General features: G+C 67.8%; 107 protein-coding genes and 1 tRNA gene (2 of these 108 only partly in view). 39 read left to right on the top strand and 69 right to left on the bottom strand.

Going from position 1 to position 112,149, the window contains the following annotated elements:
• The 17 genes from putA to GRI40_RS13885 form a co-directional block, all read right to left on the bottom strand.
• Positions 1–600, bottom strand: partial view of a bifunctional proline dehydrogenase/L-glutamate gamma-semialdehyde dehydrogenase PutA gene (gene putA, locus GRI40_RS08445; protein ID WP_160610910.1) — the 5' end (the start) only. It extends 2,535 nt beyond the left edge of the window; only the first 600 of its 3,135 coding nucleotides appear in the window; its start codon is at positions 598–600; its stop codon lies off the left edge, out of view.
• 57 nt (positions 601–657) lie between these two features.
• Positions 658–1,944, bottom strand: a complete 1,287-nt coding sequence (locus GRI40_RS08440) for an acyl-CoA dehydrogenase family protein (protein ID WP_160610909.1) — start codon at positions 1,942–1,944, stop codon at positions 658–660.
• A gap of 78 nt (positions 1,945–2,022) precedes the next feature.
• A complete protein-coding gene (locus GRI40_RS08435) occupies positions 2,023–2,268 on the bottom strand; it encodes a hypothetical protein (protein ID WP_160610908.1) in 246 nt (81 codons plus the stop codon).
• A 63-nt stretch (positions 2,269–2,331) separates the two neighbouring features.
• A complete protein-coding gene (locus GRI40_RS08430; RefSeq protein WP_160610907.1) occupies positions 2,332–2,922 on the bottom strand; it encodes a M23 family metallopeptidase in 591 nt (196 codons plus the stop codon).
• The gene (locus GRI40_RS08425) at positions 2,919–3,401 is read right to left on the bottom strand and encodes a prepilin peptidase (RefSeq protein ID WP_160610906.1); all 483 of its coding nucleotides are present in this window, start codon (positions 3,399–3,401) and stop codon (positions 2,919–2,921) included. Before GRI40_RS08425 ends, GRI40_RS08430 begins: the two co-directional genes overlap by 4 nt.
• Positions 3,402–3,405: 4 nt before the next feature.
• Complete coding sequence (locus GRI40_RS08420) at positions 3,406–4,164, bottom strand: tetratricopeptide repeat protein (protein ID WP_160610905.1); 759 nt, start codon at positions 4,162–4,164, stop codon at positions 3,406–3,408.
• 2 nt (positions 4,165–4,166) lie between these two features.
• Entirely contained in the window at positions 4,167–5,159 is a 993-nt protein-coding gene (locus GRI40_RS08415; RefSeq protein ID WP_160610904.1) for a type II secretion system F family protein, read from the bottom strand.
• Between the two features lie 3 nt (positions 5,160–5,162).
• Positions 5,163–6,164, bottom strand: a complete 1,002-nt coding sequence (locus tag GRI40_RS08410) for a type II secretion system F family protein (RefSeq protein WP_160610903.1) — start codon at positions 6,162–6,164, stop codon at positions 5,163–5,165.
• The gene (locus GRI40_RS08405; RefSeq protein ID WP_160611507.1) at positions 6,164–7,513 is read right to left on the bottom strand and encodes a TadA family conjugal transfer-associated ATPase; all 1,350 of its coding nucleotides are present in this window, start codon (positions 7,511–7,513) and stop codon (positions 6,164–6,166) included. Before GRI40_RS08405 ends, GRI40_RS08410 begins: the two co-directional genes overlap by 1 nt.
• A 47-nt stretch (positions 7,514–7,560) precedes the next feature.
• Entirely contained in the window at positions 7,561–8,754 is a 1,194-nt protein-coding gene (locus tag GRI40_RS08400) for a CpaE/TadZ family protein (RefSeq protein WP_160610902.1), read from the bottom strand.
• 7 nt (positions 8,755–8,761) lie between these two features.
• Positions 8,762–9,391, bottom strand: a complete 630-nt coding sequence (locus tag GRI40_RS08395) for a TadE/TadG family type IV pilus assembly protein (protein ID WP_160610901.1) — start codon at positions 9,389–9,391, stop codon at positions 8,762–8,764.
• Complete coding sequence (locus GRI40_RS08390; protein WP_337190525.1) at positions 9,388–9,885, bottom strand: TadE/TadG family type IV pilus assembly protein; 498 nt, start codon at positions 9,883–9,885, stop codon at positions 9,388–9,390. The genes GRI40_RS08395 and GRI40_RS08390 overlap by 4 nt, the downstream gene beginning before the upstream one ends.
• On the bottom strand, positions 9,882–11,531 hold the full coding sequence (locus GRI40_RS08385; protein ID WP_160610900.1) for a pilus assembly protein TadG-related protein: 1,650 nt from the start codon (positions 11,529–11,531) through the stop codon (positions 9,882–9,884). The genes GRI40_RS08390 and GRI40_RS08385 overlap by 4 nt, the downstream gene beginning before the upstream one ends.
• Before the next feature lie 11 nt (positions 11,532–11,542).
• Positions 11,543–11,809: a hypothetical protein gene (locus GRI40_RS08380; protein ID WP_160610899.1), complete on the bottom strand. Its 267-nt coding sequence runs from the start codon at positions 11,807–11,809 to the stop codon at positions 11,543–11,545.
• The gene (locus tag GRI40_RS08375; protein ID WP_160610898.1) at positions 11,799–13,268 is read right to left on the bottom strand and encodes a type II and III secretion system protein family protein; all 1,470 of its coding nucleotides are present in this window, start codon (positions 13,266–13,268) and stop codon (positions 11,799–11,801) included. Before GRI40_RS08375 ends, GRI40_RS08380 begins: the two co-directional genes overlap by 11 nt.
• Positions 13,265–14,212 (bottom strand): Flp pilus assembly protein CpaB, encoded by a 948-nt coding sequence (gene cpaB / locus GRI40_RS08370; RefSeq protein WP_202390167.1) that lies wholly within the window; start codon positions 14,210–14,212, stop codon positions 13,265–13,267. The genes GRI40_RS08375 and cpaB overlap by 4 nt, the downstream gene beginning before the upstream one ends.
• 77 nt (positions 14,213–14,289) lie before the next feature.
• The gene (locus GRI40_RS13885) at positions 14,290–14,535 is read right to left on the bottom strand and encodes a Flp family type IVb pilin (RefSeq protein ID WP_237489027.1); all 246 of its coding nucleotides are present in this window, start codon (positions 14,533–14,535) and stop codon (positions 14,290–14,292) included.
• A 471-nt stretch (positions 14,536–15,006) separates the two neighbouring features.
• On the opposite strand from GRI40_RS13885, the gene GRI40_RS08360 reads away from it, so the two are divergent.
• Entirely contained in the window at positions 15,007–15,798 is a 792-nt protein-coding gene (locus GRI40_RS08360) for a DUF2569 domain-containing protein (RefSeq protein WP_160610896.1), read from the top strand.
• Positions 15,799–15,811: 13 nt separating this feature from the next.
• On the opposite strand, the gene GRI40_RS08355 is transcribed toward GRI40_RS08360, so the two are convergent.
• From GRI40_RS08355 to GRI40_RS08300, 12 genes are all read right to left on the bottom strand, one after another.
• Positions 15,812–17,413, bottom strand: a complete 1,602-nt coding sequence (locus GRI40_RS08355) for a helicase HerA domain-containing protein (RefSeq protein WP_160610895.1) — start codon at positions 17,411–17,413, stop codon at positions 15,812–15,814.
• Between the two features lie 126 nt (positions 17,414–17,539).
• Entirely contained in the window at positions 17,540–17,755 is a 216-nt protein-coding gene (ccoS, locus tag GRI40_RS14015) for a cbb3-type cytochrome oxidase assembly protein CcoS (RefSeq protein ID WP_160610894.1), read from the bottom strand.
• Entirely contained in the window at positions 17,752–19,887 is a 2,136-nt protein-coding gene (locus tag GRI40_RS08345; protein WP_160610893.1) for a heavy metal translocating P-type ATPase, read from the bottom strand. Before GRI40_RS08345 ends, ccoS begins: the two co-directional genes overlap by 4 nt.
• The gene (locus tag GRI40_RS08340) at positions 19,884–20,330 is read right to left on the bottom strand and encodes a FixH family protein (protein ID WP_160610892.1); all 447 of its coding nucleotides are present in this window, start codon (positions 20,328–20,330) and stop codon (positions 19,884–19,886) included. The genes GRI40_RS08345 and GRI40_RS08340 overlap by 4 nt, the downstream gene beginning before the upstream one ends.
• Positions 20,327–21,886, bottom strand: a complete 1,560-nt coding sequence (ccoG, locus tag GRI40_RS08335) for a cytochrome c oxidase accessory protein CcoG (protein WP_160610891.1) — start codon at positions 21,884–21,886, stop codon at positions 20,327–20,329. Before ccoG ends, GRI40_RS08340 begins: the two co-directional genes overlap by 4 nt.
• Positions 21,873–22,799: a cytochrome-c oxidase, cbb3-type subunit III gene (ccoP, locus tag GRI40_RS08330; RefSeq protein ID WP_160610890.1), complete on the bottom strand. Its 927-nt coding sequence runs from the start codon at positions 22,797–22,799 to the stop codon at positions 21,873–21,875. Before ccoP ends, ccoG begins: the two co-directional genes overlap by 14 nt.
• The gene (locus GRI40_RS08325) at positions 22,789–22,959 is read right to left on the bottom strand and encodes a cbb3-type cytochrome c oxidase subunit 3 (RefSeq protein ID WP_202390296.1); all 171 of its coding nucleotides are present in this window, start codon (positions 22,957–22,959) and stop codon (positions 22,789–22,791) included. Before GRI40_RS08325 ends, ccoP begins: the two co-directional genes overlap by 11 nt.
• Positions 22,959–23,705, bottom strand: a complete 747-nt coding sequence (gene ccoO, locus GRI40_RS08320; protein WP_160610888.1) for a cytochrome-c oxidase, cbb3-type subunit II — start codon at positions 23,703–23,705, stop codon at positions 22,959–22,961. The genes GRI40_RS08325 and ccoO overlap by 1 nt, the downstream gene beginning before the upstream one ends.
• An 11-nt stretch (positions 23,706–23,716) precedes the next feature.
• The gene (gene ccoN / locus GRI40_RS08315; RefSeq protein ID WP_160610887.1) at positions 23,717–25,378 is read right to left on the bottom strand and encodes a cytochrome-c oxidase, cbb3-type subunit I; all 1,662 of its coding nucleotides are present in this window, start codon (positions 25,376–25,378) and stop codon (positions 23,717–23,719) included.
• A 75-nt stretch (positions 25,379–25,453) separates the two neighbouring features.
• Complete coding sequence (locus GRI40_RS08310; RefSeq protein ID WP_160610886.1) at positions 25,454–26,182, bottom strand: helix-turn-helix domain-containing protein; 729 nt, start codon at positions 26,180–26,182, stop codon at positions 25,454–25,456.
• Positions 26,183–26,270: 88 nt separating this feature from the next.
• Positions 26,271–26,993, bottom strand: coding sequence for a Crp/Fnr family transcriptional regulator (locus tag GRI40_RS08305; RefSeq protein WP_160610885.1), 723 nt, complete (start codon positions 26,991–26,993; stop codon positions 26,271–26,273).
• A 56-nt stretch (positions 26,994–27,049) separates the two neighbouring features.
• Positions 27,050–28,258, bottom strand: coding sequence for an NnrS family protein (locus tag GRI40_RS08300; RefSeq protein ID WP_202390166.1), 1,209 nt, complete (start codon positions 28,256–28,258; stop codon positions 27,050–27,052).
• A gap of 57 nt (positions 28,259–28,315) precedes the next feature.
• Between GRI40_RS08300 and GRI40_RS13695 the strand changes: the two genes are divergently transcribed.
• Positions 28,316–28,696 carry a hypothetical protein gene (locus GRI40_RS13695; protein ID WP_202390325.1) on the top strand — a complete coding sequence of 127 codons (381 nt, stop codon included), beginning with the start codon at positions 28,316–28,318 and terminating at the stop codon, positions 28,694–28,696.
• 101 nt (positions 28,697–28,797) lie between these two features.
• Here the strand turns inward: GRI40_RS13695 and GRI40_RS08295 are convergent, their stop codons facing one another.
• From GRI40_RS08295 to fghA, 4 genes are all read right to left on the bottom strand, one after another.
• On the bottom strand, positions 28,798–30,906 hold the full coding sequence (locus GRI40_RS08295; protein WP_160610884.1) for a TonB-dependent receptor: 2,109 nt from the start codon (positions 30,904–30,906) through the stop codon (positions 28,798–28,800).
• Positions 30,903–31,109, bottom strand: coding sequence for a hypothetical protein (locus tag GRI40_RS08290; protein ID WP_160610883.1), 207 nt, complete (start codon positions 31,107–31,109; stop codon positions 30,903–30,905). Before GRI40_RS08290 ends, GRI40_RS08295 begins: the two co-directional genes overlap by 4 nt.
• The gene (locus tag GRI40_RS08285; RefSeq protein WP_160610882.1) at positions 31,106–32,257 is read right to left on the bottom strand and encodes a PepSY-associated TM helix domain-containing protein; all 1,152 of its coding nucleotides are present in this window, start codon (positions 32,255–32,257) and stop codon (positions 31,106–31,108) included. Before GRI40_RS08285 ends, GRI40_RS08290 begins: the two co-directional genes overlap by 4 nt.
• 63 nt (positions 32,258–32,320) lie before the next feature.
• Entirely contained in the window at positions 32,321–33,151 is an 831-nt protein-coding gene (gene fghA, locus GRI40_RS08280) for an S-formylglutathione hydrolase (protein ID WP_160611504.1), read from the bottom strand.
• Between the two features lie 263 nt (positions 33,152–33,414).
• Between fghA and GRI40_RS08275 the strand changes: the two genes are divergently transcribed.
• On the top strand, positions 33,415–34,947 hold the full coding sequence (locus GRI40_RS08275; RefSeq protein ID WP_160610881.1) for a winged helix-turn-helix domain-containing protein: 1,533 nt from the start codon (positions 33,415–33,417) through the stop codon (positions 34,945–34,947).
• 57 nt (positions 34,948–35,004) lie between these two features.
• On the opposite strand, the gene GRI40_RS08270 is transcribed toward GRI40_RS08275, so the two are convergent.
• The 4 genes from GRI40_RS08270 to GRI40_RS08255 all read right to left on the bottom strand — a co-directional run bounded on the left by GRI40_RS08270 (position 35,005) and on the right by GRI40_RS08255 (position 39,272).
• Positions 35,005–36,372 (bottom strand): hypothetical protein, encoded by a 1,368-nt coding sequence (locus tag GRI40_RS08270; RefSeq protein WP_160610880.1) that lies wholly within the window; start codon positions 36,370–36,372, stop codon positions 35,005–35,007.
• Between the two features lie 208 nt (positions 36,373–36,580).
• Positions 36,581–36,667: transfer RNA gene (locus tag GRI40_RS08265), tRNA-Leu, on the bottom strand.
• 98 nt (positions 36,668–36,765) lie between these two features.
• Positions 36,766–37,143, bottom strand: a complete 378-nt coding sequence (locus tag GRI40_RS08260) for an acyl-CoA thioesterase (RefSeq protein ID WP_160611503.1) — start codon at positions 37,141–37,143, stop codon at positions 36,766–36,768.
• Positions 37,144–37,151: 8 nt separating this feature from the next.
• On the bottom strand, positions 37,152–39,272 hold the full coding sequence (locus GRI40_RS08255; RefSeq protein WP_160610879.1) for a S9 family peptidase: 2,121 nt from the start codon (positions 39,270–39,272) through the stop codon (positions 37,152–37,154).
• A gap of 36 nt (positions 39,273–39,308) precedes the next feature.
• Between GRI40_RS08255 and GRI40_RS08250 the strand changes: the two genes are divergently transcribed.
• From GRI40_RS08250 to GRI40_RS08235, 4 genes are all read left to right on the top strand, one after another.
• The gene (locus tag GRI40_RS08250) at positions 39,309–41,114 is read left to right on the top strand and encodes an aminopeptidase P family protein (RefSeq protein ID WP_160610878.1); all 1,806 of its coding nucleotides are present in this window, start codon (positions 39,309–39,311) and stop codon (positions 41,112–41,114) included.
• A gap of 219 nt (positions 41,115–41,333) precedes the next feature.
• Positions 41,334–41,912 carry an EF-hand domain-containing protein gene (locus GRI40_RS08245; RefSeq protein WP_160610877.1) on the top strand — a complete coding sequence of 193 codons (579 nt, stop codon included), beginning with the start codon at positions 41,334–41,336 and terminating at the stop codon, positions 41,910–41,912.
• Positions 41,913–41,982: 70 nt separating this feature from the next.
• Positions 41,983–42,735: a response regulator gene (locus GRI40_RS08240; protein ID WP_160611502.1), complete on the top strand. Its 753-nt coding sequence runs from the start codon at positions 41,983–41,985 to the stop codon at positions 42,733–42,735.
• Positions 42,732–44,096 carry an ATP-binding protein gene (locus GRI40_RS08235; protein WP_160610876.1) on the top strand — a complete coding sequence of 455 codons (1,365 nt, stop codon included), beginning with the start codon at positions 42,732–42,734 and terminating at the stop codon, positions 44,094–44,096. Before GRI40_RS08240 ends, GRI40_RS08235 begins: the two co-directional genes overlap by 4 nt.
• Position 44,097: 1 nt before the next feature.
• Here GRI40_RS08235 and GRI40_RS08230 read toward each other — a convergent pair whose 3' ends face one another.
• The 11 genes from GRI40_RS08230 to glpX all read right to left on the bottom strand — a co-directional run bounded on the left by GRI40_RS08230 (position 44,098) and on the right by glpX (position 55,955).
• Positions 44,098–45,624, bottom strand: a complete 1,527-nt coding sequence (locus GRI40_RS08230) for a peptide chain release factor 3 (protein WP_160610875.1) — start codon at positions 45,622–45,624, stop codon at positions 44,098–44,100.
• 156 nt (positions 45,625–45,780) lie between these two features.
• Positions 45,781–46,542, bottom strand: a complete 762-nt coding sequence (locus GRI40_RS08225; protein WP_160610874.1) for an SDR family NAD(P)-dependent oxidoreductase — start codon at positions 46,540–46,542, stop codon at positions 45,781–45,783.
• Positions 46,539–48,953 (bottom strand): phenylalanine--tRNA ligase subunit beta, encoded by a 2,415-nt coding sequence (pheT, locus tag GRI40_RS08220; RefSeq protein ID WP_160610873.1) that lies wholly within the window; start codon positions 48,951–48,953, stop codon positions 46,539–46,541. The genes GRI40_RS08225 and pheT overlap by 4 nt, the downstream gene beginning before the upstream one ends.
• Positions 48,950–50,131, bottom strand: a complete 1,182-nt coding sequence (pheS, locus tag GRI40_RS08215) for a phenylalanine--tRNA ligase subunit alpha (RefSeq protein WP_160610872.1) — start codon at positions 50,129–50,131, stop codon at positions 48,950–48,952. The genes pheT and pheS overlap by 4 nt, the downstream gene beginning before the upstream one ends.
• A gap of 49 nt (positions 50,132–50,180) precedes the next feature.
• Positions 50,181–51,071 carry a helix-turn-helix domain-containing protein gene (locus tag GRI40_RS08210; RefSeq protein ID WP_160610871.1) on the bottom strand — a complete coding sequence of 297 codons (891 nt, stop codon included), beginning with the start codon at positions 51,069–51,071 and terminating at the stop codon, positions 50,181–50,183.
• A 151-nt stretch (positions 51,072–51,222) separates the two neighbouring features.
• Positions 51,223–52,203, bottom strand: coding sequence for a helix-turn-helix domain-containing protein (locus GRI40_RS14095; protein WP_160610870.1), 981 nt, complete (start codon positions 52,201–52,203; stop codon positions 51,223–51,225).
• Positions 52,204–52,263: 60 nt separating this feature from the next.
• Positions 52,264–52,620 carry a 50S ribosomal protein L20 gene (gene rplT / locus GRI40_RS08200; protein WP_160610869.1) on the bottom strand — a complete coding sequence of 119 codons (357 nt, stop codon included), beginning with the start codon at positions 52,618–52,620 and terminating at the stop codon, positions 52,264–52,266.
• A 28-nt stretch (positions 52,621–52,648) separates the two neighbouring features.
• Positions 52,649–52,852 (bottom strand): 50S ribosomal protein L35, encoded by a 204-nt coding sequence (rpmI, locus tag GRI40_RS08195; RefSeq protein WP_160610868.1) that lies wholly within the window; start codon positions 52,850–52,852, stop codon positions 52,649–52,651.
• A gap of 152 nt (positions 52,853–53,004) precedes the next feature.
• Entirely contained in the window at positions 53,005–53,787 is a 783-nt protein-coding gene (locus tag GRI40_RS08190) for an inositol monophosphatase family protein (protein ID WP_160610867.1), read from the bottom strand.
• 42 nt (positions 53,788–53,829) lie between these two features.
• Entirely contained in the window at positions 53,830–54,765 is a 936-nt protein-coding gene (locus GRI40_RS08185; protein ID WP_160610866.1) for a ribose-phosphate pyrophosphokinase, read from the bottom strand.
• 194 nt (positions 54,766–54,959) lie between these two features.
• Entirely contained in the window at positions 54,960–55,955 is a 996-nt protein-coding gene (glpX, locus tag GRI40_RS08180) for a class II fructose-bisphosphatase (RefSeq protein ID WP_160610865.1), read from the bottom strand.
• A 59-nt stretch (positions 55,956–56,014) separates the two neighbouring features.
• On the opposite strand from glpX, the gene GRI40_RS08175 reads away from it, so the two are divergent.
• Positions 56,015–56,518 carry a hypothetical protein gene (locus GRI40_RS08175; RefSeq protein WP_160610864.1) on the top strand — a complete coding sequence of 168 codons (504 nt, stop codon included), beginning with the start codon at positions 56,015–56,017 and terminating at the stop codon, positions 56,516–56,518.
• Here GRI40_RS08175 and GRI40_RS08170 read toward each other — a convergent pair.
• Positions 56,502–57,842, bottom strand: a complete 1,341-nt coding sequence (locus tag GRI40_RS08170; protein ID WP_160610863.1) for a homoserine dehydrogenase — start codon at positions 57,840–57,842, stop codon at positions 56,502–56,504. The genes GRI40_RS08175 and GRI40_RS08170 overlap by 17 nt on opposite strands.
• A 111-nt stretch (positions 57,843–57,953) precedes the next feature.
• Positions 57,954–58,814: a hypothetical protein gene (locus tag GRI40_RS08165; RefSeq protein WP_202390165.1), complete on the bottom strand. Its 861-nt coding sequence runs from the start codon at positions 58,812–58,814 to the stop codon at positions 57,954–57,956.
• 329 nt (positions 58,815–59,143) lie between these two features.
• Between GRI40_RS08165 and GRI40_RS08160 the strand changes: the two genes are divergently transcribed.
• From GRI40_RS08160 to GRI40_RS08145, 4 genes are all read left to right on the top strand, one after another.
• Positions 59,144–59,830 (top strand): energy transducer TonB, encoded by a 687-nt coding sequence (locus GRI40_RS08160; protein WP_160610862.1) that lies wholly within the window; start codon positions 59,144–59,146, stop codon positions 59,828–59,830.
• A gap of 52 nt (positions 59,831–59,882) precedes the next feature.
• The gene (locus GRI40_RS08155) at positions 59,883–60,692 is read left to right on the top strand and encodes a MotA/TolQ/ExbB proton channel family protein (RefSeq protein ID WP_160610861.1); all 810 of its coding nucleotides are present in this window, start codon (positions 59,883–59,885) and stop codon (positions 60,690–60,692) included.
• An 80-nt stretch (positions 60,693–60,772) separates the two neighbouring features.
• Entirely contained in the window at positions 60,773–61,306 is a 534-nt protein-coding gene (locus tag GRI40_RS08150) for an ExbD/TolR family protein (protein WP_202390164.1), read from the top strand.
• 37 nt (positions 61,307–61,343) lie between these two features.
• Positions 61,344–61,775, top strand: a complete 432-nt coding sequence (locus GRI40_RS08145) for an ExbD/TolR family protein (protein WP_160610860.1) — start codon at positions 61,344–61,346, stop codon at positions 61,773–61,775.
• A 343-nt stretch (positions 61,776–62,118) separates the two neighbouring features.
• Here the strand turns inward: GRI40_RS08145 and GRI40_RS14010 are convergent, their stop codons facing one another.
• Entirely contained in the window at positions 62,119–62,250 is a 132-nt protein-coding gene (locus GRI40_RS14010; RefSeq protein ID WP_272916549.1) for a hypothetical protein, read from the bottom strand.
• A gap of 56 nt (positions 62,251–62,306) precedes the next feature.
• Positions 62,307–62,849, bottom strand: a complete 543-nt coding sequence (locus GRI40_RS08140; protein ID WP_160610859.1) for an acyloxyacyl hydrolase — start codon at positions 62,847–62,849, stop codon at positions 62,307–62,309.
• 97 nt (positions 62,850–62,946) lie between these two features.
• On the opposite strand from GRI40_RS08140, the gene GRI40_RS08135 reads away from it, so the two are divergent.
• From GRI40_RS08135 to GRI40_RS08115, 5 genes are all read left to right on the top strand, one after another.
• Entirely contained in the window at positions 62,947–64,350 is a 1,404-nt protein-coding gene (locus tag GRI40_RS08135; RefSeq protein WP_160610858.1) for an MATE family efflux transporter, read from the top strand.
• 126 nt (positions 64,351–64,476) lie between these two features.
• A complete protein-coding gene (locus tag GRI40_RS08130) occupies positions 64,477–64,764 on the top strand; it encodes a co-chaperone GroES (protein ID WP_160610857.1) in 288 nt (95 codons plus the stop codon).
• Between the two features lie 113 nt (positions 64,765–64,877).
• Positions 64,878–66,524: a chaperonin GroEL gene (gene groL, locus GRI40_RS08125; RefSeq protein WP_160610856.1), complete on the top strand. Its 1,647-nt coding sequence runs from the start codon at positions 64,878–64,880 to the stop codon at positions 66,522–66,524.
• 119 nt (positions 66,525–66,643) lie between these two features.
• Positions 66,644–67,045, top strand: a complete 402-nt coding sequence (locus GRI40_RS08120; protein WP_160610855.1) for a host attachment family protein — start codon at positions 66,644–66,646, stop codon at positions 67,043–67,045.
• Between the two features lie 157 nt (positions 67,046–67,202).
• Positions 67,203–68,207, top strand: a complete 1,005-nt coding sequence (locus GRI40_RS08115; protein ID WP_160610854.1) for a serine hydrolase — start codon at positions 67,203–67,205, stop codon at positions 68,205–68,207.
• A gap of 107 nt (positions 68,208–68,314) precedes the next feature.
• Here the strand turns inward: GRI40_RS08115 and GRI40_RS08110 are convergent, their stop codons facing one another.
• Entirely contained in the window at positions 68,315–68,587 is a 273-nt protein-coding gene (locus GRI40_RS08110) for a hypothetical protein (protein WP_160610853.1), read from the bottom strand.
• A 212-nt stretch (positions 68,588–68,799) separates the two neighbouring features.
• Between GRI40_RS08110 and polA the strand changes: the two genes are divergently transcribed.
• The 3 genes from polA to GRI40_RS08095 are packed head-to-tail and all read left to right on the top strand — an operon-like array spanning position 68,800 to position 74,084.
• Positions 68,800–71,643 carry a DNA polymerase I gene (gene polA / locus GRI40_RS08105; protein ID WP_160610852.1) on the top strand — a complete coding sequence of 948 codons (2,844 nt, stop codon included), beginning with the start codon at positions 68,800–68,802 and terminating at the stop codon, positions 71,641–71,643.
• A 37-nt stretch (positions 71,644–71,680) separates the two neighbouring features.
• Positions 71,681–72,994, top strand: coding sequence for a sensor histidine kinase (locus GRI40_RS08100; protein ID WP_160610851.1), 1,314 nt, complete (start codon positions 71,681–71,683; stop codon positions 72,992–72,994).
• 31 nt (positions 72,995–73,025) lie between these two features.
• Entirely contained in the window at positions 73,026–74,084 is a 1,059-nt protein-coding gene (locus GRI40_RS08095) for a mechanosensitive ion channel family protein (protein ID WP_160610850.1), read from the top strand.
• Here GRI40_RS08095 and GRI40_RS08090 read toward each other — a convergent pair.
• Positions 74,081–76,435 (bottom strand): CDC48 family AAA ATPase, encoded by a 2,355-nt coding sequence (locus GRI40_RS08090; protein WP_160610849.1) that lies wholly within the window; start codon positions 76,433–76,435, stop codon positions 74,081–74,083. The two genes, GRI40_RS08095 and GRI40_RS08090, sit on opposite strands and share 4 nt — an antisense overlap.
• 319 nt (positions 76,436–76,754) lie before the next feature.
• On the opposite strand from GRI40_RS08090, the gene GRI40_RS08085 reads away from it, so the two are divergent.
• From GRI40_RS08085 to GRI40_RS08065, 5 genes are read left to right on the top strand one after another with little or no spacing between them, the layout of a single operon-like run.
• Entirely contained in the window at positions 76,755–77,483 is a 729-nt protein-coding gene (locus GRI40_RS08085) for a CoA transferase subunit A (protein ID WP_160610848.1), read from the top strand.
• The gene (locus GRI40_RS08080) at positions 77,480–78,307 is read left to right on the top strand and encodes an HAD family hydrolase (RefSeq protein WP_160610847.1); all 828 of its coding nucleotides are present in this window, start codon (positions 77,480–77,482) and stop codon (positions 78,305–78,307) included. Before GRI40_RS08085 ends, GRI40_RS08080 begins: the two co-directional genes overlap by 4 nt.
• 14 nt (positions 78,308–78,321) lie before the next feature.
• Complete coding sequence (locus GRI40_RS08075) at positions 78,322–78,969, top strand: CoA transferase subunit B (protein WP_160610846.1); 648 nt, start codon at positions 78,322–78,324, stop codon at positions 78,967–78,969.
• The gene (locus GRI40_RS08070; protein WP_160610845.1) at positions 78,966–80,093 is read left to right on the top strand and encodes an NAD(P)H-dependent flavin oxidoreductase; all 1,128 of its coding nucleotides are present in this window, start codon (positions 78,966–78,968) and stop codon (positions 80,091–80,093) included. Before GRI40_RS08075 ends, GRI40_RS08070 begins: the two co-directional genes overlap by 4 nt.
• 5 nt (positions 80,094–80,098) lie before the next feature.
• The gene (locus tag GRI40_RS08065) at positions 80,099–81,370 is read left to right on the top strand and encodes an MFS transporter (RefSeq protein ID WP_160610844.1); all 1,272 of its coding nucleotides are present in this window, start codon (positions 80,099–80,101) and stop codon (positions 81,368–81,370) included.
• Between the two features lie 11 nt (positions 81,371–81,381).
• Here GRI40_RS08065 and metK read toward each other — a convergent pair whose 3' ends face one another.
• The 6 genes from metK to hisS all read right to left on the bottom strand — a co-directional run bounded on the left by metK (position 81,382) and on the right by hisS (position 88,616).
• A complete protein-coding gene (metK, locus tag GRI40_RS08060; protein ID WP_160610843.1) occupies positions 81,382–82,599 on the bottom strand; it encodes a methionine adenosyltransferase in 1,218 nt (405 codons plus the stop codon).
• Positions 82,600–82,645: 46 nt separating this feature from the next.
• Positions 82,646–84,223 (bottom strand): apolipoprotein N-acyltransferase, encoded by a 1,578-nt coding sequence (lnt, locus tag GRI40_RS08055; RefSeq protein ID WP_160610842.1) that lies wholly within the window; start codon positions 84,221–84,223, stop codon positions 82,646–82,648.
• Between the two features lie 24 nt (positions 84,224–84,247).
• Complete coding sequence (locus tag GRI40_RS08050) at positions 84,248–85,126, bottom strand: DUF4167 domain-containing protein (RefSeq protein WP_337190547.1); 879 nt, start codon at positions 85,124–85,126, stop codon at positions 84,248–84,250.
• Between the two features lie 267 nt (positions 85,127–85,393).
• Positions 85,394–86,224, bottom strand: coding sequence for a peptide chain release factor N(5)-glutamine methyltransferase (gene prmC / locus GRI40_RS13875; RefSeq protein ID WP_160610840.1), 831 nt, complete (start codon positions 86,222–86,224; stop codon positions 85,394–85,396).
• The gene (gene prfA, locus GRI40_RS13870; RefSeq protein ID WP_160610839.1) at positions 86,221–87,291 is read right to left on the bottom strand and encodes a peptide chain release factor 1; all 1,071 of its coding nucleotides are present in this window, start codon (positions 87,289–87,291) and stop codon (positions 86,221–86,223) included. Before prfA ends, prmC begins: the two co-directional genes overlap by 4 nt.
• Positions 87,291–88,616, bottom strand: a complete 1,326-nt coding sequence (gene hisS, locus GRI40_RS08035) for a histidine--tRNA ligase (protein WP_160610838.1) — start codon at positions 88,614–88,616, stop codon at positions 87,291–87,293. The genes prfA and hisS overlap by 1 nt, the downstream gene beginning before the upstream one ends.
• A 95-nt stretch (positions 88,617–88,711) precedes the next feature.
• Here hisS and GRI40_RS08030 point away from each other — a divergent pair, with 95 nt between their 5' ends.
• On the top strand, positions 88,712–90,652 hold the full coding sequence (locus GRI40_RS08030; protein WP_202390163.1) for a M61 family metallopeptidase: 1,941 nt from the start codon (positions 88,712–88,714) through the stop codon (positions 90,650–90,652).
• Positions 90,653–90,713: 61 nt separating this feature from the next.
• Entirely contained in the window at positions 90,714–91,250 is a 537-nt protein-coding gene (gene ppa, locus GRI40_RS08025; protein WP_160610837.1) for an inorganic diphosphatase, read from the top strand.
• A 67-nt stretch (positions 91,251–91,317) separates the two neighbouring features.
• Here the strand turns inward: ppa and GRI40_RS08020 are convergent, their stop codons facing one another.
• On the bottom strand, positions 91,318–92,664 hold the full coding sequence (locus GRI40_RS08020) for a TldD/PmbA family protein (RefSeq protein ID WP_160610836.1): 1,347 nt from the start codon (positions 92,662–92,664) through the stop codon (positions 91,318–91,320).
• A 61-nt stretch (positions 92,665–92,725) separates the two neighbouring features.
• Positions 92,726–93,172, bottom strand: a complete 447-nt coding sequence (locus GRI40_RS08015) for a hypothetical protein (RefSeq protein ID WP_237489026.1) — start codon at positions 93,170–93,172, stop codon at positions 92,726–92,728.
• 128 nt (positions 93,173–93,300) lie between these two features.
• Here GRI40_RS08015 and lptB point away from each other — a divergent pair, with 128 nt between their 5' ends.
• The 5 genes from lptB to trmB all read left to right on the top strand — a co-directional run bounded on the left by lptB (position 93,301) and on the right by trmB (position 98,123).
• Complete coding sequence (gene lptB, locus GRI40_RS08010; RefSeq protein ID WP_160610835.1) at positions 93,301–94,107, top strand: LPS export ABC transporter ATP-binding protein; 807 nt, start codon at positions 93,301–93,303, stop codon at positions 94,105–94,107.
• A gap of 25 nt (positions 94,108–94,132) precedes the next feature.
• Positions 94,133–95,599 carry an RNA polymerase factor sigma-54 gene (gene rpoN, locus GRI40_RS08005; RefSeq protein ID WP_160610834.1) on the top strand — a complete coding sequence of 489 codons (1,467 nt, stop codon included), beginning with the start codon at positions 94,133–94,135 and terminating at the stop codon, positions 95,597–95,599.
• Positions 95,600–95,776: 177 nt separating this feature from the next.
• Entirely contained in the window at positions 95,777–96,472 is a 696-nt protein-coding gene (gene ctrA / locus GRI40_RS08000) for a response regulator transcription factor CtrA (protein WP_160610833.1), read from the top strand.
• A gap of 164 nt (positions 96,473–96,636) precedes the next feature.
• Positions 96,637–97,404: a sulfite exporter TauE/SafE family protein gene (locus tag GRI40_RS07995; protein WP_420006873.1), complete on the top strand. Its 768-nt coding sequence runs from the start codon at positions 96,637–96,639 to the stop codon at positions 97,402–97,404.
• A gap of 17 nt (positions 97,405–97,421) precedes the next feature.
• Positions 97,422–98,123, top strand: coding sequence for a tRNA (guanine(46)-N(7))-methyltransferase TrmB (gene trmB / locus GRI40_RS07990; protein ID WP_160610831.1), 702 nt, complete (start codon positions 97,422–97,424; stop codon positions 98,121–98,123).
• Positions 98,124–98,301: 178 nt separating this feature from the next.
• Here the strand turns inward: trmB and GRI40_RS07985 are convergent, their stop codons facing one another.
• The 4 genes from GRI40_RS07985 to GRI40_RS07970 all read right to left on the bottom strand — a co-directional run bounded on the left by GRI40_RS07985 (position 98,302) and on the right by GRI40_RS07970 (position 101,827).
• Positions 98,302–98,778: a prolyl-tRNA synthetase associated domain-containing protein gene (locus GRI40_RS07985; RefSeq protein ID WP_160610830.1), complete on the bottom strand. Its 477-nt coding sequence runs from the start codon at positions 98,776–98,778 to the stop codon at positions 98,302–98,304.
• Positions 98,779–98,816: 38 nt separating this feature from the next.
• Complete coding sequence (locus GRI40_RS07980; RefSeq protein WP_160610829.1) at positions 98,817–99,191, bottom strand: VOC family protein; 375 nt, start codon at positions 99,189–99,191, stop codon at positions 98,817–98,819.
• Between the two features lie 65 nt (positions 99,192–99,256).
• Positions 99,257–100,369, bottom strand: coding sequence for an S-(hydroxymethyl)glutathione dehydrogenase/class III alcohol dehydrogenase (locus GRI40_RS07975; RefSeq protein WP_160610828.1), 1,113 nt, complete (start codon positions 100,367–100,369; stop codon positions 99,257–99,259).
• A gap of 27 nt (positions 100,370–100,396) precedes the next feature.
• The gene (locus GRI40_RS07970) at positions 100,397–101,827 is read right to left on the bottom strand and encodes an NAD-dependent succinate-semialdehyde dehydrogenase (protein WP_160610827.1); all 1,431 of its coding nucleotides are present in this window, start codon (positions 101,825–101,827) and stop codon (positions 100,397–100,399) included.
• A 101-nt stretch (positions 101,828–101,928) separates the two neighbouring features.
• Between GRI40_RS07970 and GRI40_RS07965 the strand changes: the two genes are divergently transcribed.
• From GRI40_RS07965 to GRI40_RS07945, 5 genes are all read left to right on the top strand, one after another.
• The gene (locus GRI40_RS07965; protein WP_237489025.1) at positions 101,929–102,303 is read left to right on the top strand and encodes a hypothetical protein; all 375 of its coding nucleotides are present in this window, start codon (positions 101,929–101,931) and stop codon (positions 102,301–102,303) included.
• 81 nt (positions 102,304–102,384) lie between these two features.
• Positions 102,385–102,822 (top strand): hypothetical protein, encoded by a 438-nt coding sequence (locus GRI40_RS07960; RefSeq protein ID WP_160610826.1) that lies wholly within the window; start codon positions 102,385–102,387, stop codon positions 102,820–102,822.
• A 68-nt stretch (positions 102,823–102,890) separates the two neighbouring features.
• Positions 102,891–103,562, top strand: coding sequence for a glutathione S-transferase family protein (locus GRI40_RS07955; RefSeq protein WP_160610825.1), 672 nt, complete (start codon positions 102,891–102,893; stop codon positions 103,560–103,562).
• A 59-nt stretch (positions 103,563–103,621) separates the two neighbouring features.
• Positions 103,622–104,044 (top strand): peptide-methionine (R)-S-oxide reductase MsrB, encoded by a 423-nt coding sequence (msrB, locus tag GRI40_RS07950; RefSeq protein WP_160610824.1) that lies wholly within the window; start codon positions 103,622–103,624, stop codon positions 104,042–104,044.
• 62 nt (positions 104,045–104,106) lie between these two features.
• Positions 104,107–106,308 carry a transglycosylase domain-containing protein gene (locus tag GRI40_RS07945; RefSeq protein WP_160610823.1) on the top strand — a complete coding sequence of 734 codons (2,202 nt, stop codon included), beginning with the start codon at positions 104,107–104,109 and terminating at the stop codon, positions 106,306–106,308.
• Positions 106,309–106,378: 70 nt separating this feature from the next.
• Here the strand turns inward: GRI40_RS07945 and GRI40_RS07940 are convergent, their stop codons facing one another.
• From GRI40_RS07940 to hflK, 3 genes are all read right to left on the bottom strand, one after another.
• Entirely contained in the window at positions 106,379–107,920 is a 1,542-nt protein-coding gene (locus GRI40_RS07940; RefSeq protein ID WP_160610822.1) for a Do family serine endopeptidase, read from the bottom strand.
• A gap of 104 nt (positions 107,921–108,024) precedes the next feature.
• Positions 108,025–108,873, bottom strand: coding sequence for a protease modulator HflC (gene hflC, locus GRI40_RS07935; RefSeq protein WP_160610821.1), 849 nt, complete (start codon positions 108,871–108,873; stop codon positions 108,025–108,027).
• Positions 108,873–110,051 carry an FtsH protease activity modulator HflK gene (gene hflK / locus GRI40_RS07930; protein ID WP_237489024.1) on the bottom strand — a complete coding sequence of 393 codons (1,179 nt, stop codon included), beginning with the start codon at positions 110,049–110,051 and terminating at the stop codon, positions 108,873–108,875. The genes hflC and hflK overlap by 1 nt, the downstream gene beginning before the upstream one ends.
• 73 nt (positions 110,052–110,124) lie before the next feature.
• Here hflK and GRI40_RS07925 point away from each other — a divergent pair, with 73 nt between their 5' ends.
• Positions 110,125–111,138: an Mrp/NBP35 family ATP-binding protein gene (locus GRI40_RS07925; RefSeq protein WP_160610820.1), complete on the top strand. Its 1,014-nt coding sequence runs from the start codon at positions 110,125–110,127 to the stop codon at positions 111,136–111,138.
• A 2-nt stretch (positions 111,139–111,140) separates the two neighbouring features.
• Positions 111,141–112,149, top strand: the start of a protein-coding gene (locus tag GRI40_RS07920; protein WP_160610819.1) for a molybdopterin cofactor-binding domain-containing protein. 1,280 nt of this gene lie beyond the right edge of the window; only the first 1,009 of its 2,289 coding nucleotides appear in the window; it begins with the start codon at positions 111,141–111,143; its stop codon lies off the right edge, out of view.

Here is a 112,149-nt window from a genome sequence, read left to right as displayed (position 1 = left end):
GTGCGTCAGGCCGCGGGCGCGTTCCGGCGCGGCCCGCTTCAGCGCCTCGTCGATCGTGCGGCCGAAGACGAATTGGCCGCCGAGGATCTTCATCGCCTGGAGCGTCGCCGTGCGGATCACCGGTTCACCCAGCCGGCCCATCGCGCGCCGCAGCGTCGCGCCCATGCCGCGCTGGTGCGCTTCGGGCGGGTCCAGCACCTCGCCGGTCAGCATCAGCGAGAACGTGGCCGCGTTGACGAAGGTCGAACTCGATTCGCCCAGGTGATCGCCCCAGTCGATGTCGCCGATCTTGTCCTTGATCAGGGCATCCGCGGTGGCGGTATCGGGCACGCGCAGCAGCGCTTCGGCAAGGCACATCAGCGCGATGCCTTCCTCCGTATCGAGGCCGTATGTCTGGAGAAACGCGTCGAGCCCGCTGGCCTTGCGCGCGCGGGCCCCTTCGATCAGTCGCCCCGCGATACGCGCCGCTTGCGGATGAACGGCCTGCGCTGGCGCGGCCATGCGGATGCGTTCTGCGATGCAGGCCTCTTCCTCCTGACGGTAGGCGAGGCGCATGGTCTGGCGGTCGATGGCGGAGGCGCCGGGCGCGGGGGAGGGCATGGCATGCCCCTGCACCCGGTTGCACTTCCAATCAAGACGCACGGCAGCCGGGATGGGTCAGCCGAACCGTTCCTTTCGCGGCCCCACGAAGCCGAACAGGTAAGCGGCCACCTTGCGCATCTGGATCTCCTCCGCGCCCTCGGTGATGCGGTAGCGGCGGTGGTGGCGGTAGATGTGCTCGAACGGCTTGTGCCGGGAATAGCCGATACCGCCGTGGACCTGCATCGCGCGGTCGGCGGCATCGCAGACCAGCCGGTTGGCGTAGTAGTTGCACATCGAAATCCTGTCGGACAGCGCGTGTTCGATGGCCTTGTGGGGAATGCGGTCCATCTCCCACGCGGTCTTGTAGATCAGCGTGCGCAGCATCTCGATCTGGGTGGCAAGCTCGACCAGGGGGAACTGGATCGCCTGGTTTTCGGCAAGCGGCTTGCCGAACGGCTTGCGGCTGCGCGCGTAACGCACGCTTTCCTCCACGCAATAGGTCGCCGCGCCAAGGCTGCTGGCGGCCTGGCGAATGCGGTTCTGGTGAACGAAGCTCTGCGCCAGGCTCAGCCCGCGGCCTTCCTGCCCCAGGATGGCGCTGTCCGGCACCCAGACCCCCGCGAACGAGAGGCGCGGATGGTCCGTGGGCATGTTGAAGGTCCACATCCATTCCTCGATCGTGAGGCCCGGCGTGGGATTGGGCACCAGGAAACAGGTGATGCCACCCGCCGAACCGTCAGCCCCGCTGGTGCGGGCGAAGGTGGCGCAATGCGTGGCGACGTGCATGCCGGTGATCCACATCTTCTCCCCGTCGATCCGCCAGCCCGCCACGCCGTCGCGGCTTTCCCTCACGGCGCGGGTTTCCATCCATGTCGCGTCGCTGCCGTGGTCGGGTTCCGTCAGCCCGAAGGCCACGCGCCGGGTGCCTTCGAAACCGCCGTGGATGAATTCCTGCTTCTGCGCCTCGGTGCCGAACTGGTCGAACATCGCCACGAACGGGAAGTTGCCGACGATCGAGTGTTCGTTCTGCAGGTCGTTGTGGAGGCCCAGCCCCCGCGCGGCGAAGCGATCGCGGATCACCGCCATCCACAGGTTGGAACCGTCCTTGCCGCCATAGGCCGCGGGCGCGGAAAAGCGCCAGTGCCCGGCGGCATCCGCCGCCTTGCGCGCCCGCTGCAGCAGCGCTTCCCATTGGGGCCGGGGCAAGCCATCCCTTTCGAAGTCGGTGCGCGCCCATTCGCGGCGATGATCGAAGAAGCGCACGTTATCGTCGGCTGCGACAAGCGGCTCGATCTCGCGCGCGATGAACGCTTCGAGCTCGGCGTAATAGGCCTCGAGCGCGGCGGGTATCGTGAAATCCATGCGGCATCTCCCGTCGGGAGAGGCTGAACGCGTGGTGGCGGTTATGCAAGGTGCCCGCCGCAGGCAGGCACGGCGCGATCAGGCGGTGGCGGGGCGCATCCGCTTGCGCACGGTGCGCGCCACGATCAGCGGCACGATCACGGACACGGCAATTCCGCCAAGCGAGCAGATGCCGAGCCAGATCGCCATCCAGGTCCCGCCCGATTCGTACATTGCCCACAGCACGGGGGCGGCGAGGATCAGGCCGCGGATTTCATTGAAGACGAGTGCGACCCCGCCGAGTTTCAGGAGCACTTCCAGCATCGAGGATAGAGAACCCGTCATGGGTCCGTTCGTGCCGCAAGGAGGTTGCTATACGGTTAAGCCGTGGCCCCGGCGCGGCCAATGTCAGTGCCCGGCGAGAGGGTTCACGGCCTGGCCGTTGCGCCGCATTTCGTAATGGAGATGGGCCCCGGTGGTCCTGCCGGTCGCACCGACTAGGCCGACGAGCTGGCCGCGCGATACGCGCTGACCCGGACTGACCATGAGCCGCGACAGGTGGCCGAACCGCGTCTGCAGTCCGCCGCCATGCTCCAGCGTCACCAGCAGGCCATAGCCGCCTGCCCAGTTGGCGAACGACACCACCCCGTCCGCCGTCGCGATCACGGGCGTTCCGGTGGATGCGGCGAGATCGACGCCGCTGTGCATGCGATAACCGCCCAGCACCGGATGCGCCCGCATGCCGAAGCGGCTGGTGAGGGCGGTGCGCCCGGTCAGCGGCAGGCGGTCGGGGCGGGAGATCGCGCCGGCGACGGGCGCGCTCGCCGTCGCGCGGGGCCGCAGCTCGATAGGGGCGCCAAGCGCGTCGCTCGCCTTGCTGACCGTGATGACGGCGGGGGCATAGGCGGGGTCTTGCGCGCTGTCTTCGGCGCGGGCGGGCGCGGCGATCGCCATGCACCCCGTCGCCACCAGCAGCGACAAGGCGTGCGCACGCCTCATTGCGCGAGCACGGCGACGAGGCCGCCGATGCCGATGGCCACGCCGTAAGGCAGCTTGGCGAAGGGCGACTCGCGGTCGGCCGGGCGGTTGGCGCGCCCGCGCAAGCGCACCGCGAAGAAGACAATCAGCAGGAGCAACCCGGCCAGCGCCACCGAGACCAGCAGGCGAAGACCGGCGGTCACGGGAAGCCAGGCCGCCATGGACGCGTAGAACTTGGCATCCCCCGCGCCGATGACGCGGGCCGCGAACAGGCCCATCGTCACGAGAAGGGCGATCACCGCATGGAGCGCAGCCCAGCCCATGCCGGGCCAGCCGGCCTGCACCCAGGCAAATGCCAGGCCCAGGGCCAGGTTGACGCCGCACAGCCAGTTGGGGATGCGCCGCTGCGTCACGTCGGTATAGGCCGCCATGCCCACGACGCCCGCAAGCGCGACGAGAAACAGCACCGACGGCATTGTCCAGAGTTCCGGCGCGATCACCCGGTCACTCGCCGAGCGGGATGCGGATCGGGTATGTCTGCACGCGCGCCGCCGGCCGCACGCTGGCCACCGTGACCGTGCGCACCGCGGGGCGCGCCGACCGGGCGCCGACTTCGATCACCGCGCGGCGCTGGTTGGTGGCCAGGGCGGGCGCGCCCGGCTCCGCGGCGCGGATCGTGACTTCCGCCGCAGACACGCGCTGGATTCGGCGGGGCGGCGCCTGCACCGATATCCCGCCGGCCAGCTGGCGCACGACAGGGCTTACAACCGTTGTCTCCGCCACCAGCACGTCTGGCGCGGGCGCGGGCGCGGGGGTAGCGGCGGGCGCGGCCGCGGCAAGCGCCGCCTGGCCGACGCGCGGAATGCCGCTGCGGACATAGAACAGCGCCAGGTTTGATCGATAGCGGCTGTCTTCGGGCGAAAGCGCGACCGCTGTCAGGAAGAACCGCTCCGCCAGGTCCTCGCGCCCCAGACGGCTGTAGGCCACCGCGAGCCCGTTGTAGGCCGCCGGCGCATGTTCCTGGAATGACTTTGCGAGCATGAACGAATCGATTGCCACCGGGATATGCCCTTTGCGGAGCGCCTCGCGCCCTTCGGCCAGTTGCTCGGCGCCGAAATCGAACGGCGCGGCGATCTCCCCATCGGCGGCCGGCGCGCTCGCCATGCGGTTTCCGCCGATGCCCAGCGCCTGGCAGCCGCCCAGCGCGAGCGCGAGCGTGGCGAGCGAAGCGGCGGCAGTGGTGCGGCGCAGAGAACGTGTCATCGTCAGCCTCCAGTCATCATCGGGAAGATCTTGCGAACCATCAGCACCGCGGCCGGCAGCATCAGCGTGCCGATCATCGTCGGCAGCATGCAGGCGACCAGCGGGATGGAGATGAGCACCGGCAACCGGTGCGCTTTCTCCTCGGCCCGCATCTGGCGCTTCTCGCGCATTTCGGCGGCATAGACCCGCAAGGTGTTGGCGACGCTGGTGCCCAGCTTGTCGGACTGGATGATGAGCGTGGTGAAGGCGCGAATCTCGTCCACCGCCGACGCGTCCGCGAGCTTCCGGAACGCCTCGTCGCGCGTCGCGCCGGCCCGCAATTGCAGCACCGTGATCATCAGCAGCTCGGCGACCAGCGGATGCGAATTCACCATCTCGCGCCCCACCCGGTCCATCGCGGCTTCCAGCCCCAGGCCGGATTCCACGCAGACGAGCAGGAGATCGAGGCAGTCCGGAAATCCGTTGATGATGGCTTCCTTGCGCCGGTCCGCCCGCGCCCGGATGTAGAGATTGGGCAGGTAGAGCCCGATCAGGGCGAGCACTGAGCCCACAAGATACGTCTTCAGGAACGACGGCGGATCGTCGCCCGAAAACGCGATGACGACATAGAGCAGGGGCAGGACGAAGATCATCCCCAGCCGCACCAGCGTGAAGACGCGCGGTGCGGCGGGCGAGGGGAAGCCGGCCTGGCGCAGCAGCGAACTCAGCCGCTCGCTCTTGGTGTCGGTCAGGTTGAGGCCGGCACGCTCCACCGCGGCGGCGAGCCGGGCCCACGCGGTCTGCGCTTCGCGGGTGCGCAGGCTTTCGGTGTGCGAGCTGCCGATCGTTTCTCCCAGCATGATGCCCTTGGCCGAGAGCTGGTCGAGCTGGCCGCGCACGGCGATGCGGCGGTTGCCGTAGAACAGGGCCAGGAGCGAAAGCCCGGCGACGATCCCGAAAATGCCGAGAAGCAGGAGCGCGCGGACCGTCGAGTCCTGGGCGGCGAGTTCAATCATGACCTAAACCTTGATGTCCACGAGCTTGCGGATCCAGAAGACGCCGATGAAGTACCAGACGATCATCGTGGGCAGGCCGAACATGAAGATCGGATCGCCCGCCACGTCGAGGTAGAACGCCGGATTGACGAAGAACATGCCGACGAACGTGATCACCGGCAGGACGGTGAGGATCCACCCGGTCATTCGCCCTTCGGAGCTGAGCGAGCGGACCTTGAGGTATAGGCTCGCCCGCGCGCGGATGATGGTGGAAAGGTTTTCGAGGATTTCGGCGAGGTTGCCGCCCGTCTCGCTCTGCACGGCCAGACTGACGACGAACATGCGGATGTCTTCCATGTCCCAGCGTTCGGCCATCGCGTCGAGCGCATCGGTCAGGTCGGCGCCGTAGGCGACCTCGTCGGAGACGAGGCCGAATTCGCTGCCGATGGGGTCTTCCATCTCGGTCGTAAGCAGGGTGATCGCGCCGGCAACCGGGTGGCCCGACCGAAGCGCCCGCACGAAGATGTCGATCGACACCGGGAACTGCTGCTCCATCTTCTTGCGCCGGCGCTGCCCGATCATGTTGATGATGATCACCGGCAGCCCCGCGGCCATCGCGAAGGCGAGCGCGAAGGCGAGCAGGAACACCCCGGCCGTCAGCGGGAACCCGGCGAAGGATGCGCCGAGCAGCAGCACCACGCTCACCAGGGTGAAACCGACCGCCATCCAGAACAGGAGCTGGCCCACGCTCAGCGGCACCGCCGCGGCGAACAGCGCCCGCTGCAGGCTGCGCAGGACCGAGGCGATCGGTCCGGGGAATTCTTCAAAGTCGCTGATCGCGTTCTTGCGGAGCTGGGCGGCGATCTCCACCCGGTCGGCCCCCTGGCGCAGAAGCTGCAGCCGCTTGTTGACCGCCGCCACCCGGGCGCGGTTCCGCCAGAATGCGCCCAGCACCACCTGCGACAACAGGAAGACCGACGCGAAGATCGCGAGCAGGACGAGTATGCGGAGAAGCGGTTCGAGCATCAGGAGAACGTCAGTTCCGGGCGGAAAAGATCTGCTGGCAGGTCGAACCCGTTGGCCGCGGCGTCCTGCAGCAGCTTGGGCCGGATGCCGGTCGCCTCGAAATGGCCGATGACTTCGTTGCTTTCGGTCCGGCCGGTCACCTTGAAGCGGAAGATTTCCTGCATCGTGATGGTCGCGCTTTCCATGCCGGTTACCTCGGCCAGGCTGATCACGCGCCGCCGCCCGTCCGCAAGGCGCGCCACCTGGACTACGACGTCGATGGCGGAGGCGATCTGCGCGCGGGCGGACGCGGGCGAGATTTCGATCCCGCTCATGCCGATCATCTGCTCGATGCGGCTCAGCGCGTCGCGCGGGGTGTTCGCGTGCACCGTGGTCATCGATCCGTCGTGACCGGTGTTCATCGCCTGGAGCATGTCGAACGCCTCGCCGGCGCGGACTTCGCCGATGATGATGCGGTCCGGCCGCATGCGCAGGGCGTTCTTGACCAGGTCGCGCTGGCTGACTTCGCCCCGGCCTTCGATGTTGGCGGGGCGTGTTTCCAGGCGGGCGACGTGTTCCTGCTGAAGCTGGAGTTCCGCCGAATCCTCGATCGTGACGATCCGCTCGCGCTCGTCGATATAGGACGACATGGCGTTCAGCAGGGTCGTCTTGCCCGAACCCGTCCCGCCCGAGATCAGCACGTTCCGCCGGGTGCCGACCATGGCGTGCATCACGCGGGCCATCGGTTCGGGGACGCTGCCAAGCTCGATCAGGCGCTCGATCCCGATCGGCTTCTTGGCGAACTTGCGGATCGACAGCAGTGAACCGTCGATCGCCAGCGGCGCGATGATCGCGTTGACACGCGAACCGTCGGCAAGGCGCGCGTCGACGAATGGCGAGCTTTCGTCGATCCGGCGCCCGACCGCGCTGACGATTTTCTGGATGATGCGCAGCAGGTGCTTTTCGTCCTGGAAACGCGTGGGCACGCGCTCCAGCACGCCGCCACGTTCGACGAACACGGTCTGGTGCCCGTTCACCAGGATGTCGGTGATCCCGTCGTCCTTCAGCAGGGGCTCGAGCGGGCCGAGGCCCAGCAGTTCGTCGAGCACTTCCTTGGTCAGCTCGTCGCGTTCCGCCGCGTTCAGCGCCTCGCGCCGTTCCTGCAGCAGTTCCTGCACGATCTCGCGGATTTCGTGCTCGATCTGCGCGCGCGGCAACTGGTCCAGCGCGGCAAGATTGATCTTGTCGAGGAGGGCGCGGTGGATAGAGACCTTGAGCGACAGCTTGCGGTCGGCCGCCCGATGTTCGGCCGTGGCGGGGACGAGCGCGTGGGTCTGCGCCTGCGCCGGATGGGCGGCCGGCTGCGGCATCTCCGGTTCCGGCGCGATCCGTGTCGGCTTGCGGAGTGTCCACGGGCTCACGAGCGGGTCGCCCCCTGGATGATGTGGTCCGCAAGCCGCTCGATATCGGCGCCGAACTTCGTCTTGCCCTGGATCGCCGGGAGCAATGCGCCCTGGTCCTGGGCCGAGCGCAGGGCGGGGCCGGCATCGGCGATGGTGACGATATCGCCGCGGCCCAGGGCGCGGGCGATTTCCGCCACCTTGGTGGAGCCGAACAGCTTGCGTTCCATCCGGTTGATCACCAGCGAAACCCGCTCCGCCGGCACGTCCACGCTCGAAAGCAGGCTGGCGGTGCGCTTCGCCTGGCGCAGGTTCGAAATGGCGGTGTCGGTCAGGAGGACGACATTGTCGGTCCAGTTGATCAGCGACAGGGTCCAGTCCGCCCACAGCGGGGGCAGGTCGATGAGGACGTAATCGAACTCCGCCCGCGCCTGGGTGACGATGGCCAGCAGGTGATCGACATCCAGCCGGTCGATCGGCGCGATGGCGTCGGGCGCGGCGATGAAGCTGAAACCGCGGCCGCTGTCGGTCACCGCGCTCATCATCAGGTCGCGGTCGAGCCGTCCGCCCGCCTCGATCAGGGCCTGGATCGTCGCCTGCGGCTCGATGCCCAGGAACGATGCGGCCGTGCCCTTTTGGAGGTCCAGATCGATCAGGCACACCCCGCGGCTGCCGGGATTAGCTTTCGCCATCGCCGCGGCGAGGTGCGTGAGCACGCTGGTCGCGCCGCAGCCGCCCGTGGCGCCGATGACGGCTACCAGCGGGCACGCGCTCGCCCGGCCGGGTGCGCTCGCCTGCTCTGCCGCGACATCCATCACCTGGGCGGCGAGATCGTCGAGGTCGAAGGGCAATTGGGCGACGTCCCGGATGCCGCCGCGCACCAGCATCCGCGTGGTCGCGATGTCGGCGCGGGCGAGCGCGGCGATGACCGGCAGGTCCGGGTAGCGCAGGCGCAGGCCCATGATCCGCGAAACCGACGGCTCGCTTCCGGGATCGACCTCCACCACCGCGACGGGCGCGTTGCCCAGCCCGGACAATTCCAGCGGAGCGGCGGGATCGAGCTCGAGCACGACCGCGTCGGCCAGCGGGCTCGCGCCTTCCCCTGCGCGCAGTGCCGCCGCGAACGGCGGGGCCACGACGATAACCACGCCTGCGGGAAAGGCCTGCGACGTGCGCTTCATCGAACGGAATGCTGAGGTCATGTTGGTCATGTCGGTCCTAGTTGGCGTACGTGCCGTCGCCGTCTTCCATAGTGAGCGAATACTGCGCGCCAGGAATGCCCAGGCTGATGAGCCCCGCGAGGAACAGGGGGCGGAAATCGAGATTGTCGATCCGGACCGTGACGATCGGCGCAACGTCGGGCCCGTTGGGATCGCCGGAATAACCAAGGCCGGACCAGGCATAATCGACGCTCACGTCGTCGGCGCTCAGCCTCGGCTGGATCTCCTGCATGCGGCCCACGAGCGTGCTGAACGCCGCGGTGTCCGCGGTCAGCGGGAAGGAACAGGTGCCCCCCGGCGCGCAGGTGCAGGCCGTCGCGCTGCCGCCGGCGAAGGCGACACCCGGGAACACCGACTGCGGGACGGTATCGCCCTGCAGGATCGGCGGGCTCTGCTGGACGGCAAAGCTCCAGTTCTCGACCCCGTCGCAGATGAAGTTGGTGGCGACGGCCCAGCGGGCGCCGATCTGGGCGGCTTTCTCGTTTTCGTTCACGAACCAGATGAACCGGCCGACGTCGAACGTGCCCAGCAGGAACAGGAGGAACGGCGGCAGGACGAGCGCGAATTCGGCCGCCGACGCCGCGCTGCGGTCGCGCAGGAAACGGGCGAGGAAGCGGTGCAGCCTCATACCCCCATCACCGCCGCCTGGGCCTGCGCACGCACGACCGCCCCGCTGGTGTCGAAGCCCAGTGTGCCCAGGATCGACGGATAGGGAACCGTGGTGGATACGAGGACGCGCGGGGCCGTGCCGTAATCGCGGTACAGGCCGCTGTTCCACGTGTCGTCGCAACTGACCGACACGTTCACTTCCGCCGCGTCCCACCCGCTGACGCGCACTGCGCCGCCGGTCCCGGCCTGGCCCGTTCGGGTGACGTTGATGATATCTTCCTCCACATCGGCGTTGGAGACAGCGCCGCTGGAGCAATCGAAGTGCGCGAACGGCAGGCGGGCGGCATAGCGCGCGCCTTCGCGGACGCCCTTGATGACCTTGTGTTCGGTCAGCATGTAGTTGCCGCCTTCGAAGCTGCCGAACATCAGCGCCATGACCATCGGGAGGCACAGCGCGAGCTCCGCCGCCGCGGCCCCGCTTTCGCAGCCCAAGAGGCGGAAGCGGCGGGTCACTGGATCAGGTACGGCACGTCGCGCCGTATCGTCTGCGCGGCGGAGCCGTTGTCCCCGCCGATGTCGGTCCGTTCGATCAGCTCGACGTACACGTCGAACTTTTCGGTGTAGACGGTGTTGCAGTCCTTGCCCTGGCACTTGCCGCGGCTCTGCGACGGTTCGACCAGGAACACGTCGATCCAGGTCGGCACCTCCAGCTCGCGGTTGTTGAGGCTGTTGCCGTACTTGGCCCGCAGGGCGTTGCAGTTCAGCACCGCCACGCTGATCCGGCGCCGGTCGAGCCCGCTGCCGGGCACCAGGCCCCAGGGCGCTTCGTCGAGCGCAAGGGAATGCCCCTCCTGCGGCTGGGCATAGGCTTTCTGGCCGCCGCCGGCGTCCTTGATCCCCATGCCATAGAGGCTTTCGGCCAGCAGCTGGTCCGCCTCCCAGCGATAGACCTGGTAGCGGGAAGGATAGCCCTGTCCCGGCGGGAACGGGCCATAGACGCTGGGGTCGATCTGCGAGCCGTAGTTCGATCCGCCGAAGTTCGATCGCCAGTAAGCGTTGATGTCCCACTGCCCGTCGCCGGTGCGGCCGTTGGCGCAGTTGCCGTTGTTGCTCCACGCATGGCACAGGTCGCGCGGATGCCCCATGATGAGGGGCGTGGTGCCGGCGCCGTACAGCGCATCGTAGGTCGCCGCCGCAGTCGGGCGGTAGGCCTCGGTATTGAAGTTCCCGCTATTGCCTTCGTGCACCTTCCAGTTGTCGGAATTGTTGCGCGTCATGTCCTTGCGCACGCTGACGGAGGGGGAGCAGACGCCGGTGATGCCGTCGATGGAAGGGCAGAACTGCCCGGGCCCCGGAATGTCGAAGCGGACGTTGATCCCGTCGAGCACGCTGGCGTCCATGCCGTTCTTGATTTCCACCCCTTCGACCGAGACGCAGTCGCCGCCGCGCACGTCCCAGCCGAGCGCGGCGAGCAGCCCGTTGGCGCCGGTGCCGAATTCGGTCTGCAGGAAGCCGAATGCGCCGGGGGTGTAGCTGTCGTTGGCGACCAGCTTGATGCCGTCGCCCACGTGGCTTTCCGCATCGAAATCGAGCATCGTGTTTTTGTTCGCCGCCGGCTCCACCGGGTTGCAGATCATCAGCGGGGGGACGCGGCAGATCGCCGAACCCATGCCGGCGAGCGCCGCGGCGTGGAGATCGCCTGACCCGTTGAAGTTCGCCATCACCGGGGTCAGCGCATAGAACGCCTCGCGCGGGTTGACCCACACTTCGACGAAGCGGGCGGCTTCGTCGGTCAGGGCGGGGATCGTCTTGTCCTTGTCCTGGAAGAACCGGATCGTCCCGGTGGCATCGCAGGCGGTTTCGCCGGTGACGGTGACCTGGTTGCCGCGCCCGTCGTTGGACAGCATGGTGAGGTTGCGGAGAAGGCCCACCGCCGCGTTCGATGCGCGTTCGCAGGCGCCGCTCTGGCGGTCGAGCTGGGTCACGGCGGCGAGGGCGGCCTGGTCGGCGGCGTTCTGCAATTCGCTGTCGAGCGAAACCATGCGGCTGTAGTCATAGCCCACCCCGGCCACGACGATCAGGCCCATCAGCGCGATGGCGTAGGTGGCGGCAACCGCGCCGCCTTCGTCACGCCATGGATTGCCCGGCCGCCAGTTCATTTCTCACTCCCTTAGTTCGGGCCCGAAGACGTGGTCTCGCGAACCGGCTGCTTCACCTTGTCGGTGCGATAGCGTTCGGCCGCCTGGCCCGCGTGTTCGCCGCTGGTGGGCGGGTTCAGCGTGTCGTACTGCGGATCGGGGTTCACCACTTGCGCGGCCATCGTCATCCGGTTGGCATCGCCGAAGTTGGATGCGGCGGGGCCGGGATAGTTGTGTTCGCACGCGGCCATCATCGGCAGCGCGGCGGCCAGCACCAGCAGGCGCAGTCTAGAAGTCATATCCGTCTCCTTCCCCGGTGGCTGCACGGGCAGCGGCGGGCAGCGGGGTGGTGGCCGGCGCGGACGCGATGGGCGCGCCGCCGGCGGATGCCGCATCCACCGGCATGGCGCCGGGCTGCGGGGCGAGCGGGATCGGGCGATAGCTGTCCCCGGTCGTCAGCACGTCGCTGGGCAGCGGATCGGCGATCCGGTCCGTCGGCAGGCGCACCTGGCTGGGCCGCAGCGGGGCGACCAGGCGCGGGGTGATGACGATCATCAATTCCGTCTCGCCGCGCTGGAACCCGCTGGAACGGAACAGCGCGCCCAGGATCGGGATATTGCCCAGCAGGGGCAGCTGGCGGACCGTGGTCTGGAAATCCCGGCGCAGCAGGCCGGCGATGGCGAAGCTTTCGCCGTCGCGCAGTTCCACCGTGGTGCTGGCCCGGCGGGTCTGCAGGCCCGGCACGGTAAGCCCGTTGACCGTGACCGAGGCGCTGGAATCGATGGAGCTGACTTCCGGTTCCACCACCAGGCTGATCACGCCGTCGCCCAGCACCGTGGGGGTGAAGCCCAGGCTGACGCCGAAGGGCTTGAATTCCACGGTGATCGCCTGGCCGCCGCCGTCGCCCCCGCCGCTGCTCTGGGCAACGGGAATGGGAAACTCGCCGCCGGCCAGGAACGATGCCCGCTCGCCCGAAAGCGCCACCAGCGTCGGTTCGGCCAGGGTCTTGGACAGGCCCTTGCGCTCCAGCACGTCCAGCGTGGCGTCGAGGTTCAGCGATCCGATGCTGAACGCCTTGCTGATGATGCCGAACGCATCGGAGATGGCGCCCAGCTTCAGCCCGTCTTCGGCATTCAGGCTGGCCCCTTCGCCCAGCGCGCCGCGGAACGTGCCGTTGTCCGAAATGCCGAAGCCGCTGATCTGCAGCTTTTCGCCGATCTGGCGGTTCACTTCGGCGAACTTGACCTCCAGCATCACCTGCTGGCTGCCGCCGATGGTGATCATGTTGATGACCTGGTCCCCGGCATATGCCTTGGCCAGCTGCGCGGCGCGCGCGGCGGCGCCGGGATCGTTGACCATGCCGGTCAGCAGCAGATTGCCGGCCGAAATGCGTGCCTCGATCGGCTGGCCGGGGACAAGGTCGGCCATCTGCGTGCGCAGGCCTTCCACGTCGGGGCCAACCTCCACGTCCATCACCGCGATCACGCGGTTGGCGCGGTCGTAGAGGGTGAGGCTGGTGGTGCCGAATTTCTTGCCGAGGACATAGACCGACCGTTCGGAGATCGGCAGCACATCGGCGACTTCGGCGTTACCCACCATCGCGCGGGCGATGGCGCGGTCGGCGGATACGACCTGGCTCTTGTTCACCGGCACTTCGATCGAACCGGCGTGGAGCCCGTCCTGCGCGGCGGCGGGGGCGGCGGTCAGCGCCGTGCCCGCAAGGGCGATCGCGGCGATTGCGGCGAATGCGGTCTTCATCGCGGGCCTCCCAGGCTGCCGACCTGATAGCTGGTCGGTTCGGTGCCGCGCACCACGGTCATGGCGGGGCCGGTATAGATCGGTGCGGACGGCGTGCGCGCCGCCGCGGGCGGAGAGATGGAGGCAAGCTGCGGCAGGCTGGGCGCGGGCGCGGCGGATCCCCCGCCTCCGCCGCCGCCACCGCCACCGCCGGAACGGCCGCCGATCACCAGGCGCGGCAGGCCCAGCTGGCGACTGGTCATCGTGCGGGCGACGCGTTCGCCTTCTGCCGGGGCGGAACCGGCCTGCGCCTCCACCTTGCGCAGCGTCAGGTACAGGGTGCCCATGCGGTCGGCCATGGCCAAACGCTGGGCATCGGTGGGTGTCACGGCCACGGTCGCCGTGCGGCCGGGAATGGGGTTGCCTTCCTTGTCGTTGGCGGTCTGGTCGATCGCCAGCACCTGGACGTTTTCCAGGATCATGTCGGCGCGCTGGTCGGCCTGGGTGGCGCCGTCGCCTTCGATCTGGCGCAGCAGCATCACGTCCACCATCGTGCCGGGGAGAACGAAGCCCGAAACGCCGGTGGTGTTGGAAATGGGAATGGACATCGCGCGGAAGCCGTCGGGCAGGATCGCGGCCAGCGTGGCGCGGCCATCGGTCCCGCTGACCTTGCTGCGCAGCACCGGTTCGTTGATCACGATCGGGCGCAGGGCCACGCGATTGTCCTTCAGCGCCTCCGCTATGGAGGTGAACGCGCCTTCGGGCACGCTTGTCGCCGGGTAATTGGCGAGCTTGAGGTTCTGCTGGGTCAACGGCGCGCCGAATTCGAGCGGCTGCGTGGCGACGACGATGCGCACCAGGCGCTGCTCTTCAGCGATCGCGGCCTGCTTTTCCTCGACGCCGGAGAAATAGGAATTGGCGAGGATGACGGCGAAAATGCCGATCACCACCGCCAGCGCGATCAAAACTAGATTACGTCCCTGCACAGCATAGCCCCCCGGCGAAGAAGTGCTCCCGGACACAAGGTCCGGGAGCTAAGTTATCACCCTGCTGCGGGGGTGCATTCAACGCCGTCGCTGGTAGCAGGGGCGCCGCCCTCCGGGGCGTATTCGGCATTGTTACAGTTGTTAATGTCGGTCGAGGCGCCATCGATGGCCTCTTTGACATTGGCGCCCAGCACCATGGCGGCGGCACCGATGCCGACGCCGACGATGGCGATGATGAGAGCGTATTCGGCAGCCGAGGCGCCCGATTCGTCAGCGGCGAAAGTCTTCAGGAAGTTCTTCATGGTCTAAAATCCCCATCAAACCCTGCATCGCCGTATGGATGGGCCGATGACGCAGGTTTACTGTCCAAGGCTTCAACGGCGCTTCCGCTGAGCCAGTCCGTTAGGCTGGAGAATGATTGGACCCGGTTATCGTTTTATATCATCGGCGAACCGGGCTTTTGCCCAATCTTTCGCCAACCCTTCGAAACCGACATCAGTTTCCCGAATCAGTGCCTGCAGGTCAACGCAAAACCATTGCCAATAAATTAACTCGCATTTTCCGCGCGTTAGCCGGCAGCAAACTTAAAAGGCGCGGTTAACGGCCGGGTAACGATGCATTTGGGCAACGCGCGAATCGGGCAGCGAATCAACGGTCCGGGGCGGAACCGGCGCAATTTGCTGTGGTTAACTGGTTTGACCGTGCGCCATTCCCGCGCGCAGTCTGCGGTCAGGGGCAGCTAACGCCGCCCGCCGCCTTCGTCAGGAGATGCCATGCGCGGTTTCTGGAACCGATATTGCCGCAGCCTCCATCGGCGCAGCGCGCGCATCGCGCCCGCCCTGTCGCGGCTGACCACCGCGCTCTGCATCGGCTGGGCGGGGCTGTTCCTGATGGCGGCCGCGTTCCGCGTGATCGCTTCGCCCGCCATGCTCCCCGGCGCGCTGGCCCAGGTCATCGCGGTCTATACCGCCATCGCGCTGGCGCCGCTGGCCGGATACACGGTCGCCTCGCGCGGGTTTTCCGGCAGCCTGCCCCAGCTCACGCTGCGCCTGCCGCCGATCATCGGCCGCTGGCGAACCCTGCGGGCGGACGATGCGCGCCAGCACCCGCTGTTCGGCCCGGCAGGCTTCATGGCATCGCTGCTGGTGGGCCTGCTGCTCAACGTGGTGCTGCGCAGCCTCGAATTCCTGCTCGCCATTCCCGCAATCGGCGCCGGCGGCCCGCAATGGGGCGAAGCATTGTTCCTGCTGATGGCGGCGGACGTGGGGCTGATGGCGTTCGTCTATATGGTGTGTTTCGCCTTCGCGCTGCGAAACGTGCCGTTATTCCCGCGAATGCTTCTCTTCGCGTGGGTTTTAGACGTCTTTTTGCAGCTTTTCATCGCGCACCGACTGGGCGCGATGCCGGGCCTTCCGGCGGATGTCGCCGCCCCACTCGCCGTGCTGCTGGACGGCAATATCAAGAAAGTGCTGATCAGCGCCTTCGTCTGGCTGCCCTGGCTGATCCTCTCGGTACGGGCCAACGTGACCTTCCGCCACCGCGCCCCGGCGACTGCGGGCGAGTGACCGGCGGGCCGGCTTACCGTTCCACCCGCCAGCGCCTGATCGTTTCGGCCAGCATGGGCGCGTCGGCGCTGTCGCGTCCCCAGCGCTCGCTGAACGATGGGTCGTCCGACGCCGGCCGCTTGGCCGCTTCCAGCTCGTCGATCATCACGCGCATGGCGATCGGCACGCCTTCGCCGCTGACGATGCATTCCCGGTTGCGCAGCGCGCCCACCGCGCCCGCGATGCTGCGCGCCCCTTCGCTCAGCGCGGCGGCGAGATGCGCCTGGTCCGCCTGATTGTTGAGCCGCAGCGACATGATCGTGCCGCACTGCGACAGGGCGGTGTCCGACAGTTCGGACGGCCGCTGGCTCACCATGCCCAGGCACACGCCATACTTGCGCCCTTCGCGGGCGATCCGTTCCAGTTGGCGGCGGACGGACCGCGTCGCCTCGGTCGGAACACGGGGGAGGTATCGGTGCGCCTCTTCGCACAGGAGCAGGATCGGCGCGTGCCGATCGCGCGGGGCCCAGATCGCGTAATCGAGGATCAGCCGCGCCAGGGTGGAGACGACGACGTTGACGATCTCCGTCGGCACGCCTGCCAGGTTGACGATGGAGATCGGCTTGCCCGCGTTGGGGATGCGCAGCAGATCGCCCAGCAGCGTTTCCAGCGACGCGTTGGCATGATCGGCGTTGAAGATGAAGCCGTAGCGGCGATCGTGGAAGAACTGTTCGATCGTCAGGCGCAAGTGAGTGTAACGGCTGGCCTCCGCGATCTTCTCCAGCTTGCCGGCCTCCGCCTCCAGCGCGTCGGTCAGGTCGGCGTACTGGTAGGATATCGGCGTGTCGGCGGTGATGCGGCCGGGATCGGCGGCATGGATGTTCCGCATGCGCGCGCGCAGCAGCACCTTGGCCATGATGTTCGCGTCGATGGTCCCTTCGTCCCCTTCGGCGGCAACGAACACCTCGCAGTGTTCTTCCAGGTTCATCGCCCAGTAGGGGAGGGTGAGGTTGGCCACGTCCCATACCTGCGCCCGGTCGCCGAAGGCGTGGGCGTATTCGCCGTGCGGATCGAAGATCACCACGTGGCCGCTCGCCGCCTGGCTGACGATGCGGTCCAGCATCAGGGCCACGGTGGTGGACTTGCCCGCGCCGCTCGACCCCACGACCCCGAAGTGGCGGCCGAGGAGCTGGTCGAACAGGATCGGCGCGCGCACGTCGGCCGTGGGGAACACAGTGCCGATCTGGATATGCGCCATGGCCGGGGGCGCGAAGATGGCCGCAAGCTCCGCCTCGGTCGCGAATCGCACCGGATCGCCGGGCTGCGGGTAGGCGTCGATGCCGCGGCGGAAACCCGTCAGCGCGCCGTCCGCACCGTTCACCCCTTCGCCGAGGTATTCGCACTCCGCCTCGATCGTGCCGCCGCCGCTCTCGTCACCCCCGCGCATCGCCACCAGGCTGGCGAACACCGGGGTGCCGTGCGCATCGATGCGCACGATGCCGCCGATGGAGCGGTTGTGCGCGTCGGCATCGCCGGCCGCCCGCTCCGCCCGCAGGCGCTGCGCATCGATGGCGCAGGTCACCACGCTTCCACTGGTGCCGAGCACATGCCCCAGGTTCTGATCCGATCCGTTCACCGATGGCCCCCCGTCAATGATGGCGGCCGCACGCGGCCTGCCGAATTGCAGCGCAGGATGACCGATTCGGCGCCGATGGCAAGCGCGCGGCGAAGGCGTGCCCCGATCGGGGGCGGTGCGGGGTCGTCAGCCAGGGGTGCGCGGACCGCCCTCGCCTGCGTCATCCCGGGCGCCTTGATCGTCGTCCTCGTCCCCGAACTCGCCCTCGTCCTCGATCAGGATGCGGTTTGCGGCGCCGTCCAGGTCCTCGAACTGCCCGGCGCGCATGGCCCAGAAAAAGACGATGAGGCCGAGCAGGCCGAGCCCCAGTGCAACCGGGATCAGGACGGCGAGGCCGTTCACCGCGCGGCGCGCGCCAGGCGCAGCGAATTGCCTACCACGACGAGCGAACTCAGCGACATCGCGATGGCGGCGATCAGCGGCGTGACATAGCCCGCGATCGCCAGCGGCACGGCGAACACGTTGTAGATGACCGCGAAACCGATGTTCTGGCGCACGATGGCCATCGTCCGTCGTGACACCCTGACAGCGTCGGCGACCGGCATCAGCCGCGATCCCACGAACACGGCGTCGGCAGCCTGCTGGCTCACGTCGCTCGCGGTTCCGGGCGCGATCGAAGCATGCGCGGCGGCGAGCGCGGGCCCGTCGTTGAGCCCGTCGCCCACCATCAGCGGGCGCCGGCCCCCAGCCTTGAGATGCTCCAGCGCGGCGAGCTTCGCCTGCGGCGCGACGCCGCCTTCCGCTTCGATCCCCAGCGTGCGCGCAACGGAGGCGACAGCCTCCGCCCGGTCACCGGAAACGATCCGGCTGACGATGCCCTCGCGGGCGAGGGACCCGATCGCCTCTTCCGCGTCGCTGCGCAGCGGATCGGCGAAAGGCACCGTCCACGCCCGCGTACCGATGCGCAGACAGGACGCCATCGCGGCGCCCTCGTCGTCCCCCGGCGCGCCCGGCCGCTCGAGCGAAACCGCCACGCCCGCGGCCTGGCCGAACACGCCGCGGCCGGTGCGTTCCTCGACGTTCTCGATCGCGGCGGGCACGACCCCTTCCTGCGTCAGGGCGGCGGCGAGACCGCGCGACAGGGGGTGGCGGCTCTGCTGCGCCAGCGCCAGCGCCACCGGCCAGGCGCCGGGATCGACCGCGGACAGATCGGGCCGCGGCTCGCCCAGCGTCAGCGTGCCGGTCTTGTCGAACAGGGCGATGTCCACTTCGGCGAGCCGCTCCAGCGCGCTGCCGTCCTTGACCAGCAGGCCGCGCTTCATCAGCGCGCCGGCGGCCACGACTTGCGCGGCTGGGACGGCGAGGCCCATCGCGCAAGGACAGGTGATGATCAGCACCGCGATCGCGATCACCAGCGACTGGTACCACCCCGCGCCGGCCAGCATCCACCCCGCGAAGCTGAGCGCGGCCAGCGTGTGGACGGCCGGCGCGTAGAGCCGCGATGCCCGGTCGGCGATGCGGACGTAGCGGCTGCGCGACTGGCCGGCCTCGTCCATCAGGCGCGCGATGGCGGCGATCGCGGTGTCCTCCGCCGCCGCCGTGACACGCACGCGCAAGGGCTGCGACAGGTTGACGGTTCCGGCGTGAACGATGGCGCCGGGCCCGACCGGTTCCGGCGCGCTTTCCCCGGTGAGCATGGCGTTGTCGATCGCGCTGCGCCCGTCATCCACCGTGCCGTCTGCGGCCAAGGCTTCGCCCGCCGCGACAAGCATGACCATGCCGGGCGCGATGCTCTCGGCCGGCACGCGCCGCACGGATCCGTCCGGCTGAACGATCCCGGCGCTGCGCCCCATGCGGCCGAGCAGGGCGCCGATCTCCGCCCGGGTGCGGCCGCGCATCATCGAATCGAGCGCGCGCCCGGCCAGCAGGAAGAACAGCAGCATGGTGGCGCCGTCGAAATAGGCGTGCTCGCCCCCCGTCGCGGTCTCATAGATGCTGAGGGCGGTCGCAAGCAGGACGCCGATGGAAATCGGCACGTCCATGTTGGTCCGCCCGTGCCGCAGCGCCAGCGCGGCCGAGGCGAAGAACGGCCGTCCGGAATAGGCCACCACGGGCAGCGCGATGAGGGCCGAAAGCCAGTGGAACAGTTCGCGCGTGACCCCATCCGCCCCCGACCATACGCTGACCGACAGCAGCATGATGTTCATCATGCCGAAGCCCGCGACGGCAAGCGCGCGGAGGAGCGCCTTCGTCTCCCCGTCATCCTGCGCCAGCGGGTTGGCGGCGACCGCCTGGGCTTCGAACCCGATTCGGGCGAGCGCCGCCACGAGCGCCTCGTCATCGAGGCGCGGGTCGTGCCGTATCGCGACCCGCTTGGCCGAGAAGTTCACCCGCACGGCGCGCACTCCGCCGACGCGCGCCATTTCCCGCTCGATCGTGCCGATGCAGCCGGCGCACTTGATCCCGGGAACGACGAAGCGGCTGTCCGCATCGCCCCCGGTGTCGAGCGCGGCGTGATCGAGCGGGGCGTTCAACCGATGGGGCTTTCGCTGCGGAACAGGTCGCCTCCGGCCCGGATCGTCAGCCGCAGGGTCCAGCGCCCGTCCGACAGGCTTTCCGCCGAAAGGAAGCGGTTGGGGCCGTCGGGCGAGAAGGTCAGCGCCACATCCGCTTCCCGGCCCAGCGGATGCCACGCCAGGCCTTCGATCGCAGCGTCGGCCGGGGCACCTGACAGCGTCAGTGCGACACGGCCGTCCGCCCGCCGCTCCGCCACGACCTTCCAGCCGAGCGATTCCTGCCGCTTCGCTTCGGCCAGCCACCCGTTGAACTGCTGGCTGGCGACGTAGGAGTTCTTGACCACGATGCCGCCAAAAGTCTGACTGGCGAGCGTCGCCATGAGCATGTTGACGGCGATCACCACGCCGAAGCCGGTGACGAGGACGGCGGCCATGTGGCGGCCGGTGAAGGGTCGGTTCATTGGCTGGCCTGCGGGGCATCGAAGTTCGTTTCGGTGCGGTCCGTCTCGCGTTCTTCGCCCAGCGCGGTGAGCGAGAATGCGAACGATGTCGCCGCCGTATCGGCCGGGGCGACCACGTAGGCGCGCATGGTTTGCGTGGAATCTGCCGGAACGGTGATCCGGATCATCCGGGCGGCCTGCGCGCGCGACATCGTGTCGCTCCACATCACCGCGCCGGGCAACCCTTCGATCGCGACTTCCATCGGCCGCGGCCGGGTGGCCATGTTGCGCAGGCTGAGCGTGTAGGAGTTGCGCACCGATCCGTCGCTCATCAGCATGAAGGGCGGGTTGCGGTCCGGTGCTACCGAGAGATCGGTCCGGCTGCGATTGCCGAGGGCGAACAGCATGGCGAGGCCGATGGAGCCCCAGATCAGCGTGTAGGCGATCGTGCGCGGGCGCAGCAGCGCACGCCACGCCGGGCGTGGCTTGGCGCCATTGGCTTCGGCCTCGCAATCCTCGAGCGTCGCGTAGTCGATCAGGCCGCGCGGACGGCCGACTTCGGCCATCACCCGGTCGCAGGCATCGATGCACAGCGCGCAGGTGATGCAGCCGATCTGCGGCCCGTCGCGAATGTCGATGCCGGTAGGGCAGACCTGGACGCACATCGTGCAATCGATGCAGTCCCCCACCATGCCGGGATTCCGCTCCGCCTTCTTGACGCTGCCGCGCGGTTCGCCGCGCCAGTCCTTGTATGTCACCAGCAGCGATTTTTCGTCCATCATCGCGGTCTGGATGCGGGGCCAGGGACACATGTAGATGCACACCTGTTCACGCATGAAACCGCCCAGCGTCACGGTGGTGAGCGTCAGGATGGCAACGGTGATGTAGGCCGCCGGCGCCGCCTCGCCGCGCCAGAAATCGTGCACCAGGGTGGGCGCGTCGGCGAAATACATGATCCACGCGCCGCCGGTCCAGAACCCGATGACGAGGTAGATGGTCCACTTCAGCGCGCGCCGGGCGATCTTGTTCGGGCCCCATGGGGCGGCGTCGAGCTTCTGCCGGGCGAAGCGGTCGCCGTCGACGAAGCGGTCGACATGCTGGAACAGGTCGGTCCACACCGTCTGCGGGCAGGCATAGCCGCACCATGCCCGGCCGACCGCACTGGTGATGATGAACAGGCCGACGCCCGCCATGATCAGCAAGCCGGCGACGAAATAGAATTCCTGCGGCCAGATCTCGATGCCGAACATGTAGAAGCGGCGGTTGGCGAGATCGACCAGCACTGCCTGGTCAGGGGCGTAGGGGCCGCGGTCCCAGCGGATCCACGGGGTGCCATAGTAGATCGCCAGCGTGACGAGCATGACGAACCACTTGAACCGCCGAAAGGGCCCGTCGATCCGCCGGTTGTGGACCGTCTTGCGCGCCTCGAACAGCTTTTCAGGCAGGTGCGTACGGGCCGGTTCGTGCGGTTCGTGGCGCCTGGTGGTCGCTTCCGGCGCGGCGACCGCGCTCGACACGGGTTCGTTGGTCTTGCGGACCCCGTCTTCGATCAGTTCGGGCTTGTCAGGGTCGCTCATCGACTTCGATCGCCGGGTCTGCGGCGACCTCCACGAAATCCTCGCCGCCGCCCAGCGAGTGGACATAGGCGGCCAGCATCTTGATCGTCGCCGGGTCCAGCCTGCCTTCCCATGCGGGCATCACCCCCATGCGCGGGCGCAGGATCTGGCGCGCGACGTCCTCGCGCGTGTTGCCGTAGAGCCAGATCGCATCGTTGAGCCGCGGCGCGCCCTGGGCGCGGTCCCCTTCGCCGGCGGGGCCATGACAGATCGTGCAGTTGTCCGCGTAGATCCGTGCGCCGACGGGGTTCGCCCGTCCCTTGCCGCTGAACGACAGGACATGTTCCGACAGGGCCGTGAGCTGGCCGGCGTCGAATACGCCTTCGAACGGCGGCATATCGCTCGCCCGGGTACTGTCCCGGTCCGGCTGGCGGATGCCGTTGACGAGCGTGAAATGGATGGCCTTGAGATCCCCGCCCCACAGCCAGTCGTCGTCGTTGAGGTTGGGGTAGCCGAGCGTCTGGCTGCCGGCAGCGCCGCTGCCGTGGCACTGGGAGCAGTGAACCTTGAACGCCGCCCTGCCGCCGGCCACCGCCTGCTGCATCAGCGCGCTGTTTTCCGGCAGGCGTTCGATCGGAATGCGGACGAGCTGTTCGCGCACCGTGGTGCGTGCCTGGTCGGCGATCGACATTTCCTTGGCGAGCTGGCCCCGGCTGGTCCACCCCAGCACCCCGGCGGTCGCCCGGTCCACCAGCGGCCAGGCGGGGTAGAGAATGACATAGACCACGCCCCACACGATCGTGAGGTAGAGCGTCCACAGCCACCACCGCGGCATCGGGGTGTCGAGTTCCTCGATCCCGTCCCACTCGTGACCGACCGTTTCCGTGCCGGTCGCCTCGTCGACGCGCTTTCCGTCATGCCTGTCAGTCGTCATCGTTCTCGTCCCGGAAAATCACGTTGGCCGCGTCGTCGCTGTGCTTGCGTCCGCCGGGCCGAAAGGGCCACGCAACCAGCACCGTAAAGATCACCACCATCGCGAACAGGCCCCAACTGTCGGCGAACTGGCGCATCGTCTCGTACGTCGAATGCCCCATCACCGGCCCGTTTCGTTGGCCAGCTCCGCCTGCGCGGCGGCGCTGTTCACATCGACCAGCGTGCCGAGCATCTGGAGATAGGCGACAATCGCGTCCATTTCGGTAAGGCGCGTGGGATCGCCGTCGAAGTCGCGGATCTGCGCCTTGGGGTATCGCGTCGCCAGGTCGCCGGCGTCCGCCTCAGGATCGGCCTGGGCCTTGAGGTCCGCCTGGGCGCGTTGGATGTCGGTTTCCGAATAGGGCACGCCGACCCGGCTGAGCGCGCGCAGCTTGGCCGATGCCTGCGCCGTATCGAGATCCGTTTCGGCGAGGAAGGCATACGTCGGCATCACGCTTTCCGGCACGACCGACCGCGGGGCGATGAGGTGCTGGACGTGCCATTCGTCGGAATACCGGTTGCCCACGCGCGCCAGGTCGGGGCCGGTTCGCTTGGATCCCCACTGGAACGGGTGATCGTACATGCTTTCGGCGGCAAGGCTGTAGTGACCATACCGTTCGACCTCGTCCCGGAAGGGGCGGATCATCTGGCTGTGGCAGGTGTAGCACCCTTCGCGGACGTAGATGTCGCGGCCCGCCTGCTCCAGCGGGGTGTAGGGGCGCATCCCTTCGACTTTCTCGATCGTGCCGTCGATCCAGAAAAGCGGCGCGATCTCCACGATGCCGCCGATGGCGACCGCGATGAACGCGCCCACGCCCAGCAGCGTGACGTTGCGTTCGATCTTCTTGTGCTGGTCGGTGAAACCCATTGATTGTCGTCCTATTCGGCAGGTTGCGCGACGATCGGACGGTCGGCGACCGGATCGTAGGCAGCATCCGTGAGCGGGGCTTCCTTGCGCAGCCGGCCCTTGATGGTGAGCCAGACGTTGGCGAGCATGAGGACGGCCCCGGCGAGGTACAGCAATCCGCCGAACGCGCGCAGGATATACATCGGGCGCACGGCCGCGACGGTATCGACGAAGCTGTTCACGAGGTAGCCGTCAGCGCCGTATTCGCGCCACATCAGGCCCTGGGTGATGCCTGCCACCCACATGGCCGAGGCGTAGAACACGATGCCCAGCGTCGCGAGCCAGAAGTGCCAGTTCACCCAGCGCAGCGAGTAGAGCCGTTCGCGCTTCCACAGCCGCGGCACGAGGAAATAGACCGCGGCGAACGAGATCATGCCGTTCCACCCCAGGGCGCCGGCGTGCACGTGGCCGATGGTCCAGTCGGTATAATGCGACAGGCTGTTGACCATCTTGATCGACATCAGCGGGCCTTCGAACGTGGCCATGCCGTAGAACGCCAGCGCGATCACCATCATGCGGATGATGGGATCGGTGCGCACTTTGTCCCATGCCCCATTCAGCGTCATCAGCCCGTTGATCATGCCGCCCCAGCTCGGCATCCACAGGATGACCGAAAACACCATGCCCAGCGTCTGCGCCCAGTCGGGCAGGGCGGTGTAGTGCAGGTGGTGCGGACCGGCCCAGATATAGAGGAAGATCAGGCTCCAGAAGTGGAGGATCGACAGGCGGTAGGAATAGATCGGCCGCTCCGCCTGCTTGGGCATGAAGTAATACATCATCGCCAGGAACGGCACGGTGAGGAAGAACGCGACCGCGTTGTGCCCGTACCACCACTGCGTCAGCGCATCCTGGACGCCGGCGAACGCGGAGTAGGACAGCGACCCGAAGATCGTGACCGGCACCGCAAGGTTGTTGACGATGTGCAGCATCGCGATGGTGATGATGAACGACAGGTAGAACCAGTTGGCGACGTAGATGTGCGGTTCCGTCCGCCGCGCCAGCGTGCCGACGAAGACGATGAAGTATGCCACCCAGACGATCGTCAGCCACAGGTCGACGTACCATTCGGGCTCCGCGTATTCGCGGCTCTGCGTGACCCCGAAGACGTAGCCGCTCGCCGCCAGGACCAGGAACATCTGGTAGCCCCAGAATACGAACCGGGCGAGCGCCGGGAAGGCGAGCCGCGCGCGGCAGGTCCGCTGGACGACGTAGTACGAAGTCGCCAGGAGGATGTTGCCGCCGAAGGCGAACACCACGCCCGAGGTGTGCAGCGGACGCAGGCGGCCGAAGTTGAGATAGGGTTCGAGGTTGAGGCCGGGCCAGGCGAGCTGGAGTGCGATCACGAGGCCGACCAGCAGACCCACGATGCTCCAGCCCACGGTGGCAATCACGCCCCAGCGGATCGGCTCGTCGTCATACCGGCTTGGGTCCGTGGGCATGTCGAAGAACCCCCGGGCGCGGCCCAGCGGGTCGAAGCGGGCGGCCGAGGCGACCAGCAGGCCGAGCGCGATCACGCCCACGAGCGCGGCATGCATGGCGAACCCGCTGTCGGCGGCCCCGGCGTATGCGACCACCGCGACGATCAATACGGCAAACCACAGGCCGATGCGGCCCAGTGCAGTTTCGGCCTGCATGAAATTCTCCGTCAGTTTCCCGAAGCCCTAGGCGAGCGTGCGAGCGTGCGCTTTGATCCAGCGCAAATTTGGCAATTAGTCGGCAGGGCCGTTCGGGCCTGCCGCGCGCGCCCTGAGCGCGGCGAGATTCGGCACCCGGACAGCGGATCGGCCGCTCGTTTCGATCACCCCTTCGCCGCGCAGATCGGTGAACTGGCGGCTGACCGTCTCGATCGTCAGGCCGAGACTATCGGCGATATCCCGGCGCGACATCGGCAAGCGGATCGTGCAGCCGGCGCCCTCGCGCGTGCCGATCCGGTCGGCCATCGAGGCTATGAACCCGGTCACCCGTTCGGGCGCTGTCTTTCGGCCCAGTGCCACGGACTTCTCGCGCGACCGGTTGAGCGCGAGCAGGGTCCGGTCGATCATTGTGCGCAGCAGGGCCGGTTCGGCGTCTGCCAAGGCCATGTAGGCGGCGGCCGGGAAGGCCAGCGCCACGCTGTGGGTCAGGGCGCACAGTTCGTAGGCATGCGCGTTGCGCTGCGGGACCGAGACGAGGTCCCCTGCGAAATGAAACGCCACCACCTGCTGGCGATCGTCGGAAACGTGCGCGACCAGCTTGGCGGCGCCCGACGCCATGAACACGATACTGTCGCGGCTGTCGTCCAGCCGCATGCTCTCCCCCGGTTCGGCCGAAATCCGGTAGGCTAGGCGGCGGAATGCATCGCGCGTGGCGCGGTCGCAATCGAATGACAGGATCGTTTCGACGAAGCGGTCGAAAGGTTCCAGTGCTCCGTTCGCGGCACTTTTCAGGCTATCCGGCATGCCTGCTCAAGAGGCGAGCCAGCGGCACCTGTCGTTGATCTGGCTCAAAATTGTATGCGGCGAGGGAACCCCCGCCGGGGTCACCGCCTCAGCAGGATCGCTGCATCAGCGCCTCGCGGTCGAGGATCGCGATCTCGCGGCGCGACGGGGTATCGATCAGGCCATCCCGCCGGAACTTGGTAATCTGGCGGCTCACCGTCTCGATCGTCAGGCCCAGTAGATCGGCGATCTGCTGGCGCGAGAACGGCAGCTCCATCGTCCCGCTTCGCGCGGCGGGGTCGCTATCTTCTTCCGGCGCAAGTCGATTCCACAATTCCAGCAGGAACGTGGCGAGCTTCTGTTCCGCGCTCATCCGGCCCAGCAGCAGCATCCAGCGGCGCGTGCGGTCGAGCTCCGTCAGCGTGTGCTCGAGCAGCTTGTGCTCCAGCCGCGAATGTTCGCGGGCGAAGCGGTCGAAGTCCGTGCGCTGGAACACGCATACGACCGCATCGGTCAGCGCCTCCACCCCGTAGGGGGTCGACTGGCCGAACGGACGGCCGAGAAAATCGGAAGGGAACGCAAGGCCCAGGATCTGCTCGCGCCCGTCAGCCGTCTGGTTCGACAGCTTCAGCATGCCTTCGACCACGTTGGCGACAACCGGCGCCTCGTCGCCTTCCCACAGGAACTGTTCCCCCGCCTCCAGCCGGCGGCGCCGTCCCATGCGGTTCAGCAACCCGATCTCCGCGCTGTCGAGGTCGGCGCAGATCGACCGGTTGCGGATCGCGCAAGCCTGGCAGAAATTGACCTGGAGTTCGGCGGATCGCGCGTTCATCCGGGTAATCTAGGCTGTTACGCGCCCCCCGCCAAGGCGGGGGTTGTCGGGCGCCCCTATTCGCCCCGCCGCGGCGTTACCAGCATCGGCCCGTACACCGCCAGGAACAGCGCGAACGCCGCTGTCCAGGCCAGGCCCGAAATCTCCAGCCCGCGCGTGTAATCCACGAGGTCGAACGGCACGGCGATCCGGATGAGCGCGGCCAGCGTGATCAGCGCGTAAAGCGCGGTCGTGGCGGGCCCGGCGCGCAGCGCGCGGCCCGTGTGCCCCAGCGTCGCGCGGGTCATGACCGCCAGGATCATCGTGACCATCGCCCCAGCCGTCAGCGCATGTATGGCGGCCGTGCGCGGAATTGCCGGTTCGATGACGGATGCGGACAGCAGGGCGAGGCCCGCCGGAACCCAGGCGTATCCCACGTGGAGAACCGCGACGAGCGGATCGCGCAACGTCCGCACGCCCTTCCAGCGGGCGAGGCGCAGCGCCTGCATCGCAGCGGCCACCGCCAGGGCAGCGCCGACACCCAGCCCGTCGGGTGCAGCGACCCATGAAAGCAGCGCTGCGGCGGTGATCATCAGCGTGAAACGATCGAACTGGCCGGGCTGGTCGGGCAGCCCTTCGCGAACGCCCTGCCGGGTGAGCCAGTTGCGGGTAAACGAAGGCACGATCCGCCCGCCGACGATCGAGATCAGCATCACCACCAGCGCCAGGCCCGCGCGCCAACCCAGCCCGTCGTCGGCGATCATTCCCGCCGCCACCGCGTGGTCGGCCGCGTTGGCGAGCGCGAACAGGGCGACGACGCCCACGACGGGAAGGTTGCGATTGCCGCCCGCCACGACCTCGCGCGCGGCAAGGGCGGCGAACACCAGGTAGAAGCCGACGTCGAGCAATGCGGCGACGCCCGCGCCGAAGACCGCGGAGAACAGCACCGCCGCCCGGGCGGCCGCCCACAGCAGCGCGAGCGCCAGCAGCGGCCCGCCGGCAATCGGCAGGCGGCCGGTCCAGTTCGGAATGGCAGTGAGGAGGAACCCGGCGATGACGGCGCCGACGAATCCGAACAGCATCTCGTGCCGATGCCAGGCCAGCGGATCGAACGTGGTGGGCAGCGCGATCGCGCCGACGAGCGCGGCCAGCCACAGGGCCAGCGCGACGATCGCCCACGTTGCGCCGCCGAGGAAGAATGGGCGGAAGCCCCCGCGCAGGAACGCCGGCGCCGCCGCCATGCGCGCCCTGCGCAAGGCCAGCATCTGTTCGCCCCTGGTCTCCACCGCGCGCCTCCTGCAGCTTCGGAAACCTGGCTATGACAGATGCCATGTCGATAGGGATTGATTCAGATCAACCGCACGCTGGCCGGTGATCGCCCCGATCAAGTCGGGACTTTCCTCGCTGTGATGCGTTCGGAAACCGGAGGGGATCCCGGGGAGGTGCCAATGATCGATCTTGTCATTCACCAGCGTCGACGCAGCCTCGGCGGGTTCGAGGTCGGGCGAGTGCTCCCGTTCGTGAAGCGACGGATGGTCGGCCCGTTCATATTCTTCGATCACATGGGCCCGGTCGATTTCGCTCCGGGAATTCCCAACGACGTCGACGCCTGTCGCAAAATGCGTGGCTGCCGATACTCCGCACGCTGGGCGTCGACCTCTGGACGAGCGGGCGGATGCTTGCGCCCCGAGCCCACGCAGCGTTCGATGAAACGGGCGCGCTGACGGATTTGAAGTCGAGCGAGCGGCTGGCCCGGTTCCTCCAGGGGTTCGTTGATTTCGTGCGGGGATGAACCCCGCGCGGGCCGGGTCCATCCGGTCCGGTATCAGAAATCTGCCGAAATGGACGCCTTCACCGTGCGCGGCTGGCCTTGCAGGAGCGCGGTCGAGAACGTGTCGAACGCGGAGGCCCAGTAGCGCTCGTCCGCAACATTATCGATCGTCAGGCGCAGCGTTACGGGCGTATCGCCCGCGGCGAAGACGTAGCGCGCACCCAAGTCGAAGCGGGTCCAGTCGGGCAGGCGCAGCGTGTTCGCTGCATTCACCCACTGCTTACCGGTGTGGAGCATGCGCCCCGTCAGCGTGACGCCGGGGGCGAATGGAAGGTCCCATTCCACGTCGGCGTTGGCGGTGAACGCCGGCACGCCGGCGACTTCGTTGCCGCCGACGAGCTCCGCATCGTTGACCGCTGCGCCAGCGATCAGCCTCAGGCCCGGGGCAAGATCACCGTTCACGGTCGCCTCGAACCCCTGGTGCCGCTGATCGCCGAGGTAACCGTAGCGGCCGTCAGGCATCACGCCCTCGCCCGGGCGCTCGATGCGGTACGCGGCCAGGCTGGCGAACATCCGGCCGAGCCGCACCTTACCCCCGACCTCGTACTGGACCGAGCGCCTCGGGGCGAGCACTTCTCCCGGATTGACGAGCAGCGGATCGAGCGGGGCGACCGCACCCTGCTGCAGCGCCTCGATCCGGTTGGCGTAGAACGAAAGGCCTGCGGTGGGCTTCACCACCACGCCGAACACCGGGGTCACCGCATCCTCGTCATACTCGGTGGCGAGCAGGCCGCCGTTGTAATAGTCGTAGCCTTTCACGTTGAGGGCCTGCAGCCGCAGCCCGGCAGTCACCAGCAACCGATCATCCAAGAGGCCGATGGTGTCGCTGACGAATGCGCTGCCGAGCCGGTGGCGCGAGATCGGGAACGGATCGGCGAGATCGCCGCCGACCAGTGACGAGCTCGGCAGGTCGACCTGCACCGGCGCATAGAGGTTGGTCGCAAAGCCCGCGAAGCCAGGCCCGTAGCGGAAGTCGAAGGCGTTGCGATTGACCTGCCAGGCCATGTTGCCGCCGAAGTTGATCTCGTGCGTGATCGCCTGGCCGAGCTTCACTCGGATACCCACCTCGAGCGCCTCGTTGTTGTCGGTCCGCGGGATGATGGAGGCGTTCCCTCTCGCTGCGCCGGTCGCGGCGTCGAGCACGGTGATGCCGCTGTAGATCCCGTCCTCGCGCCCGTCGCGCGCGCCCGCCCTGGCGTAGAGCAGCGCGTTGTCGGCAAGGTCGTGTTCCAGGGATAGCGTGCCGAACAGGTCGGCCATCTCGGTGAAGCTGAAGTCCTGCGCGTAATTGAAATCGGTCTCGGGCACCGCGGGAATCGTTGCGCCGATCGTCACCTTGGGCCGCAGGCGGTCGACCCGCACTTCCTGCCATGCGAGGTCGAGCGCGGCACGGAACGGCCCGCCGTCGTAGTCGAGGCCCGCGCCGATGACCCGCGTGCGGCGGTCCTCGCGGGCGATGGCCACCTCGCCGTCGCGCCAGGCGCCGTTGACGCGCAAGCCCCATTCGCGGTTGGCGCCGAAGCGACGCGATATGTCGAAGCTTGCGCCAAGGTGCCGGCGGCCGGTGTAGCCGAGCGTCGCGCGGGTGAGCGGCGCATCGCCCGCGCGCTTCAGCACGAGGTTCACGCTGCCGCCGAGGCCCGAACCGCCCGGGGCCGCGCCGTTCAGGAACGCGCTTGCGCCGTTCAGCACCTGCACGCTGTCGAACAATTCCGGCGCGACCAGCTGGCGCGGCGCTATGCCGTAGAGGCCGTTGAGGCCCACATCGTCACCGAACAGCGGGAAACCGCGGATGATGAAGAGCTCCGACGCGTTGCCGAAACCGTAGCTGGTGCGGATCGTCGGGTCGTTCTCGAGCACTTCGGCGAGCGTCTGCGGTTGCTGGTTGAGGATCAGGCTCTCGTCGTACGAACGGATGTTGAAGGGCAGGTCCTCCGCCGGCTTGTCGCCGAGTACGCCGGCATCGCCGGAATTGCGCACGACGGTCGCGTTTTCCGCCTGCGCGGTCACGACGATCTGGTTCGCGTCCTCCTGCGCGGCGGCCGGCGCGGCGAGCGCGGCGGCGATGACGAACGGGGGGAGGAAAGCGGTACGGAAATTCATCGGAGGGATCGTCCTTTTGGAGAGGGGGCGGAGCGGGCCCGTCGCGACCATGCGATGGCGATCGCCAAGGGCACCGCGCCGAGGAGCGCCCAGGAAAGAATGTCGGGCGCGCCGTCGCCGACAAGCCCGAGCACCAGACCGGCGAGGATCGCGCAGGCGAATGTCATCGGCCAGGCGAGGACCGCGCGCGCCGGACGCTTCATGCCGCGTGCGCCGATCCGGCCACGATCTCGGCCACGCGCCGATCGACCGCGCCCGGGCGGCGGCGCAACCACAGCAGCACGCCGCTCCACAGCACCCAGATCGTCGCCAGCGTCAGCGCGGCCCAGATCAGCTTCAGGGGCAGCCCGCCATAGTCACCGAAGTGCAGCGGCTTGGACATCATAAGCGCCTGGTTGAGGATCGGCATGTCGCGCGCATCGGTCAGCGCGCCGGTGCGGGCGTCGACCAGGGCGGGGGTGAGGAGGTGGGCGGTCAGCGGACGATCGCCCTGGAAGAAGATCGCGTAGTGGTGCCCACTGCTCCACGCGCCACCCGGGAAGCCGATGAATTGCGGCGAGCGACCGGGAAGCGCCGCCTGGGCCGAGGCCATCGCGCGATCGATCGAGCCGTAATTGGCCGGATCGAGCGGCGGCTCGCCGGCATAGGCGGCGGTCATCCGCGCGACTTCGCCGTCCTGCCACATATCGGTCAGCGGATCGGCAAAAGCGTTGATCGCGCCGGTCAGCCCTATCACCAGCGCCCAGGCGAGTGTGATCATCCCGATAAAATTGTGCTGGTCTATCCGCCCCACCCGCTTGGCCCGGCCGGTCCGCAGCGTGCCGAAGGGCAGCTTGCGCATGAACGGCACGTAAAGCACCGCGCCGGACACCAGCGACAGGACGAATGCGAGGCCCATCGTCCCCAGGAACAGCATGCCGGGCAGCCCCAGCAGCATGTCGGTATGGATCTGGAGGATCAGCTCCATGACGCCGCCGCCAGGCACTGGACCCAGGGAGGCGCCGGTTTTGCGGTCGAGAAACAGCAGCGTCATCTCGGCCACGTCGGCATCGGGGCGCGGGCCGGTGGTGACGGTGAGCAGCGGGCTTTCCTGGCTGAACGCCATGAACAGGGGTACCTCGCCCGGCCGTTCGGCGAGCGCTTTCGCGAGCATCTCGTCGAGCGGCTGGCCGGCGCTGGACGATGGCGGTCCCGGCAGGCCGGCTTCGTAGTCCTCGCCGCTCAACGCGTCGATCTCGTCGTGGAAGATCAGCGGCAGGCCGGTCACGCAGAGCATGAGAAGAAACAGCGTGGCAACCACGCTGCTCCACTTGTGAATGATGTACCATGTGCGGATGCCCGAGCGGGTCATGCGCCGCGGTTAGACCGCCGGCCACCTCCGGTCAATGCGAATAGTTCTCAATAGCGCCGCCGCTCAAACCAGACGCTTCGCGTGCCAGGCGACATGCTCGGCCATGAAGGTCGAGATGAAGTAATACGAATGGTCGTAGCCTTCCTGCATGCGGATCGTCGCGGGCATCCCAGCCCGCGCGCAGGCGTCTTCGAGGAGGTGCGTCTTGAGCTGATCGGCCAGGAAATTATCGGCGGTCCCCTGGTCGACGAGCAGATCTGGGAGCCGGGCGCCGTCATCGATAAGCGCGCACGCGTCATACGCACGCCAGCTTGTCCTGTCGGGGCCAAGGTATCCGCCAAGTGCCTTTTCGCCCCACGAACATTCGAGCGGGCTAACGATCGGCGAAAACGCGCTGACCGAGCGGAAACGTCCAGGGTTGCGCAAGGCGGTGGTCAGCGCGCCGTGTCCGCCCATCGAATGGCCGGTGATCCCCTGGCGGTCCATGTCCGCCGGGAAATGGCCGGCGACCAGTTGCGGCAAGTCGATCTCGATATAGCTCCGCATAAGAAAGTGCGTCGACCACGGTTCGCGCGTCGCATCGACGTAGAACCCGGCCCCCTGCCCGAAATCATATCCTTCGGCATCGGGCACGCCTTCACCGCGCGGCGAGGTGTCGGGCGCCACGAAGATTACTCCGTGTTCGGCGCAGGCTGCGCGGTATTCGCCCTTCTCGGTGACATTGGCGTGGGTGCAGGTCAGACCCGACAAGTACCACAGCACCGGTAGCTTTGCGCCGGGGGCATGATCGGGCACGAACACCGAGAATGTCATCGGCGTACCCGTCGACGTGGACCGGTGGGTATATACCCCCTGCACGCCCGCGTGGCTGCGATTGGCGCTGACCTGCTCCATCAACAGGCCACCGCGCTGCAAATGGACTCGCCCGCATGCATCGGGATGAAACCCTTGTTTTCGGCATTATCTTCCATCCGATTCCTCCCTGCCAAAGATCGGACTCATCTTATCAGGGAAGCGGCCGCTCGGACCAGTTCCCATATGCAGGTGACCGACAAGCGGCTCCTCGATGTCACGCTTCCGCTTGCTCGTAAGATTAATGACAGTTAGATTTTCAGGAAATCGAGGAACTCAAGCCGTCCATGGGAGGCAGGCACGCGATGGACGTGCAGCGGACCGAGTTCGATTATGTATCGCCGCGGGACTTGAGCCGCGTGCCGGCGTTCGCCATCGGCCCTTTGCACGTCGATCCACCTACGCGAACGATCTTTCTTGCGGAAAGAAAGGCGGTTCTTGAGCCTCGCGTGATGCAAGTTCTTGTCGCGCTTGGTCTGGAACCAGGCCAGGTCCTTTCCCGAGACGATTTGATTGCACTATGCTGGAATGGCGTGATTGTCGGCGACAACGCCATCAATCGGGTCATCTCGCTGATACGGCAGGCTCTTGCCGCGGTCGCCGGTGATGCGGTGCACCTGGAAACAATCACCAAGGTCGGATTTCGGCTCGTGGTGGCGCACCCCGAAGGTGCGGACAACAGCCCTGACACTCCTGACATTGCGAAGACGAGCCGCCGCGGGATGATGGCGTACGCGGGGCTCGCAGCGATCGCCGCGGCGGGGGGCGCGGCCCTCATCGGACGAAAAACGCTCTTCGGGGACCGGGCTGATCCGGATTCGGTCGAACTCGTCGAAAGAGCACGCCTGCTGCAATTGACCGGCGAGCCGGGCACATCGGAACAGGCCATCAGTTTTCTGAAGCAAGCCGTCACCATTGATCCCCGCCATGCCGACGCCTGGGGCGCGCTGAGCCTGGCTTACCTCCTCGCCCTGGCGGGATTTACCGGGCGCGACACGGCGACGATGGCCGAGTTGATGACGAACGCGGCGCAAAGGGGTCTGGAGCTCGAACCGGATCAGCGCGATGCGGCTGCGGTTCTCGCGTTCTCCCGGCCCGCTTTCGGTAATTACGCGCGTTTCGATCGGGCCACTGAACGCATCGTCCGGCGATACCCGGACTACTGGTATGCCTATGCGCGCAGGGCCATGTTCCTGCGCGACGTGGGGAGGGTGAACGAGTCCCTGCCGTTCGCTGACCGCTCGATCGAACTCGATCCGATGCTGCCGATCGGTTGGGGAAATGTCGCTCTCGGCCATTTCCTGGCCGGCGATGTCCGCGAGTCCGATGCCAGGTTCGAACAGGCAGGTGCCCGTTGGCCTGCGCATGGCTATCTGTGGAACACGCGTTTCCAGCTCCTTCTCGAAAGCAGGCGGTACGACGCTGCCGCGAGCCTGGCGCTCGACCCGCAGGCGCGCCCCGACTATGTTCCAAGAGAGGCTGGCGAATGGAATGCCAGGCTCGCCTGGGCCTTGCGCGACGGCGATCGCCAAGCGCTTGCCGGCCAAAGGTCCATGCTCGTCGAACAAGCCGCACAGGCCCCGCAGGCTGCACAGTACAACGCACCGCTGCTGGTTATGATGGGGTTTGCCGAAGATGCGCTGGACAGCCTGACCAGGCTTTATGCGATTGCGGGAACCGCACCCGGGGTCGCGCATCAGACCGCCACCGTTGTCCTTTTTCGTCCTTCGATGACCGCGCTTCAGTCGGATGAGCGGTATCGCGCTCTTCTCGAAGTCAGCGGGCTGGAGGCCTACTGGCAGCAATCGGGCAGCCAGCCCGACTTTCGCCGGAACTGACTGCCCGGGCCAGGGAAGGCACGGCCCGCCGCAGTCGAGCCGTGCCGTCCATACCCATCAGAATTCGCCGGCTACGCCCGCCCGGAACGCATTGTTCTTTTCGCCGGCAAAGCTGAAACCCACCCCGATCGCGACGGGCGTGTCACTGTCAAGACGATGCAGGAGGGAGCCGCCCACGGCCGCCTCTCCGCGGAACATCGCACCGTTGAGGACGTAACTGGTCTTCCCGGGCGCCGAGGGAAACGGCGCGTGCCCCATCGCAACGGCTGCCGCCACGCCCTTGCGCATATCGCGTCGATCGATGTCGCGCAGGTCGAACAGACTGGTGACCCGTCCGTCCAGCGTCGCGATGGACGACTGGAATCCGCTCGCTGCCGACTGCAAGGCAGCGACGTTCGCAAACAGCGATGTGTCACGGCCAAGCGTTCCGTTCGCATCGACCGTGGCGACGCCCAGGCTGCCTGTCTGCGACGCCGTGCTGGCGGCAATGTCCCCGACGCGGACGGAACTCCCCGTACCTCCGAGAGCGACCTCGTTGGCGCGGGACGTCGCCGCGCCGGAACCGATGGCCGTCGACGCCGCGAAGCTCGCGTTCGCGGATGCCCCCAGCGCGGTCGATTGCGCCGCACTCGATACTGCGCGGACGCCGACCGCAGTCGATGCGAGGCCGAATGCGTCGGCGTTATGCCCGAGCGCCGTTGCGGCAGGGGCCGTCGCCGCGGCAGATTGGCCGAGGGCTACCGACGCCGGGCCGGAGGCGATCGTCTGGTCCCCCAATGCAGTTGCCCCGGTTGCCGTCGCTTCCGCCATGCTGCCGACCGCAAGCGCCCGGTCGCCGCGGGCGATCGAGAGGCCGCCATAGGCGCTGGCATAGTCTCCCAGCGCTGCGCTGCCGTCGCCATATGCAGTGGCAAAGTTCCCGCTCTCGGTCGTCGCGGTTGTCGTGATCGCTCCTGTCAGCGTGCCGGTGTACGTGCCCAGGCCGGCCGCAACGGACAGGAGGCCACCCTGGTCGATGGTACCCGTCGCTCCCGCAAAGCGTCCGGTTCCCCCGGTGATCGTCAGCAACTTGCTCGCCGCGAAGACACCGGGCGTCGCCGTGCTGTCAGCGCTGCCACTGAAGGTCCCGGTAATCGTGTCACCGGCGCGAAATGCGATGGTGAACTGGCCATCGAGTATGTCGGTGGGCGGCAGCGACGTCACACAATGGCTGGAGGTTTCGGTGATCGGCCCAAGGTTCGTGGTACCGTCCGAGCGGACATCGCCCGGTCCGTAGGAGACCGTGTTGGCGTAAGTTGGCACGCACCGCCCGCCGGGCGGCGTCAGTTGATCGATGACGGTATTCTCGCCCACAATGTCGATAGTCTGGGCGCTCGCAGAGCCGGCAAATGCGACCGAAACTAGAACGAGGTGATAGCGATTCATGATGGGTTCTCCTGGCCTGAAACCAGGTGCCAGCCTGCCGCTGCAAATGGGCAAGGCGCGACCAGCAAACCCTTACGGAACGCACATATTGTCGTGATTTCGTCCACTGGAGCTTCGCTGGGTTCGCGCCCTTCGGATGCAGCGCCCACGCATCAGTCCGGAAACAGGTTCGCCCGCGGGCGAACGTTCAGTTCATTTCAGGACTGGGTGGTGCGGTCGAGAAGACTCGAACTTCCACGGGCTTTCGCCCACAACGACCTCAACGTTGCGCGTCTACCAATTCCGCCACGACCGCACATCGGATGAAACGGGCCGCGCGCGGCAGCCCCGGTAGGCGCGCGCCTCTAGCAACGCACCCGCCACCCCGCAAGCGCCGTTTGTGCAGGCGCGCGATCAGGCGAGAAACGGGGCGGCAACCTCGGCGGGAACGCGGACCAGGCGGCCGCTGGCCTTGTCGATCATCGCCCAGGTGCTGCGTGCCGCCACGATCCGCTTCCCCCGCGAATCGCGGAACGCCACGCAGCGATCGAACTGCGCGCCGCGCGGCGGTTCGGGGATGAACGTTTCGGCCGTCACGATTTCGCCCACGCCCACGTTGCCGCGATAGTCGATCTCGTGCCGAGTCACGACCCAGATATAACGGTCCACGTGTTCCGGCGGGGCGACCGCGCCCCAGTGCCTGGTCGCCACTTCCTGCACCCACTGCAGCCACACCGTGTTGTTGACATGGCCAAGCTCGTCGATGTGTTCCGGCAGCGCGGTGAAAGTCATGGTGAAGCTCACCGCGCGACGTCCATCTGCCACAGGATGAAGGCGAATTCCTCGGCGGTTTCCTGCAGACTTTCGAAGCGGCCGGACTTGCCGCCGTGGCCCGCTCCCATGTTGGTCTTGAGGAGCAGGATGTTGTCGTCCGTCTTCATTTCGCGCAGGCGGGCGACCCATTTCGCCGGTTCCCAGTAGGTCACGCGCGGATCGTTGAGGCCGGCGGTCACGAGCATCGGCGGATAGGCCTGCGCCCTGACGTTGTCGTAGGGGGAGTAGCTGGCAATCAGGTCGAACGCGGCCTTGTCCTCGATGGGGTTGCCCCATTCGGGCCATTCGCCGGGCGTCAGCGGGAGCGAGGCGTCCAGCATCGTCGCCAGCACGTCGACGAACGGCACGTGCGCCACCACCGCGCCCCACAGCGCGGGATCGGAGTTGATCACGGCGCCCATCAATTCGCCGCCGGCCGATCCGCCCGAGATCGAGATGCGCCCGGCCCGGGTGAACCCGCGCGCGATCAGCCCCTTCGCCACGTCCACGAAATCGGTGAAGGTATTGACGCGCCGCTCCAGCTTGCCGCCCTTGTACCAGGCCCGGCCAAGATCGTCGCCGCCGCGGATGTGGGCGATGGCGTAGGCGAACCCCCGATCCACCAGGCTGAGCCGCGTGGTCGAGAAGCCGGGCGGGATGGCGATGCCGTAGGCGCCATAGCCGTAAAGGTGCAGCGGGCCGGCCTCTCCATCGGCAAGGTTCTGGCGATCCTTGCGGTACATGATCGAAACGGGGATGTCGGTCCCGTCCCGCGCGGGGATGTGCAGCCGTTCCGTGGTGTAGAGCGACGCGTCGTAGCCCGAAGGTATCTCCTGCACCTTGAGCAGTTCCAGGCGCCGTTCCGCCACATGGTAATCGAAGGTGGAGGCCGGGCTGACCATCGATTCGTAGCCGACCCGCAGCCGGTCCATGGCCCATTCGGGATTGTCGCCCAGGCCCGCGCTGTAGCTCGCCTCGGGGAAGGCGATCGGCTCGACCCGGTCGGGCTCGTCGTAATAGCGCACCTCGATCGTATCGAGGCCGGCCTGCCGCCCCTCGACCACGAAGAAATCGCGGAACAGGTCGAATCCCGTGAGGTAGAACGCGTCCGACCCCTCGATCAGCGTCGCCCATTCGCCGGGCGCGGAGAGCGGCGCGGTCGCGAGGCGGAAGTTCTCGTGCGTGTCGTTCGCCAGCACATAGAGCGTGCCGTCCCCCGCGCCGTCCGCCTGGTAGACGTCGACTTCGTACTCCACGCCCTTGGCACGCGCCTTCACCACCACCGGCGCGGCGAGCGGGTCGGCGGCGGGGATCAGGCGGACCTCGCTCGTTTCGTGATCGCTGGTGGAGACGACCAGCCAGTTCTCGTTCGCCGAAAGGCCGGCGCCGACGCGGAAGCCCTCGTCATCCTCGTGATAGAGCTCGACATCATCGGCAACCGGGGTGCCCAGCCAGTGCAGGCGCGCGTTGTCGGTGCGCCACTGTTCGTTGGCGAGACTGTAGACGAGGCCGCGATCACCCGCGACCCAGACCAGGGCGGAAAGCGTGCCGGGAATCTCGTCGGGCAGGTGTTCGCCGGTGGCAATGTCCTTGATGCGCGCGGTGAAGCGTTCGGACCCGTTGTCGTCGATCGAATAGGCGAGCTTTCTGCCGTCCTTGGACACCGCGATGGCGCCGAGGCGGAAATATTCCTTGCCCTGCGCCAGCGCCACTTCGTCGAGCAGAAGCTCGTCCGCGCTGCCGTCGTCGGCCGCGCCCACGGGGCGGCGCCACCACTTCTTGTATTCGGCCCCGTCCTCGAACTCGATCCAGTAGAGCCAGCCGCCGTCCTTCTGCGGCACGGACTTGTCCGCTTCCTTTATCCGCGCCCGCATCTCCTTGAACAGGGCGTCCACCGTATCCTTCTGCCCGGCCATCGCGGCTTCGAACCAGGCGTTCTCCGCTTCCAGGTGCGCGATGATCTCCGGATCGTCGACGGTGGGATAGCCCTTGTCGCGCAACCAGGCGTAATCGTCGCTGAGGGTGATCCCGTGGTGGGTGACGCTCGACGGCTTCTTCGCGGCGACAGGCGGGGTGAGAGAAGAGGCGGCGGAGGTGGAACTCGTCATGCGCTGCCTCTATGTGGGGCGGGAAAGGACCGCAACATGCTCATGCAGACCCAGGAAGCCCGTCTCTCCGCCCTGAGGGAGGAGCTGAAGCGCCGCGGGCTCGACGGATTCGTCGTGCCGATCTCGGACGAGCACATGAGCGAATATATCGGCGCCTATGCCCAGCGGCTGCAATGGCTGACCGGCTTCGGCGGGTCGGCGGGCACGGCCGTCGTGCTGCAGGACAAGGCGGCGATCTTCACCGACGGCCGCTACACCGTGCAGGTGCGCGAGCAGGTCGACGGCAAGCTGTTCGCTTACGAAAGCGTGCCCGCGACCAGCCCGGCGAAATGGCTGGGCGAGAACGCGCCCGAAGGCGCGACGATCGGCTACGACGCCTGGCTCCACTCGAAGGGCTGGGCCGAAGCCGCGGCTAGGGCGCTGGAGAAGAAGGGCGCCCGTCTCGTCCCCGTCGGCGACAACCCGATCGACGCAGTGTGGGCCGACCGGCCGCAACCGTCGGGCGCGCCGGCGCTGGTGCACCAGGATGCGCATTCCGGCCGCAGCAGCGCGGACAAGCGCGCCGAAGTCGCCGACTGGCTGAAGGCCGAAGGGCACGATGCCGCGGTGATCGCTGCACTCGATTCGGTGGCCTGGCTGCTCAACCTGCGCGGCACCGATGTCGACCGGACGCCGGTCGCGCTCGCCTATGTCATCGCCCACGCCGACGGCACGGCGGAACTGTTCATCGGCGAGGACAAGGTCACGCCGGAGCTGACCCAGCATCTCGGCAACGCGGTCACCATCCGCCCGCGCGCCGGGTTCGAGGCGGCGCTGGCCGGTCTTGCCGGCAAGACCGTGGCGGTCGATCCGAATTTCGGCGTCGCGGCGATCTTCCACGCGCTGGAGGGTGCCGGCGCGAAGCCGGTGGCGGCGCGCGACCCCACGATCCTGCCCCGCGCGGTCAAGAACCCGGTGGAGCAGCAGGGCCACCGCGACGCCCAGGCCCGCGACGGGGCGGCGATCACGCGCTACCTCCACTGGCTAAGCGTCGAAGGGCCCAGGGGCGGGCTCGACGAACTGTCCGCTGCCGCCCGGCTCCGCGCGTTCCGCGATGCGGACCCGGCCTTGCGCGATCTGTCGTTCGACACCATCAGCGCCGCCGGCCCTCACGCCGCGCTGCCGCATTACCGGGTGGACGAGGACAGCAATATTCCGATCGCGCCCGGCAGCATCTACCTCTGCGATTCGGGCGGCCAGTACATCGACGGCACGACCGACATCACCCGCACCGTGTGGATTGGACCGGGCGAACCCTCGCCCGAGCAGAAGGACCGCAACACCCGCGTGCTGAAAGGCCACATCGCGATTGCCCGCGCCGTGTTCCCGCAAGGGACGGTCGGCGGCCAGCTCGATGCCTTTGCCCGCCAGTTCCTGTGGGCCGCCGGGGTCGATTACGCCCACGGCACCGGCCACGGGGTCGGCAGCTTTCTGTCGGTCCACGAAGGGCCGCAGCGGATCGCCAAGATCACCGGCGCGCAGCCGGGCAGCGACCAGGAACTGCTGGCCGGCATGATCCTTTCCAACGAGCCCGGCTATTACAAGGAAGGCGCCTACGGCATCCGGATCGAGAACCTCGTCCTCACCGAAAAGCGCGAGATCGCGGGGGCCGAAGGCGATTACCTGGGGTTCGAGACGCTGACCTTTGCCCCGATCGACCGCGCTCTGGTGGAGCCGGCGCTGCTGACGGCCGAGGAACGGGAGTGGTGGAACACTTACCACGCCGACGTGCTGCGCATCCTGTCGCCGCGGCTGGAGGGCGAAGTGCTCGAATGGCTCAAGGACGCGTGCCGCCCGCTGTGAGGCCTGCGAGGGCCGCATCCTGCCCGCCAGATGAACGGCGCGGGCAGGGTGTGACAATCCGCGACAAAAACGCCCCTGTCCGACATACGCCTGCGACATCGGCGCCATATATCGGCAGGGTGAGTTGCGGCGGCGCTGGTTCGGCCTTTCCTCCCCCTGCCGGACCTGGCGCCCCGCAGCTCTATCCGTTTCCCGTGAAAACCTCCGGAGCGTTCGACTATGCGTAAACTGACCCTTTCGGTGCTCGCCGCGGCTGTCGCCGCCAGCGGCATCGCTGCCGCCACCCCCGCGCTCGCCCAGCAGGGCCGCGCGCCCCAGGCCGAGATGACCCGCGCCCAGGCCGAAGCGAAGGCCGGGGAACGCTTTGCCCGGATGGACGCCAACAGCGACGGCGTTATCAACGCCGCCGACCGCGAAGCGCGCCGGGCCCAGTTGTTCGCCCGTCTCGACACCGACCGCAACGGCCAGATCAGCCAGGCGGAATTCGCCGCGCAGCGCCGGGGCGGGGCCGATGGCGACCGCGCCGCTGCCGCGAACGGCGAAAAGCGGCAGGGCGCAAAGGGCGCGCACCGCATGGGTGGCCGCGGCATGGGCGCGCACCGGATGGGCGGCATGATGGCCGATGCCAACCGTGACGGCACGATCACCCGCGCCGAATTCACCGCCGGGGCGCTCGCCCGTTTCGACCGCATCGACACGGACCGCAACGGCACCGTGAGTGAGGCCGAGCGCCAGGCCGCGCGCCAGGCGATGAAGGCCCAGCGCGAGGCGCGCAAGGCGCAGCGTCAGGCCAACTGAACGCGGCACGCCGCGGGCGATGGGGGCGCGCTTGACCGGCGCGCCCCCGACCGGGCACCACGGACCGACGATGACCGACACGGCGCCCATTTCCAGCCTCCCCGTCTCCATCCTCCTGGTCGATGACGAGGCCACGCTTCGCGAACCCCTGGCGGCCTATCTGGCCCGCCAGGGGTTCGTCGTGCGCGAGGCCGAAAGCGCGGCCGCGGCGCGCAGCGTGCTGGTGTCGGACACGCCCGACCTCGTCCTGCTCGACGTGATGATGCCGGGGGAGGACGGCCTGTCGCTCTGCCGCCATCTGGTCGAAAGCAAGGCCATTCCCACGATCCTGCTGACCGCGAAGGGAGAACCGACCGACCGCATCGTGGGCCTCGAGATCGGCGCCGACGATTACGTGGTGAAGCCGTTCGAGCCCCGCGAGCTGGTGGCGCGCATCCGCTCCGTCCTGCGCCGGGCACAACGCGCGCCGGCCGCGCCCGATGATGACGCGCTCTACGAATTCGAAGGCTGGCTGCTCGACCCCCTGAAGCGGCGGCTGGTCGATCCCGAAGGGGCGACGGTGCCGATCTCGACCGCCGAGTTCCGCCTGCTCACCGCGTTTCTCGACCGGCCGCGCCAGGTGATCGATCGCGACCGCCTGCTCGACCTCGTCCAGGGCCGCGAGGCGCACTTGTTCGACCGCGCGGTGGACAACCAGGTCAGCCGCCTGCGCCGCAAGATCGAGGCGGACAGCCGCAATCCCCACTTCATCCAGACCGTGCGCGGCGGCGGCTACCGCTTCGCCGCCGACGTCCGCCGCCTCGCGCCCGGCGCCACGCCGTGAACCTCTGGCCGCGCAGCCTGCTGGGGCAGGTCCTGCTGTCGGTGGCGGCGGCCCTGCTGGCGGCACAGGCGATCTCCGCCGTGCTGCTGCTGCGCGCGGCGGACGAGCGGCGGGAACAGCGGCTTGTCGGCAGCCTGGCGGTGCAACTGATCGCAGCCGCGAACGCAGAGGGCGGCGCCCGGCGAGACCAGGGGCCGATCGGCGGCCGCCGCCTGCGGATCGAGCGCAGCGCCCAGCTCCCCGCGCTGCCCGGCGACGCCCCCGTGCCCCGGCTCCAGCGCGCGCTTGCCGGGGTGCTGGTGGAGGAAGGGATGCAGACGGGCGCCGGTGTCCGCGTGGTGGAACGCGAGGCCTTGCGCGATCCGCGGATCCTCCAGCGCATCGCCAGCGGCCGTCCGTTCGGGAACGGCATTCCGCCCAGCCGTTCCCACGTCGTGCTCGCCAGCGTGCCCCGCGCCGATGGCACATGGATCACCGCCCGCGTGCTGCAGCCCCCGCGCGAAAACGGCGCGCTGCGCGGGCTGGTCATGCAGACCGCCGTCCTGTTCAGCGTGCTGATGCTGGCGATGTGGCTGATCCTGCGGCGCATCACCCGGCCGCTCGCCGCGCTGACCGGCCGGGTGGAGACGTTCGCCCGCACGCAGGATCCCGCGGGGCAGCTCGCCGCCGAAGGGCCTGACGATGTCCGCAGGCTGATCGCCGCGCACAACGCCATGGAGGCGCGCATCGCCGCGATGCTGGACGAAAAGGACGTGATGCTCGGCGCCATCGGCCACGACCTCAAGACACCGCTCGCCGCCTTGCGGGTCCGCATCGAATCGGTGGAGGACGAAGGCGAGCGCGCGCGCATGGCGGCGGGGATCGAGGATATCGTCCGTACGCTCGACGACATTCTCACCCTGGCGCGGATCGGCCGGGCGGGGGAGCCGCCGGAACGGACCGAGCTTGCCGCGCTCGCCGCATCGGTGGTCGAGGAGTTCGAGGACATGGGCGACGACGTGACGCTGGCCGACGGGCCGCGCGTGGTCGCGGCGGTGCAGGTGACCTGGGCCAAGCGCGCCCTGCGCAACCTCGTCTCCAACGCGGTGCGCTATGCCGGCGGGGCCGAGGTCGCGGTCTCGCGCGAGCGCGGGGAGGCGGTGCTGCGGGTCAGCGATCACGGCCCCGGCATCCCCCCGGATCGCATCGGCGCGATGACGGAACCGTTCGTGCGGGGCGAGGCGAGCCGCAACCGGGCGACCGGCGGCGCGGGCCTTGGCCTCACGCTCGCCCGCGCGATCGCGGAGGCGCACGGCGGCAGGCTGGTGCTGGCGAACCGGCCCGAAGGCGGCCTTGCCGCCGAGCTCCGCCTGCCGTTCTAGCTCAGCGTTCCTTGGTGGCGGAGAATGTCAGCTCCGGGTTCTTTTCCGCCTGGTAGTTCACGTCCCACGGGCTCTTGGCCATGAACACCGGGTCGCCGTCGCGGTCCTTGGCCAGGGTCGCGCGGTTGAAGTCGGTGAAGGTCTTCATCGCCGTCTCGCTGCCGCGGATCCAGCGGGCGGTGGCGTAGGGCGATTGCTCCAGCACCGCCTCCACCTTGTATTCCGCCTCCAGCCGGCTGACGAGCACGTCGAGCTGCAGCTGGCCGACGACGCCCACGATCCACTGTGCGCCGATCTCGGGATAGAACACCTGGATCACGCCTTCTTCGGAAAGGTCGTCGAGCGCCTTCCTCAGCTGCTTGGTCTTGGTCGGATCGCGCAGCACCACGCGGCGCAGGATTTCGGGCGCGAAATTCGGCAGGCCGGTGAAGCGGACCTGGTTCTTTTCGGAAAGGGTGTCGCCCACCCGCAGCGTGCCGTGGTTGGGGATGCCGATGATGTCGCCCGCCTCCGCCGTGTCGGCGATCTCGCGGTCCTGCGCGAAGAACAGGATCGGCGAATGAACCGCGATCGGCTTGCCGAGGCCCGACGGGGTGAGCTTCATGCCGCGTTTGAAGGTGCCCGAAACCTGCCGCATGAAGGCGATCCGGTCGCGGTGGTTGGGGTCCATGTTGGCCTGCACCTTGAAGATGAACCCGGTCACTTCGTCGCGCGTCGGCGGGATCTGTTCATCCCCGGCGGGCTGCGGGCGGGGCGGGGGCGCCCACCGGTCGATCGCGGCGATCAGTTCCTCCACGCCGAAGTTCTTGAGCGCGCTGCCGAAGAACACCGGCGTCAGGTCGCCGTTGCGGTAGGCGTCGAGGTCGAAGGCGGGGTATCCTTCGCGCACCAGCTCGATCTCCTCCGCCAGCGCATCGGGGAGCGTGCCCACCGGTTCGCGCGTGCCGAGGTATTCGCGGCTGCCGCCTTCCGGCACGGCGACCGTATCGTCCGAAAAGTCGAGCACGCCGGTGAACAGCCCGCCCATGCCGAGCGGCGCCGACTGGGGGCTGACGTCGAGCGCCAGCGCATCGGCCACTTCGTCGAGGATCTCGAACAGTGAGCGGCCTTCCCGGTCCACCTTGTTGACGAAGGTGATGATCGGGACGGAGCGCAGCCGGCACACCTCGAACAGCTTGCGGGTCTGCGGCTCGATGCCCTTGGCCGCGTCGATCACCATGATCGCGCTGTCGACCGCCGTCAGCGTGCGGTAGGTGTCCTCGGAGAAATCCTCGTGACCCGGGGTGTCGAGCAGGTTGAAGACGGTGCCGTCCTTCTCGAACGTCATCACGCTGCTGGTGACGGAAATGCCGCGCTGCTGTTCGATCTTCATCCAGTCCGACCGCGCGCGCCGCGCTGCCCCGCGCGCCTTGACCTCGCCGGCAAGGTGGATCGCGCCGCCCTGCAGCAGCAGCTTTTCCGTCAGCGTGGTCTTGCCAGCGTCCGGGTGGGAAATGATCGCGAACGTGCGGCGGTTGGAGGTGGTCATCGGAAAAACTCTACATCAAATTCATCGTCACCCCGGCCCCGAGCCGGGGTAGTGCTGCCTTCGAGCGTGACTATGAGATAAAGCGTGGCGCGTGAAAAAAGCACCGGCCCCGGGTCAAGCCCGGGGCGACGTGATAGTTGAAGTCAAGCGGACTGGCTAATTCTCTCTCGCCACGCGGAACCCGGCGAAGTCCTGGTTCACCGGCATCAGCTCCAGCCGGTTGATGTTGAGGTGCGGCGGCAGTTCGGCGATCCAGCGGATGGTCATCGCGATATCCTCCGCGGTCATCGGATTGACCCCGGCGTAGAGGGTGTCGCTCGCTTCCTGGCTGCCGGTGCGCACCAGGGTGAATTCGGTTTCCACCATGCCCGGCTCGATGCTGGTCACCCGCACGCCCGTGCCGTGAAGGTCCGCGCGCAACGCGAGTGTGAAGTGATTGGCGAACGCCTTGCTGCCGGCATAGACGTTGCCGCCGGGGTAGATGTAGCTTCCCGCGACCGAGCCGATGGCGATGATCGCGCCCTTGCGCGCGATCAGGCCGGGCAGCAGCAGCCTCGTCACCGTCACCATCGCGGTGACGTTGGTGTCGATCATCGTCTGCCAGTTGACGAGATCGGCATCCTGCGCGTTCGAAAGCCCCTGTGCCAGGCCGGCGTTGTTCACCAGCAGGTCGATCTCGCGAAAATCCTCGGGCAGCGCGGCGAGCGCGGCTTCGAGCGCAGCCCTGTCGCGCACGTCGAACGCCGCCGGGTGGACGTTCTCGGGGCCGAGTTCGGCGACCAGCGCGTCCAGCCGTTCCGCCCGGCGCCCGGTGGCGACGCAGCGCCACCCGCTGGCCACCAGGGCGCGCACGGTTGCGGCGCCGATGCCGGCGGTGGCGCCGGTGACGAATGCCGTTCGTCGCGCGGTGCGGCTCATCCCCTCAACTCCGCGCCGATCTTGCCTGCCGCGGCGACGATGCGGTCCGCGATGCTCTTGATCTCGGCATCGGTGAAGGACTTGTCGCCCGGCTGGAGAGTCACCTCCACGGCCAGCGATTTCCGGCCCTCCGGCACGCCCTGTCCGCGGAAATCGTCGAACACGTGCGCGGCGACGATGCTCGCCTTGTCGGCGCCCCTGACCGCGCGCACCAGGTCGCCGGCGGGCAGGCCTGCATCGACCAGGAAGGCAAAGTCCCGCCGCACGGCCTGGAGCGCCGGCGGGGCGTAAGCGGGCCGCGCGAAGGCGGCGTTCTTGCGCGCCGGAATGGCGTCGAGGAACAGTTCGGCCGCCATGACCGGCCCGTCGATATCGAAGGCCTTGAGCGTCTGCGGGTGGAGCGCGCCGAACCGGGCGAGCACGGTCTTCGGGCCCAGTCGCAGCGTGGCCGACTGGCCGGGGTGGAACTGCGGCCCCGGCCCCGCGGCGTCCGGGCCGAACACTTGCAGGTTATCGACCGGCGCGCCGGCCGCTTCCAGCAGCGCGAGCGTTTCGGCCTTGGCATCGTAGGCGTCGAACGGCTGGGCCTTGCCCGTCGCCCAGCCGCGCGGCGCTTTGTCGCCGGCCAGCAGCACGCCCAGCGTCGTGCGTTCGTCGCTGACGCCGCTTGCGCCGCGCAGGTAGCGGCGACCGATCTCGAACAGGCGCACGCTGCCTGTCCCCCGGTCAAGGTTGCGGCGGGCCGCGGCGAGAAGGCCCGGCATCAGCGACGGGCGCATCGCCTTCATGTCCTCGCTGATCGGGTTTTCCAGGATCCACAGGCCCGCGTTGCCATCGGCGAAGTGGTCCGCATCGGGAACCGGCAGGAACGACCAGGTGATGGCCTCGCCCAGCCCGCGTGCGGCGGCGGCGCGGCGCACCTTGCGCGTCATCGCCTGTTCCGGCGTGGCGGTCGGCCGCGCGACCCCGTCCGCGCGCGGCAGAGGGGTGGAGGGCACGTGGTCCAGCCCGTGGATGCGGACGACCTCCTCCACGATGTCGGCCGGGCCTTCGATATCGTGCCGCCGCAGCGGCGCGGTGACGTGCCAGAGGCGCTCGTCAACGGGGGATACCGCGAAATCGAGCCGCTCCAGGATCGCGCGCTGCTCGTCGCGCGGCACGGCGACTCCGCCCAGCCGCTCGGTCAGGTCCGGATCGAACGTGACCACGGTGGGCTGGCTCGGCGGCGATCCGGCCCTGGCCACCGCGCTCGCCTCGCCCCCGCAGGTGCGCAGCACCAGATCGGTCAGCATGTCGAGCCCGGCGTCGAGGAAGGCCGGGTCCACCCCGCGTTCGAACCGGGTGCGCGCATCGCTGGCGATGCCGAGCTTGCGCCCCGTCGCGCCAATGCGCGCGGGATCGAAATAGGCGATCTCCAGCAGCACGTCGGTGGTTTCCGGCGTCACGCCCGAATGTTCGCCGCCCATGATGCCGCCGATATCGTGGACGGCCACATCGTCCGCGATCACGGTCATGCTGGAATCGAGCGTGTAGGTCTTCTCGTTCAGGGCCTCGACCTGCTCCCCGTCCCGCGCGCGGCGGGCCACGACGGGGCCTTGCAGCCGGGCAAGGTCATAGACGTGGGCCGGGCGCCCGAACGCCAGGCTGAGGTAATTGGTCACGTCCACCAGCGCGCTGATCGGGCGCTGGCCGGCCGCGATCAGCCGCGCCTGCATCCACGCCGGCGAAGCGCCGTTGCTGACGCCGCGGATCACCCGGCCATGGAACGCGGGGCAGCCTTCGGCGTCGTCGGTGCGGATTTCGACCGGGCAAGGGAACGTGCCGGGCGCGGGATCGGCACGCCACGGCTTGAACGTGCCCATGCCGGCGGCGGCGAGATCGCGCGCGATGCCTTCCACGCCCATGCAGTCGGGCCGGTTGGGCGTGATCGCCACGTCGAACACCGGGCTTGCGCCGTGGTAGCTTGCGAAATCGGTGCCCACCGGTGCGTCGGCCGGCAGCTCGATGATGCCGTCGTGCTCGTCGCCCAGCTCCAGCTCGCGCACCGAGCACATCATGCCGTTGCTCTCGACCCCGCGGATGGCGCTCTTGCGAAGCTCCATCCCGTTCGCCGGAACGACCGCGCCGGGCAGGCCGAGCACGCCCTTCATCCCGGCGCGCGCGTTGGGCGCGCCGCACACGACCTGCAGGGGTTCGCCATCGCCCGTGCTGACGGTCAGCACCTGCAGCTTGTCTGCCTGCGGGTGCGGCGCGGCGGTCAGCACTTCGGCCACGCGGAACCCGGCGAGCTTTTCCGACGGGTCTTCCAGCCCTTCGACCTCCAGGCCGATGGCGTTGAGCTTCGCGGCGATCTCGGCGGCGCTGGCCTCGGTGTCGAGGAACGCCTTCAGCCATTCCAGCGAGAACTTCATGCCCGCGCTCCCACGCCGGCCGACAGGGTCGGCTGGTCGAACGCGCCGAAACCGTAATGCGCAAGCCAGCGCCCGTCGCCGTCGAAGAAAGCGCGCAAATCGTCCATCCCGTATTTCAGCATCGCCAGCCGGTCGACGCCGACACCGAAGGCGAAGCCCTGCCACTGTTCGGGATCGAGCCCGGCGAATTCCAGCACGCGGGCGTTGACCATGCCGCTGCCCAGCAGCTCCATCCAGCCGTGCCCCGGCGCATCGCCGTCACCGCCCAGCACCCGGCGCCTCGCACCATTGGCGTTCACGTCCTGCCAGCCGACATCGACCTCGACCGAAGGTTCGGTGAACGGGAAATAGCTCGGTCGCAGGCGCAGCACGATATCGTCCCGTTCGAAGAACGCCTTGAGGAACGTCTCCAGCGTCCACTTCAGGTGGCCGAGGTGAATGCCCCGATCGATCACCAGCCCTTCCACCTGGTGGAACATCGGCGTGTGAGTCGCATCGCTGTCGCTGCGATAGACCCGGCCCGGCGCGATGATGCGCAAGGGGGCGCCGTGCGCGACCATCGACCGGATCTGCACCGGGCTGGTGTGCGTGCGCAGCAGCATGCGGGTGTTTGCGCCCACCGCGTCCCCGTTAGGGGGAGTATCACCGATGTTCGACGCCGGATGAGAATTCTCTTCGGCACCTTCGCGGGGGAAGTAGAACGTGTCGTGCATGGCCCGCGCCGGGTGGCTTTCGGGCATGTTCAGCGCGGTGAAATTGTGCCAGTCGTCCTCGATCTCGGGGCCGGTGGCGACGGCGAAACCCATGTCGGCGAAGATTTCGGCAAGCTCGTCCATCACCTGGCTGACCGGGTGGACGGACCCGCGCGGCGCCGCCGGGGCGGGCAGCGTAAGATCCTGCACTTCGCTGGCAAGCTGTTGTTCCAGCGCTGCTTTTTCCAGCTCGCCCTTGCGGGATTCGATCGCCCCGGCGACCGATGCCCGCAGCGCCTGGATGCGCGGCCCTTCGGCCTGGCGCTGGTCCGGGCTCATCCCGCCCAGCGTCTTCAGCAGGGCGCTGACCCAGCCCTGCTTGCCAAGCGCGGCGATCCGCTCCGCCTCCAGCGCGTCGCCATCCTGCGCGCCCGCGATGGCGGCAAGCGCGGCCTCGAGCTTCCGGTCCTGTTCCGTCGTATCCATAGCGCCGCCGCCCTAGTGGCGCGGGGCCGTGACCGCAATGCCCGGCGCTTCAGGCGGCGGCGTCGTGGACGGTGCCGGGGCGGTCGAGCGTCTGCGCGGCCGAGCCCCAGGTCCGGGCCCGCTGCTCCATGAAAGCCGACAGGATCGGATGCGGCAGCGCGGCATACGTGCTCGGGCTCATACCCATGAAGGCGTGGAAATCGCGGTTGAAATGCGCCTGGTCGGTATAGAGCTCGTCGATCGCCGGGGTCCACCGGCCCATGCCCCCCAGCATCCAGGCCGCGAGGCTGCGCATGAAGCGCTGGCGCCGCAGCAGGAGCTTGGGCGGAAATCCGAAATGGCGCCGGCAGATGCGCTCCAGCGTCCTGACCGTCATGCCGGCGCGGGCGGCGAATTCGGCGACGGTGGCGAGGCCCAGCTCGACCATCGCGGCGTGAACCGCCCGGATCCGTGCCGCGTCGGCCACCGGCCGGTCGAACGGCTGCAGGGCCGCCACGATGCGGGCGTATTCCGCCGCATCGTCGGGCGGATCGGCGAAAATGCCGAGCAGCGGCGCGAACCGCGCGAACGCCGGGTGTCGCTCCGCATCGGCCAGCATGTTGGCATGGGCTGCGGCGGGCCGGCCGATCAGGCGCGCCCAGCCGAGCGGGAGGAACCCGATGCCCCACATCCGCGTGGTGCCGAGTTCGAACCGGGCGGACACGGCGCTTGGGCCGGTAATGCTGATGCGGGCGTCGTCGAGCAGCGGCCCGCCGTCCATCTGGGCCGCCGGCACATCGCCCGAGAATATGCGCAGATTGCCCCATTCCGGCTGCAACCAGTCGCACAGGCGCGCGCCCGGAGCGACGGTGAGTTCGAGCCGGTATATGCTGGTGAAGCAGTCGTGGAGTTCGGGGGGCGGGGGGTAGAACCGCACGTCGATCTTGCAGTCTTGCGTCATCGGCGGCCCGGCACCTCGGCATGCTGGACCGCGCGGGTGCAGCAACTGATCCTGCAATGCGAAACCCGAAGGGCCTTCGACGTGCCCCATTCCTTGTATGGACGCGACACTATTCCTGTCCGCAGCCCGTGGCAAGTGTTATGCGTAATGTTTACCGGTACCGCGCGACGGTGGGCATGTCGATCGGCGCGGCCGCGCCCTGATCGGCCATGCGCTGTTGCATGATCGGGCGCAGGATGGGGTGCGGCAGCTTGCCGTAGGCAGTGGGCGTGATGCCCATGAAAGCCTTGAATTCACGCACGAACTGGGCCTGGTCGTGATATTGTTCGTCGAGCGCGTCGATCCAGCTCAATGAAGGATCGAGCATGTGCTGGGCCAGGCTGCGCAGGAAACGCTGGCGCCTGAGCAGGACCTTGGGCGTGAAGCCGAAATACCGGCAGCACAACCGTTCGAGCGACTTGATCGATGCGCCGAGTCGATCCTGCAGCACCGAAACCTCGCCGATGGCCGGATCGCGCAGCAGTTCCTGGCAGGCGAAAATCTCCGCCTCGCGCGGGACGGGCCGGTGGCTGTGCCGCATCAGCTGCGCATCGATGATCGCCGCCTTGTCCTCCACCGTGCCGTCACACCGGACGATCGCGGGGAGGATATCGGCGAACAGGGCGAAGGTGGGGTGCGTGCTCCCGTCCACGGTCTGGTTGGCGAGCAGGTGGGCATCGCCCTGGGCAAACTTCGCCCACCCCGCCGGTTGCAGCCCCAGGCCCCAGATGCGCGAGGTGCGGACCCCGAAACGGATCGACTTGCTCGTCGGTCCTCCTGCGACGAACGGCCATTGCGGCGTCATCTCGCCCGGTCCCACGCAGGCGATCGGCGCGGGCCCTTCGGCAAAGCGCAGGGCGGCCCATTCGGGATGCAGGTAATCATCGACGATGCCGTCGCCGGCGTCGATCTCGGTCAGGTAGAGCGCGGTGAAATACGGCCGCAGGGGTTCCGAAAGACGGAAAAAGCGGACGGAGATGCGGGGCGTGTCCGCGTCGGGTTTGATAGGGGCGGTCCTTTCGGCGAGTGCGACCCGAAGAACCCTGCATCCTTGTATGTTTTGGCCAGTGTAATGACGGGCCGCCCCAGACACGTCAAGGGCGCCGCAGGCCAGGCCCGCGGCGCCCCTGTGCGACGCGTCTTTGCCGAACGATTAGTTCAGCGAAGCCTTGGCCTGGGCGACGATCGCGGTGAAGGCACCGCCTTCGTTCATCGCCAGATCGGCCATGACCTTGCGGTCGAGTTCGATGCCCGACAGCTTAACGCCGTGCATGAACTGCGAGTAGGTCAGGCCTTCGGCGCGGACCGCGGCGTTGATGCGCTGGATCCACAGCGCGCGGAAGCTGCGCTTCTTCGCCTTGCGGTCGCGGTACGCGTACTGGCCGGCCTTTTCGACGGCCTGGCGGGCGATGCGGATCGTGTTCTTGCGCCGACCGCGATAGCCCTTGGCCTGTTCGAGGATGCGCTTGTGCTTGGCGCGGGTGGTAACACCCCGTTTGATACGTGCCATTCCGAAATACTCCTGTCTCTAGCCGCGCTCAGGCGAGCCCGTAGGGGGCCCACTTCTTGATCGTCCGCGCATCGGCGTCGGCGATCACGGAGGTCCCGCGGTTCTGGCGGATGTACTTCGCGTTGTGGCTGATCAGGCGGTGCCGCTTGCCGGCGACCCCGTGCTTGACCTTGCCGGTGGCGGTGAGCTTGAAGCGCTTCTTCACGCCGCTCTTGGTCTTCATCTTGGGCATTTTCGTCTCCTTTCGGGGACACGCTCGAACCGGCCCTGGCAGCCCTTTTGGCCAGGCAGGCTCATGAATCACGTGTCGGTGAAGCGGGCGCCCCTAAGGCGAAGCGCGGCAAAAGGCAAGCGCGCCCTTGCCGGCGGCGGCGCGCGGCCGGGTCAGTGACCGCAGGCGAGCGCCTCGACCACGTCTTCCAGCCGGGCGGGATCGCCCAGCGCGATGACATGGCCGTCGCTGCCCGCGTGCAGCGGTTCGCCGTTCCAGTCCGCCATCGTCCCGCCGGCACCTTCGACCACCGGCACCAGCGCCGCGAAATCGTGCAGCTTCAGCCCGGTTTCGCAGACGAGATCGATCTGGCCGCTGGCGAGAAGGCCGTAATTGTAGCAATCGCCGCCCCACACCATGCGGCGGTGCGCCGTCTTGCCCGCCAGCGCCATGAAATGTTCCGCCGAATGATCGTCGAACAGGCTGGGGCTGGTGGTCGCCAGCACCGCATCGGGCAACCGCGGGCAGGGCCGGGTGCGGACCTCAGCCCCGTTGAAAGTCGTCCCCCGGCCCATCGCGCCCACCCAGCGTTCGCCGGTCACGGGCTGGTCGATCACGCCCAGCACCGGGAACCCGTCCTGCAACAGGGCGATGAGAGCGCCGAAGATCGGGCGGCCGGCCGCGAAGCTCACCGTGCCGTCGATGGGATCGAGCACCCAGCGGCGGGTGGCGCCTTCTCGCTCGATACCGAACTCCTCGCCCTGGATGCCGTCGCGCGATACTTCGGCGACGAGGATGCGGCGCATCGCCTCCTCCGCCGCGCGGTCGGCCAGGGTGACGGGCGATTCGTCACCCTTCGTCTCCAGCCCGATGTCGCCGCGGTAATATGGCCGGATCGCGGCCCCCGCCGCATCCGCCAGGCGGTTGGCCAGGGCAACGTCGTCGGACAGGCTCATATCTGCCGCGCCCGCAGCGTGATGTCGGTCATTGTCACGGAGTCAATCGAACAGGCTCGAAACCGAACTCTCGTCGGCGATCCGGCGCACCGCTTCGCCGATCAGGGGGGCGATGGTGAGGTAGCGGATCCGCTTGCTGTCGGCCGCGGCGTCGGTCGCGCGGATCGAATCGGTGACGACGAGCTCCTCCAGCGCCGAGGCGTCGACCCGCGCGACGGCGCCGCCTGACAGCACACCGTGCGTGATATAGGCTGTGACCGAGCTCGCCCCGTTATCCAGCAGGGCCTGCGCGGCGTTGCACAGCGTGCCGCCCGAATCGACGATATCGTCGATCATGATGCAGTGCCGGCCCTTCACCTCGCCGATGATGTTCATCACCTCGCTCTCGCCGGGGCGGTCGCGGCGCTTGTCGACGATGGCCAGCGGCGCGTTGTCGAGCCGCTTGGCGAGAGCGCGGGCGCGGACCACCCCGCCGACATCGGGGGATACGACCATCAGGTCCTTGTCCCCGTACCGGGCCTGGATGTCCGCAGCCATGACGGGGGCCGCGAACAGGTTGTCGGTCGGAATGTCGAAGAAGCCCTGGATCTGCCCGGCGTGAAGGTCCACCGCCAGCACGCGGTCGGCGCCGGCTTCGGTGATAAGGTTCGCGACCAGCTTGGCAGAGATCGGCGTGCGCGGGCCGGGTTTCCGATCCTGCCGCGCATAACCGAAGTAGGGCACGACCGCCGTGATCCGTTTGGCGCTGGCCCGCCGCAGCGCGTCGATGCAGATCAGCAGTTCCATCAGGTTGTCGTTGGCCGGGAAGCCGGTCGACTGGACGACAAAGACATCCTCGCCGCGCACGTTCTCGTGGATCTCGACGAAGATCTCCTCGTCGGCGAAGCGGCGGACGCTGGCGTCGGTCAGCGGCATCTCAAGATACGCCGCGATCGCCCGCGCGAGCGGCAGGTTCGCGTTGCCGGACATGATCTTCATTGCGGGGCACTCATCCTTGCGGGGGAATCGGTGCGCGCGGCTTAGCCGAGGGTCATGCGATTGCAACAGTGCACCGGGGCAAGCGTGGGGGATTAGGCTGCCGCAACGAGCCTCTGGCTTGTCGTTGGCGCGATCGCCGCGGCGAGGGCGAGTGCTTTATACGGCTCGGGTCTGCGGCCCATGGAGCCGTGCTTTTAGCCCACCCGGTGTTCGCCCTTGATCCAGCGGACCGTGCCGCTCGACGCCCGCATCACCACGCTCTCGGTGGTCATCTTGCCGCCGCGCAGCCGCTTCACCCCGTCGAGCAGCGACCCGCTGGTGACGCCGGTCGCGGCGAAGATGCAGTCCCCCTTCGCGAGGTCCTCCAGCTTGTAGATGCGGTCGAGATCCTCGATCCCCCACTTGCGGGCGCGGGCTTTCTCGTCCTCGTTGCGGAAGACCAGGCGGCCGTTGAACTGCCCGCCGACGCAGCGCAGCGCCGCGGCCGCCAGCACGCCCTCCGGCGCGCCGCCCGAACCCATGTACATGTCGATCGTGGTGTCGGGATCGGTCGTGGCGATGACGCCGGCAACGTCCCCGTCGCCGATCAGCACCACGCCGCACCCCAGGCCGCGAAGCTCCGCGATCAGGTCTGCATGGCGCGGCCGGTCGAGCACGCAGACGATGATATCGCCCGGCTCCACGCCCTTCGCGGCGGCGACCGCCTTGACGTTTTCCGTCGGCGTCCTGGCGAGATCGATCACGCCTTCGGGGTAGCCGGGGCCGACCGCCAGCTTGTCCATGTAGGTGTCAGGCGCGTTCAGCAGGCAGCCGTGCTCCGCCGCGGCGAGCACCGCCAGCGCATTGGGACCGGCCTTGGCGGTGATCGTCGTGCCCTCCAGCGGGTCGAGCGCGATGTCGATCCTGGGCCCGCGGCCGGGCGCGCCGCCGACCTTTTCCCCGATGTAGAGCATCGGCGCCTCGTCCCGCTCGCCTTCGCCGATCACCACGGTGCCGTCGATCTCCAGCTCGTCGAAGGCGCGGCGCATGGCTTCCACCGCGGCGGCATCGGCCGCCTTCTCGTCGCCCCGGCCGATCATCCTGCTCGCCGCGACGGCGGCGGCTTCGGTCACGCGGACCAGTTCGAGGACGAGTACCCGGTCGAGCACGCTCGAGGCGCGGGGCGAAGCGGTGCCTTGCGGAGTGTTCATCTGTAATTCAGTCCCGTAGCGGTGATAACGTCGGCGCGCTTAGACGAGGGAGCTTGCGATTGTCGAGACGAACGGGGTTCGGCAACGCACATGCATTCATGGGCGCGATCGCGCTTGTCGTCGCTCCGGCAGCTTCGGGCGCGCAGGACAGCCCGCCCCCCGTCAATGCCGAGCAGGCGATGGAACGCGCGCGCGAGGTCTACGGGCCGCCCGACACCCGCGCCCGCCCCGAATGTCCGCCGCCCAAGCCGGGCGACGAGATCGTGGTCTGCGGCCAGACCGAGGACATGTCGAAATACCGGGTCCAGTCGTCCGGCGATCTCGATCCGGCGGGGGCGGGCGCGACGGATACGATCCCGCGCGCGCCGGAGGTGGGGACGGCTTATCCCGGCGTGGTCGTGGCATCGGGATGCTTCATCCCGCCGTGCCCGCCGCCGATGCCGGTGCTGATCGACCTGAAGGCCATTCCCGAAGCGCCGCCGGGCTCCGACGCCGACCGGGTCGCCAAGGGGCTGGCCCCGCGCGGCGACACGCGCGACGCCGGCGTCACGCCTCCAGGATAGGCATCACCAGCGGCGCCGCGGTGAGGCTGGGCGAACCTTCCAGCAGCCGCATGGCGTCCGTGACGCAGCGTTCCGGCCCATCGTGCGTCACCATGACCACCAGCACCTCGCCTTCGGTCGTCGAGCGGCCTTGCTGGATCAGGCTTTCGATCGAGACACCCCCGTCGCGCATCGCGGCGGCGATTTCGGCCAGCACGCCGGGCTTGTCGGCGACGGTGAAGCGCAAGTAGTTGCGCCCCCGGCGATCGCCCGGCTCCGATGGCGCCATCGGCACGAGCCGGTCGGCGGGGATGGAGAACGGCGGCCCCGCGTCGCGCCCGTCCGCCGCCGCCCGCGCGATGTCGATGAGATCGGCGACCACCGCGCTCGCCGTCGGTCCGTCGCCCGCGCCGGCGCCCTGGAACAGCAGGCGGCCCGAGAAATTCCCCTCCGCCACCACAGCGTTGGTGGGGCCGTCGACGTGCGCGAGAGGGTGGTCGCGCGCCACCAGGCACGGGCGCACGCGCTGGAGCATCCGGGCGGGCGAGCTGCCGGCATTGCCAGGCTCGGCATTCTCGACGTCGGCCGTCCCGACCAGGCGGATCACAAAGCCGAGGTCGGCGGCCCGCGCGATGTCCGCCGCGCGAACCCGGGCGATGCCTTCGGCCGACACGCTGGCGAAATCGAGCCGCGCCCCGAACGCGATCGCCGAGAGGATCGCCAGCTTGTGGGCGGCGTCGATCCCTTCGATATCGAACGTCGGGTCGGCTTCCGCGTACCCCAGCGCCTGGGCTTCCGCCAGGACATCGCCGAAATCGCGGCCGGTATCTTCCATGGTCGACAGGATATAGTTGCACGTGCCGTTGAGGATGCCCTGCACGCGCACGATCGCGTTGGCGGCAGCCCCTTCGCGCAAGGCCTTGATTACCGGCACACCGCCGGCCACCGCCGCTTCGAACCGCAAGGGGACGCCGGCCGCCTCTGCCGCCTGGGCAAGGGCGAGCCCGTGGTGCGCGATCATCGCCTTGTTGGCGGTGACCAGCGCCTTGCCTTCGCGAATGGCGTTGCGCGCCAGCGTGAGCGCGGGGCCATCGGCGCCGCCGACCAGTTCGACCACCGCGTCGATATCGTCGCGGCACGCCATGGCGGTCATGTCGTCGCACCATTCGAACGGCGACAGGTCCACGCCCCGGTCCCGCGACCGGTCGCGCGCGCTGACGGCTATGATGCGGATTTCACGGCCGGCGCGGGCCGTCACCAGCGCGTCGTTCGAGGCGAGCAGGCGGATGACGCCGGCCCCGACCGTTCCCAGTCCGGCGAGCGCGATGCGCAGCGGTTCGGCCATATTCTCGTCGTTGCTCCTTGTTGCGCGGCCCTTATGCCGCGGCAGCGCGGTGCACCAACAAAGAGTTCCTTTGCGCCCCGTCAGGCGCGCCGCGTCAGCCCGCGCAGGCCATCACTGCGCCGCGAACGCGCGCGGGCAGGGGCCCAGCTCCCGCATGACCAGGGCATAGTCATCCGCCGCTTGCGCGCGCGATGCACTGTCGGACGACAGGTTCGCGCGTGCGGGAAGCGTGGCGGGCAGGAAGCAGGCGAGGCGATACCACGCCAGCGTCTCGCGCACCGGGGGGCGCGCGGACTGGTCGACGATCTCCGAAAACGATACGCCCCACGACGGCGCCATCCCCGGCCGCCGCACGATCGTCAGTGCGGCCGGATCGCCCGTCGCGGTGGAGAGGAACACCTGCGTTTCGGATTCCCCGGCCAGCGTTCCGGGCACGGCCAGGGCGTCGCGCACGCCGGTGATCGCGGGCGGCGCGTCCGCGCCCGCCAGCGCGCTCAGGATCGGGCGCAGGCGCGCCTCTGCGGCGGGAGTGTGTGGCAGCTGGGCATGCGTGCCGACCAGTTGCAGCTGGTCCGGCTTGCCCGGCACCGCGCGCGAGAACAGCAGGAATTCCCGCTTCTTCAGCTTGGGCACCTTGCCCTTCGCGTCGAGCGGCACGTCGGCAAGGTAGCTCACCGATTCGCCCAGGGGCGCGGCGCCGGCGATGAGGGCCTTCGTCTGCGCTTCTATATACAGGCGGGCGTGACCGGGCGCCAGGCCCGGGGCCCGTTCGGCGGGAACCTGCGCCTGCCGCGCGACGCGCACGTGGACCACCAGGTCGGCGGCGTCGGCGAGATCGGCGAGATCGGCGTAGGTGGCGGCAGGCGCGCTGGTCGCGGGCGCGGCAGCGGCCCCGCCGGCGAGCGCCACGGCGAGAAGGGCGGGGAAGGCGCGGGCAAGGCCACGGGCGCGAAACGAACGGGACACTGTCATTCTCAACGCGCTAGACCCGTTGCGGAGGGAAGGAAAACCATCTGACATGGGGCACGTTTGAGCGCCCGGGCACTGAATCCGGGCTTAACCGTAAAAGCGTTTGCGCGGTGTTCTCATCGCGGTTAAGGCGAGGCCCAACCGGGGGCATAACAAGTCAACCCCCGGCGGCCCGCGCCGGGTCATCGGGTATCCGGCTGGCCCAGCAGGCCGTCGCAAATCCGGTGGGCCGACAGGGGGAACAACTGAGTGATGTTTCGGCCGGCCAGTCCGGCTTCGAAGCATGTGCGCCGGAACCGCTCCGGTGCTTGGCGATGGAGTGATGCGACTGAATGGCCTACGTTGACCAACAGATGAGCGGTAATCGCATTGTTGCGATCATCATCGTTGCACTTATTCACGTCGTCGTCGGGTATGCACTTGTCACCGGTCTCGCCTATTCGGCGATCTCGAAGGTGGTCGAGCGCGTGACGACGGTCGATATCGAGGAGCCGCCGCCGCCCGAAGAGGAGCCGCCGCCGCCCGAAGAGGTGCCGGACACCGCGCCCCCGCCGCCGGTCGCGCCGCCGCCGCCGGTCAATATCGCCGTGGCCCCGCCGCCGATCCGCACGCAGCCGACGATCCCGCCGCCTGCTCCGCCGGCATTGGTGGTGCCGCCGGCAGCGCCCGTGGCGCCGCCCGCGCCGCCGCCTGCGCCGCCGCCCCCGCCTCCGCCGGCATTCCAGCCCAAGGCGCCGACTCCGCGCGGCAACCCCGGCAACTGGGCCAACGCGAACGACTATCCGTCCCGCGCCCTGCGCGAGGAGAAGGAAGGCGTGACCCGCTTCCGCGTGGAAGTGGACGCCAACGGCCGGGTCACCAGCTGCAACGTTACGGGATCGAGCGGCACGCCCGAACTCGACAGCACGACGTGCTCGCTCATCCAACGCCGCGGTCGCTTCAATCCGGCCACCGACGGCCAGGGCAAGCCGACGAGCGGTTCGTGGGCAAGCTCGGTCCGCTGGGAAATCCCGGAATAAAATCTCGCATTCATTTTCTACGGTTTATCTGATTATCTGAGAGGACTTTCGCATGGTTTTCGACATTCTTACCGCGGCGGCCGCTGATGCCACGCCGAAGAACCAGTTCGGCTTCTGGGAAGCCATGAATCAGGGTGGTGTGATCGCATGGTCGATCTTCATCATCCTGGTCATCATGTCGGTCGGATCGTTCTACATCCTGATTACCAAGTGGCTGGAACAGCAGAAGATCCTGAACCAGTACAAGGCCGTGCGCTCCAATTTCTGGCGCGCGCCGTCGCTCCGTGAAGGTGCGAGCAAGCTGGAAAAGAACAGCGCCTGGCGCCAGCTCGTCGACGATGGCCTCTATGCCGAAGAATCGCACGGCAAGATGACCGACAGCCTGGAAGCGCACGACTGGCTGCACGGCTCGCTCAATCGTTCGGAACAGTCGATCAACGCCAAGCTCGCGGGGGGCCTGCCGTTTCTCGCGACCGTCGGTGCGACCGCGCCGTTCGTCGGTCTGCTCGGCACCGTTATCGGTATCTACCGCGCGCTGATCAACATCGGCCTGGCCGGCTCGGCCTCGATCGACAAGGTCGCCGGCCCGGTGGGTGAAGCGCTGATCATGACCGCGATCGGTCTGCTCGTCGCCGTGCCTGCGGTGCTTGCCTACAACTGGCTGCAGAGCCGCAACAAGCGCATCGCCGAGCTGCTCTCCGGCTTCTCGACCGACATTCTCGCGAACATCAATTCGCGCGGTGCGGTCAAGCCCGCGGTGCTGACGGCCACGTCGACCCAGCAGGCGGGCAAGGCTGCCGCGACCGCTCCGGCCGCCAAGCCTGCCGCTACCACGGCCACCACGACGGCGCCGCGTCCGTAATCGGGCTGTTCGGGAGAGCCGGCCAGGCGCCGCTCTCCCGGCCCTTACGCGGAACGATAGTGTAACAGGATAGGAAGCCCATGGCCATTTCGACAGGCGGAGGCGCAACCGAGACGCCGATGTCGGACATCAACACCACGCCGCTCGTCGACGTGATGCTGGTGCTTCTCATCATCTTCCTCATCGCCGTCCCGGTCGCCATCCAGACGATCGAAAAGCTGAAGCTGCCGGTCATGGAATCGATCGAGTCCAAGGACAAGGTGGAGAACCTGCTGCTTACCGTCAGCACGACCGACGATGCCGGCCGCAGTGCGGGTGAGCCCGGGTTCCAGGGTGCTTCGCGCAACGGCGAGTGCCGGGTTTACTTCAACAACATCACGCCGGTGGATTCCAGCGAGCTGTACGACGAGGCATTCAAGCGCCTCGATGCGATCGTGCAGGCGGCGGGCGGTCCCGAAGCGCTGATGGAAGACCCGGACAAAATCCCGCAGGTCCACATTCGCGGTGACGTGAACGCGCCGTGGCGCTGCGTTGCGGGGTCGATCTACAATGTGCAGGCGGCCGGTTATCCGACTGTCGGCTTCATCTCCAACCCGGTCGACCCCAACGGCTGACCGGGCCTGGCGAATTCAGTTTCAGGAGTAATCCCCCATGGCAATGTCAGGCGGCAAGGATGATGGCTCGCCGATGATGGAAATGAACACGACGCCGCTCATCGACGTCATGCTCGTTCTCCTCATCATGTTCATCATCACCATCCCCGTGGCCACGCACTCCGTCGACATCGACCTGCCGGTGCCGAGCCCGAACGATAACCCGCCGCCGGTGGACCCGATCAAGAACAAGATCGTCCTGTCGCCGACGGACCAGATCCTGTGGAACGGCGTGGCGATCAGCGACAGCGAGCTGATGGCCAACCTAAACGCCTCGAAGGCGATGGCGGTCGAACCGGAACTGCAGTTCGAACCGGACTCGCAGGCGAGCTACGACCTGTCGATTCGTGTTCTGAACCTCATCAAGAACTCGGGCGTGACCAAGTTCGGTTTCGTCGGAAACGAGAAATACCGCGAATTCGCCAAGTAAGGGCGGAAGCGCAAGATCGGGCGGCGCCCGCAGCCGCTTCAACAAGACACCTTAAAAGGGGCGGAGAGATCCGCCCCTTTTTTGCGTGGGTGACCGCACTGGAAGGGGGCTTGGCAAGCGGCTCCATGCCCCCAACGCGCCAGGGCAGGGCCAGAAGCGGCGGGGGAGGACGGCTTGGGACGCTCTGGCGAACTGCGTGCTTGGCGCCGCGCCCGATGTGAAGCATTTCAAGCAGTATTCGCGCTTGAAGAGAATTCTCTTTGACGCGTCGATCACGCCCTGACCGGCGTGCCGTGCGGGCAGGCGATGCCAGTTTCTGCGCCCGAAAGGTCCCGAAGCGAACTCAGGCGGAGGCCCTGGCGACCTCCAGGGAGGCAAGCGCGGGCTTCCCGAACGGATGCGTCCCGCGCTCGCGAACGTCGCTGCACGCCGCCATCGCCAGCGCTAAAACGGCAATGATTACAACGCGTTTCATCGGCCTATTCCCGCCGCGGATTGGGTCGCCCCATTCTATCACCGCGCGTGCGATCCTCAAAGCTTCAGGTTGGCCCGGACGCCGATCATGTCGATGCCCGGGTTCTGCTGCGAATTGAACAGGCGGGCGTTGGAAATATGCACCCAGCTCGCCTCGACGCTCACCCGCCGCGCGATGTCCATCCCTACCGCGATTTCGGGTTCGAACAGCACCCGACTCCCGAGGTCTGTCCGGATACCGCTCGCGGGATCGACCCGGACGGCGGGTGCGTTGTGCAGGACAATGCCGACGCCCGGCCGCACATACGCGGACCCGATGGTAAACTTCCGGCTGATACCCACCCCGACAAAGTCCGTGCCGCCTTCGCGGCTGTTTACCGATGCGAACACGTAGGGTTCGATGCGTGCGACGGGCGCGATCGGATCGAGGCGATATCCCAGTTGCAGATCGATGCCGCCCTCCCCGGTATCGAACGTGAAGGGCGTGTCCACGCCGTGCGCGTAAACACCCCCGTAAACCTCGCCGGCGAAAGCCGCGGACGGAGCGGTGGCCAAGGCCGCACCGGCAGCGAGAATAGTGAAGCGGATCATGGCGCGCATGTGTCTGTGGCATGCTTGCCGCAAGCTGAAGGCAATCCGTGACCGGCACCGGTAACCGCTTTCGCCGGCCCCGCGCCGCGCTTATCCGGGCTGGCTCATGATGCGCGTCCTTACTCCTGATGTCCCGACACGGGGGCCGTGGCGGCGCGAGCTGATCGAGACCCTAGGCCTCGCCTGGCCGCTTGCGCTGGCCAACCTCCTGCAGATGCTGGTCCACGCGGTCGACGTCATCTTCGTCGCGCGCCTTGGGGAGCGCGAATTGGCCGCCTCCGCGCTGGCCATTGCGCTGTTCGGCCTGTTGGCGTGGGCGTTCTCCGGGCTCACGGGCATCGTCGCGGCCCTAATCGCCGAGGAACTCGGCCGGCGCCGCCACGCCGTACGCCAGGTGCGCAGATCGGTCCGCATGGCCTTGTGGCTGGCGATCCTGTCCGGCGCGATCGGCATGGCCGTGTGCTGGTATGGAGAGGCCTTGCTCCTGCTGAGCGGCCAGACGCCAGCGCTCGCCGCGCGCTCGGGCGATTTTCTGCGGATCATCATGTGGGCGATGATCCCGATGGTCCTCGCGAACGTTCTCCGCAATTTCGTCTCGGCGCTCGGCCGGCCGATCTTCGCGACCGCGATCACCGGACTTGCCCTGGGCGCAAGCGTGCTGTTCAACTGGACGCTCGTGTTCGGCAACCTGGGCGCGCCCGCCCTCGGCCTGGAGGGATCGGCGCTCGCCAGTGTCCTGACATCGTTCTTCGTCCTTACAAGTTATATCGTGGCGATCGGGGTGGATCGGCGCCTTCGGCGGTACCGGGTCTTCGGCAACTGGTGGCGGCCCGAGTGGTCGCGCCTTCGCGAAATCCTCGTCCTGGGATCGCCGGTGATGATCATCATCATTGCCGAAGCGGGCTTGTTCAGCGGGGCGGCACTGCTCATGGGCCGCATCGGCGAGGCCGAGCTGGCGGGCCACACGGTGGCGCTGCAGATCGCCGCGCTCGCCTTCCAGGTTCCATTCGGCATCGGCCAGGCCGCGACGATCCGCGTCGGCTACCACTACGGCGCCGGAGACCGCGCCGCGATCGGGCGCGCGGGATGGATCGGCATCGCGGTGGCCGCGGGATTCATGTGCATGACGGCCGCCGCGATGATCCTGGCGCCGGATGTCTTGCTGCGCATCTACGTCGACCCTAACGAGCCGGCGAAGGCCGCAATGGTCGGTCTCGCGGTCAGCTACATGGTCGTGGCGGCCGGATTCCAGCTGTTCGACGGTGTGCAGGCAGTGGCCGCGGGGGCGCTGCGCGGTTTGCAGGACACGCGCGTGCCGATGCTGATCGCGATCTTCAGCTACTGGGTGCCGGGATACGGCATCGCCATCTGGCTGGGTTTCTTCACGCCGCTTGCCGGTGTCGGAGTGTGGATCGGGCTCGCCACCGGCCTCGTGTTCGCGGCCGGCCTCCTGACATGGCGCTGGGCGGCGCGCGAGCGTCTTGGCCTTGTGCCGGCACGCCCGCAATAGCCCTCGCCGGTAGACGATTCTTGCCGGCCAGTGCTTGACGCCCGGAAGGGGGCTATTACATGCGCTCCCGCTGGCACTCGCGATGGAAGAGTGCCAAGACGATCATCAACTCAGGAGGCAATCGACATGGCATTCCGTCCGTTGCACGACCGCGTTCTCGTCCGCCGCATCGAGGCTGACAGCAAGACCGCCGGCGGCATCATCATCCCCGACAGCGCGCAGGAAAAGCCGAGCGAAGGCGAAGTGATCGCCGTGGGTTCAGGCGCCCGCAACGACCAGGGCCAGGTTACCCCGTGCGATGTGAAGCCGGGCGACCGCGTGCTTTTCGGCAAGTGGAGCGGAACCGAGGTCAAGGTCGATGGCGAAGACCTGCTCATCATGAAGGAAAGCGACATTATGGGGATCGTCGGCTGACCGTCCCCTCGTCCCGGCGAAAGCCGGGATCGCTGGCCGGATAGCGCCAGCACCTTTCCACCAAGTACAACCCGGTCCCGGCCTTCGCTGGGATGACGAATGGAGAAACACCAATGGCTGCCAAGGACGTGAAGTTCAGCCGCGACGCGCGCGAGCGTATTCTCGCCGGCGTCGACACCCTCGCCAACGCCGTCAAGGTCACGCTGGGCCCCAAGGGCCGCAACGTCGTGATCGACAAGAGCTTCGGCGCACCCCGCATCACCAAGGACGGCGTCACCGTCGCCAAGGAAATCGAGCTCAAGGACAAGTTCGAGAACATGGGCGCGCAGATGCTGCGCGAAGTGGCGAGCAAGACCAACGACAACGCGGGTGACGGCACCACCACCGCCACCGTGCTGGCCCAGGCGATCGTGACCGAAGGCATGAAGTCGGTCGCCGCCGGCATGAACCCGATGGACCTCAAGCGCGGCATCGACCTCGCGGTCGAAAAGGTCGTCGAGAACCTCAAGGGCCGTTCGAAGGACGTCCAGGGCAGCCAGGAAATCGCCCAGGTCGGGATCATTTCGGCCAACGGCGACCGCGAAGTCGGCGAGAAGATCGCCGAAGCGATGGAGAAGGTCGGCAAGGAAGGCGTGATCACCGTCGAAGAGGCGAAGGGTCTCGAATTCGAGCTCGACGTCGTCGAAGGCATGCAGTTCGATCGCGGCTACCTCAGCCCCTACTTCATCACAAACCCCGACAAGATGACCGTCGAGCTGGATAACCCCTACATCCTGATCCACGAGAAGAAGCTCTCATCGCTCCAGGCGATGCTGCCGATCCTCGAGGCGGTGGTGCAGTCGGGCCGTCCGCTGCTGATCATCGCCGAGGATATCGAAGGCGAAGCGCTGGCCACCCTGGTGGTCAACAAGCTGCGCGGCGGCCTCAAGGTTGCTGCGGTCAAGGCCCCGGGCTTCGGCGATCGCCGCAAGGCGATGCTGCAGGACATCGCGATCCTGACCCAGGGCGAAATGATCAGCGAAGATCTCGGCATCAAGCTGGAATCGGTGACGCTGAACATGCTCGGCGAAGCCAAGCGCGTGTCGATCGACAAGGACAACACGACGATCGTCGATGGAGCCGGCTCGGCCGACGACATCAAGGCGCGCGTTGGTGAAATCCGCACGCAGATCGACGCCACGACCAGCGACTACGACCGCGAGAAGCTGCAGGAACGCCTGGCCAAGCTGGCCGGTGGTGTTGCCGTGATCAAGGTCGGCGGCGCTTCGGAAGTCGAGGTGAAGGAACGCAAGGACCGCGTCGACGACGCGCTGCATGCGACCCGCGCCGCGGTGGAAGAAGGCATCGTCCCCGGTGGCGGTACGGCGCTGCTCTATTCGGCGCGCGCGCTGGAAGGGCTGACCGGCGCCAACGAAGACCAGACGCGCGGCGTGGATATCGTGCGCAAGTCGCTCACTGCGCTCGTCCGCCAGATCGCCTCGAACGCCGGCCATGACGGTGCGGTCGTTTCGGGCAAGCTGATCGACGGCAACGACGAGAACATGGGCTTCAACGCGGCGACCGACACCTACGAAAACCTGGTGACGGCCGGCGTGATCGACCCGACCAAGGTCGTGCGCACCGCACTGCAGAATGCCGCGTCGGTGGCAGGTCTGCTGATCACCACCGAAGCGGCGATCAGCGAAAAGCCCGAAGACAAGCCGGCAATGGGCGGCATGCCCGGCGGCGGCATGGGCGACATGGGCGGCATGGGCTTCTAAGCCCGGCGCATCAGGTCGCCGTCAATGCGACACGAGAAGGCCGGCGGAGCGATCCGCCGGCCTTTTTCGTCGGCACCGTCTGGCGTCCCGTCCGTTTCTCAGGCGAAGGAGACCAACGGATGAAGATTCCCGCCAACGCTCATGTCGCCGTGGTTGATGGCGAGCGCTTCGTGCTCATGCGCAATGCCGGCACGGTGGCCGACGCAAAGCTTGCACACGTCGACGACCCGTCTCTCGATGGCGAAGACGAAAGCGGCGCCCACGGCCATAACGATCCCCGCAGCGACGACTACCGGACGCAGGAAAAGCTCGACCACGCGGCTTCGGTTGCGAGCTGGCTGAACCGCGCGGTCTTGCAGCACCGGATCGAGAGCCTCATCATCGTCGCCGATCCCGACACCATGGGTGAACTGCGCCGCCATTATCACACGGCGTTGCAGGATGTGCTCGTGGGCGAACTCGCCAAGCAGCTGACGGGAATGCCCGGGCCGGACATCCTCAAGGCGATCGAAGCGGCCTGACTCCCGGATCCCCGCAAACGGCCCACCGCCCTTGCGAGGCGCGTGGCATCGCGCTCCCGGTATCCCGCCCCTGCCTCCGCTCGTCGCCCCTATCTTGCAGGCTGGAACCGAATCCCGTTAATAAAATACCAAGCATGACGGGAGCATATTGGGGGTCATGGGACTGGGACGGATCGCGCGGCTCGGAGCCGCATTCGCGCTCGCACTGACGGGCATTTCCTCGGCACACGCCAAGGACACCGAATTCAGCGCCGCATTCGACGCCGCGTTGGGAACCGACGTGCGCACGCCGCAAAGCTACAACGCGGTGTATCGCACGTCGTTCGAGCAGGCAGTGGCGCGGGTCGCCGATGGTTCAAGCGGCCGGATCGGCGTTTATGCGGTCGATCTGGCCAGCGGGCGCGAGGTATCGGTTCTCGGCGATCAGCGGTTCCCGATGGCATCCACCAGCAAGATCGCCGTCGCGGCGGCATTCATGGAGCAGGTGGAGCGCGGCAAGTACACTTTGACCAGCGAATTCCCGCTGATGATGCCGGTTGCCTCGAAGCGGTTCTCCACTGCCAGGGCGCCTGTCGTTCCGGGCAAGTATTTCCAGGCGGTCGACCTCATCGAGATGATGATCACGCGATCGAGCAATCCGGCCACGGACGCTTTGCTGAAGGCGGTCGGCGGACCGGCGGTCGTCAACGACTGGGCGCGCCGCAACGGCATTTCGGAATTCAACATCACCCGCGATATTGCCACGCTGGTGCGCGACGATGGCGAGATCGATCCCGCCCGCGCGATCGACATTCGCGACAGCGCGACGCCCCAGGCCATGGTCAAGCTGCTCGCGGGTCTCCACCAGGGCAAGTTCCTGTCGGCGTCCAGCCGGCGGGTGATCCTGGGCGCGATGGAGCGCTGCCGTACCGGCACGCGCCGCATTCCCGGCATGCTGCCCGCCGGCGCCCGGGTGGCTCACAAGACGGGCACGCTCAACAACACGGCCAGCGATATCGGTATCATCCAAACGCCGGACGGCCGCTCGATCGCCGTGGCGATCTATGTCACGGGCCAGGGCTCGAAGCCCGCGCGCGACGCCAAGATCGCCAGCATCGCCCGCGCGCTTTACGATGGGTACGCCAATCAGCCGGCCCGTGCCTACGCCACGGCTTCGTACTGATACGAAGGCAATCGCACCGTTGCGGAACTTGCCCCATTTGCGACGGGCATAAGAAAAGGGCGGCGCCTCGCGGCGCCGCCCTTTCCTTTATCGCGAAAGGCGAAGGCTCAGTCGGCCTTGGCTTCTTCGACGGTTTCGTCCTGCACTTCGGCTTCGGCAGCAGCAGCGGCGTCAGCGGTCTCGGCAGCAGCTTCGGTCGCGGTGGCAGCAGCCGAATCGGCAGCAGCGTCGACGGCTTCGCCAGCAGCTTCAGCGTTCGCCGTGGTGTCGGCCAGGGCCGAGTCAGCGGTCGTCGCAGCAGCGTCTTCGGTCTTTTCCGAGCAAGCGGCGAGGGTCAGGGCGGCGCCGGCAGCGGCAGCGGCGAGAATGATCTTACGCATAGTACGATGTTCCTTTGAACAGCGGTTTGAAAAGCCCGGCGAACCCGCCGTGCCAGTTCCAAATAATGGCCACTTTAAGGCACTGCAAGCCTAATCGCACATTTTTGCCATCATTCCGCCGCATTTCGGTGCGGGATCGCCTTAATCGAGGCTGCGCTTACCGTCTGTGAAACCGGCTGACCGGGCGGCCACACGCTGCTAGCAGGGCGGGCATGGCAGACAAGCAGCATCTCTACCTGGTCGATGGCTCGGCTTACATCTTTCGCGCCTACCACCGGCTCCCGCCCCTGACCAACCCTGCCGGGACCCCGGTCGGCGCGGTCTACGGCTATACGACCATGTTGTGGAAGCTCGCGGAAGACCTCAACAAGGCCGATGGTCCGACGCACCTCGCGGTCATCCTCGACAAGGGCTCGACCAGTTTCCGCAACCAGCTCTACCATCAGTACAAGGCGAACCGCCCTCCGCCGCCCGAGGATCTGGTCCCCCAGTTCCCCTTGATTCGCGATGCGACGCGCGCATTCAGCCTGCCTTGCATCGAGGAAGACGACCTCGAGGCTGACGATCTCATCGCCAGTTATGCGCGTGAAGCCACCCGGCGCGGTTGGGACGTGACGATCGTGAGTTCCGACAAGGACCTGATGCAGCTCGTCGGCAAATGCGGGGAAGGTGGCGGGTGCATCGACATGCTCGACACCATGAAGAACCAGCGGATCGACGTGGCCGAAGTGGTCGAGAAGTTCGGCGTCCTGCCCGATCTGGTGGGCGACGTGCTGGCGCTGATGGGCGACAGCGTCGACAACATTCCCGGCATTTACGGCATCGGTCCAAAGACCGCGAGCAAGCTGATCCAGGATCACGGGAGCCTTGCCGGCGCTCTCGACGCGGCGGCCGGCATGAAGCCTTCCAAGCTGCGCGAACGCCTGCTGGAAGGCCGCGAGATGGCCGAACTCAGCCGCGTCCTCGTCCAGCTCAAGGAAGATTGCGACCTGCCGATCGCGCTGGAGGACATGAAGCTGGAAGGGGTCCCGCCGGAACCTCTGGCGGCGTTCCTGGGTGAACATGGTTTCACGAGCCTGCTGAAACGGCTCGATGGCGGGCGGGGCAGCCCCGACAGGCCCACGCAGCTTAATCCTGCAAAGCCCGCGACGGTCGGCGCCAATCCAGGGAGCGGCGGCAACCGCCAGGCGCCGCCCGAAATGCCGCCGATAGACCGGGAGGGTTATGAATGCGTCACCAGTTTCGAACGGCTCGCGCACTGGATCGAGCGCGCGTTCGCCGCGCGGGTCGTAGCGATCGATACCGAGACGAGCAGCCTCGATGCCATGCGCGCCGAGCTTGCGGGCATCAGCCTCGCGCTGGGGCCCAATGACGCCTGCTATGTCCCGCTGGGACACGGCGGCAGCGACATGTTCGCCGAGAATCCCGTGCAGGTCGAACGCGCCGCCGCCTATGACGCGCTTCGCCCGCTGCTGGAAAGCGACGCGGTGCTGAAGGTCGGCCAGAACATCAAGTACGACCTCAACATCCTGTCACGCTGCGCGAACATCCACGTCGCGCCCATCGACGACACGATGATTGTCAGCTTCGCGCTCGACGCGGGCCGCAGCCTCGACGGGATCGGCGGCGGGCACGGCATGGACGAGCTGAGCACCCGTCACCTGGGCCACACGACCCTTACGTTCAAGGACATCTGCGGGACCGGCCGGAAGGCGATCCCTTTCAGCGAGGTGCCGCTGGACAGGGCGACTCAATACGCCGCCGAGGATGCCGATGTGACGTGGCGCCTGTGGAAACTGCTGCGCCCGCGCCTGGCGGATGAAGGCGGAAGCCGCGTTTACGAACGCGTGGACCGTCCGCTGATCCCCGTGGTGGCGCAGATGGAGCGCCACGGCATCAAGGTCGATCGCCAGCAACTCGCCCGCCTGAGCGAGGAGTTCGCTGCTGAAATCGCGCGCATCGAACGCGAAATCTACGATTGTTGCGGAATCGAATTCACGATCGGCAGCCCCAAACAGCTCGGCGACATCCTGTTCGACAGACTGGGGTACAAGGGCGGGCGCAAGGGCAAGAGCGGACAGTATTCGACCGACCAGGCGATTCTCGAAGGCCTCGCGAACGAGGGCGCGGACGTCGCCACGAAAGTCCTCGAGTGGCGTCAACTTGCAAAGCTCAAGAGCACGTACACCGATGCGCTGCAGGCGGCGATCAATCCTGACACCGGGCGCGTCCATACCAGCTACAGCCTCGTCGGCGCGCAGACCGGGCGGCTGTCTTCCACTGACCCCAATCTGCAGAATATTCCCATCCGCACAGAGATCGGCCGGCAGATCCGCGAGGCGTTCGTCGCCGATGAAGGCAACGTGCTACTCGCTGCCGACTATTCGCAGATCGAACTGCGCCTTGCCGCGCACATGGCCAATGTGCCGCAGTTGAAAGAGGCTTTCGCCAGCGGGGAAGACATTCATGCGCGCACGGCGGCCGAGATGTTCGGCGCCGTCGACCGCGACACGCGCGCTCGGGCCAAGACGGTGAATTTCGCGATCCTGTACGGCATTTCCCGCTGGGGGCTGGGCGGCCGGCTGGGTGTTCCCGCGGACGAGGCGCAGTCGATCATCGACACCTATTTCCAGCGCTTCCCCGGCATCCAGCACTACATCCATTCGACGCTCGAAAGCGTGCGCGAAAAGGGCTATTCGGAAACACTGTTCGGGCGGAAGACCTGGTTCCCCCGGATCAACTCGAAGAACCCCAACGAACGCGCCGGTAGCGAGCGCGCCGCGATCAACGCGCCGATCCAGGGGACGAGTGCCGATATCATCAAACGCGCCATGGCCCGGATGATGCCGGCGCTCTCTGACGCCGGCCTCCCGCACGTGCGCATGCTGCTGCAAGTGCACGACGAACTGGTGTTCGAGCTGCCCGAAGATGACGTCGGGGCCGCGCAGCCTGTCATCGAGCGGGTGATGGCCGAGGCCGCGCTGCCCGCGGTCACGCTCGACGTGCCCCTTGGCATCGATATCGGGACCGGCCGAAGCTGGGGCGCGGCGCACTAGCTTGGCGCGCGGGCCGCGCCGCCCTATGGCGGGCGCCATGTCGGCCGCCGGAACGCCAGCGAAGTCGCGCGCATCGGGCTTGCGCCGGGCATATGCCCATGCCGCCACCCTGGCGGTCTTCGCGCTGGTGGCGGCTTCACTGCTGGGCGTGGTCCTGCTGATCTACCGGACTGTGGAGGCCGAGCGCACGCAGCGCGACCGCGTCGCACAGATGAGCGCCGTGCTGGCGGAACTGGTGAGCGTCAACCGCGCCGTGCTCAACGCGGAAACGGGGCAGCGCGGCTACCTGCTCACGCTCGATCGCCGCTATCTCGGGCCGTACCTCGCGGCGCGTGAGCAATATGGTCCGGCCCTGTCGCGGCTGGACAAGCTGCTCGAGCCCGTGGCGAGCCCGCGTCAGCGGCACTTGCTGGCGCAAGTGGAAAACCTGACGAATTCCAAGTTCGGCGAGATGGCCGATTCGGTCAGCATGGTCGAGCGCGGCGCACTGCTCGACGCGCGCACCTCGATGCTGAGCGATGAGGGGATGGAGGTCATGGTCCGTCTTCGCGCCGCCATCCGGGAACTCGAGATGATCGAGCAGGAGCAGCTGGCGGCCGCCACGCGCGACGCCGCCGAGGCGGAGGGCCGCGTGCTGCCGCTTCTGGGCGCGCTGCTCGCGATGCTGCTTCTTGCGCTGGGGCTCGGTTACCGGCTCGTGGGACGCACTGCGCGCGCGGAGGCGGAGGCGGCGCAGGCCTCGGTCGTTGCCGAAGCGAGGGACCGAGCAGATCTTCTCGCGCGCGAGCTCAACCACCGGGTGAAAAACCTGTTCGCGGTCATCCTGGCCATTGTCCGCATGAGCGCGAAGGACACCCCGGAGGCGCAACCCGTGGCGGAGCGGATTGCCGAACGTATCCACGCACTGGTCGCGTCGCACGAGGTGACCCAGGGTTCCGCCAGCGGAGAGGGCGCACGCCTCCGCACGCTGGTCGAATCGACGGTCCGGCCGTATCTTTCATCCGAACGGCAGGTCGCGCTCGACGGGCCGGATATCGTCCTTCCTGCAAGGCAGGTGACCCCGCTGGGCCTGGTGCTTCACGAATTGACCACCAACGCGGTGAAGTACGGCTGCTGGTCTTCCGGCGGCGACCTTGCGGTTTCATGGTGGGTCGAAGATGGCATGGCGTCAATCGACTGGCGCGAACACTTCCCGGGTACTGACGAGGAGCCCGAGCGCACAGGTTTCGGCAGCCTGCTGATGACCAGCGCCGCGCGCCAGCTTCGCGGCACGATCGAACGCCGCTTCACCGGGGCGGGCGTCGCGGTTTCGATGCGCATTCCCATCACAGACGAGCATCCCGTTGCTTGATAGCCTGCGCCGCGCGCCATAGGGCGGACCGATGCTGCGCGAATTCGATCTCTTAAATTACGCCATCGACTGGCCGGAACTGGTGCACGCGGTGATTGCCATCGGGGTGTCTCTCGCGATTGCGGCCCTTGTTCACCGGCTGGTGTTTTCGGTGGCCTGCCGTCTCGCCGACCGTACGGAGACACCGGTCGACGGCCTGGTTCTGGAGCGGCTGCGTTCCCCGACGCGTTGGGCCGCGACCGCGATCGCCCTGGCCATGGCGGCTGAGGTGGACGCCTGGGCGGCGTGGATCTGGTCCAGCGTGGGTTCTCTGGCGGTGCCGGCGCTGCTCGGTTGGATCGCCTATTCGCTGGTCAAGGCGTTCGCCGCCGCGCTGGAGTATCGGGCCGAAATCTCGACCAATATCGCCGCGGCCCGCAGCCGCCGGACGCGCATCGCCATACTGTCGCGCACTGCCACGTTCCTGGTCGTATTCCTGACAGTGGGACTGGTGCTGTTCCAGCTTCCGGGGGTGAAGCAGGTCGGCGCCACGCTCCTCGCGTCGGCAGGTCTTGCCGCCCTCGCCGTCGGCGCTGCCGCACAGCCGGCGCTGAAATCGCTCATCGCGGGCTTGCAGATGGCCATTACAGAGCCGCTGCGCCTCGGCGATATGGTCGTCATCGACGGGCACACGGGCCGGGTGGAGGACATTCGCATGAGCTTCGTCGTCGTGCGGATGTGGGACGAACGTGCCGCGATCGTGCCCACAAGCCGTTTCCTCGACAACACGTTCGAGAACTGGTCTCGCGCCAGCGAGTTGCTGACCGGGCCCGTTTACCTTCACCTCGATCCTGCCGCCGAAGTGGGCCCGATCCGTGCCGAGTTCGAGCGTTTCCTGGCCGAGCAGCCCGCGTGGGACGGTCGGACGGGCAAACTCCTCATGACCGAGGCGCGAGCCGGGTCGGTCGAATTGCGCATGGCGGTGAGCGCGGCAACCATCTCCGACCTGTTCGAACTGCGCGCCGCGGTGCGGGAGCACATGCTCGACTGGCTTCGCCGGGCGCAGCCCGCCGCGCTCCTTCACTCCAGCGTCACGACCGGCAGCAGCTAGTCGGGACGGTCGTCCCGGTCCACCGCCGCGGGGGCGGGGGCCGGCGCATGCTTGTGTTCCCGCGTCGGCGTGAGGAGCTCGGCAGGGACGAAGCCGATCGACGCGGCCATTTCCGCTGCGCGCTTTTTCAGCTCGCCGCGCATCTTCTTGTATTCCTCTTCCATCGCCGGAGTCACGGTCGCGCGCGAATCCTCCATGGCGTCGGCGAAGTCCGCGGCGTTCACTTCCTGCACGTCGCCGCCCGCGCGCCGCAGCGCGTTGAGGCCGGCCCGCCGGACAACGTCTTCGAGATCGGCGCCGGTGAAGCGCTCGGTATCCGCTGCTACCTTGCCGAGGTCGACGTCGCTCGCCAGCGGCATGTCGCGGGTGTGGATGCCGAGGATCATCTCACGTCCAGCCTTGTCTGGCGTGCCGACATAGACGAGCTCGTCGAACCGGCCAGGCCGGAGCAGGGCCGGATCGACCAGCGTGGGGCGATTGGTCGCGCCGATCACCACCACCGACTGCAATTCTTCCAGCCCGTCCATTTCGGCAAGGATCGTGTTCACGACGCGGCCAGTCACTTGCGGTTCGCCTTGGCCGGAGCCCCGGGCGGGGACCAGGCTGTCGATCTCGTCGATAAAGATAATGCACGGCGCCACCGCGCGGGCGCGCTGGAACAGGCGGGCGATCTGCTGCTCGCTCTCGCCGTACCATTTGGACAAGAGGTCGGAACTCTTCATCGAGATGAAGTTGGCCTCGGCCTCCTTGGCGACTGCCTTGGCCAGCAGGGTCTTGCCCGTGCCCGGCGGCCCATAGAGCAGGAAGCCCTTGGCCGGGCGAATGCCCAGGCGATGAAACGCATCGGGGTTCTTCAGCGGCAGCTCCACGCCCTCGCGCAGTTTTTCCGTCGCTTCGCCCAGGCCGCCGATGTCGGACCAGCCCACGTTTGGCACCTGCACCATGACCTCGCGCATGGCGCTCGGCTGCACCCGCTTCAGCGCGGCGAGAAAATCTTCGCGCGTCACCATCAGGTCATCGAGCACTTCGGGCGGAATTTCGCGCGCGTCGAGGTCGAGCCGCGGCATGATGCGCCGCACCGCCTCGATCGCGGCCTCGCGCGCCAGGGCGGCGATGTCCGCCCCGACGAAGCCGTGCGTGGTCCGCGCCAGTTCATCGAGGTCCACCCGCGCGCCCAGCGGCATGCCGCGGGTATGGATCGAGAGGATTTCGCGGCGGCCCTTCTCGTCCGGCACGCCGATCACGATCTCGCGGTCAAAGCGGCCCGGCCGGCGCAGCGCCTCGTCGATGGCATCAGGTCGGTTGGTTGCAGCGATGACGACGATGTTGGAGCGCGCTTCCAGCCCGTCCATCAGCGTCAACAGCTGCGCGACGAGGCGCTTTTCCGCTTCGCCGGACACCTGGCTGCGCTTGGGCGCGATGGAATCGATTTCGTCGATGAAGACGATGGCGGGCGATGCCTTTGTGGCCTCCTCGAACACCTCGCGCAGACGCTTCTCGCTCTCGCCATAGCCCGAACCCATGATTTCGGGCCCGTTGATGATGAAGAACGTCGCATCGCTCTCGTTGGCGACCGCCTGCGCCAGGCGCGTCTTGCCCGTTCCCGGCGGCCCGTGGAGCAGCACGCCCTTCGGCGGGTCGACGCCGAGCCGGGTGAACAGTTCGGGATAGCGAAGCGGCAGTTCGACCATCTCGCGGAGCTGCTGGATCGTATCGCCGATACCGCCCACGTCATCGTAGTTCACCACCGCGCGCCCATCGCGTGGCTCGGCGAATTCGGCGCGCAGTTCGACCTCGGTGTTCTCGTCGATGTGGACGATGCCCTTGGGCGAGGTGGAAACGACCGTCAGGCGAATCTGGGTGAGGGCATATGCCTGCTGGTTGAACATGCGGCGCACTTCGGGCGGCATGTTCTGCACCGGCTGCTGGCCGGTGGTGGCGACGAGATCGCCCGCGACCAGCGGCTTGCGGAAGAAGTTGCGCTTCAGCGCTTCGGCCGGTCCCTGCAGGCGCATTTCGCGCTGGGCAGGCGCGAAGACGACGCGGGTGGCGGCACGCGATTCGGCGGCGCGAATAACTACGTGCTCGCCCGAACCGGTGTCGGCATTCGAGCGCTGCAATCCGTCGAGGCGAACGACATCGAGCGTCTGGTCCTCGTCGTAGGCGGGCACGGCGATGGCCGTCGTCGTGCGCTTGCCAGTAACCTCGACGACGTCGCCTTCGGTGATCCCGAGCGCCTGGAAAGCGCTGCGCGGCATGCGTGCGATGCCCTGTCCGCTTTCTTCCTGGCGGGCGGCAGCAACCTGCAGCCGTACCGTATTTGCACCCGTTTCGGCTTCGCTATCGGCCATGGGGATTTGCCCCTCCTTCGTTTCGTCCGTGGCCACCGAGGTAGGCACGAGGCAGCAAAATGCCAATGAACGGCGCGCGATTCCGTGCCCCTGGCCGCCACAACAGGCCGCAAGGGCGAAAAAAAGGCCCGGGGGACGAACCACCGGGCCTTGGAAGTCTTGGGAGAGGATGCCTGAAAGGCCCCGCTGATATGTTGCAGTGCACGAATTTGTGCAAGTGCGAAAAGAACATCGACTGTTGCGTTTTTCTCATCTCAACGCCGGTAGTTGTCATGCGGACGCAGGTGACAGGCAAAATCTCGCCGGGTAATAACAGGCCATGGCCAGCAAGATATACCCCGACGCCGCCGCCGCCCTGGATGGGCTGCTTCACGACGACATGTTGATTGCCAGCGGCGGATTCGGCCTGTGCGGGGTACCGGAACGCCTGCTTGACGGCATTCGCGACAGCGGGGTGAAGAAGCTCACTTTCGCCAGCAACAATGCGGGCATCGACAACGAAGGCATCGGCAAGCTGCTCCGCACGCGCCAGGTGCGCAAGATGATCGCGAGCTATGTCGGCGAGAACAAGGAATTCGAACGCCAGTACCTCGCCGGCGAACTGGAGGTGGAATTCTGCCCCCAGGGCACTCTCGCAGAACGCATGCGCGCAGGCGGCGCGGGAATCCCGGGCTTCTACACCAAGACCGGCGTGGGCACGAAGGTTGCCGAGGGCAAGGACGCAAAGGTCCTCGAAGGCCGCAACGGGCCGGAGGAATTCATCCTTGAACGCGGCATCTTTGCGGACCTGGCCATCGTCAAGGCGTGGAAGGCGGACGAAACCGGCAACCTCGTGTTTCGCAAGACCGCGCGCAACTTCAACGTCCCGGCCGCCACCTGCGGCCGCGTCTGCGTGGTCGAGGTGGAAGAAATCGTGGCCGCCGGCAGCCTCGATCCCGACTGCATCCACCTGCCTGGCGTCTATGTCCAGCGCATGATCCTGGGCGCGCCGTACGAGAAGAAGATCGAGTTCCGTACCGTGCGCCAGCGGGATTCTGCCGCGGCATGACCGCGCGGCGCTCTGCCGCATTTGCCGCGATCCTGACCATGGCGCCCCTGCTTTCGGGGTGCGTGGCAGCGGCCCTGCCCGTGCTCGCCGCGGGCGGGATGATCGGCACAGGCGTCGATGGCAATGGCCGGGCCGAGCGGCCTTCCGGCACTGCCCAGCTGCCGGGCAGTGGTGGCGCAAGCGATACCTTGCCGGCCACGTACACCCTGGAAGACGGGACGAAGGTCAGTGTTCTGTCAGGCGAGCTTCCCGCCCCCCGCGGGGGCGCCGCGCCGGCATCGTTCAGTTACGCCCCGCTCCAGGAATACGTGGCGAACGCAGCCGCGCCTGCGACCGGTGCCCGCCCGTCGGCCCTCCTGACCAATCCGCGCGCGCTGCTGCCGGAGACGCGCGCCTGCACATCGGCGCGCCCGGCGCTGCTCGTGGATCTCGACCCGCAGGCCGGCGTATTCGATCCTGCACGGGCCGTCGCGGGTGACGCGGGCCTGTCCTCCGCGCTCTCTCAGCTGCGCGAACAAGGCGTCACCGTGGCGTGGATCACCGCGAGGCCTGTCGGTTATGCCGACGCTGTCCGCCGGGCGCTTGTCGCATCGGGCCTCGACGCTGCGGGAGGCGACGAGCTGGTCCTGCTATCCGGGGCCGAGCAAGGCAAGCAGGCGCGCCGTGCCGATTTCGCGAAAGATTTCTGCGTCCTCGCCATCGCCGGCGACGAACGCGCCGATTTCGACGAACTCTACCAGTACATCAAGGACCCGCTGCACGCCGCACCGCTCGATCGCCTGATCGGGGCGGGCTGGTTCCTCATCCCCCAACCGCTGAGCTGAAGGACGATACACCCATGCCCTGGACCCGCGACGAAATGGCCGCGCGCGCTGCGAAGGAACTGCAGGATGGCTACTACGTCAACCTCGGCATCGGCATTCCTACGCTGGTCGCTAACCACATTCCGGAAGGCATGCAGGTGACCTTGCAGAGCGAGAACGGCATGCTGGGAATCGGCCCGTTCCCGTATGACGACGAGGTCGATCCCGACCTGATCAACGCCGGCAAGCAGACCATCAGCGAGCTCGCCCACAGCGCCTATTTCGACAGCGCGTCCAGCTTCGCCATGATTCGGGGCGGGCATATCGACCTGACCGTCCTGGGCGCCATGGAGGTCGGCCAGCAGGGCGACATCGCCAACTGGATGATCCCCGGCAAGATGATCAAGGGCATGGGCGGCGCGATGGACCTCGTCGCCGGGGTCAAGAAGATCATCGTGGTGATGGAACACACCGCGAAGGACGGCAGCCCCAAGTTCATCCCCGAATGCACCCTGCCGCTGACGGGGCGCAACGTGGTCGACATGATCGTCACGGACCTCGCGGTGTTTCAGCGCCCCGACCACGACAGCCCGTTCCGGCTGATCGAGACCGCGCCGGGCGTGACCGCTGACGAGGTGGCCGCAAAGACCACGGCGGCGTACGAGGTTGCCGTGACCGCATGAACCGTGTCTGCGCGCTGACCGGGGCGGAGTTTCCGCTGTTCGCGTTCAGCCACTGCCGCGACGTGGTGGTGGCAGTCAGCAAGGCGGGCGGATTCGGCGTGCTGGGGGCGACACGGTTCCCGCCCGAACAGCTTGAAGAGGAACTTGCCTGGATCGACGCGCACGTCGGCGGGGCGCCCTATGGCGTCGACGTGATCGTGCCCGAAACGATCGACCCCAGCGTGGCCGGCATGGCGGATAACGCGGCGCGTGCGGCGGCGATCGATCCGAAATACGCGGCGTTTGCTGCCGACCTGCTGGGCCGCCACGGGATCGACGCTGACCGTACCGTCGCGCCGCTGCGCGAGCGCATGGGCATCACGCCGGAAAACGGGCTGGCGCTGATGGAGGTCGCGTTCCGCCACCCCATTCGCCTGATCGCCAACGCGCTGGGCATCGCGCCGCCGGCGATGATCGTGGAAGCCAGACGGCGCGGGGTTCCCGTGGCGGCGCTGGTGGGGGCAAAGGAGCACGCGATCCGCCAGGCCGAAGCGGGCGTGGACATCATCGTCGCGCAAGGCGGGGAGGCCGGGGGGCATTGCGGCGAAGTATCCACCCTCGTGCTCATCCCCGAAGTGGTCCGCGCGCTCCGCCGGGCAGGCCACGATGCGCCCGTGCTGGCGGCTGGCGGGATCATGACCGGCGGCCAGATGGCGGGCATGATGGCGGCCGGGGCCGATGGCGCGTGGACGGGCAGCGTATGGCTGGCGACACCCGAAAGCGAAACCAGCGAAGCATTTCGCGATCGCATGGTCGCGGCGCGCAGCCGGGACACGGTGCGATCGCGCAGCCGCACGGGCAAGCCCGCGCGTCAGCTTCGCACTGCGTGGCACGACGCGTGGGACGCACCCGAAGGCCCAGGCACGCTCCCGATGCCGCTCATGGGCATGGTTTCCGAGCCGGCGTTCGCACGGATCGAGCGCGCGGCCGAGGCCGGGAACCGCGAGGCGCGCGATCTGGTCAGCTATTTCGTCGGCCAGGGCGTCGGCCTCGTGGATGACGTTCGGCCCGCACGTGCCGTGGTGCAGGCCTTCCGCGAGGAATATGTCGAGGCGGTCCAGCGGCTCGCAGGTTCGCTCGGCTAGCAGAAATGTCCAGGTTGCGCCGCCATTCGCCTGCGCTGGCGCTGACTATCCTGACCGCCATCGGCACCATCGGGTTCGTCGATCGAATCGTGGTCAACGCTCTGGTGGAGCCGCTCAAGGCGGAGTTCGGGCTGAGCGACGCGCAGATCGGGCTGCTCGGGTTCGCATACTCTTCGCTCAACATCGTACTGGGCGTTGCAATCGCGCGCCTGGCGGAGCGGCGCCGGCGCCTGACGCTGACGGCGATCGGCACGATGCTGTGGTCCGTTGCCGCCACCGCCTGCGGCTTCGTGACCGGTTGGCAGCAATTGCTTGGCGCGCGGGTGGCGGTCGGCGTGGGGGAGGCTGTGGGCCTTCCCGCGAACCAGTCGGTGATCGCGGACTATTACCCGCCCAACCGCCGTGCCAGCGCGATGTCGATCCTGTTGCTCGCCGCCCCGCTCGGCGCGCTGATCGGGATGGCCGGGGGCGGCATCGTGGCGCAATACTGGGGCTGGCGGTGGGCGTTCATCGTCACGGGTCTTCCCGGCATTCTGCTGGCGGTGGCTGTCTGGCTGTTCGTCGCGGAGCCCGTGCGCGGTGCGCACGATCCCGATTTCGGCGACCACGTGCCGCCGATGCGCGCCGTCCTCAGGCGGCTGACGGGCCTGCCGAGCGCGCGCAACCTGATCATCGGCTCCGCGCTCGCCTCCATGGTCGGTTTCGGGCTGATCGCGTTTCTTTCCGCGCTGATGACCCGCCGGTTCGGCCTGCCGGTGGGGGAGGCGGGCCTGATGACGGCACTCGCCGCAAGCCTGCCCGCGGCAATTTCGGTGGCTGCAGGCGGCGCGATCGCCGACCGCCTCGCCCCCCGCTGGCCGAGCGCCTACGCGACGTTCCCAGCTCTCTGCCTGCTGGTATCCGCGCCGCTATTCGCCATTGGCATGATGCGCAGCGACATGGCTTCGTTCCTGGCCCTGACCGCCCTGTCGACCCTGCTGCTGTTCACCTTCCTTGGCGCCACGGCGGGGACGATCCAGAACATGCTGGACACGCGCATGCGCGCGACCGGCCATGCGCTGGCGAACATCTTCACCGGGATGGTGGGCGGTCTCGGGCCAGTGATCGTCGGCTGGCTGAGCGACCGGTTGGCAGCCAGCGGCATGACGAGCGACGGCGCGCTGGGACTGGCCATGGCCGGCACCGCGCTGATGAGCTGGTGGGCGGCGGCGCACTACCTGCGCGCCGCGCGTTCGCTCGAGCGCGATCTTCTTGCCGTAAGGGAAGGGCGAGCCTAGCCGCCTGGCAATCAGGCGACCGCGGATTTCAGCGCGTCGGTGAGGTCGGTCTTTTCCCACGGGAACAGATCGCCTTCCGGCGTGCGGCCGAAATGGCCATAGGCGGCGGTCTTGCGGTAGATCGGCTTGTTGAGCTTCAGCCCTTCGCGGATGCCGCGCGGGGTGAGGCCGCCGAGCTTCTCGCCCGCCACGGTGGTGATGGCCGCTTCCAGTGCGTCGTCCGCCACCGTGCCCGTGCCGTGCGTATCGACATAGAGCGACAGCGGCTCGGACACGCCGATCGCATAGGCGATCTGGATGGTGCAGCGGCTGGCAAGACCCGCGGCAACGATATTCTTGGCGAGGTATCGGGTGACGTATGCGGCTGAACGGTCGACCTTCGTCGGGTCCTTGCCGCTGAACGCGCCGCCGCCGTGCGGGGCCGCGCCGCCGTAGGTGTCGACGATGATCTTGCGCCCCGTCAGGCCGGCGTCGCCGTCCGGTCCGCCGATCTCGAAGCGGCCGGTGGGATTGATGTGGTACACGGTCTCGTTCGTCAGCAGCTCCGCCGGGATCACCTCGGCCACCACGCCGCGCACGTAATTGTGCAGCTCGGTTTCGTTGGAGCCGCTGTCGTAACCCGGCGCGTGCTGGGTCGACACGACGATCGCGGTCGCCGCCACCGGCTTGCCGCCGGCAAAGCGCAGCGTCACCTGGCTTTTGGTGTCGGGTTCGAGGAAAGGCGCCGCGCCGGAATGGCGATCTGCGGCCATCCGCTCCAGGATTTTGTGGCTGTAATAAAGGGTCGCGGGCATGAAGTCCGGGGTCTCGTCGCAAGCGAACCCGAACATGATGCCCTGATCCCCGGCGCCTTCGTCCTTTTCACCGCTGGCGTCCACGCCCTGTGCGATGTGGGCGGACTGGGGATGAAGGTTGTTGGCAAAGTCGAGTGTTTCCCAGTGGAAACCCTTTTGCGCGTAACCGATTTCCCGCACCACGTCGCGGACGGTAGCCTCGATCTCCTCTTTCACGCCGGGCGCCCAGTTGCCGTCGGCATCCATGATGCCTTCGCCGCGAACCTCGCCGGCCAGGACCACCTTCTGCGTCGTCGTCATCGTTTCGCACGCGACGCGCGCTTCCGGGTCCTTCGAAAGGAACAGGTCGACGATGGCATCGGAAATCTGGTCGGACACCTTGTCCGGATGGCCTTCGGACACGCTTTCGGAAGTGAACAGGTAATCGGACCGCATCGGAGAGAAATCCTGATATAAAGGAAGCTTTATGACTGAATTGCGCCTAGCGTTGCCACCGCCGTCTGACAAGCACGGACGCGGCAAAAGCCAGTAGGGCCCATGCAAGCGAAAGTGCGTTGCCGATCATCGCGAACCACGTCGGCGGGGCGGGCGGGGGCACGAATGCGTCGATGCGGCCGGGCCGCTCGCTGGTCGGCAGGTGCGCGCGCACCACGCCGCGCGCGTCGATCACGCCGCTGATCCCGTTCACGGTCGCGCGAAGCACCGGCAGCCCTTCCTCGATTGCCCGCATCCGCGCTTGTGCAAAATGCTGCGGCGGACCGAATGCGCCGAACCAGCCGTCGTTCGACGGGTTGAAGATGTAATCGGGCCGGTTGGCCCGGTCGACGACCTGGCCGGCGAATATGATCTCGTAGCAGATCTGGACGCCGACCTCGCCATAGGCGCCGAGGTCGAGCGTCCGGGGCCCCGGTCCGGGAATGAAGTCGATTGCGCCCGCCACCAGGCGCGTCGCGCCCAGCGGTTCCAGCAGCCAGCGCAGTGCCAGGTATTCGCCATACGGGACGAGGTGCGCCTTGCGATAGGTGCCCCGGAAGTTGCCCTGCGGATCGAGCACGCTGACCGCGTTATACGCGCCTGTCGCCTTGTCGCCTTCGATCTCCAGATCCACGGCGCCGGTCATCAGAAAACTGCCTTCGCCGATGGTTTGCCCGATGCGCCTGCGCGCATAGCGCGGATCGGCCCCTGCCGTCGTGGCGATGTAGAAGCGGCGCGGATACCCGTCGCGCAGGTAATCGGGCAGGCCCGATTCGGGCCAGAGAACCAGCCGCTGGCCCTGATCGCGGCGGGGCCGGGTGAGCTGGTCGAGCTGCTGGTACTGCGCCTCGTACAGCTCCGGCCGGTCGAGCTCCTCCTGCTGGAAGCCGGGCTGGATCAGGGTGACGGCCAGCGTTCCCGTCCGGCCCGGGGGCGCGGGCAGCATCATGCCGGCCGCCAGCAGCGCATAGACGGCCAGCGCCCGCCACCACGCGCGCACCGCCAGCAGCGCCGCGATGCCGCCCGCGATCAGGGCGGCGAGGCCGGAAAGCGCGTAAGTCCCCATCCAGGGCAGCAGGGCAGCAAGGCCGGGCCGGTCGAACGGGCCGAGCAGCATGAGGCCCAGCGGGTCCCACGCATAACCAGTGAAGACCCAGCTCCGCAGCCATTCCGAAATCGCCCACGCCCCGCCAAACGCAAACGCCAGCGGAACCGGGCGCGTCCCGCCCACCCGGCGAGCGAGCGCCGCGCCGATCGCAGGATAGATGGCCAGGTAAAGCGCGAGCAGCGGAACCGCGACCCAGCCCAGGGCTTGGGGCATGTTCGCCTGGTAGGTGAAGGCTGTGGCGATCCAGTTGTTGGCGAGGGTAAAATGCGCAACGCCAAACAGCCAGCCCAGCCAGGCGGCCTGCCGCCACCCGCTGGTCTGCGCGATCAGTGCGGCAAGACCGGCCACGCCCAGAAGGGCGATGGACCAGAGGCCGAGCGGCGGAAATCCCGTCGCCGCCAGCAGACCGCAGCCCAGTGCCGCGGCGCGGGGCCAGGCGAGTAAAGCCCGCCCGGCTTGCCGTATCGCACCCGCCATCGGAGCGTCCGCGCGGATTTTCCGTCAGCCGACCGCGGTCAGGCTCTCGCCTTCGCCGTCGTCGGCCGCCTTGCGCCGCCGCCGCGGTGCAGGCTTGCGTGCGGCTTCCACGCCCAGGTCGCCGGCTTCGCGTTCCGCACTGTCGGACGGCGCCGATGCCGGAGTGGCGAGGAACGCCGGCGGCAGGGCCGCCGAATCGATCTCGCCCGCGTCGGTCACCATCGTGTCGGTCTCGTCGTCCGCGCTGCGGCGGCTGCGCGCCCGGCGCGGTTCGCGCTCCCGGTTGGCATTATCGCGGGTGCCAGAATCGCCCGGGCCGGCGTCACGCGGGCGCGCCGGACGGGTGAAGGGGTTTTCGGCCGGCTCGAATTCGCTGGACTGCTGCGTGCCGGGTTCGCCTTCGCCGCTTTCGTCACGGCGGGGCCGCGAGCGACCGCGATCCCCGCGGCCGCGACTGTCATCGCGCCCCCGGTCATCACGCGTCCGGTCATCGCGCGCCCGGTCTTCACGTCCCCTGTCTTCACGCGACCGCTCGTCGCGCTGGCGGTCTTCCCGGCCGTGGCGCGGTGCGTCGAAATCTTCGTCGTCGCCGTCGTAATCGGACTGCAAGTCGCGGTTGTCGGATCGTCCGCCGCGCTGCTGTGCATCGTCCTGCCGGCTGCGGTTGTTGTCTGCGATGACCCGGAAATAGTGATCGGCGAACTGCAGATAGTATTCCGCCTGCACCCGGTCGCCATTGTGCTGCGCATCCTGCGCCAGCTTCTTGTATTTATCGAGCATCTGCGGCGCATTACCCCGCGCGCGGCTGTCGATCCGGTTCTGATTGCCACCGCCCTGCTGGCGATTATTCCGTCCACGACGACGGTTGCTGTTGTTATTGCGGTTGTTGTTCAAGGAAAACACTTCCTTCCGAGTGACCGTCCGCACATCTCCCGTCGCAGGACGTGTCAAGTGACCCCACCCCGCGCCCACACCGGACGCGGTGCTCCATTTGCCTTGTCCCAAGGGCTCCGCGCCCGGCCGGTCATGCAAATGTTGGAGCTAGGCCGTCCCGGTGGCGAACGCGTCGCGATCCGGGGAAACCTTGTGTGGCAGGTAGCCATCACCGCAGCGTTTGCCAAGCATTTATCGACGGGGCGTTCATCGACACCGCGTTTGTCGGCCCGCTACTCATCGCACGACGGCACGGGCGAGTACCAGGCAGCGCGGGCGCCCCGCCAGGTCGTGGTGGAGCGCGGCGGCAAAGCCTGCTTCTTCCGCAAGATTCGTCACCGCAGCGGCCTGTGTGTGACCGATCTCGAACGCCGCGACGCCGTCGGGTTCGAGCAGCGCGGCTGTCTGGGGGATAAGCACGCGATAGGCATCGAGCCCATCGGCCCCGGCGAACAGCGCCGCCGACGGCTCATGATCGCGGACTTCCGGAGCCAGCGCTGCGTCGTCTTCCACGTAAGGCGGGTTCGATACGACGAGGTCGAAGCGGCCGAGGTCGGCGCGCCACCCGGGCCGGTTCCAGTCACGCAGGACAACCTCGCCCGGGAGCCCGAGCTGCGCAAGATTGTTGGCGGCGACGTCTGCGGCTGCGGGCGATGCCTCGACCCCGATACCGGTCGCCCCCGGCAGCTCGCTGAGCAGCGCGGCGAGGAGCGCGCCCGACCCGGTGCCGAGGTCGAGCACCCGCCGCGCATCGGGCCGGGCGGCGAGGGCGGCGCGGACGATCGTCTCGCTGTCGGCGCGCGGGATCAGTACGCCGGGCGCGACGGCAAGGTCGAGCCCCCAGAACTCCTGCCGCCCGACGATGTAGGCGACGGGCACGTGCCGCGTGCGCTGTTCCACGAGGCGGTCCCATCCCGCGGGGGCGGGATCGCGCAGACAGGACAGCAGCATGCCGGACCGCGTCGTGCCGACCGCGTGGGCAAGGAGCAGTTCGGCATCGAGCCGCGCGGTGTCGCTCACCCCTGCCAGCCGGGCGGCGGCGGCGCGGATCGCCTCTCCGACGGTCACGCGCCCAGCGCGGCGAGCCGCTTCGCCTCGTCTTCCGCAACCAGTGCGTCGACCAGTTCTGACAGCCCCGGCCCGGCGAGCACGTCGTCGAGCTTGTGCAGTGTCAGCCCGATGCGGTGATCGGTGACGCGGCCTTGCGGAAAATTGTATGTGCGGATGCGTTCGGACCGGTCGCCGCTGCCGACCATCGCCCGCCGCGCTTCTGCCTCCGCCCCGTGCGCTTCGGCCCGCTTCAGGTCGTAGAGGCGCGTGCGCAGGACCTGCATCGCCTTGTCCTTGTTCTTGTGCTGGCTGCGCTGGTCCTGCTGGATAACGACGAGGCCGGTGGGCAGGTGGGTGAGGCGCACCGCGCTGTCGGTGGTGTTGACGTGCTGGCCGCCCGCGCCGCTGGCGCGGTAGATATCGATCTTGATGTCGCCAGGCTCGATCTGGATGTCGACTTCGTCGGGTTCGGGCAGGACGGCGACGGTCGCGGCGCTGGTGTGGATACGTCCGCCGCTTTCGGTCACCGGCACCCGCTGGACGCGGTGGACGCCGCTTTCGAACTTCAGCCTGGCGAACACGCCACTGCCCGCGACGTTGGCGACGATTTCCTTGAACCCGCCGATGTCGCTGGCGTTGATGCTGACCGGCTCCACGCGCCAGCCCTGTTCGGCGGCGAAGCGTTCGTACATGCGGTAGAGGTCGGCCGCGAACAGCGCCGCCTCGTCGCCGCCTGTCCCGGCGCGGATTTCCAGCATGGCGGGGCGGGCATCGGCGCTATCGCGCGGGAGCATGGCGACGGCCAGCGCACGCTCCGCATCGGGCAGCGCCGCGCGCAGCCGGGTTATTTCCTCCTCCGCCAGCGCCTTCATGTCGGGGTCGGCGTCGTCGAGTTGCTCGAGTTCGGCCAGCTCGCCCCGCATGGCGCGCACCTGCTCCGCCACGCGAACGACCGGTTCCAGCTCGGCGTAATCCCGGCTCGCGGCGACGAACTCCGCCCCCTCGAGTGTGCCCGAAGCCAGCCGCGCCTCCAGCTCGGCGAAGCGATGCGCGATCTGCTCGAGCCTGTCGGCGGAAATGGTCATCAGGCGTCCGGATCGATCCAGTCGGGGAGGCCGATGCCCGAATGCTCCGTCTGGCGCAGCCACTGCGCGTTCTGGGCCTTCGCGACGATGCCGGACACGTCGGCGGGAGCGACGCGGGCCTGCTCGCCATCGTGGAGGTCGCGCACGGTGACTTCGCCGGCGGCGATTTCGTCCTCTCCGATGAGCACGGCGACGAGCGCGCCCGCATCGTTGGCGCGGGCCATCCGCTTCTTGAGCTTGCCGGTGGCGTAGATCTCGACGTTGTTCCACTCGGCCCGGAGGGAGCGGGCGAGCGAATTGGCCTGGGCCAGACCGGCATCGTCCATCGGGATGATCGCGACGTCGAACCGCTCTTGTGGGGCACGTTCGCCCACCAGCATCGCCAGCCGCTCGATCCCGGCGGCCCATCCGACCGCCGGGGTCGGCGCGCCGCCGAGGCTTTCGATCAACCCGTCGTAGCGTCCCCCGCCGAGCACGGTTCCTTGCGCGCCCAGCCGGTCGGTGACGAATTCGAACGCGGTGTGGCGGTAATAATCGAGCCCGCGCACGAGCGCCGGGTTGCGGGTCCAGGCGACCCCGGCGGCGTCGAGGCCGCTCGTCACCTGTTCGAAGAACCGAACCGCTTCATCCGAGAGGTAGGCGTCGATCTGCGGAGCATCGGCGACGAACGCCCGGTCGCGCGGATCCTTGCTGTCGAGGATGCGCAGCGGATTTTTCTCCAGCCGCTCCTGCGAATCCTCGGACAGGTCCCCGCGCACCTGGCGAAAGTGTTCGACCAGCGCGGCGCGCCACGCTTCGCGGCTGTCGCCATCGCCCAGCGTGTTGAGGTGGAGCGTCACCCCGTCCGAAATGCCGAGTTCCTTGAGCAACTGGTCGGCCATCGCCAGCAGCTCCACGTCGGCCTGCGGTTCGCCGGCGCCGATGATCTCCGCGTCGAGCTGGTGGAACTGGCGGTAGCGCCCTTTCTGCGGCCGCTCGTACCGGAACAGCGGCCCCTGAGTCGCCACCTTCAGCGGCGCGTGCTGCTGCCAGCCGTTGGTGATGAACGCGCGCGCGATCCCGGCGGTGAATTCGGGCCGCAAGGTCAGGCTCTCCCCGCCGCGATCCTCGAACGAATACATCTCCTTGGATACGATGTCGGTCGTCTCGCCGATGGAGCGGGCGAACACCTCGGTCCGCTCGAACACCGGCATCTCGACGCGCCGCATGCGATAGAGCTTGCGCACGCGCTCGAACGTCTCGACCACGAAGGCGAATACCTCGGCTTCCGGCCCGAAGATGTCCTGGGTGCCGCGGATGGCTTGCGGGGTTTTCGTGCTGCTCATGTCGTCGGCGCCGTTAGCGCGTTCGCCCCGGCGGCGAAAGGCGCTCGTCGAAGCCGTGCTTGCGCGGGCGCGGTGGCTGCCCCATGCGGCGGGGCATGCCTATCCGTTTCCTGACCGCTGTCGCCGCCCTGCCGCTCGCCCTTGTGCTCTCGGCCCCCGTCCAAGCCCAGGGCCCGGTACGGTCGATGCCGCCGGTCGCCGCCGCGCCGCTGGCCCCGCCCCTGCCGCCGAGCGCGGACGTTGCCTACCCCGGCACGATGACGTTGCACGTCGATGCCAGCGACACGATCGGGCGCACGATGCGCGCGGTGCAGACCGTGCCCGTGGCGCCAGGCACGCGCGAACTGGTGCTGCTCTACCCGAAGTGGCTGCCGGGCAATCACGGCCCGACCGGCCAGATTCACCGCATCGGCGACGTGCGCTTCACCGCCGGCGGCGCGCCGCTGGAATGGGAGCGGGACGCGGGCGAGCCTTACGCGTTCCGCATCAGCCTGCCCGAAGGCGCGCGCGAGGTAATGGCGCATCTCACCTACACCAACCCGTTCACCACCGGCGACTGGCGGCCGCTGATGACCCAGGCGATCGCCAACGTGCAGTGGGAAAAGATCAGTCTGTACCCCGTGGGCCACGCCGTGCGCCGCATTCGCGTCGCCCCGCGCCTCACCCTGCCGGAAGGCTGGACGGCGGCCGCCGCGCTCGACGGGCAGACGGTGCAGGGCCGCGATGTGATCTGGGCGGAAACCGATTACGAGACGCTGGTCGATTCCCCGGTCTTCGCCGGCGCGCATGCGCGAAGCTGGGACCTGGGGCAGAACGTGCGGCTCAACGTGTTCGCCGATCACCCGCGCCAGCTCGCCGCCCCGCCGGAAATGCTTCCCGCGCACCGCAAGCTGGTGGCAGAGGCGATCGCCCTGTTCGGCACGCGGCAATTCGACCGCTACGAATTCCTGGTCGCGCTGACTGACGAACTCGGCGGCATCGGGCTGGAACATCACCGGTCGAGCGAGAACACCTTCAGCGGCAACGGCTATACGGACTGGAACGGGACGGCCCACCAGCGCGGATTGCTGCCGCACGAGATGATCCATAGCTGGAACGGCAAGCATCGCCGCCCGGCGGCGTTGTGGGCGCCCGATTACCACACGCCCACCTCGGGAGCATTGCTGTGGGTCTATGAAGGCCAGACGAGCTTCTGGGATTCGATCCTGGCCGCCCGGTCCGGCCTCCAGCCCAAGGAAGTCGCACTGGGAGAGATCGCCAGCAACGCCGCCTATTACGCGGCGCAGGCAGGGCGAGGCTGGCGTTCGGTGGAGGACACCACGTTCAACCCCGCGCTCGCCTACCGCAAGCCGCAGCCCTTCGCCTCGCTGTCGCGCGGAACGGACTATTACAATGAAAGCGCGCTGATCTGGCTGGAGGCGGACCAGATCATCCGGCGCGGCACCGGCGAGCGGCGCGGGCTGGAGCATTTCGCCCGCGCGTTCTTCGGCACGCGCGAAGGGGATTGGGGCGTGCGGACCTATACCTTCGAGGATGTGGTGGCAGCGCTGAACGCGGTTTACCCCCACGACTGGGCCACGTTCCTCGACACGCGGTTCCGGCAGCCGGGCCAGCCGGCGCCGCTGAAGGGTATCGAGATGGCCGGGTATCGCCTGGTGTGGAAGGAGGAGCCCAATCCGTTCACCCGCTCTGGCGGCGCGGCGGGCGACTTCACCTGGTCGCTCGGCTTCAGCGTCGGCAGCGACGGCGCGGTGAGCGGCACCCATTGGGGCAGCCCGGGATTCGACGCCGGGCTGCTGCCGGGGACGACGATCGTATCCGTCGATGGCCTTGCCTTTTCCCGCGACCGGCTGACCGCGGCCGTCAAGGACGCCAAGGGGACGGACCGGCCCATCCGGCTGATCGTGAAGCGCGGCGACCGGTTCGATACGGTGGACGTGAAATGGAACGGCGGCCTGCGCTTCCCGTGGATCGAGCCGGCCGGCACGGGCACGCAGCCGCTCGATCGCCTGCTCGCGCCCAGAACCGGTAACTGACGCAAGGCGGCACCGTTATCCCTGTTGCGGCGCATAATGGCCGCCGCTAGAGGCGCGCGCCATGCAGATCGAAAAGATTCCCGTCGGCGACAATCCGCCCGAAAGCCTCAATGTCATCATCGAGGTCCCCACCGGGGGCGAGCCGGTGAAGTACGAATTCGACAAGGCAAGCGGCGCGTTGTTCGTTGACCGCATCCTGCACACGCCGATGCGCTACCCGGCGAACTACGGCTTCGTGCCGCACACCCTGTCCGACGATGGCGACCCGATCGATGCGCTGGTCATCAGCCGCAGCCCGTTCATCCCCGGATGCGTGGTGCGCGCCCGGCCCATCGGCGTGCTGCACCTGGAAGACGAGCACGGCGGCGACGAGAAGCTCATCTGCGTGCCGATCGACACAACCTTCCCTTATTATTCCGACGTCGCCGAGACGAAGGACCTGCCTTCGATCATCTTCCAGCAGATCGAGCACTTCTTCACGCACTACAAGGACTTGGAAGCCGAGAAGTGGGTGCGGGTCGGCAAGTGGGGCGATGCGGAAGAGGCGCGCCGCCTGGTGATCGAGGCGATCGACCGCTACGCGGCCAAGGGCGACTGATACCCGCCGGGTGACGCGCCGCGCTGGGGGCAGCCGAAGCGCGCCCTGTCGGTGAAACGGCGCCCGATCAGGCTGTCGCCACGGTCATTCCATCAACCCGGATGCTCGGCGCGTTGATCGATCGCCAGCATTCGAGGTCGTCGGCGACGCGCATCGCGGCGAACATGTCCACCAGGTTGCCCGCGATGGTGAAGCCTGCGATCGGCCCTTCGATCTGGCCATCGACGATGCGCCGCCCCGCCGCGCCGCGGCTGTAGTCGCCAGTGACCAGGTTCACGCCCTGACCGATCAGGTAATCGACCAGCACGCCTTCGCGGATATCGGCGATCATCGCCGCCAGCGTTTCTTCCGCCGGCATGAGGTCCACGTTAGTGGCGCTCACGCTGGGTGCGCCGGCCGATCCGCGCGCGGCATGGCCGGTGAGCGGCAAGCCGAGCTGCGCGGCCGACGCGACGTTCGAAGGCCAGCATTGCACCCGGCCATGCTCGACCAGAACGCGCGGGACGCAGGCGATGCCTTCGCCGTCGAACGGGCGGGACGCCGGGCCGCGCGGACGTAAGGGGTCCTCCACCAGCCGGATGCCATCGGAAAACAGCGCGGCATCCCGCCGGTCCGCCAGGAAACTTGCCCGGCGGGCGAGGGAGGGCGCCGCCATCGCGCCGAACAGGTGGCTCACCAGCGATGCCGAAACGCGGGCGTCGAACACCACCGGCAGGCGCCCTGCCGGCGGGCTGCCGGGATCGAGCCGGCGGGCGGCACGCTCCCCCGCCAGCGTTCCGATTTCCTGCGCCGTCGGCAGGTCGGCCAGGTGCCGGGCGCTGCGCAGGGCATGGTCGCGCTGCATCCGGGCCCCTTCGCCGGCGATCACGCTGGCGTGCAGTGAATGGTGCGATCCTTCGTAGCCGGCGGCGAACCCCGTGCTGGTTACCAGCGCCACCGCACCCCGGGACATCCCGGCCGATCCCCCTTCGCTGTTGCGCACGCCTGCGACGGCGCGGGCGGCGTCTTCCACCTCGGCGGCACGATCGCGCAGCTGTGCGGGGGAAAGTTCGGCACGATCCGCCAGGTCGAGCGCAGGCATGCGCGCCGGGTTGGCCAGCGCATCTGCGGGCGCGAGTGCCGCGTATTCGTCCTCGGGCGCATGGCGCGCCATGGCTACGGCGCGCATCGCGAGCTCTTCCATGCCGGCCCGGCTGAGGTCGCTGGTCGAGACGCTGGCGGAACGGTTGCCGACAAAGGCGCGCAAGCCGATCTCGACTCCTTCGGAACGGTCGATATCCTCCAGCGCGCCCAGGCGGACGCTGACCGATTGCGCGGAACTGGCGCGCGCCACCGCGTCGGCGCCGTCCGCTCCGTGACGGCGCGCCGTAGCGACCAGCGCGGCGGCGGAGTCGATAAGGTCCTGAATCAGCATCGGGGGCAGCTAGGTGCCCGGGACGATCGGGGCAAGCCTGCCGCCGCTGGAAGCGCGCCCGTCAGGCGATCGCGGCGATCCCCTTGAAGATGCCGGTGAGCACGAAGGGAAGGCCGATTGCGAGCATCCAGAGCAGGATCGCATCGCGGCGGAACGGGCCCCGCAAGGCCGGGTCGGCGGCGGCTTCGTCGGAAATGCCGATCCAGCGGCTTTCGAACATGCGGCAGGCAGGAATGATCGCGGCGACGAGCACGACGAGCGCGAGATAGGGCAGCAGCGAAGTCGAACCGGCCTTCAGCGCGTGGATGGTCACGAAGATCTGCAGTCCGGTATAGACCAGCAGGGCATAGGCGATGTTGTCGCTCATGCGCTTGCGCCAGTCCAGCTTGCGGCCGGTCGCCGCCGTATCGTGCGCATGCACATGAATGCCGCGCTTCGTCGCCTCGGGCATAGCCCAGTTCTCCCCAGTCATCTCTCCGCCGCCGAGTGTCTCAAATTCGCAACCCATGTGCAAGGGGACTTATCCCGTGCGGTTTGCGCACCCTTGCAGGGGCAAGCGCTGCGCATCCTTGCGCCATGCACGAAACCTGCCAGCCGGGGTTTTCACGTGGTCCCACGGTGCTAAATGATCGGACGATGAGCACCGTGGATCTTGCCGCCCCCGCGCCCGGTTCGGGCGCCGGCCACCTGCCGGTGGCTGATGCCACCGCGCCCCTGCCCAACGGCGGGCTGGAGGTGATCTCGATCGCCAAGAGCTACGACAAGCGATCGGTGCTGAGCGACATCTCGCTGACGGTCGGCAAGGGCGAGGTGCTGGGCCTGCTCGGCCCCAACGGGGCGGGCAAGACGACCTGCTTCTATTCCATCATGGGTCTCGTCCGTCCCGATTCGGGCCGCATCCTGATGGATGGGGAGGATGTGACGAAGCTGCCGATGTATCGCCGGGCGATCCTGGGCCTCGGCTACCTGCCGCAGGAAACCAGCATCTTCCGCGGCATGACGGTGGAACAGAACATCAACTGCGTGCTCGAACTGGGAGAGCCCGACAAGGCGACCCGCGCGGCGGAGCTTGATCGGCTGCTCGAGGAATTCGGCCTCACGCGGCTTCGGACCAGCCCGGCGATGGCGCTTTCGGGCGGGGAGCGGCGGCGGTGCGAGATCGCCCGCGCGCTGGCGGCAAAACCGTCCATCATGCTGCTCGACGAACCCTTTGCCGGCATCGATCCCCTGTCGATCAGCGACATCCGCGACCTGGTGAAGGATCTCAAGACCCGCGGGATCGGTGTGCTCATCACCGACCACAACGTGCGCGAGACGCTGGAGATCGTCGACCGCGCGTGCATCATCTATGGCGGGCAGGTGCTGTTCGCCGGCACGCCGCAGGCGCTGGTGGCGGACGAGAACGTGCGGCGCCTCTACCTGGGTGAGAACTTCACCCTGTGACCGGCCACCGCGCCCCGGGCTGACCATGGCACTCGGTCCGCGTCTCGACCTGCGGCAGTCGCAATCGCTGGTAATGACGCCGCAGTTGCAGCAGGCGATCAAGCTGCTGGCGCTGTCGAACCTGGAGCTCGAGACCTTTATCGGCCAGGCGCTCGAGGCGAACCCGCTGCTGGAGATGGGCGAGACAAGCCGCGAGAACGCGGCCCCCGATGCAGCTTCCGATGCAACCGATCTCCTGCCGGCTGAGCCGGGTGCAGACAGCGCGGGGGGCGATGGCGCGCTGGACATCGACCCGGGCACGCTCGACCATGACCGGGACACCGGCGACGGCGACTGGAGCGCCGGCCATTCTTCCGCCCCCGCGGCCGAGGGTCCCGCGATCGACGAGCGCGCCGCCGCGGGTGGCCCCAGCCTGGCCGAGCATCTCCATGCGCAAGTCGGCGCGGTGGCGGGCGACGCGCGCGAGACGTTCGTTGCGCGGGCGCTGATCGATCAGCTCGACGATGCGGGCTACCTCACGGTGCCCCTTGCCGAGATCGCCGCCACGCTGGGACTGCCCTTGGCCGAAGTGGAGCGGGCGCTGGCCGTGGTCCAGTCGCTCGATCCCACCGGCGTCGGCGCGCGGACCCTTGCCGAATGCATCGCGCTCCAGGCGAAGGAGGCGGACCGCTACGATCCGTGCATGGCGCGCCTGATCGACAACCTGGAGCTTGTCGCCCGCGGCGATGTCGCGCGATTGAAGCGCATGTGCGAAGTCGATGACGAGGATTTCGCCGACATGCTCGCCGAACTCCGCCGTTACGATCCGCGCCCGGGCCTGCGCTTCGGTGGCGGGGGCGAGGCGGCGGTGACGCCCGATATCCTCCTCGTCCCCGCCAATGACGCGGATTGGGCGCTGGCGCTGAACGAGGCGACGCTGCCGCGGCTGATCGTCAACCGGACGTACTATCTGGAACTGAAGGCCGGCTGCCGGGATCGGCTGGCCCATGGCTGGCTGAAGGAACAGCTGGCCGAAGCGAACTGGCTCCTGAAGGCGCTCGACCAGCGGGCGCGTACGATCCTCAAGGTCGCCGCCGAGATCGTGAAGCGCCAGGACGGGTTCTTCCGCCGCGGGGTTGCGGAGCTCAAGCCGCTGACCCTGCGCGCGGTGGCCGAGGCGGTGGACCTGCATGAAAGCACCGTCAGCCGGGTGACCAGCAACAAGTATCTCACCTGCCCGCGCGGCACGTTCGAACTGAAATACTTCTTCACCAGCGGCGTGGCGACGGCGGACGGGGAAGGGACCGCCAGCGCCGAAGCGGTGAAGGCCGCGATCGCCGAACTGATCGCGGCGGAAGACCCCGCGGCTGTCCTCAGCGACGATACCCTGGTGGACCTGCTCAAGGGCAAGGGCTTCGACCTCGCCCGGCGGACCGTAGCGAAATACCGCGAATCGCTTGGCATCGGCAGCAGCGTGCAGCGCCGCCGAGCCAAGAAGCTGGCATCTCTCTGACAGGGCGGAGCGGGGGCGAAACCAACCTGTTGCCGAAATGACCCGGTGCTTTGCGGTGCCGCGCTTTACGCCTCGTTAACCTTTTTCCTTCAGATGTTTTGTGGTTAACCGCGAACACACCCTGTCATCGGGGTTATCCGTTCGCGGACATTAGGGGCACTCAGGGGGGACCTGGCCATGCGCGTGTTGCTGATCGAGGACGAGCCGACCACGGCCAAGGCGATCGAGCTTATGCTCACGACCGAAGGATTCAATGTCTACCAGACCGATCTCGGCGAGGAAGGCCTGGATCTGGGCAAGCTGTATGATTACGACATCATCCTGCTCGATCTCAATCTGCCCGACATGCACGGGTACGACGTGCTGAAGAAGCTGCGCGTCGCCAAGGTGCAGACGCCCGTGCTGATCCTTTCGGGCGTGGCGGAGATGGACTCCAAGATCCGCAGCTTCGGTTTCGGCGCGGACGATTACGTCACCAAGCCGTTCCACCGCGAGGAACTGGTTGCCCGCATCCACGCCGTCGTCCGCCGGTCGAAGGGGCACAGCCAGTCGGTCATCCGCACCGGCAAGCTCGCCGTGAACCTCGACGCCAAGACGGTCGAGGTCGACAGCGCCCGGGTCCACCTGACGGGCAAGGAATACGCGATGCTGGAGCTGCTCAGCTTGCGCAAGGGCACCACGCTGACCAAGGAAATGTTCCTCAACCACCTGTATGGCGGGATGGACGAGCCCGAGCTCAAGATCATCGACGTGTTCATCTGCAAGCTGCGCAAGAAACTGAGCCACGCGTGCAGCGGCGAAAACTACATCGAGACCGTGTGGGGCCGCGGCTACGTGCTGCGCGACCCGAATGACGCGGCCGAGGCGGCCTGACCGCCCGAATCCGGACACACCGTTTCCTTCTGGACGGGGAAAGAAACCGCCCGGCGCCGTAGCGGTCCGGGCGGTTTTTTCATTCCTGCGCGCCGGTTCCGGGCCGTCCGCCTAGTTTTTCTTTGTTTCCCGCCGCCGCCGCGACCGGCAGTCATCGGCTGATGATGCATTTCGGCGAATTCGATCTCATGGTCCTGCTGCCGTTCATCGCGATCGGTTTCGCCGCGCAGCTCGTCGACGGGGCGCTGGGCATGGCGTTCGGGGTCATCATGAACACCCTGCTGGTGGGCGTGCTGGGCGTCCCCCCCGCGATCGCATCGCAGCGGGTGCACGTGGTGGAATGCTTCACCACCGCGACGTCCGGCCTCAGCCACCTGTTCCACCGGAACATCGACTTCAGGCTGTTCCTGCGCCTGCTGGTGCCGGGCGTGATCGGCGGCGTCATGGGCGCGTACCTGTTGTCGAACATCGACGCGGGCGCGGTGAAACCGTTCGTGCTGCTCTACCTCACCGGAATCGGCGTGTACCTGCTGGTGCGCGGACTGCTCTACCCGCCGAAGAAGCGGGAGGCGAAGTATGTCGCCCCGCTCGGCCTCGTCGGCGGGTTTCTCGATGCGGCGGGCGGCGGCGGCTGGGGTCCGGTGGTGACGTCCAACCTGCTGGTCCAGGGTGCGGATCCCCGCAAGGTAGTGGGCACGGTCAACTCGGTCGAATTCTTCCTGACGCTGACGATCTCCGCCGCGTTCATCTGGCACCTGGGCATCGCCGATCTTGCCGGGCCCACGCTCGGCCTGCTGATAGGCGGCGTGTTCGGCGCGCCGTTCGGCGCCTGGGCGGCAAAGCACGTTCCGGCCAAGTGGATGCTGATCCTGGTCGGCATCGTGCTGTCCCTCACCAGCGCTTACGGGGTCTGGACCGCCTGGATCAAATAGGGTTTAGGCGCGGGCCCATGACCGCGCACAAACCCGGCGATCCCACCACGCTCAACCGCCTCTATGGCCGCAGCCAGGGCAAGCCGCTGCGCGCCGGCCAGCAGGCGCTGGTCGATACACTCCTGCCCCAGATCGCCGTGCCGACGGACGGGCCGGTGACGGCGGCCCGCCTGTTCGGCGACGATCGTCCGCTGCACTTCGAGATCGGCTTCGGCGGGGGGGAGCACCTCGCCTACCGGGCGGACCTGCTGCCCGATCACGGGTTCATCGGCGCGGAGCCTTTCGTCAACGGGGTGGCGCAGGCGCTGGTCCATGTACGCGACGGCAAGCTGGCGAACGTCCGCCTGCACCTCGGCGATGCGCTGGAGGTCCTCCGCCTGATCCCCGACGGCGCGCTGTCGATGGTTTACCTGCTTCACCCCGACCCCTGGCCCAAGGCGCGCCATGCCAAGCGGCGGATGATGAACGACGGCCCGCTGCAACTGATCGCGGACAAGCTGAAACCGGGCGGCGAATTCCGCTTCGGCACCGACCACGCGGTCTACCTGCGCCACGCGCTGATGGTCATGCGGCGCTTTACGGGCGAATTCGAATGGCTGGTGGAAGGCCGGGGGAGCTGGGGAAATCGCCCCTCCGGCTGGCCGGAAACCCGCTACGAACACAAGGCGCGCACCGTCTACGGCCACGAGGTGTGGTATTTCCGCTTCCGGCGGAAGTGAGCGTCCGCTGCACCAGCCTCGGGATTGTCAGACCTGGGCGGAACTTTTCCGTCTCAAGGCAGCGTTCCGCGTCATTGCAGCGGGCCAGGCAATGCGCAACGTCGCGTCCGCTACGGGCCAGCCCCCGCGCACACCGAAGCGTACGGGGAAGGGGTCGCAAGAGACCTAGGCAGACCCTTCAGTCCACGATGGGAATCGCGGCCACCAGCGGCGCATGGCCCCAATGCCGCAGCAGCCGCAGGACGTCGGCGCCCGCCAGACCCAGTGTGCCGGTGTTGCGCAGCGGGTGGACGTTGATCCGCGGAGCCGCGGCAAGGCCATGCTCCAGCACCACCGTCACGCTGCCCGGCGCGGCGTCGATCATCGCCAGCGGGGTGACAGAGCCCGGGGTAATGCCGAGGAGGCGCGTCATGTCGTCCGGCTTGCCGAAGCTCACCCGCTTGCAGCCGATCGCTTGCGGCAGGGCCTTGAGATCGACGCGCGCATCGGCAGGCACGGTGACCAGCCAGAACGCGCCGGCCGCATCCTTCAGGAACAGATTCTTGGTGTGCGCGCCGGGAATGGCGGCATCGATCGCGCGGCTTTCCGCAACGGTGAACACTGCGACATGTTCGTGCGCCGCGAACGCGATGCCCAGCGCGGCGAGATCGGCCATCAGGCCAGCCTCGCCGCGCAGCGCGGGTCCGGACGTGGTTACTGCTGGATCCGATGCAGGGCGCACAGCTTGTTGCCGTCGGGATCGCGGAGATAGGCCAGGTACATGCCCGATCCCTCACGCTCGCCCGGCGGGTCTTCGATCGCGGTGCCGCCGTTGGCGACGCCCGCCGCGTGCCAGGCATCGGCCTGTTCCGGGGTCATCGAGAAGCCGATCGTGCAGCCGTTGCCCGCCGTCGCCGGCTGGCCGTCGATCGGCTTGGTCACCAGGAACGCGCTGTTGTTGTGGAAGTACATCAGCCGTCCCTTGGGATCGTAGCTGCCTTCCCGCCCGCCGATCGCCTTGAACGTGGCGTCGTAGAACCTCTTCGCCTGTTCGAGGTCGTTCGACCCCACCATCATGTGGCTGTACATTGCCTGGCCTCCTCGGTGTGAAAATGCGTTGCGACGCGCCACTCGTATCGGCGGCGCGGCATGCGTCAATAGACCACCACGCTGCGAATGGATTCGCCCGCGTGCATCAGGTCGAAGCCCTTGTTGATCTCTTCGAGGGTGAGCACGTGGGTGATCATCGGATCGATCGCGATCTTCCCGTCCATGTACATGTCCACGATCTTCGGCACGTCGGTCCGCCCGCGCGCCCCGCCGAACGCGGTGCCGCGCCAGTTGCGCCCGGTGACGAGCTGAAACGGGCGGGTGGCGATCTCCTTGCCGGCCTCGGCCACGCCGATCACGATCGACGTGCCCCAGCCCCGGTGGCAGCATTCGAGCGCGGTGCGCATCACCTCGGTATTGCCGGTGCAGTCGAAGCTGTAGTCCGCGCCGCCGTCGGTCAGCGCGGCGACGGCGGCGATCGTGTCCTCGCGGCTCTGGCCCCGGGCGTCGATGAAGTCGGTCATGCCGAAACGGCGGCCCCAGTCCTCGCGTTCGGGATTGATGTCGATCCCCACGATGCGGGCCGCGCCGGCCAGCCGGGCACCCTGGATCACGTTGAGGCCGATTCCGCCCAGGCCGAACACCACGACATTGTCGCCGGGCTGGACCTTCGCCGTGTTGATCACCGCACCGACCCCGGTGGTCACCCCGCAGCCGATGTAGCAGCTCGTCTGGAACGGCGCGTCCTCGCGGATCTTCGCGACCGCGATTTCGGGCAGGACGGTGAAGTTCGAAAAGGTGGAACAGCCCATGTAATGGAAGATCGGCTGCCCCTTGTAGGAAAAGCGGCTGGTGCCATCGGGCATCACGCCCTTGCCCTGCGTGGCGCGGATCGCGGTGCACAGGTTGGTCTTGCCCGAAAGGCAGCTTTTGCACTGGCCGCATTCGGGCGTGTAGAGCGGGATCACGTGGTCCCCTGCCTTCACGCTGGTTACGCCTGCGCCCACTTCGCGCACGATGCCGGCGCCTTCGTGGCCCAGGATGCTTGGGAACAGCCCTTCGGAATCGAGCCCGTCCAGCGTGTAGGCATCGGTGTGGCAGATGCCGGTGGCCATGATCTCCACCAGCACTTCGGCGGCCTTCGGCCCCTCGAGGTCGAGCTCGACGATCTCGAGCGGCTGCCTGGCTTCGAAGGCGACGGCGGCTCTGGTCTTCATCGGGAAATCCTCATCGTGTGTCCGCGTTCAGCCTTCGTGGACGGTCTTGGTGACCATGCAGGCCATGACGCCTTCGCGCCCGTCCTCGCTGCCATAGCCTGACCACTTGACCCCGCCAAACGGTGCGTCCGCGGCCGAGACGCTGGCGGCTTCGATGCCGAGCATCCCGCTCTCGATCTCCGCGGCCAGGCGGCGGCGGCGCGCCGGGTCCTTCGTCCAGGCATAGGCGGCAAGGCCATAGGGCAGGCGGTTTGCCTCCGCGATCATCGCGTCTTCGCCCGGCATCGGGTTGATCAGCGCGATCGGGCCGAAGGGTTCCTCGTTCATGATCTCGGCGCTGGTGGGCACTTCGGACAATACTGTCGGTTGGTGGAAATAGCCCTGGTTGCCGATCCGCTCCCCGCCGGTGAGGAGGTTCGCGCCGGCGCCGGTGGCATCGGCGATCAGCGATTCCATCCGCTCCAGCCCGCGGGCGCTCGCCATCGGGCCCATCTGCGTGCCCTTGTCCATGCCGTCGCCGACGTTCACCGCCCTGGCCCGTTCGACGAACCCGTCGCGAAAGCGTTCGAACACCGGTTCTTCCACCAGGAAACGGGTGGGGCTGACGCAGACCTGGCCGGCGTTGCGAAACTTCGCGCCGGCCATCGTGTCGAGCGCGGCGTCGATGTCGCTGTCGGCGAACACCAGCACCGGCGCGTGGCCGCCAAGCTCCATCGTCGCGATCTTGAGATCCTCGGCCGCCAGCTTCGCCAGGTGCTTGCCCACCGCGGTGGAGCCGGTGAAGGTGACCTTGCGGATCACGGGGGAGGCGAGCAGGTGGCGGCTCACCGCGTCGGGTTCGCCGAACACGCACTGCACCGCGTCGCCCGGCACGCCGGCATCGATCAGGGCCTGGACCAGCGCCAGCCCGCCCGACGGCGTTTCTTCCGAAGGCTTGACGATCGTGGAGCAGCCCGCCGCCAGCGCGCCGCCGATCTTGCGCATGACGTTGAGCGCCGGGAAGTTCCACGCGGCGAAGCCCGCGACCGGGCCGACGGGATGGTACTGCACCTCCACCCGCGCGCCTGCCGGGCGCACCAGCGTGCGGCCGTAGATGCGCTTGATCTCGCCGGCGTAGAATTCCAGCAGCATGGCGCAATAGACGACTTCGCCCACCGCTTCCTTGATCGGCTTGCCCTGTTCGCGGGTGATCGTCTCGCCGATGGCGGCGGCGCGCTCGCGGATGAGGCCGGCGGCCCTGGTCAGGATCGCCGCGCGCTGATCGGCGCCGTTCCCGCGCCAGGCCTTGAACCCGCGCGCCGCCGCCTCGAGCGCGCGATCGAGATCGTCGGAATTGGCATGGGTCACGCCGCCGATCCGCTCGCCGGTAGCGGGATTGAGCACGTCACCCACCTGGCGTCCGCCCTCACGCACAGGTTCGCCGGCAATGAGAGGCATACTGTCGAGTTTATCGGCCATTGAGAATTCTCCTTGCACCCCGCGATGCCGGCGCGGGGGCCCAGCGTCAATCCGCGCGGACGGTCTGGCGCGGTTCATCCCGGTCGGGTTAGGACGTCGGAATGCACTCACGCCTGATACCGATTGCCGTGCTCCTCGCCGCGCCTGCGCTGGCGCAGGAGCAGCCCGCGCCGACGCCCGCCCCCGCCCCCGCCCCGCTGACCCTTCAGCAATCCACCGCGATGAAGTGCGCGGCGGCCTTCGCCCTCGGCGCCTCGCTGCAGGCGCGGGGGGAGGGGGCCGAGTGGCCGCAGATCATGCCGCGGGGGCGCGAATTCTTCGTCCGAACCTCCGCGCAGATCATGGACGAGACCGGCCGCACCCGCGATCAGGTCGCCGCGGAAATCACCGCCCAGGCGCGCGCGCTTTCCGACCCGGCCGCACTCGCCGCCGCGATGCCGCCATGCCTGCTGCTGCTTGACGCGTCGGGCCTCTAAGGCCGCACCGTTCAGCGCGGGTCAACCGCAAGACATTAGGGTGCCGACTCGAGAAATCGGCCTGTCTTCAGGAGGCAACGCGTGCGTCCCATTGCCATCACCGCCGCCGTGACCCTGGCGGTTCTCTCCACGTCCGTCGCGGCGCAGGATACGGAAGCGACTGCAGCGGAGATCGAGCAGACCCTGCGCGATCCCGCAATGCAGGACGCCGTCGCCGGCGGCGTCGCGGCGGCGGCCGAGGCCATGCTCGACGTGCCGCTCGCCCCCCTTGCCCGCGCTGCGGCCGAGGCGGCCGGCGAAGACCCGCGCGACGTTGACCCGGACATGACCTTGCGCCGCACTTCGCCCGGAGCGGAGGATATTCCCGCAAAGGTGCGCGAAAGCCTGCCGCGGATGATGGGCGCGGTCGCCGGGATGGCCGGCGGCGTGGGCGCGATGATGCCGGCTTTACGCGAAATGGCCGACCGGATGCGCGAAGCCGTGGATCGCGCGGCGAGCGCAACGGTGCCCGCCGACTGAGATTTTCCCGCCGCAAGTCGTTCTGGCCGGTGGATTTGTGACGGTTGCTGGTCCATGACCGGCAGGTCATGTGGCGCCTCTATCAATTTCCCCTGTGCCCATTCAGCCGCAAGGTCCGCCTGCTGCTGAGCGAGAAGGGCGTCGGCTACGAACTGTGGCGGGAAAATCCGTGGGATCCCTCTGACGGGCTCTGGCGCCTGAATGCCGCCGGCCGCACCCCGGTGCTGGAGGACAGCGCCAAGGGCATCGTGCTCGCCGATAGCCGCGCGATCTGCGAATACTTCGAAGAGACGGTCGACCGGGCCGCGATGATCAACGGCACGGCCGCGAACCGGGCCGAAATCCGCCGCCTGGTGGCGCTGTTCGACGAGAATTTTCATGGCGATGTCGTCGCCCCCCTGCTTCACGAACGGATGAAGAAGCGGCTGGTCCTGCGCCAGCCGCCTGACAGCCGCGTGCTGCGCGAGGCGATGAAGCTGGCGCACGAACACCTCGAATACATCGACTGGCTGGTGGACACGCGCGCCTGGCTTGGCGGAAGTACGATGAGCCTGGCGGACCTTGCCGCCGCGGCGCAGATTTCGGTCGCCGATTACCTTGGCGGGATCGACTGGACCGGGCATGAACAGTCACGCGGATGGTATGCCGTGTTCAAGAGCCGGCCGAGCTTTCGTCCCCTGTTGACGGAGCGGATGGAGGTCATCCAGCCGCCGGTCCATTACGCCAAGGTCGATGGTTGAGAGGCGAAGGTTGAGGGGCGGGGCTGCCTTTCCCATATGATCGCGCGAAGGAGAATCCCATGGCCGATCCCAAGACGCTGACCGACGCCGAATGGCGCGAACGGCTGAGCCCCGAACAGTATCACGTCCTGCGCCAAGCGGGTACGGAGCGTGCGTTCGCCGGGAAGTACGACAAGAACAAGGCCGCCGGCGCCTATCGCTGCGCGGGGTGCGGCGAGACCCTGTTCGAAAGCGATACCAAGTATGACAGCGGCTCCGGCTGGCCCAGTTTCACGGCGCCGGCGGCAAAAGGGGCGGTGGCCGAACACCGGGACGCAAGCCACGGGATGGTCCGGACCGAAGTGGTCTGCGCGACGTGCGAAGGGCACCTCGGCCACGTGTTCCCCGACGGGCCGCGCGACGCGGGCGGCTTGCGGTATTGCATCAATTCCGCCGCGCTCGATTTCGCGCCGCGTGAACGGGCGCCCGGCGCTGAGGAATAGCCGTTCACGCCGGGTTCCATCTCGCCTATGCACGCCGCAACGGATGGCGATGAAGGTGATGGATGGCGAAGCGCGGTAGCCGGCGCGCGGCCGCGGAAACGCAGCGCAGGCGGCAGACTTCGGGCAGGCGGGGGCAGGAACGCACCGGCTGGCGGCTGTGGCTGCGCCGGGCCGTCCTGTGGGGCGGCGCCCTTGCCTTGCTGGGTGCGCTGTTCCTCGGCCTCGCCGTGGCCTTCGCGGCGCGCTCCCTCCCCAGCTACGGCGCGCTGAAGGCCACCCAGCCGGGCCAGACCATCGTCGTCCGCGCGCGCGACGGCACCGCGATCGTGGAACTGGGCCCCAGCCCCGGCAAGTGGCTGGACAGCGAACAGATTCCCGAGGTGATGAAGGACGCGATGATCTCGGTAGAGGATCGCCGGTACTTTTCGCACCCCGGGGTCGATCCCATCGGGCTTGCCCGCGCGGTCTATGTCTGGGTGACGGGCGAACGGCGGCTACAGGCGACCAGCACGATCACGCAGCAGCTGGCGCGGAACCTGTTCCTCAATTCCAACCGCTCGCTCGACCGCAAGCTGCGCGAAGGCATCCTGGCGCTGGCGTTGGAGGCGAAGTTCTCCAAGCAGCAGATTCTCGAGCTCTATCTCAACAAGGTCTATTTCGGCGGCGGGGCGTACGGTATCGATTCCGCCAGCCGCAAGTTCTTCAGCCACGACGCGACGGAGCTGTCGACGGCAGAGGCCGCGATCATCGCCGGGTTGGTCAAGGCGCCCAGCCGGTTTTCGCCCACGGCCGATGTCGATGCCGCCGTGGACCGGGCCAACGTCGTGCTGGGCCTCATGCGCGAACAGGGCCGCATTTCGGCCAGCGAAGCCGCGGTCGATCCCAGCGCCGTGAAGCTGAAGAAAGACGTCAGCCAGAACTCCGTCCGTTATTTCACCGACTGGGCGCTGCCACAGCTCGAGATCCTGCTGCCCGAAACGTTCGAGCCGATCGAGGTCTGGACCACGCTCGATGTCGGCATGCAACAGGCCGCGGCCACGGCAATCAAGGGGAACGTGCCGCGCGGAGCGCAGGGTGCGCTCGTGAGCCTGGACCGCGACGGCGCGGTGCTGGCGATGGTGGGCGGCACCGATTACGTCGCGACGAACTACAATCGTGCCACGGATGCCTTGCGCCAGCCGGGGTCGGCGTGGAAGCTGTTCGTATTCCTGGCGGCGCTCGAGGCGGGTTATACTCCGGAAGACCGGGTCAAGGACGTGCCGGTGACGATCGACGGGTGGAGCCCGCGCAACAGCGGCGGCAGCTATGCCGGCGAAATCGACGTGCGGACCGCCTTCGCCTATTCCAAGAACACGGTCGCCGCGCAGCTCGGCAACGAAGTGGGCTTCGGCACCGTGGCGTCGATGGCGCGGCGGTTCGGGATCACCACGCCGATCTCCACCTACCCCGCTATGGTCCTGGGTTCGAGCGAGACGCGGGTGATCGACATGACCCGCGCGTTCGCGGCCGTATCAGCCGGCGGCAACAGCGTGGAACCGTACGGCATCGTCAAGGTGACGACGACAGCGGGCGATGTGCTGTACCAGCACGAAGGGCGCAATCCCACGCGCCTCGTCCCCGATTACGTCGCCGCCGGGATGACCGACCTGCTGCAGACGGCGGTGAGCACCGGGACCGGCCGGGCGGGCCAGATCAGTAGGCCGGTTGCCGGCAAGACCGGCACGACCAGTTCAAACAAGGATGGCTGGTTCCTGGGCTTCTCCAGCGGGATCACAACCGGTGTGTGGATGGGCCGCGACGATGCCAAGGCCGTGCCGGGCCTTCAGGGTGGCACTGCGCCCGCAAGGGCCTTTGCCGCCTACATGCGATATGCCGTGAAGGATCGCCCGGTGGAAGAATTCCAGACCGACCTCCAGCTCCCTGAATGGCAGCTCGAGCCGGACGACGAATATTACTACGGCGGCGATCCGGACGAATACTACTACGTCGACGAAAGCGGTAACCTGGTCGAACCGCAACGCCCCGGACCCGGGCAGAGCCCTCAGGATCCGTTCCCCGCGGATGGCGAACAACCCCCGGCTTATCCGGCGCCGCGCCAGCCGCAATACCCCGACGAAAGCGGGCAGGCCGCCAGCGACGATTTCCTGGACCGCGCGACCGGCGCCCGGCCGTCCCCAGCGCCCGTGCCTGCGCCCTCGCCCCGCACGCGCACGCTCACCCCGCCGCCCCAACCGCAGCAGACCGCCGCACCGCGGCCTTTCTGATGGCCTGAACGCAAAACGGCCCGCCGAGGCGTGAGAGCCGGGCGGGCCGTCTGCTGAAGTGTGCGTGGGATCAGCGCACGCGGATCGGCACGTATGTCAGCGGCCGTCCGCGCCGCTGGATGCGAAGCAGCACGCTAACCCGCTTCGCGGCCTTCGCCTCGGCCACGATGCGTTCCAGATCCGCCGGGGCGTTGACTGCCTTGTAGTTGGCGCTGACCACGATGTCGCCTGGCTGCAGGCCCTTCTGGCCCGCGTCCGACCCGTTGTCGACGCCGAGGATCACCAGGCCATCGGTATCGGCCGACACGCCGAGCTGCTGGGCGAAGCGCGGCGTCATCGGTGACACCCGCAGCCCCAGGCTCTGCGTCAGCGCGCTGTTTTCGCCCTCGGGACGCGCCACCGCGCCGTCGCCTTCGGCGCGATCGGCGTTGAACATCTGCGACTGGGCCAGTTCATCGTCGCTCGGGCGCTTGCCCACGGTGACGTTGACCACGCGGCGCTCGCCGTCGCGGTAAAGCTCCACGGGAATACGGGTGCCCGGCGCGATGTTGGCAACAATGAAGGACAGGGTCTGGTCGCTTGTCACGTCGCGGTTGTTGACCTTGGTCACCACGTCACCCGGTCGAATTCCCGCGCGGTCGGCGGCCTGCGCAGGCTCCACCGACTGCACGAACTCGCCGCGGTTCTGCGGCAGGTTGAGCGAATCGGCCAGGTCCCCCGTCACCGGCTGGATCTGGATGCCGAGATAGCCACGGGCGATCTCCTGCCCCTGGCGCAGTTTGTCCACGATCGGCGCGGCGATTTCCGCCGGAATGGCGAAGCCGATGCCAACGCTGCCGCCGCTGGGCGAGAAGATCGCATTGTTGATGCCGATCACGTTGCCCTGCATGTCGAACAGCGGGCCGCCGGAATTGCCGCGATTGATGCTGGCGTCGGTCTGGATGTACCGGTCGTACGCGCCCCCCGTCCCGGTGTTGCGATAGACCGCCGAGACGATTCCGCTGGTCACCGTCCCACCCAGTGCGAACGGGTTGCCGATCGCGATCACCCAATCGCCGACGCGCGCCTGGCGGGAATCACCGAACTTCACGAATGGGAGGGTCTTGGGCGCGTTGATCTTCAGCACCGCGAGGTCCGACGCGCTGTCGTTGCCGACCAGCTCCGCGGGATATTCGGTCCCGTCGGTCATGGTGACGGTGATTTCTTCAACCTCGCCCCGGCCCTGCGGCGCGATGACGTGGTTGTTGGTGACGACGTAGCCATCGGCCGAGATGATGAATCCGGAACCCAGGGACTGCGCCTCGCGCGTCTGCGGCTGGGCCTGGCCGCCTCCGCCGCGGTTGCCGAACAGCCCTTCGAACGGCGTGCCCGCGAACGGGTTCTGCTGCGCAGGGACCTGGATGCGCTGCCGGGTGGAGATGTTGACGACGGCCGGTTGCAGCTGTGCCGTCAGGTCCGCGAAGCTTTCCGGTGCGCCGGCGCGCGGCACCACGCGGGCCATCTGCCCTTCGTCGTTCTGCGCTACCTGCGCCCCGGCGGGGTTGCCGGTGATGAGGGAAATGGCGGCCCCGCCGATCAGAAGGGCCGAAGTCAAACCGTATGAATAGCGCACGCGCACCACCTTTGCTTCCTCTTGTCCGGGCGGCCACGGGGATGGTCCGCCTGTCGTCCCCGGGGCCATTTTCTCGCCCGCGGGGCTGAACCGTGTTTGAACGCCTACCGCTGTCCGCGGAACTGGCGCAGATATTCGTTGTCAGGCGACAGGATGATCGTGCTGGCGGACTTGGAGTCCGGCGCGAACGTCGTGTCGTAGCTCTGCATCGCGCGGTAGAAATCGTAGAATTCCGGGTCCTTGCCATAGGCCGCGGCATAGATCTTCGCCGCTTCCGCCTCCGCCTCGGCCCGGATGATCTGGGCGTTGCGCTGTCCCTGGGCGCGCAAGGTGGCCGCTTCCTGCGCGCGGGCCGTGCGCATCCGGTTGAACGCCGATTCAAGCGGCGTCCCGTCAGGCAGGTCGGCGCGCGCGATGCGCACGTCGATCACCTGCGCGCCGTACTTGCGCGCCTCGGCATCGAGCTTGGTGCGGATGTTGGCCATCGTCGTTCCGCGCTCAGCCGCGAGCAATGAGGCGAAGCTGCGCCGGCCCAGTTCCTGGCGCACGACGGACGACAGAATCTGCGCAAGCTGCGTCTCGACCCCCGCCAGCGTGCCGGCGGTCTCCACCATCGTCACCGGGTCGATGATGCGATAGCGGGCGTAGGCATCGACGTTGAGACGAAGCTGGTCGGTGGACAGTACCGTCTGCGGTTCCATGTCGACGGAGAGCACACGCTTGTCGATCCGCTCCACGCGCTCGTAGAACGGCACCCGGAACACGATCCCCGCGCCAGTCTCGCCATACGGGCGATCGGGCACATAGCGGTTGGCGACCCGGTCGGGCCGGCCGGCCTGGATGATGACCGCCTGTTCCGATTCCGGCACCACAACCAGGCTGGAGAGGAGGGCGACGATGGCAATGCCGACCGCGATCAGCGACGTCTTGTGGGTTTCCCAGAGCGCCTGCATCACTGCGCCTCCGCCGGGCGGGCGCGTTTCTGCACCTCGGGCAGGGGGAGGTAGGGCGTCACGCCCGGTGCCTCGATGATCGTCTTGTCGTTCTGGCGCAACACGCGCTCCATCGTTTCATAGTAGAGGCGCTGGCGGGTGACTTCGGGGGCGAGCCTGTATTCGGCGTAGATCTTGTCGAACGATGCCGCATCGCCCTGTGCCCGGGCGAGCACCTGCTGGGCGAACGCCTCTGCCTTGTTGATTTCCGCGTCAGCATCCTGCTGCGCGGCGGACACGTCCTTGAACGCTTCCTCCACCTCGGTCGGCGGGTCGGTCTTGCGGATCTGCACGCCCTGGATCGCGATGCCGGAACGATAGGCATCCAGGATGGCCTGCATCCGCGTGGTCACGTTCTGCTCGATAGCGGCACGGCCCGAGCCTGACAGCACGTCGTTGAGGTCTTTTTGCGCCACGGACGCGCGCATCGCGGCTTCTGCCACGTCGCGCACGGTCTGCTGGGGCTCGTCGAGCTGGAAGCGGAACTGCTTCAGGTCCTTGATGGACCAGCGGACAATGTAGCTGAGATCGACCAGGTTCTGGTCCCCGGTCAGCATCAGCTTCTGTGCGGACCCATCGGGAATCTGCTCCACGCGAAACTCGCTGACCTGCTCGATATCCACGTTTTGGATCGGCCAGGGCAGCGTGAGGTTGAGGCCCGGCGTCAGCGTGCGCGAGTACTTGCCGAAGGTGGTGACGATGCCTTCTTCCTTGGGGCCGACCTGGTGCACCATCGACAGCGCCAGCCAGATCGCCGCGATCCCGGCCACGGCATAGGGGAACCAGCTCCGCCCGCCGGGCGCATCGGGAAGGCGGAATCCTGGTCCGCCGCCGCCGGTGCGGCGCGGACCTTCGGGTCCGCGGTTGCGGAAGATATCCTCGATGCTGGCGGAACGGCGCGGCTCCTCCGCCGGTGGCAGCCACGGATTGCGCGGGCCTTTGGGCTTGTCGCCGGCCGGCTTGTCCTGGGAAGGCTTGTCGGCAGAAGATCCGCCGTCCGCGGGCTCGCTCGGCGGACGATCGCCCGTGCCGCCGCCGTTGGGCGGACCGTCGCCGGTGTTGCCGCCCTTGCTTCCACCCCACGGACTCTTGCCCGCGGCCATGCCCAGCAAGCGTCCCATCCCGTCATTGATGTTCATGTCCGTCTTTATAGGCGGCGATACCGGGAAAAACAGGGGTGGCCCCTTGGAATTTGGTGCTATCGGCCTGCCCATGGACGAACAGGCCCTGAAGGCACGCTTGCCGCAATCGCTGGCCGCGCGCACGCGCTCGTTGAAACAGAACGGCAGCGTGGTTACGGCAATCCTCGACGCTGCCGGCCTCGACGCCGGGGGGCGCGCGGCGCTGGAGCGCGAGGTGCACGGCGCGCTGTCGGGCGTGCCTGGGGTGTCGGAAGTGCGCGTGGCGCTGATGGCGGACCGTGCAGGGCCAGGTCCTGCTGCCAGACCCTCCGCCCTGCGCGACGGCGGTTCTGGCCCGATCATCGTGGCGGTTGGCTCCGGCAAGGGCGGGGTTGGCAAGTCCACCCTCACCGCAAATCTGGCGGTCGCGCTGGGACGGCTGGGCCGCAAGGTCGGGCTGGTCGACGCGGACGTCTATGGCCCCAGCCAGCCGACCCTGCTCGGCACCCTGGGCCAGCGGCCCGAGTCCGAAGCCGAAAAACTCGTGCCGATCGAAAGTCCGTACGGCGTGAAGATGCTGTCGATGGGACACCTCGTCGAACCCGGCAGGGCGCTGGCATGGCGCGGCCCGATGGCGAGCGGCGCGTTCGGCCAGCTCGTCGATGCGCATTGGGGCGACACCGAAATCGTCCTCCTCGATCTACCGCCCGGGACGGGGGACGTGCAGATCACGATGGTACAGAAATACCGCCCGGCAGGCGCAGTGATTGTCTCCACCCCGCAGGACCTGGCCCTTATCGATGCACGCCGTGCGGCGGAACTGTTCGCGCAAGGCAAGGTGCCCGTGATCGGGCTGGTCGAAAATATGGCGGGCTACATCTGCCCCCACTGCGGCGGGGAAAGCGATCCGTTCGGGCGCGGCGGCGCCGAGGCCGCGGCGGCGGAGGCGGGCTTCGCGTTCCTCGGCCGCATACCGCTCAGCCTGTCGGTGCGCGAGGCGAGCGACGCGGGCACGCCCCCTGCTGCGGGCGAGGGCCCTGACGCGGCACTGTTCATCGCGATCGCGCGGCAGGTGGCTGACTGGCTTGACGGGCGGGCTGGATAGCGATGGACGTCAGCCGCCGGGGACTTCTGGCCGGCGCTGCCATCGGCGGCGGACTGCTTGTCGCCTGGGGGCTGTGGCCGCGCGAATACGGCGTACCACTGACGCCCGGACGGGGCGAATGGGCTTATTCCGCCTGGCTCAAGCTCGGGCGTGACGGGGTGCTGACGGTCGCCGTCCCCCAGCTCGAGATGGGTCAGGGGGTCGCCACGCTGATCCCGCAGATCGTCGCGGCGGAGATGGGGGCGGACTGGCGGCAGGTGGCGGTGGAGCCGGCGCCGGTTTCGGGCGCCTATGCCAACCTGTCGCTGGCGGCGAAATGGGCGCCCCTGTGGATGCCCTTCGCACCTGCTCTGGCGGACGACCCGCGCAAGACGATCGCCCGGCGCTGGGCGGGGGAAAGCGGGTTCATGGCGACGGCCGAGGGAACCTCGCTCGCCGCATACGAGGCGCCGGCGCGCGATGCCGCGGCTGCGGCGCGGGCGATGCTGTGCATGGCCGCGGCCGACCGCTGGGGGGTATCGTGGGACGAATGCGCGGTGCGCGGGGGCGTGGTGTTCCATGCCGGCAAGCACCTGAGCTTCGCGGCCCTGGCGGAAGAGGCTGCCCGCCAGACGCCGCCCGATCGGCCGCCCCTGCTCCCTGCGCCCTATTCCGAACCCGCGGTGCCGGGCGGTGCGGAGGCGGAGGCGGAGGTGCCGTTTCGCCGGCTCGACCTGCCGGCCAAGGTTGACGGAAGCTTTCCGTTCGCGGCCGATATCCGCCTGCCCGGAATGCTCTACGCCGCCATCCGCCACGGCCCCATCGGCGACACGGAACTGCTCGGCTACGACGAGGCGGCGGGAAGCCGCGTGCGCGGCGTGCGCCACGTGGTCAAGGCACGCGGCTGGATCGCAGCGGTGGCGGACACCTGGTGGGCTGCCGAACGCGCGCTGGAGGAAATGGCCCCCGTCTGGCGCACAAGCGAGCGCGCGCGCAGCAGCACGATCGAGGAACGGCTCGATTCCGCGCTCC

Origin of the sequence: Tsuneonella aeria (assembly GCF_009827495.1) — a bacterium.
Classification (GTDB): Bacteria; Pseudomonadota; Alphaproteobacteria; order Sphingomonadales; family Sphingomonadaceae; genus Tsuneonella; species Tsuneonella aeria.
This window is presented reverse-complemented; position numbering and strand designations above follow the sequence as displayed.

Excerpts from the sequence above, each read along its gene's own strand:
- GRI40_RS08440 (WP_160610909.1), bottom strand. The coding sequence starts at position 1,944 with ATGGATTTCACGATACCCGCCGCGCTCGAGGCCTATTACGCCGAGCTC.
- GRI40_RS08435 (WP_160610908.1), bottom strand. The coding sequence starts at position 2,268 with ATGACGGGTTCTCTATCCTCGATGCTGGAAGTGCTCCTGAAACTCGGC.
- GRI40_RS08430 (WP_160610907.1), bottom strand. The coding sequence starts at position 2,922 with ATGAGGCGTGCGCACGCCTTGTCGCTGCTGGTGGCGACGGGGTGCATG.
- GRI40_RS08420 (WP_160610905.1), bottom strand. The coding sequence starts at position 4,164 with ATGACACGTTCTCTGCGCCGCACCACTGCCGCCGCTTCGCTCGCCACG.
- GRI40_RS08415 (WP_160610904.1), bottom strand. The coding sequence starts at position 5,159 with ATGATTGAACTCGCCGCCCAGGACTCGACGGTCCGCGCGCTCCTGCTT.
- GRI40_RS08410 (WP_160610903.1), bottom strand. The coding sequence starts at position 6,164 with ATGCTCGAACCGCTTCTCCGCATACTCGTCCTGCTCGCGATCTTCGCG.
- GRI40_RS08405 (WP_160611507.1), bottom strand. The coding sequence starts at position 7,513 with ATGCCGCAGCCGGCCGCCCATCCGGCGCAGGCGCAGACCCACGCGCTC.
- GRI40_RS08400 (WP_160610902.1), bottom strand. The coding sequence starts at position 8,754 with ATGACCAACATGACCTCAGCATTCCGTTCGATGAAGCGCACGTCGCAG.
- GRI40_RS08395 (WP_160610901.1), bottom strand. The coding sequence starts at position 9,391 with ATGAGGCTGCACCGCTTCCTCGCCCGTTTCCTGCGCGACCGCAGCGCG.
- GRI40_RS08385 (WP_160610900.1), bottom strand. The coding sequence starts at position 11,531 with ATGAACTGGCGGCCGGGCAATCCATGGCGTGACGAAGGCGGCGCGGTT.
- GRI40_RS08380 (WP_160610899.1), bottom strand. The coding sequence starts at position 11,809 with ATGACTTCTAGACTGCGCCTGCTGGTGCTGGCCGCCGCGCTGCCGATG.
- GRI40_RS08375 (WP_160610898.1), bottom strand. The coding sequence starts at position 13,268 with ATGAAGACCGCATTCGCCGCAATCGCCGCGATCGCCCTTGCGGGCACG.
- GRI40_RS13885 (WP_237489027.1), bottom strand. The coding sequence starts at position 14,535 with ATGAAGAACTTCCTGAAGACTTTCGCCGCTGACGAATCGGGCGCCTCG.
- GRI40_RS08360 (WP_160610896.1), top strand. The coding sequence starts at position 15,007 with ATGCGCGGTTTCTGGAACCGATATTGCCGCAGCCTCCATCGGCGCAGC.
- GRI40_RS08340 (WP_160610892.1), bottom strand. The coding sequence starts at position 20,330 with ATGAACCGACCCTTCACCGGCCGCCACATGGCCGCCGTCCTCGTCACC.
- ccoG (WP_160610891.1), bottom strand. The coding sequence starts at position 21,886 with ATGAGCGACCCTGACAAGCCCGAACTGATCGAAGACGGGGTCCGCAAG.
- ccoP (WP_160610890.1), bottom strand. The coding sequence starts at position 22,799 with ATGACGACTGACAGGCATGACGGAAAGCGCGTCGACGAGGCGACCGGC.
- GRI40_RS08325 (WP_202390296.1), bottom strand. The coding sequence starts at position 22,959 with ATGGGGCATTCGACGTACGAGACGATGCGCCAGTTCGCCGACAGTTGG.
- ccoO (WP_160610888.1), bottom strand. The coding sequence starts at position 23,705 with ATGGGTTTCACCGACCAGCACAAGAAGATCGAACGCAACGTCACGCTG.
- ccoN (WP_160610887.1), bottom strand. The coding sequence starts at position 25,378 with ATGCAGGCCGAAACTGCACTGGGCCGCATCGGCCTGTGGTTTGCCGTA.
- GRI40_RS08310 (WP_160610886.1), bottom strand. The coding sequence starts at position 26,182 with ATGCCGGATAGCCTGAAAAGTGCCGCGAACGGAGCACTGGAACCTTTC.
- GRI40_RS08305 (WP_160610885.1), bottom strand. The coding sequence starts at position 26,993 with ATGAACGCGCGATCCGCCGAACTCCAGGTCAATTTCTGCCAGGCTTGC.
- GRI40_RS08295 (WP_160610884.1), bottom strand. The coding sequence starts at position 30,906 with ATGAATTTCCGTACCGCTTTCCTCCCCCCGTTCGTCATCGCCGCCGCG.
- GRI40_RS08290 (WP_160610883.1), bottom strand. The coding sequence starts at position 31,109 with ATGAAGCGTCCGGCGCGCGCGGTCCTCGCCTGGCCGATGACATTCGCC.
- GRI40_RS08285 (WP_160610882.1), bottom strand. The coding sequence starts at position 32,257 with ATGACCCGCTCGGGCATCCGCACATGGTACATCATTCACAAGTGGAGC.
- fghA (WP_160611504.1), bottom strand. The coding sequence starts at position 33,151 with ATGGAGCAGGTCAGCGCCAATCGCAGCCACGCGGGCGTGCAGGGGGTA.
- GRI40_RS08275 (WP_160610881.1), top strand. The coding sequence starts at position 33,415 with ATGGACGTGCAGCGGACCGAGTTCGATTATGTATCGCCGCGGGACTTG.
- GRI40_RS08270 (WP_160610880.1), bottom strand. The coding sequence starts at position 36,372 with ATGAATCGCTATCACCTCGTTCTAGTTTCGGTCGCATTTGCCGGCTCT.
- GRI40_RS08260 (WP_160611503.1), bottom strand. The coding sequence starts at position 37,143 with ATGACTTTCACCGCGCTGCCGGAACACATCGACGAGCTTGGCCATGTC.
- GRI40_RS08255 (WP_160610879.1), bottom strand. The coding sequence starts at position 39,272 with ATGACGAGTTCCACCTCCGCCGCCTCTTCTCTCACCCCGCCTGTCGCC.
- GRI40_RS08250 (WP_160610878.1), top strand. The coding sequence starts at position 39,309 with ATGCTCATGCAGACCCAGGAAGCCCGTCTCTCCGCCCTGAGGGAGGAG.
- GRI40_RS08245 (WP_160610877.1), top strand. The coding sequence starts at position 41,334 with ATGCGTAAACTGACCCTTTCGGTGCTCGCCGCGGCTGTCGCCGCCAGC.
- GRI40_RS08240 (WP_160611502.1), top strand. The coding sequence starts at position 41,983 with ATGACCGACACGGCGCCCATTTCCAGCCTCCCCGTCTCCATCCTCCTG.
- GRI40_RS08230 (WP_160610875.1), bottom strand. The coding sequence starts at position 45,624 with ATGACCACCTCCAACCGCCGCACGTTCGCGATCATTTCCCACCCGGAC.
- GRI40_RS08225 (WP_160610874.1), bottom strand. The coding sequence starts at position 46,542 with ATGAGCCGCACCGCGCGACGAACGGCATTCGTCACCGGCGCCACCGCC.
- pheT (WP_160610873.1), bottom strand. The coding sequence starts at position 48,953 with ATGAAGTTCTCGCTGGAATGGCTGAAGGCGTTCCTCGACACCGAGGCC.
- pheS (WP_160610872.1), bottom strand. The coding sequence starts at position 50,131 with ATGGATACGACGGAACAGGACCGGAAGCTCGAGGCCGCGCTTGCCGCC.
- GRI40_RS08210 (WP_160610871.1), bottom strand. The coding sequence starts at position 51,071 with ATGACGCAAGACTGCAAGATCGACGTGCGGTTCTACCCCCCGCCCCCC.
- rplT (WP_160610869.1), bottom strand. The coding sequence starts at position 52,620 with ATGGCACGTATCAAACGGGGTGTTACCACCCGCGCCAAGCACAAGCGC.
- rpmI (WP_160610868.1), bottom strand. The coding sequence starts at position 52,852 with ATGCCCAAGATGAAGACCAAGAGCGGCGTGAAGAAGCGCTTCAAGCTC.
- GRI40_RS08190 (WP_160610867.1), bottom strand. The coding sequence starts at position 53,787 with ATGAGCCTGTCCGACGACGTTGCCCTGGCCAACCGCCTGGCGGATGCG.
- GRI40_RS08185 (WP_160610866.1), bottom strand. The coding sequence starts at position 54,765 with ATGAAGATCATGTCCGGCAACGCGAACCTGCCGCTCGCGCGGGCGATC.
- glpX (WP_160610865.1), bottom strand. The coding sequence starts at position 55,955 with ATGAACACTCCGCAAGGCACCGCTTCGCCCCGCGCCTCGAGCGTGCTC.
- GRI40_RS08170 (WP_160610863.1), bottom strand. The coding sequence starts at position 57,842 with ATGGCCGAACCGCTGCGCATCGCGCTCGCCGGACTGGGAACGGTCGGG.
- GRI40_RS08165 (WP_202390165.1), bottom strand. The coding sequence starts at position 58,814 with ATGACAGTGTCCCGTTCGTTTCGCGCCCGTGGCCTTGCCCGCGCCTTC.
- GRI40_RS08160 (WP_160610862.1), top strand. The coding sequence starts at position 59,144 with ATGGCCTACGTTGACCAACAGATGAGCGGTAATCGCATTGTTGCGATC.
- GRI40_RS08155 (WP_160610861.1), top strand. The coding sequence starts at position 59,883 with ATGGTTTTCGACATTCTTACCGCGGCGGCCGCTGATGCCACGCCGAAG.
- GRI40_RS08150 (WP_202390164.1), top strand. The coding sequence starts at position 60,773 with ATGGCCATTTCGACAGGCGGAGGCGCAACCGAGACGCCGATGTCGGAC.
- GRI40_RS08145 (WP_160610860.1), top strand. The coding sequence starts at position 61,344 with ATGGCAATGTCAGGCGGCAAGGATGATGGCTCGCCGATGATGGAAATG.
- GRI40_RS14010 (WP_272916549.1), bottom strand. The coding sequence starts at position 62,250 with ATGAAACGCGTTGTAATCATTGCCGTTTTAGCGCTGGCGATGGCGGCG.
- GRI40_RS08140 (WP_160610859.1), bottom strand. The coding sequence starts at position 62,849 with ATGCGCGCCATGATCCGCTTCACTATTCTCGCTGCCGGTGCGGCCTTG.
- GRI40_RS08135 (WP_160610858.1), top strand. The coding sequence starts at position 62,947 with ATGATGCGCGTCCTTACTCCTGATGTCCCGACACGGGGGCCGTGGCGG.
- GRI40_RS08130 (WP_160610857.1), top strand. The coding sequence starts at position 64,477 with ATGGCATTCCGTCCGTTGCACGACCGCGTTCTCGTCCGCCGCATCGAG.
- groL (WP_160610856.1), top strand. The coding sequence starts at position 64,878 with ATGGCTGCCAAGGACGTGAAGTTCAGCCGCGACGCGCGCGAGCGTATT.
- GRI40_RS08120 (WP_160610855.1), top strand. The coding sequence starts at position 66,644 with ATGAAGATTCCCGCCAACGCTCATGTCGCCGTGGTTGATGGCGAGCGC.
- GRI40_RS08115 (WP_160610854.1), top strand. The coding sequence starts at position 67,203 with ATGGGACTGGGACGGATCGCGCGGCTCGGAGCCGCATTCGCGCTCGCA.
- GRI40_RS08110 (WP_160610853.1), bottom strand. The coding sequence starts at position 68,587 with ATGCGTAAGATCATTCTCGCCGCTGCCGCTGCCGGCGCCGCCCTGACC.
- polA (WP_160610852.1), top strand. The coding sequence starts at position 68,800 with ATGGCAGACAAGCAGCATCTCTACCTGGTCGATGGCTCGGCTTACATC.
- GRI40_RS08100 (WP_160610851.1), top strand. The coding sequence starts at position 71,681 with ATGTCGGCCGCCGGAACGCCAGCGAAGTCGCGCGCATCGGGCTTGCGC.
- GRI40_RS08095 (WP_160610850.1), top strand. The coding sequence starts at position 73,026 with ATGCTGCGCGAATTCGATCTCTTAAATTACGCCATCGACTGGCCGGAA.
- GRI40_RS08090 (WP_160610849.1), bottom strand. The coding sequence starts at position 76,435 with ATGGCCGATAGCGAAGCCGAAACGGGTGCAAATACGGTACGGCTGCAG.
- GRI40_RS08085 (WP_160610848.1), top strand. The coding sequence starts at position 76,755 with ATGGCCAGCAAGATATACCCCGACGCCGCCGCCGCCCTGGATGGGCTG.
- GRI40_RS08080 (WP_160610847.1), top strand. The coding sequence starts at position 77,480 with ATGACCGCGCGGCGCTCTGCCGCATTTGCCGCGATCCTGACCATGGCG.
- GRI40_RS08075 (WP_160610846.1), top strand. The coding sequence starts at position 78,322 with ATGCCCTGGACCCGCGACGAAATGGCCGCGCGCGCTGCGAAGGAACTG.
- GRI40_RS08070 (WP_160610845.1), top strand. The coding sequence starts at position 78,966 with ATGAACCGTGTCTGCGCGCTGACCGGGGCGGAGTTTCCGCTGTTCGCG.
- GRI40_RS08065 (WP_160610844.1), top strand. The coding sequence starts at position 80,099 with ATGTCCAGGTTGCGCCGCCATTCGCCTGCGCTGGCGCTGACTATCCTG.
- metK (WP_160610843.1), bottom strand. The coding sequence starts at position 82,599 with ATGCGGTCCGATTACCTGTTCACTTCCGAAAGCGTGTCCGAAGGCCAT.
- lnt (WP_160610842.1), bottom strand. The coding sequence starts at position 84,223 with ATGGCGGGTGCGATACGGCAAGCCGGGCGGGCTTTACTCGCCTGGCCC.
- prfA (WP_160610839.1), bottom strand. The coding sequence starts at position 87,291 with ATGACCATTTCCGCCGACAGGCTCGAGCAGATCGCGCATCGCTTCGCC.
- hisS (WP_160610838.1), bottom strand. The coding sequence starts at position 88,616 with ATGAGCAGCACGAAAACCCCGCAAGCCATCCGCGGCACCCAGGACATC.
- GRI40_RS08030 (WP_202390163.1), top strand. The coding sequence starts at position 88,712 with ATGCCTATCCGTTTCCTGACCGCTGTCGCCGCCCTGCCGCTCGCCCTT.
- ppa (WP_160610837.1), top strand. The coding sequence starts at position 90,714 with ATGCAGATCGAAAAGATTCCCGTCGGCGACAATCCGCCCGAAAGCCTC.
- GRI40_RS08020 (WP_160610836.1), bottom strand. The coding sequence starts at position 92,664 with ATGCTGATTCAGGACCTTATCGACTCCGCCGCCGCGCTGGTCGCTACG.
- GRI40_RS08015 (WP_237489026.1), bottom strand. The coding sequence starts at position 93,172 with ATGGGTTGCGAATTTGAGACACTCGGCGGCGGAGAGATGACTGGGGAG.
- lptB (WP_160610835.1), top strand. The coding sequence starts at position 93,301 with ATGAGCACCGTGGATCTTGCCGCCCCCGCGCCCGGTTCGGGCGCCGGC.
- rpoN (WP_160610834.1), top strand. The coding sequence starts at position 94,133 with ATGGCACTCGGTCCGCGTCTCGACCTGCGGCAGTCGCAATCGCTGGTA.
- ctrA (WP_160610833.1), top strand. The coding sequence starts at position 95,777 with ATGCGCGTGTTGCTGATCGAGGACGAGCCGACCACGGCCAAGGCGATC.
- GRI40_RS07995 (WP_420006873.1), top strand. The coding sequence starts at position 96,637 with ATGCATTTCGGCGAATTCGATCTCATGGTCCTGCTGCCGTTCATCGCG.
- trmB (WP_160610831.1), top strand. The coding sequence starts at position 97,422 with ATGACCGCGCACAAACCCGGCGATCCCACCACGCTCAACCGCCTCTAT.
- GRI40_RS07985 (WP_160610830.1), bottom strand. The coding sequence starts at position 98,778 with ATGGCCGATCTCGCCGCGCTGGGCATCGCGTTCGCGGCGCACGAACAT.
- GRI40_RS07980 (WP_160610829.1), bottom strand. The coding sequence starts at position 99,191 with ATGTACAGCCACATGATGGTGGGGTCGAACGACCTCGAACAGGCGAAG.
- GRI40_RS07975 (WP_160610828.1), bottom strand. The coding sequence starts at position 100,369 with ATGAAGACCAGAGCCGCCGTCGCCTTCGAAGCCAGGCAGCCGCTCGAG.
- GRI40_RS07970 (WP_160610827.1), bottom strand. The coding sequence starts at position 101,827 with ATGGCCGATAAACTCGACAGTATGCCTCTCATTGCCGGCGAACCTGTG.
- GRI40_RS07965 (WP_237489025.1), top strand. The coding sequence starts at position 101,929 with ATGCACTCACGCCTGATACCGATTGCCGTGCTCCTCGCCGCGCCTGCG.
- GRI40_RS07955 (WP_160610825.1), top strand. The coding sequence starts at position 102,891 with ATGTGGCGCCTCTATCAATTTCCCCTGTGCCCATTCAGCCGCAAGGTC.
- msrB (WP_160610824.1), top strand. The coding sequence starts at position 103,622 with ATGGCCGATCCCAAGACGCTGACCGACGCCGAATGGCGCGAACGGCTG.
- GRI40_RS07945 (WP_160610823.1), top strand. The coding sequence starts at position 104,107 with ATGGCGAAGCGCGGTAGCCGGCGCGCGGCCGCGGAAACGCAGCGCAGG.
- hflC (WP_160610821.1), bottom strand. The coding sequence starts at position 108,873 with ATGCAGGCGCTCTGGGAAACCCACAAGACGTCGCTGATCGCGGTCGGC.
- hflK (WP_237489024.1), bottom strand. The coding sequence starts at position 110,051 with ATGAACATCAATGACGGGATGGGACGCTTGCTGGGCATGGCCGCGGGC.
- GRI40_RS07925 (WP_160610820.1), top strand. The coding sequence starts at position 110,125 with ATGGACGAACAGGCCCTGAAGGCACGCTTGCCGCAATCGCTGGCCGCG.